At 56.5% G+C, this 115,343-nt stretch carries 99 protein-coding genes, 2 pseudogenes and 2 riboswitches (1 of these 103 running past the window's edge); of the genes and pseudogenes, 54 read left to right on the plus strand and 47 right to left on the minus strand.

The genetic code is table 11. From position 1 onward, the window contains the following. Positions 1 to 14: 14 nt before the first annotated feature. The 4 genes from ACT3RW_RS03055 (at position 15) to ACT3RW_RS03070 (ending at position 3,465) form a co-directional block, all read left to right on the plus strand. Positions 15 to 872 carry a 3-hydroxyacyl-CoA dehydrogenase family protein gene (locus tag ACT3RW_RS03055; RefSeq protein WP_262198362.1) on the plus strand — a complete coding sequence of 286 codons (858 nt, stop codon included), beginning with the start codon at positions 15 to 17 and terminating at the stop codon, positions 870 to 872. 116 nt (positions 873 to 988) lie between these two features. Beyond that, entirely contained in the window at positions 989 to 2,062 is a 1,074-nt protein-coding gene (locus tag ACT3RW_RS03060) for an App1 family protein (RefSeq protein ID WP_262198360.1), read from the plus strand. Between the two features lie 17 nt (positions 2,063 to 2,079). Beyond that, positions 2,080 to 2,547 carry an acyl-CoA thioesterase gene (locus tag ACT3RW_RS03065; protein WP_131090300.1) on the plus strand — a complete coding sequence of 156 codons (468 nt, stop codon included), beginning with the start codon at positions 2,080 to 2,082 and terminating at the stop codon, positions 2,545 to 2,547. Between the two features lie 63 nt (positions 2,548 to 2,610). Next, the gene (locus ACT3RW_RS03070; protein ID WP_444612772.1) at positions 2,611 to 3,465 is read left to right on the plus strand and encodes a siderophore-interacting protein; all 855 of its coding nucleotides are present in this window, start codon (positions 2,611 to 2,613) and stop codon (positions 3,463 to 3,465) included. A gap of 353 nt (positions 3,466 to 3,818) precedes the next feature. Here ACT3RW_RS03070 and ACT3RW_RS03075 read toward each other — a convergent pair whose 3' ends face one another. Both ACT3RW_RS03075 and ACT3RW_RS03080 read right to left on the minus strand, forming a co-directional pair. Next, the gene (locus tag ACT3RW_RS03075; RefSeq protein ID WP_444612773.1) at positions 3,819 to 4,667 is read right to left on the minus strand and encodes a DNA-3-methyladenine glycosylase family protein; all 849 of its coding nucleotides are present in this window, start codon (positions 4,665 to 4,667) and stop codon (positions 3,819 to 3,821) included. A gap of 2 nt (positions 4,668 to 4,669) precedes the next feature. Continuing rightward, the gene (locus tag ACT3RW_RS03080) at positions 4,670 to 5,266 is read right to left on the minus strand and encodes a DNA-3-methyladenine glycosylase I (protein ID WP_444612774.1); all 597 of its coding nucleotides are present in this window, start codon (positions 5,264 to 5,266) and stop codon (positions 4,670 to 4,672) included. Positions 5,267 to 5,587: 321 nt separating this feature from the next. Here ACT3RW_RS03080 and ACT3RW_RS03085 point away from each other — a divergent pair, with 321 nt between their 5' ends. The 5 genes from ACT3RW_RS03085 to ACT3RW_RS03105 all read left to right on the plus strand — a co-directional run bounded on the left by ACT3RW_RS03085 (position 5,588) and on the right by ACT3RW_RS03105 (position 10,744). Continuing rightward, complete coding sequence (locus ACT3RW_RS03085) at positions 5,588 to 5,959, plus strand: ArsR/SmtB family transcription factor (protein ID WP_444614605.1); 372 nt, start codon at positions 5,588 to 5,590, stop codon at positions 5,957 to 5,959. Next, entirely contained in the window at positions 5,959 to 6,900 is a 942-nt protein-coding gene (locus ACT3RW_RS03090) for a cation diffusion facilitator family transporter (protein ID WP_444612775.1), read from the plus strand. Before ACT3RW_RS03085 ends, ACT3RW_RS03090 begins: the two co-directional genes overlap by 1 nt. A gap of 129 nt (positions 6,901 to 7,029) precedes the next feature. Next, positions 7,030 to 7,779: an ABC transporter ATP-binding protein gene (locus ACT3RW_RS03095; RefSeq protein WP_262198353.1), complete on the plus strand. Its 750-nt coding sequence runs from the start codon at positions 7,030 to 7,032 to the stop codon at positions 7,777 to 7,779. Positions 7,780 to 7,782: 3 nt separating this feature from the next. Continuing rightward, positions 7,783 to 10,296 (plus strand): ABC transporter permease, encoded by a 2,514-nt coding sequence (locus ACT3RW_RS03100; RefSeq protein WP_444612776.1) that lies wholly within the window; start codon positions 7,783 to 7,785, stop codon positions 10,294 to 10,296. A gap of 103 nt (positions 10,297 to 10,399) precedes the next feature. Further along, positions 10,400 to 10,744, plus strand: coding sequence for a DUF6176 family protein (locus ACT3RW_RS03105; protein WP_262198351.1), 345 nt, complete (start codon positions 10,400 to 10,402; stop codon positions 10,742 to 10,744). Between the two features lie 69 nt (positions 10,745 to 10,813). Here the strand turns inward: ACT3RW_RS03105 and ACT3RW_RS03110 are convergent, their stop codons facing one another. The 3 genes from ACT3RW_RS03110 to ACT3RW_RS03120 are packed head-to-tail and all read right to left on the minus strand — an operon-like array spanning position 10,814 to position 16,287. Then, positions 10,814 to 14,140, minus strand: coding sequence for an ATP-binding protein (locus tag ACT3RW_RS03110; protein ID WP_444612777.1), 3,327 nt, complete (start codon positions 14,138 to 14,140; stop codon positions 10,814 to 10,816). A 3-nt stretch (positions 14,141 to 14,143) separates the two neighbouring features. Beyond that, positions 14,144 to 14,830: a DUF4194 domain-containing protein gene (locus tag ACT3RW_RS03115; RefSeq protein ID WP_131090290.1), complete on the minus strand. Its 687-nt coding sequence runs from the start codon at positions 14,828 to 14,830 to the stop codon at positions 14,144 to 14,146. After that, the gene (locus ACT3RW_RS03120) at positions 14,827 to 16,287 is read right to left on the minus strand and encodes a DUF3375 domain-containing protein (protein ID WP_444612778.1); all 1,461 of its coding nucleotides are present in this window, start codon (positions 16,285 to 16,287) and stop codon (positions 14,827 to 14,829) included. The genes ACT3RW_RS03115 and ACT3RW_RS03120 overlap by 4 nt, the downstream gene beginning before the upstream one ends. 227 nt (positions 16,288 to 16,514) lie before the next feature. Here ACT3RW_RS03120 and ACT3RW_RS03125 point away from each other — a divergent pair, with 227 nt between their 5' ends. Further along, positions 16,515 to 17,804 (plus strand): polysaccharide deacetylase, encoded by a 1,290-nt coding sequence (locus ACT3RW_RS03125; RefSeq protein ID WP_444612779.1) that lies wholly within the window; start codon positions 16,515 to 16,517, stop codon positions 17,802 to 17,804. On the opposite strand, the gene ACT3RW_RS03130 is transcribed toward ACT3RW_RS03125, so the two are convergent. Together ACT3RW_RS03130 and ACT3RW_RS03135 are read right to left on the minus strand one after the other, a co-directional pair. After that, on the minus strand, positions 17,791 to 21,246 hold the full coding sequence (locus ACT3RW_RS03130) for a TM0106 family RecB-like putative nuclease (protein WP_444612780.1): 3,456 nt from the start codon (positions 21,244 to 21,246) through the stop codon (positions 17,791 to 17,793). The two genes, ACT3RW_RS03125 and ACT3RW_RS03130, sit on opposite strands and share 14 nt — an antisense overlap. A 118-nt stretch (positions 21,247 to 21,364) precedes the next feature. Then, positions 21,365 to 21,676, minus strand: a complete 312-nt coding sequence (locus ACT3RW_RS03135) for a hypothetical protein (RefSeq protein WP_131090287.1) — start codon at positions 21,674 to 21,676, stop codon at positions 21,365 to 21,367. A gap of 158 nt (positions 21,677 to 21,834) precedes the next feature. Between ACT3RW_RS03135 and ACT3RW_RS03140 the strand changes: the two genes are divergently transcribed. Further along, positions 21,835 to 22,554 carry a M50 family metallopeptidase gene (locus tag ACT3RW_RS03140; protein ID WP_444612781.1) on the plus strand — a complete coding sequence of 240 codons (720 nt, stop codon included), beginning with the start codon at positions 21,835 to 21,837 and terminating at the stop codon, positions 22,552 to 22,554. On the opposite strand, the gene ACT3RW_RS03145 is transcribed toward ACT3RW_RS03140, so the two are convergent. After that, positions 22,540 to 23,697, minus strand: coding sequence for a YihY/virulence factor BrkB family protein (locus ACT3RW_RS03145; RefSeq protein WP_444612782.1), 1,158 nt, complete (start codon positions 23,695 to 23,697; stop codon positions 22,540 to 22,542). The genes ACT3RW_RS03140 and ACT3RW_RS03145 overlap by 15 nt on opposite strands. A 674-nt stretch (positions 23,698 to 24,371) precedes the next feature. Here ACT3RW_RS03145 and ACT3RW_RS03150 point away from each other — a divergent pair. After that, positions 24,372 to 25,130, plus strand: a complete 759-nt coding sequence (locus ACT3RW_RS03150) for a transglycosylase family protein (RefSeq protein WP_444612783.1) — start codon at positions 24,372 to 24,374, stop codon at positions 25,128 to 25,130. Between the two features lie 183 nt (positions 25,131 to 25,313). Further along, complete coding sequence (locus ACT3RW_RS03155; protein ID WP_444612784.1) at positions 25,314 to 26,630, plus strand: CoA transferase; 1,317 nt, start codon at positions 25,314 to 25,316, stop codon at positions 26,628 to 26,630. On the opposite strand, the gene ACT3RW_RS03160 is transcribed toward ACT3RW_RS03155, so the two are convergent. Then, positions 26,627 to 27,466: a PaaX family transcriptional regulator gene (locus ACT3RW_RS03160; protein WP_444612785.1), complete on the minus strand. Its 840-nt coding sequence runs from the start codon at positions 27,464 to 27,466 to the stop codon at positions 26,627 to 26,629. The genes ACT3RW_RS03155 and ACT3RW_RS03160 overlap by 4 nt on opposite strands. Then, complete coding sequence (gene kynA / locus ACT3RW_RS03165; RefSeq protein ID WP_444612786.1) at positions 27,456 to 28,322, minus strand: tryptophan 2,3-dioxygenase; 867 nt, start codon at positions 28,320 to 28,322, stop codon at positions 27,456 to 27,458. The genes ACT3RW_RS03160 and kynA overlap by 11 nt, the downstream gene beginning before the upstream one ends. Positions 28,323 to 28,470: 148 nt before the next feature. Here kynA and ACT3RW_RS03170 point away from each other — a divergent pair, with 148 nt between their 5' ends. The 4 genes from ACT3RW_RS03170 to ACT3RW_RS03185 all read left to right on the plus strand — a co-directional run bounded on the left by ACT3RW_RS03170 (position 28,471) and on the right by ACT3RW_RS03185 (position 32,265). After that, positions 28,471 to 29,157 carry a CE1759 family FMN reductase gene (locus ACT3RW_RS03170; protein WP_444612787.1) on the plus strand — a complete coding sequence of 229 codons (687 nt, stop codon included), beginning with the start codon at positions 28,471 to 28,473 and terminating at the stop codon, positions 29,155 to 29,157. Positions 29,158 to 29,290: 133 nt separating this feature from the next. Next, positions 29,291 to 30,076 carry a 2-oxo-hept-4-ene-1,7-dioate hydratase gene (hpaH, locus tag ACT3RW_RS03175; RefSeq protein WP_444612788.1) on the plus strand — a complete coding sequence of 262 codons (786 nt, stop codon included), beginning with the start codon at positions 29,291 to 29,293 and terminating at the stop codon, positions 30,074 to 30,076. Further along, positions 30,061 to 30,870: an aldolase/citrate lyase family protein gene (locus ACT3RW_RS03180; RefSeq protein WP_131090278.1), complete on the plus strand. Its 810-nt coding sequence runs from the start codon at positions 30,061 to 30,063 to the stop codon at positions 30,868 to 30,870. Before hpaH ends, ACT3RW_RS03180 begins: the two co-directional genes overlap by 16 nt. Before the next feature lie 66 nt (positions 30,871 to 30,936). Then, positions 30,937 to 32,265 carry a cell division protein PerM gene (locus ACT3RW_RS03185; RefSeq protein WP_242632585.1) on the plus strand — a complete coding sequence of 443 codons (1,329 nt, stop codon included), beginning with the start codon at positions 30,937 to 30,939 and terminating at the stop codon, positions 32,263 to 32,265. An 81-nt stretch (positions 32,266 to 32,346) separates the two neighbouring features. Here the strand turns inward: ACT3RW_RS03185 and ACT3RW_RS03190 are convergent, their stop codons facing one another. From ACT3RW_RS03190 to ACT3RW_RS03225, 8 genes and pseudogenes are all read right to left on the minus strand, one after another. Next, on the minus strand, positions 32,347 to 33,855 hold the full coding sequence (locus tag ACT3RW_RS03190) for a glycoside hydrolase family 32 protein (RefSeq protein ID WP_444612789.1): 1,509 nt from the start codon (positions 33,853 to 33,855) through the stop codon (positions 32,347 to 32,349). Positions 33,856 to 33,954: 99 nt separating this feature from the next. After that, positions 33,955 to 35,313: pseudogene (locus tag ACT3RW_RS03195) on the minus strand (ABC transporter substrate-binding protein); the annotation flags it as partial. Positions 35,314 to 35,354: 41 nt separating this feature from the next. Further along, positions 35,355 to 36,632 (minus strand): ISL3 family transposase, encoded by a 1,278-nt coding sequence (locus ACT3RW_RS03200; RefSeq protein WP_444612499.1) that lies wholly within the window; start codon positions 36,630 to 36,632, stop codon positions 35,355 to 35,357. 80 nt (positions 36,633 to 36,712) lie between these two features. Next, entirely contained in the window at positions 36,713 to 36,988 is a 276-nt protein-coding gene (locus ACT3RW_RS03205; protein ID WP_444612790.1) for a hypothetical protein, read from the minus strand. 76 nt (positions 36,989 to 37,064) lie between these two features. Further along, a complete protein-coding gene (locus tag ACT3RW_RS03210) occupies positions 37,065 to 38,048 on the minus strand; it encodes a carbohydrate ABC transporter permease (RefSeq protein WP_444612791.1) in 984 nt (327 codons plus the stop codon). Between the two features lie 6 nt (positions 38,049 to 38,054). Further along, positions 38,055 to 38,936, minus strand: coding sequence for an ABC transporter permease (locus tag ACT3RW_RS03215; RefSeq protein ID WP_444612792.1), 882 nt, complete (start codon positions 38,934 to 38,936; stop codon positions 38,055 to 38,057). An 86-nt stretch (positions 38,937 to 39,022) separates the two neighbouring features. Continuing rightward, the gene (locus tag ACT3RW_RS03220; RefSeq protein ID WP_444612793.1) at positions 39,023 to 40,066 is read right to left on the minus strand and encodes a LacI family DNA-binding transcriptional regulator; all 1,044 of its coding nucleotides are present in this window, start codon (positions 40,064 to 40,066) and stop codon (positions 39,023 to 39,025) included. Positions 40,067 to 40,218: 152 nt separating this feature from the next. Then, positions 40,219 to 40,830, minus strand: coding sequence for a DinB family protein (locus ACT3RW_RS03225; RefSeq protein WP_444612794.1), 612 nt, complete (start codon positions 40,828 to 40,830; stop codon positions 40,219 to 40,221). 27 nt (positions 40,831 to 40,857) lie between these two features. Here ACT3RW_RS03225 and purN point away from each other — a divergent pair, with 27 nt between their 5' ends. Together purN and ACT3RW_RS03235 are read left to right on the plus strand one after the other, a co-directional pair. Further along, positions 40,858 to 41,427, plus strand: a complete 570-nt coding sequence (gene purN / locus ACT3RW_RS03230) for a phosphoribosylglycinamide formyltransferase (RefSeq protein ID WP_131090273.1) — start codon at positions 40,858 to 40,860, stop codon at positions 41,425 to 41,427. A 60-nt stretch (positions 41,428 to 41,487) separates the two neighbouring features. Further along, the gene (locus ACT3RW_RS03235; RefSeq protein ID WP_444612795.1) at positions 41,488 to 43,002 is read left to right on the plus strand and encodes an SDR family NAD(P)-dependent oxidoreductase; all 1,515 of its coding nucleotides are present in this window, start codon (positions 41,488 to 41,490) and stop codon (positions 43,000 to 43,002) included. A 37-nt stretch (positions 43,003 to 43,039) separates the two neighbouring features. Here ACT3RW_RS03235 and ACT3RW_RS03240 read toward each other — a convergent pair whose 3' ends face one another. After that, positions 43,040 to 46,060, minus strand: coding sequence for an alpha-mannosidase (locus ACT3RW_RS03240; protein WP_444612796.1), 3,021 nt, complete (start codon positions 46,058 to 46,060; stop codon positions 43,040 to 43,042). Positions 46,061 to 46,324: 264 nt separating this feature from the next. Here ACT3RW_RS03240 and ACT3RW_RS03245 point away from each other — a divergent pair, with 264 nt between their 5' ends. Continuing rightward, positions 46,325 to 46,876 (plus strand): TetR/AcrR family transcriptional regulator, encoded by a 552-nt coding sequence (locus ACT3RW_RS03245; protein WP_444612797.1) that lies wholly within the window; start codon positions 46,325 to 46,327, stop codon positions 46,874 to 46,876. Positions 46,877 to 47,021: 145 nt separating this feature from the next. On the opposite strand, the gene ACT3RW_RS03250 is transcribed toward ACT3RW_RS03245, so the two are convergent. Then, positions 47,022 to 47,519 carry a hypothetical protein gene (locus ACT3RW_RS03250; RefSeq protein ID WP_444612798.1) on the minus strand — a complete coding sequence of 166 codons (498 nt, stop codon included), beginning with the start codon at positions 47,517 to 47,519 and terminating at the stop codon, positions 47,022 to 47,024. A gap of 143 nt (positions 47,520 to 47,662) precedes the next feature. Next, positions 47,663 to 49,000: an MFS transporter gene (locus ACT3RW_RS03255; RefSeq protein ID WP_444612799.1), complete on the minus strand. Its 1,338-nt coding sequence runs from the start codon at positions 48,998 to 49,000 to the stop codon at positions 47,663 to 47,665. 150 nt (positions 49,001 to 49,150) lie between these two features. Between ACT3RW_RS03255 and ACT3RW_RS03260 the strand changes: the two genes are divergently transcribed. Both ACT3RW_RS03260 and purH read left to right on the plus strand, forming a co-directional pair. Continuing rightward, complete coding sequence (locus ACT3RW_RS03260) at positions 49,151 to 49,930, plus strand: hypothetical protein (RefSeq protein ID WP_131090267.1); 780 nt, start codon at positions 49,151 to 49,153, stop codon at positions 49,928 to 49,930. Positions 49,931 to 50,027: 97 nt separating this feature from the next. Further along, a complete protein-coding gene (gene purH, locus ACT3RW_RS03265; RefSeq protein WP_444612800.1) occupies positions 50,028 to 51,698 on the plus strand; it encodes a bifunctional phosphoribosylaminoimidazolecarboxamide formyltransferase/IMP cyclohydrolase in 1,671 nt (556 codons plus the stop codon). A gap of 92 nt (positions 51,699 to 51,790) precedes the next feature. Here purH and ACT3RW_RS03270 read toward each other — a convergent pair whose 3' ends face one another. From ACT3RW_RS03270 to ACT3RW_RS03280, 3 genes are all read right to left on the minus strand, one after another. Further along, positions 51,791 to 52,387, minus strand: coding sequence for a hypothetical protein (locus ACT3RW_RS03270; RefSeq protein WP_444612801.1), 597 nt, complete (start codon positions 52,385 to 52,387; stop codon positions 51,791 to 51,793). Beyond that, a complete protein-coding gene (locus ACT3RW_RS03275) occupies positions 52,387 to 53,193 on the minus strand; it encodes a hypothetical protein (RefSeq protein ID WP_444612802.1) in 807 nt (268 codons plus the stop codon). Before ACT3RW_RS03275 ends, ACT3RW_RS03270 begins: the two co-directional genes overlap by 1 nt. 470 nt (positions 53,194 to 53,663) lie before the next feature. Further along, positions 53,664 to 54,416 carry an ATP-binding cassette domain-containing protein gene (locus tag ACT3RW_RS03280; protein WP_444612803.1) on the minus strand — a complete coding sequence of 251 codons (753 nt, stop codon included), beginning with the start codon at positions 54,414 to 54,416 and terminating at the stop codon, positions 53,664 to 53,666. Positions 54,417 to 55,277: 861 nt separating this feature from the next. Between ACT3RW_RS03280 and ACT3RW_RS03285 the strand changes: the two genes are divergently transcribed. Further along, a complete protein-coding gene (locus tag ACT3RW_RS03285) occupies positions 55,278 to 56,498 on the plus strand; it encodes an NRAMP family divalent metal transporter (RefSeq protein ID WP_444612804.1) in 1,221 nt (406 codons plus the stop codon). Positions 56,499 to 56,507: 9 nt separating this feature from the next. Continuing rightward, the gene (locus ACT3RW_RS03290; protein ID WP_444612805.1) at positions 56,508 to 57,317 is read left to right on the plus strand and encodes a putative hydro-lyase; all 810 of its coding nucleotides are present in this window, start codon (positions 56,508 to 56,510) and stop codon (positions 57,315 to 57,317) included. Positions 57,318 to 57,388: 71 nt separating this feature from the next. Here the strand turns inward: ACT3RW_RS03290 and ACT3RW_RS03295 are convergent, their stop codons facing one another. The 6 genes from ACT3RW_RS03295 to ACT3RW_RS03320 form a co-directional block, all read right to left on the minus strand. Next, positions 57,389 to 58,378, minus strand: a complete 990-nt coding sequence (locus ACT3RW_RS03295; RefSeq protein ID WP_444612806.1) for an adenosine deaminase — start codon at positions 58,376 to 58,378, stop codon at positions 57,389 to 57,391. A gap of 385 nt (positions 58,379 to 58,763) precedes the next feature. Next, a complete protein-coding gene (locus ACT3RW_RS03300; protein WP_444612807.1) occupies positions 58,764 to 59,441 on the minus strand; it encodes a GntR family transcriptional regulator in 678 nt (225 codons plus the stop codon). 52 nt (positions 59,442 to 59,493) lie between these two features. Next, entirely contained in the window at positions 59,494 to 61,233 is a 1,740-nt protein-coding gene (locus ACT3RW_RS03305; protein WP_444612808.1) for an acetyl/propionyl/methylcrotonyl-CoA carboxylase subunit alpha, read from the minus strand. A gap of 14 nt (positions 61,234 to 61,247) precedes the next feature. Further along, the gene (locus ACT3RW_RS03310; protein WP_444612809.1) at positions 61,248 to 62,846 is read right to left on the minus strand and encodes a carboxyltransferase domain-containing protein; all 1,599 of its coding nucleotides are present in this window, start codon (positions 62,844 to 62,846) and stop codon (positions 61,248 to 61,250) included. Beyond that, positions 62,843 to 63,601, minus strand: a complete 759-nt coding sequence (locus ACT3RW_RS03315) for a LamB/YcsF family protein (protein WP_444612810.1) — start codon at positions 63,599 to 63,601, stop codon at positions 62,843 to 62,845. Before ACT3RW_RS03315 ends, ACT3RW_RS03310 begins: the two co-directional genes overlap by 4 nt. A 174-nt stretch (positions 63,602 to 63,775) precedes the next feature. Further along, positions 63,776 to 65,242: a DHA2 family efflux MFS transporter permease subunit gene (locus ACT3RW_RS03320; RefSeq protein ID WP_444612811.1), complete on the minus strand. Its 1,467-nt coding sequence runs from the start codon at positions 65,240 to 65,242 to the stop codon at positions 63,776 to 63,778. A gap of 145 nt (positions 65,243 to 65,387) precedes the next feature. On the opposite strand from ACT3RW_RS03320, the gene ACT3RW_RS03325 reads away from it, so the two are divergent. Together ACT3RW_RS03325 and ACT3RW_RS03330 are read left to right on the plus strand one after the other, a co-directional pair. Beyond that, positions 65,388 to 65,987 (plus strand): TetR/AcrR family transcriptional regulator, encoded by a 600-nt coding sequence (locus ACT3RW_RS03325; RefSeq protein WP_444612812.1) that lies wholly within the window; start codon positions 65,388 to 65,390, stop codon positions 65,985 to 65,987. A 221-nt stretch (positions 65,988 to 66,208) separates the two neighbouring features. Next, positions 66,209 to 68,431, plus strand: a complete 2,223-nt coding sequence (locus ACT3RW_RS03330) for an NADP-dependent isocitrate dehydrogenase (RefSeq protein ID WP_444612813.1) — start codon at positions 66,209 to 66,211, stop codon at positions 68,429 to 68,431. Between the two features lie 123 nt (positions 68,432 to 68,554). On the opposite strand, the gene ACT3RW_RS03335 is transcribed toward ACT3RW_RS03330, so the two are convergent. Continuing rightward, positions 68,555 to 68,920: a hypothetical protein gene (locus ACT3RW_RS03335; protein ID WP_444612814.1), complete on the minus strand. Its 366-nt coding sequence runs from the start codon at positions 68,918 to 68,920 to the stop codon at positions 68,555 to 68,557. A 714-nt stretch (positions 68,921 to 69,634) separates the two neighbouring features. Here ACT3RW_RS03335 and ACT3RW_RS03340 point away from each other — a divergent pair. Further along, positions 69,635 to 70,663 carry an RNase H family protein gene (locus ACT3RW_RS03340; RefSeq protein ID WP_444612815.1) on the plus strand — a complete coding sequence of 343 codons (1,029 nt, stop codon included), beginning with the start codon at positions 69,635 to 69,637 and terminating at the stop codon, positions 70,661 to 70,663. A 30-nt stretch (positions 70,664 to 70,693) separates the two neighbouring features. On the opposite strand, the gene ACT3RW_RS03345 is transcribed toward ACT3RW_RS03340, so the two are convergent. Next, positions 70,694 to 72,226 (minus strand): deoxyguanosinetriphosphate triphosphohydrolase family protein, encoded by a 1,533-nt coding sequence (locus tag ACT3RW_RS03345; protein WP_444612816.1) that lies wholly within the window; start codon positions 72,224 to 72,226, stop codon positions 70,694 to 70,696. 40 nt (positions 72,227 to 72,266) lie between these two features. Then, positions 72,267 to 73,202, minus strand: a complete 936-nt coding sequence (locus ACT3RW_RS03350) for a 2-hydroxyacid dehydrogenase (RefSeq protein ID WP_444612817.1) — start codon at positions 73,200 to 73,202, stop codon at positions 72,267 to 72,269. A gap of 129 nt (positions 73,203 to 73,331) precedes the next feature. Between ACT3RW_RS03350 and ACT3RW_RS03355 the strand changes: the two genes are divergently transcribed. From ACT3RW_RS03355 to ACT3RW_RS03365, 3 genes are all read left to right on the plus strand, one after another. Beyond that, positions 73,332 to 73,526 (plus strand): hypothetical protein, encoded by a 195-nt coding sequence (locus ACT3RW_RS03355; RefSeq protein ID WP_131090241.1) that lies wholly within the window; start codon positions 73,332 to 73,334, stop codon positions 73,524 to 73,526. Positions 73,527 to 73,915: 389 nt separating this feature from the next. Continuing rightward, positions 73,916 to 74,374, plus strand: a complete 459-nt coding sequence (locus ACT3RW_RS03360; protein ID WP_444612818.1) for a hypothetical protein — start codon at positions 73,916 to 73,918, stop codon at positions 74,372 to 74,374. Positions 74,375 to 74,589: 215 nt separating this feature from the next. Then, positions 74,590 to 75,741, plus strand: coding sequence for a hypothetical protein (locus tag ACT3RW_RS03365; protein WP_444612819.1), 1,152 nt, complete (start codon positions 74,590 to 74,592; stop codon positions 75,739 to 75,741). 66 nt (positions 75,742 to 75,807) lie between these two features. Here ACT3RW_RS03365 and ACT3RW_RS03370 read toward each other — a convergent pair whose 3' ends face one another. From ACT3RW_RS03370 to ACT3RW_RS03380, 3 genes are read right to left on the minus strand one after another with little or no spacing between them, the layout of a single operon-like run. Further along, positions 75,808 to 76,356: a flavin reductase family protein gene (locus ACT3RW_RS03370; protein WP_131090238.1), complete on the minus strand. Its 549-nt coding sequence runs from the start codon at positions 76,354 to 76,356 to the stop codon at positions 75,808 to 75,810. Continuing rightward, positions 76,343 to 77,383, minus strand: coding sequence for a methionine synthase (locus ACT3RW_RS03375; RefSeq protein ID WP_131090237.1), 1,041 nt, complete (start codon positions 77,381 to 77,383; stop codon positions 76,343 to 76,345). The genes ACT3RW_RS03370 and ACT3RW_RS03375 overlap by 14 nt, the downstream gene beginning before the upstream one ends. Before the next feature lie 17 nt (positions 77,384 to 77,400). Next, positions 77,401 to 78,393: a putative oxygenase MesX gene (locus ACT3RW_RS03380; RefSeq protein WP_444612820.1), complete on the minus strand. Its 993-nt coding sequence runs from the start codon at positions 78,391 to 78,393 to the stop codon at positions 77,401 to 77,403. Positions 78,394 to 78,514: 121 nt separating this feature from the next. On the opposite strand from ACT3RW_RS03380, the gene ACT3RW_RS03385 reads away from it, so the two are divergent. From ACT3RW_RS03385 to ACT3RW_RS03400, 4 genes are all read left to right on the plus strand, one after another. Further along, complete coding sequence (locus tag ACT3RW_RS03385; RefSeq protein WP_444612821.1) at positions 78,515 to 79,456, plus strand: LysR family transcriptional regulator; 942 nt, start codon at positions 78,515 to 78,517, stop codon at positions 79,454 to 79,456. A gap of 224 nt (positions 79,457 to 79,680) precedes the next feature. Further along, positions 79,681 to 79,771, plus strand: a riboswitch (SAM riboswitch). A 109-nt stretch (positions 79,772 to 79,880) separates the two neighbouring features. Continuing rightward, positions 79,881 to 81,182, plus strand: a complete 1,302-nt coding sequence (locus ACT3RW_RS03390; protein WP_444612822.1) for an O-acetylhomoserine aminocarboxypropyltransferase/cysteine synthase family protein — start codon at positions 79,881 to 79,883, stop codon at positions 81,180 to 81,182. Further along, positions 81,182 to 82,420: a cystathionine gamma-synthase gene (locus tag ACT3RW_RS03395; RefSeq protein ID WP_444612823.1), complete on the plus strand. Its 1,239-nt coding sequence runs from the start codon at positions 81,182 to 81,184 to the stop codon at positions 82,418 to 82,420. The genes ACT3RW_RS03390 and ACT3RW_RS03395 overlap by 1 nt, the downstream gene beginning before the upstream one ends. A 61-nt stretch (positions 82,421 to 82,481) precedes the next feature. Beyond that, positions 82,482 to 84,218 (plus strand): HNH endonuclease signature motif containing protein, encoded by a 1,737-nt coding sequence (locus tag ACT3RW_RS03400; RefSeq protein ID WP_444612824.1) that lies wholly within the window; start codon positions 82,482 to 82,484, stop codon positions 84,216 to 84,218. Here ACT3RW_RS03400 and ACT3RW_RS03405 read toward each other — a convergent pair. The 3 genes from ACT3RW_RS03405 to ACT3RW_RS03415 are packed head-to-tail and all read right to left on the minus strand — an operon-like array spanning position 84,215 to position 86,689. Continuing rightward, complete coding sequence (locus tag ACT3RW_RS03405) at positions 84,215 to 84,733, minus strand: gamma carbonic anhydrase family protein (RefSeq protein WP_444612825.1); 519 nt, start codon at positions 84,731 to 84,733, stop codon at positions 84,215 to 84,217. The genes ACT3RW_RS03400 and ACT3RW_RS03405 overlap by 4 nt on opposite strands. 37 nt (positions 84,734 to 84,770) lie before the next feature. Beyond that, complete coding sequence (gene purU, locus ACT3RW_RS03410; RefSeq protein WP_444612826.1) at positions 84,771 to 85,613, minus strand: formyltetrahydrofolate deformylase; 843 nt, start codon at positions 85,611 to 85,613, stop codon at positions 84,771 to 84,773. A gap of 47 nt (positions 85,614 to 85,660) precedes the next feature. Further along, positions 85,661 to 86,689, minus strand: coding sequence for a flavin-containing monooxygenase (locus ACT3RW_RS03415; protein ID WP_444612827.1), 1,029 nt, complete (start codon positions 86,687 to 86,689; stop codon positions 85,661 to 85,663). Between the two features lie 54 nt (positions 86,690 to 86,743). Beyond that, positions 86,744 to 86,820: riboswitch (ZMP/ZTP riboswitch) on the plus strand. 40 nt (positions 86,821 to 86,860) lie between these two features. Between ACT3RW_RS03415 and ACT3RW_RS03420 the strand changes: the two genes are divergently transcribed. The 5 genes from ACT3RW_RS03420 to ACT3RW_RS03440 all read left to right on the plus strand — a co-directional run bounded on the left by ACT3RW_RS03420 (position 86,861) and on the right by ACT3RW_RS03440 (position 90,330). Beyond that, on the plus strand, positions 86,861 to 87,724 hold the full coding sequence (locus ACT3RW_RS03420) for a bifunctional methylenetetrahydrofolate dehydrogenase/methenyltetrahydrofolate cyclohydrolase (protein ID WP_444612828.1): 864 nt from the start codon (positions 86,861 to 86,863) through the stop codon (positions 87,722 to 87,724). 364 nt (positions 87,725 to 88,088) lie between these two features. Next, on the plus strand, positions 88,089 to 89,414 hold the full coding sequence (locus ACT3RW_RS03425) for an ATP-binding response regulator (RefSeq protein WP_444612829.1): 1,326 nt from the start codon (positions 88,089 to 88,091) through the stop codon (positions 89,412 to 89,414). Beyond that, on the plus strand, positions 89,365 to 89,556 hold the full coding sequence (locus tag ACT3RW_RS03430) for a response regulator transcription factor (RefSeq protein WP_444612830.1): 192 nt from the start codon (positions 89,365 to 89,367) through the stop codon (positions 89,554 to 89,556). Before ACT3RW_RS03425 ends, ACT3RW_RS03430 begins: the two co-directional genes overlap by 50 nt. Positions 89,557 to 89,637: 81 nt before the next feature. Continuing rightward, positions 89,638 to 89,979, plus strand: a complete 342-nt coding sequence (locus ACT3RW_RS03435) for a TM2 domain-containing protein (RefSeq protein ID WP_131090227.1) — start codon at positions 89,638 to 89,640, stop codon at positions 89,977 to 89,979. Between the two features lie 90 nt (positions 89,980 to 90,069). Next, the gene (locus tag ACT3RW_RS03440; RefSeq protein ID WP_444612831.1) at positions 90,070 to 90,330 is read left to right on the plus strand and encodes a hypothetical protein; all 261 of its coding nucleotides are present in this window, start codon (positions 90,070 to 90,072) and stop codon (positions 90,328 to 90,330) included. 48 nt (positions 90,331 to 90,378) lie between these two features. On the opposite strand, the pseudogene ACT3RW_RS03445 reads toward ACT3RW_RS03440, so the two are convergent. Then, positions 90,379 to 91,763: pseudogene (locus tag ACT3RW_RS03445) on the minus strand (MFS transporter). 128 nt (positions 91,764 to 91,891) lie between these two features. On the opposite strand from ACT3RW_RS03445, the gene ACT3RW_RS03450 reads away from it, so the two are divergent. Both ACT3RW_RS03450 and ACT3RW_RS03455 read left to right on the plus strand, forming a co-directional pair. Next, entirely contained in the window at positions 91,892 to 92,791 is a 900-nt protein-coding gene (locus tag ACT3RW_RS03450; protein WP_444612832.1) for a LysR family transcriptional regulator, read from the plus strand. A gap of 32 nt (positions 92,792 to 92,823) precedes the next feature. Beyond that, positions 92,824 to 93,180 carry a VOC family protein gene (locus tag ACT3RW_RS03455; protein WP_444612833.1) on the plus strand — a complete coding sequence of 119 codons (357 nt, stop codon included), beginning with the start codon at positions 92,824 to 92,826 and terminating at the stop codon, positions 93,178 to 93,180. Here the strand turns inward: ACT3RW_RS03455 and ACT3RW_RS03460 are convergent. Next, positions 93,128 to 93,790: a response regulator gene (locus tag ACT3RW_RS03460; protein ID WP_444612834.1), complete on the minus strand. Its 663-nt coding sequence runs from the start codon at positions 93,788 to 93,790 to the stop codon at positions 93,128 to 93,130. The two genes, ACT3RW_RS03455 and ACT3RW_RS03460, sit on opposite strands and share 53 nt — an antisense overlap. After that, complete coding sequence (locus ACT3RW_RS03465) at positions 93,787 to 94,950, minus strand: sensor histidine kinase (protein ID WP_444612835.1); 1,164 nt, start codon at positions 94,948 to 94,950, stop codon at positions 93,787 to 93,789. Before ACT3RW_RS03465 ends, ACT3RW_RS03460 begins: the two co-directional genes overlap by 4 nt. 109 nt (positions 94,951 to 95,059) lie before the next feature. Here ACT3RW_RS03465 and ACT3RW_RS03470 point away from each other — a divergent pair, with 109 nt between their 5' ends. The 5 genes from ACT3RW_RS03470 to ACT3RW_RS03490 all read left to right on the plus strand — a co-directional run bounded on the left by ACT3RW_RS03470 (position 95,060) and on the right by ACT3RW_RS03490 (position 98,878). Beyond that, a complete protein-coding gene (locus ACT3RW_RS03470) occupies positions 95,060 to 95,842 on the plus strand; it encodes a GAP family protein (RefSeq protein ID WP_444612836.1) in 783 nt (260 codons plus the stop codon). A gap of 69 nt (positions 95,843 to 95,911) precedes the next feature. After that, entirely contained in the window at positions 95,912 to 96,409 is a 498-nt protein-coding gene (locus tag ACT3RW_RS03475; RefSeq protein WP_444612837.1) for a hypothetical protein, read from the plus strand. Between the two features lie 92 nt (positions 96,410 to 96,501). Then, positions 96,502 to 97,338 (plus strand): exodeoxyribonuclease III, encoded by an 837-nt coding sequence (locus tag ACT3RW_RS03480; protein WP_444612838.1) that lies wholly within the window; start codon positions 96,502 to 96,504, stop codon positions 97,336 to 97,338. 9 nt (positions 97,339 to 97,347) lie between these two features. Continuing rightward, complete coding sequence (gene trpS, locus ACT3RW_RS03485; RefSeq protein ID WP_444612839.1) at positions 97,348 to 98,364, plus strand: tryptophan--tRNA ligase; 1,017 nt, start codon at positions 97,348 to 97,350, stop codon at positions 98,362 to 98,364. Positions 98,365 to 98,371: 7 nt separating this feature from the next. Continuing rightward, on the plus strand, positions 98,372 to 98,878 hold the full coding sequence (locus ACT3RW_RS03490) for a 2'-5' RNA ligase family protein (protein ID WP_444612840.1): 507 nt from the start codon (positions 98,372 to 98,374) through the stop codon (positions 98,876 to 98,878). 44 nt (positions 98,879 to 98,922) lie between these two features. Here ACT3RW_RS03490 and ACT3RW_RS03495 read toward each other — a convergent pair whose 3' ends face one another. The 5 genes from ACT3RW_RS03495 to sdhC all read right to left on the minus strand — a co-directional run bounded on the left by ACT3RW_RS03495 (position 98,923) and on the right by sdhC (position 103,957). After that, positions 98,923 to 100,374, minus strand: coding sequence for a catalase (locus ACT3RW_RS03495; protein WP_444614606.1), 1,452 nt, complete (start codon positions 100,372 to 100,374; stop codon positions 98,923 to 98,925). A 129-nt stretch (positions 100,375 to 100,503) separates the two neighbouring features. After that, the gene (locus ACT3RW_RS03500; RefSeq protein WP_131090214.1) at positions 100,504 to 101,286 is read right to left on the minus strand and encodes a succinate dehydrogenase iron-sulfur subunit; all 783 of its coding nucleotides are present in this window, start codon (positions 101,284 to 101,286) and stop codon (positions 100,504 to 100,506) included. Beyond that, a complete protein-coding gene (gene sdhA / locus ACT3RW_RS03505) occupies positions 101,286 to 103,073 on the minus strand; it encodes a succinate dehydrogenase flavoprotein subunit (RefSeq protein WP_131090213.1) in 1,788 nt (595 codons plus the stop codon). The genes ACT3RW_RS03500 and sdhA overlap by 1 nt, the downstream gene beginning before the upstream one ends. Positions 103,074 to 103,126: 53 nt before the next feature. Further along, positions 103,127 to 103,573: a succinate dehydrogenase hydrophobic membrane anchor subunit gene (locus tag ACT3RW_RS03510; protein ID WP_131090212.1), complete on the minus strand. Its 447-nt coding sequence runs from the start codon at positions 103,571 to 103,573 to the stop codon at positions 103,127 to 103,129. 3 nt (positions 103,574 to 103,576) lie between these two features. Then, positions 103,577 to 103,957 carry a succinate dehydrogenase, cytochrome b556 subunit gene (gene sdhC / locus ACT3RW_RS03515; RefSeq protein ID WP_131090211.1) on the minus strand — a complete coding sequence of 127 codons (381 nt, stop codon included), beginning with the start codon at positions 103,955 to 103,957 and terminating at the stop codon, positions 103,577 to 103,579. 279 nt (positions 103,958 to 104,236) lie between these two features. Between sdhC and ACT3RW_RS03520 the strand changes: the two genes are divergently transcribed. From ACT3RW_RS03520 to ACT3RW_RS03555, 8 genes are all read left to right on the plus strand, one after another. Beyond that, positions 104,237 to 105,352, plus strand: coding sequence for a mannose-1-phosphate guanylyltransferase (locus ACT3RW_RS03520; protein WP_131090210.1), 1,116 nt, complete (start codon positions 104,237 to 104,239; stop codon positions 105,350 to 105,352). 214 nt (positions 105,353 to 105,566) lie between these two features. Then, the gene (betT, locus tag ACT3RW_RS03525) at positions 105,567 to 107,711 is read left to right on the plus strand and encodes a choline BCCT transporter BetT (RefSeq protein WP_131090209.1); all 2,145 of its coding nucleotides are present in this window, start codon (positions 105,567 to 105,569) and stop codon (positions 107,709 to 107,711) included. Continuing rightward, entirely contained in the window at positions 107,708 to 109,222 is a 1,515-nt protein-coding gene (locus ACT3RW_RS03530) for an aldehyde dehydrogenase family protein (protein WP_262198227.1), read from the plus strand. The genes betT and ACT3RW_RS03530 overlap by 4 nt, the downstream gene beginning before the upstream one ends. A gap of 12 nt (positions 109,223 to 109,234) precedes the next feature. Next, positions 109,235 to 110,797: a GMC family oxidoreductase gene (locus tag ACT3RW_RS03535; protein WP_444612841.1), complete on the plus strand. Its 1,563-nt coding sequence runs from the start codon at positions 109,235 to 109,237 to the stop codon at positions 110,795 to 110,797. Positions 110,798 to 110,927: 130 nt separating this feature from the next. Next, entirely contained in the window at positions 110,928 to 112,136 is a 1,209-nt protein-coding gene (locus tag ACT3RW_RS03540; protein WP_444612842.1) for an amidohydrolase, read from the plus strand. 287 nt (positions 112,137 to 112,423) lie between these two features. Further along, the gene (locus tag ACT3RW_RS03545; RefSeq protein ID WP_444614607.1) at positions 112,424 to 113,512 is read left to right on the plus strand and encodes a BMP family lipoprotein; all 1,089 of its coding nucleotides are present in this window, start codon (positions 112,424 to 112,426) and stop codon (positions 113,510 to 113,512) included. A gap of 131 nt (positions 113,513 to 113,643) precedes the next feature. Further along, positions 113,644 to 115,245 carry an ABC transporter ATP-binding protein gene (locus ACT3RW_RS03550; RefSeq protein WP_131090204.1) on the plus strand — a complete coding sequence of 534 codons (1,602 nt, stop codon included), beginning with the start codon at positions 113,644 to 113,646 and terminating at the stop codon, positions 115,243 to 115,245. Then, positions 115,242 to 115,343, plus strand: partial view of an ABC transporter permease gene (locus tag ACT3RW_RS03555; protein ID WP_315973719.1) — the 5' portion only. Its footprint extends 1,107 nt past the window's final position; 102 of the gene's 1,209 nt are visible here — the first part of the coding sequence; its start codon is at positions 115,242 to 115,244; the stop codon falls past the right edge of the window. The genes ACT3RW_RS03550 and ACT3RW_RS03555 overlap by 4 nt, the downstream gene beginning before the upstream one ends.

Below are 115,343 nucleotides of genomic sequence, written 5' to 3' on the forward strand. Positions count from 1 at the left end.
AGAAAGTAGCATCAATGACGATTGAACGAATTTTGGTTATCGGCGCCGGAACCATGGGCCGGCAAATCGCAATGAGTTGTGCCTTGAGCGGCTACCAGACAATCCTTCAAGACATCTCTGCTGACGCCTTGTCTGCTGCACGCAAGGAACTGGAATCTTGGGCCGATTCGCGAGTTTCCAAGGGGAAGCTAGAACAAGCAGATGCTCAGGCCGCTTTGGAACGCCTGAGCGAAAGTACGGATTTAGTGCACAGCGCGGGCACTGCGGATCTAGTCATTGAGGCTGCCGTAGAGCGACTAGATATCAAGGAGCAGATTTTCGCCACGCTGGGTGAACACACCCCAGCCCACGCGATCCTTGCAACCAATTCCTCAACTCTGCCTTCGTCGCGTGTAGCTCAGGCCAGCGGACGACCTGCGCAGGTATGCAATATGCATTTCTTCAACCCGGCGCTGGTCATGAAGTGTGTTGAAGTAGTTCGCAATGAACAAACTAGCGACGAAACGGTGTCAGCGGTGACGGATGTTGCTACCCGTCTGGGCAAGCAACCGGTACTAGTAAACAAGGAAATCCCGGGATTCATTGCCAACCGCATGATGGGTGCTATCAATGCTGAAGCGTTGAACCTGGCCCAGCAGGGTATCGCCAGTATCGAAGACATCGATACCACCGCGAAGACAGCTCTTGGGCACCCGATGGGTCCTTTTGAACTCATGGACATGGTGGGTTTGGACGTCATCGATTTTATTGCCCAAGCTACCTACGCCGAGACAGGCGAGGATGCGGACAAGCCGCACCCGCTGATCACGGAGAAAGTTCAGGCTGGATTATTGGGACGTAAGAGTGGAGAAGGGTTCTACCCTTATTCCTGATGGAGCACTCCGCAAAACAGATCAGCAAGCGGAAAGGGTGCCTTGAGGCCGTGAATTACGGCGATTCAAGGCTTGTCTTTTTACTTGCTTGGCCGGTGACATGAAAGACTGTGAGCATGAGTCACATTTCGACTGATCAGCGAACTCGTCACGTAGCCTCACGCTTGGAAGACCAATTTCACGGTTGGCGTGCAAAGCGTGCACAGGCCAAAGGTCAGGGTGCCGTCATCCTTCCCTACACGGGATATGGTTCTTCCGGTCCTGAGGACGGCTGGATTCGTGTTTTGGCCCGAGTGGTCTTGGCAGGACCGGGCGCCTTTGAATTTGGGCAGCAGCAGGCTCAGGTGATTGCTGACGGGATCCGCGGATTCCGCAATTTCATTTCACCCATTCTTCCTTTTGGGAAGGTAAGCATTGATGTCGGGGACCAACGTTTTGAGGTCCAGGCAGACCGAGGCGGAGTCATTGACGTCAAGCTAGCAGTAGACCTACCTGCAGGCTGGCATGAAGTTCACCTCCACGCGCATGGTGGCGACCAGGCGACCGCTCGAATCATGGTGATTGATCAGGCCCAGAAATTTGGTGTCATTAGCGACGTTGATGACACCGTGGTTGTCACTGCGCTTCCGCGTCCTTTGCTGGCGGCTTGGAACTCGTTTGTCCTCTCCGAGCATGCCCGCGTGGCCACTCCGGGCATGGCTGTGATGCTTCAAAAAGTTCAGCAGGATCACCCAGGTGGGCCAACGATCTATCTGTCCACTGGCGCATGGAATGTCGCGCAAACGTTGCAACGCTTCATGTCTCGCAACCTGTATCCAGAAGGCCCACTGCTACTTACGGACTGGGGACCGACCGAACGTTCATGGTTCCGTAGCGGTATGCAACACAAGGTTGATCAGCTACGCCGTCTGGCTCAAGAATTTCCTCAAATTTCGTGGATTCTGGTGGGTGATGATGGCCAGCATGACCCGGCGATTTATGCCGAATTTGCACGCCGTTATCCTGAACTTGTCAGGGCGATAGTGATCCGTCAGCTCACCCCTTCGGAAGCGGTGCTCGCAGGCGGACGTTCCAATGAACTACGCCGAACCACACCAGGTGTGCGGTGGATCTATGAGCCTGACGGCGCACGTATTCTTGATCAGCTGGTAAAACTTGGGCTCGTCAATGACGACGCCAAGAATATGTAGAAGGAAGTTTTTAAGTCGTGGCTGAGTCTGCACTTCGCGTACAAGTCCCCATGCGGTGGGGCGACATGGATGCTTATGGGCACGTTAATAACGTCAACCTGATCAGGCTGATGGAAGAAGCGCGCATTGCAGGCTTTGGTGTGCCGGGCGGCACTGGTGCCCCTGGAGTAGAGCCGAAGGCTGATATTTTTTCGGCGGTGCCAGCAGGGATCCAAATTCTGGTTGTGGAGCACCGTGTGCGGTACTCCAAGCCATTGGAGTACCGCAACGTCCCGGTGAATGTGGATCTGTGGGTCGCCAACATCAAACCAGCGAGCTTTGATATCTGCTACGAATTCCGTGATCCGATTGAGGACTACCTTTGTGTTAAAGCCTCGACTACTTTGGCCTACTTTGACCCGATTACTTCACGAGTTCAGCGGCTAAGCCTTGAGGAACGTGAGGGTCTGAGCGCTTTCGAAGGTGCAACGACTTTCCCCAAATAAGCTCTGAGGCTCCCGTCAATTAGGATTGAAGTATCTTTTCTTATTCGGACAGGGAGTGTTGACATGACTCAGCCAGCTGGTGGACGCACGCAAAACGAATCTCGTACTTCACGACCTCAAGTTGTATTGCAAGTACTCAAGCGCGAACACATCGGACCTCATCTGGTGCGATTGACGCTTGGTGGCCCGGGGTTTGCGCAATTCGTGGATAAGCCTGTCACGGACCGCTACGTTAAATTCTTGTTTGCAAAGCCAGAACTTGAATTGCCGTTGCCGTACAACTTGGATGAGCTGCGCACTAAGCTGGCTCCCGAGGATATGCCGGTTCGCCGTACGTACACAGTGCGCCGCAGCGATCATGAAGCTGGAACCATCGAAGTTGACTTCGTCGTTCACGGGGACGAGGGCTTGGCCGGCAAATGGGCACGAGATACTGAAATCGGATCGTCAATCTGCTTTGGCGGTCCAGCAGGGCAGTTCGTGCCCCGCGAAGAATTCGACTTCCACTTCTTCGCTGGTGATGAAACGTCGATTCCGGCTATCAGTGTCGCCTTAGAAGCTATGTCTGACCAAATGCGGGGCGTGACCATTATCGAGGTGGCTGACGAGGCTGATGAGCTGGACTTAGTCCACCCCGAAGGTGTTGAAGTTCGTTGGGTGCATCGCAACGCCCCATTCGCGCCTACGAGCACCGTTTTGGAAAACACGGTGCGTGACTACCCTTGGCCAGGCGGCCGGGTGCAGGTGTTTGCTCATGGCGAGCGCGACGTTATGAAAAAACTACGACTCTATTTCTATGATGAGCGCGGCGTGGACCGACGGGACATGTCCCTGTCGGCCTATTGGGCCTATGGTCGTGCCGAAGATACTTTCCAAGCTGAGAAGCGAACTGACGTAGGAAAAATCTTCGCAGACTAAATCAGCGGTTGCCCCTGTCTGCCCTCCTCCTACCTGTCTTCGGTGACGTCAAATTCTTAGTTATGCTTACCTAAGAAAAATATTAAGATATTAGGTGACTAGCTCTTGACGTTATTAGGGTGCGACGGGTTATGCTTATTTCAGAGCTTCTCCCGTGTGTGGTCGGGAGAAGCGATCAACTTGACCGAGTTCTATCGGCCAGTTCACTACGGCCTGAGGTTGCTCGCCTCAGCCTAGTTGTCGGCTTAGCCGGCTCGAATAAGGGGAAAGTGAATCGGGTAGCCTGCTCAGCTATCCGGATCGCAGAAAAAGGAACCTACCAAGATTGCACAGCTTGGTAGGTTCCTTTTTCGTTAATCGTGTTGGCGTGAGTCGTGGTGCCAGAGCAGAAGCGTGGCCAGGTATCCAGCTTGGGATGGCAAGTCCTTGAGTTCATTCTCGGAGACACCCAAGTTATTCAAGGCCCGCCGCACGACTAGGTCTGTATCAAGGAATATCTCGGGAGCTCTTAGTCCTCGTAACGCCATGTAGTCTCTGGTCCACGGACCTACTCCTCGCAATGCGAGTAGCTGCGTGAGGAACTGCTCGTGGTCATGGTTGAGGTGCTGGCCAAAGTCTTGATACCAGTGGGCAACCGTATGCAATGTTGTTGCCCGCGCCAAGGGACAACGAATAATGGACTGGATTTGCGCGGGCTCCAGTGAAGCAGTGGCTTGCGCGGTGGGGAATGCGCGTAGTCCCGACTGGTGTAATTCACCTAAATTTTCTACGTATCGTCCCGCAAGAGTTCGTGCGGCGGCTAAAGAAACTTGTTGACCAATGACGGTGGTAGCCAGGGCCTCAAAAATGGTCGGATAGCTAATCAACCTCAGGTGGTCAGATTCTTGTGCCAGGCGCGCAAAGCTGGGCAAGGTCTGCAAGGATGCGTAGGCCGACGAGGTATCTTGCCTGAGTCCGAACCAATGGTCAATCGTTGACCGCAGCTTGGGGAGCAGCTTAGCCGACGCATCGTGTTGAACTATGACAGCGTCGGGATCTAACGCCACGTGTACTTCTACTAGATTGTCGTCGAATCGCAAGATTCGGTGAACCTGCGCTGCCGCTTCATCTATTTCTTCTTGGCCCGGAAGCGAATGAAGTCTTAGTACCGCCAGGGTATGGGTAACGTCCAGCATTCCTGAAACGGTAAGACGAAGTGTCATGGTTACGCGGTCCAGATGCCTGAACTGTTGCGGCGGTGCGAGCCGATGAGGTGGGTGTCGACCATTCCGATCGCCTCCATGAGAGCGAACATGGTTGTCGGCCCCACAAATTTGAAGCCACGCTTTTTCAGCGATTTAGCCAGCTCTTTGGACTCGGGACTCTGTGTTGGGATCTCATCAAAAGAACGTGGCGCGGGTGTCTGTTCGGGCTTGAATGACCAGACGAAGTTTGCCAAGCCGCCTTCTTCGCGCATCATCAGCGTTGCCTCGGCATTGGCGATCGTTGCCCGGATTTTGAGTTTGTTGCGGACGATTCCAGCGTTATCCATCAGGCTGGTGAAGTCATTCTCCGTAAACAAAGCGACTTTTTCAGGATCAAAGTTCGCGAAGGCTTCACGGAAAGCTTCACGCTTGGAGAGAATGATGGCCCACGAAAGTCCGGACTGGAAACATTCCAGGCTTAGGCGTTCGAAGACCCCGGCTTCGGTGTCTACGGGCATGCCCCACTCGGAGTCGTAGTAATCACGGAGCATGTCGTTGGACGCTGCCCATTGTGGGCGGGCGAGGCCATCTTCGCCGATAACAAGGTCTTCGGTCATGAATCCATCTTCGCATTGCGTGAGGTCAAGAGGATGTACTGAAGAAATGCTTCAGAATTTAGATACTCTTGGGACCTGATGAAGTCTACGCGAGCCGCGCTGAGCGCAGCGGTTTTTCTTCCGCATGTTCAGCGATTTTTGAGCTTGTTACATTTTGCGGTGACCGGTCCATGAATCTGATGCAGTCTTTTCTGGGCGCTCCGTCCCGGCTAGCTGCAATGTGGTGCTGGGCAGAATTGAGCAGCGTTGTTTCTTTGAGTAGTGCTGTGAAGCTCTTTGCGGAGGGTTCAGTTTTTGGCTCATAACAAGTATCATCGCTATATGGCGATTATAGAGTCTCAAGGCGATATATTAGTGAGGCGTGATGAAAAGACGGCAGAAGCTGCCCTCTTCCACGCGCTGGCTGACCCTACGCGTTTGTTGATTCTGGAACACCTTAAAACAGGTGAACACAAGGTCCGAGAATTAACCGATCACCTCGGACTCGCTCAAAGTACCGTGAGTGCACACCTGGCCTGTCTGCGCGATACGGATCTAGTGAAGGTCAGAAGCCAGGGCAGGGCGAGCATCTACTCATTGGGACAACCCGGCTCTCTGGATCAGCTGCTGCTGATAGCACGCCAACTCATCCCACTGAAGACCCAGCATCATTGGCACGAAGCGCACACCAGCGACGAAACCCAGGGGGAGTAATGGGCCACGATCACTCACACGGCCACTCCCATGACCACTCGGACGCAAATCGAACTCGTCTAGCCTGGGCCTTTGGCATCACTGCGACCATCTTGCTAGCTGAGATCATCGGCGCCATTGTCACTAGTTCGCTCGCATTGTTGGTTGATGCGGCGCATATGCTTACCGATACATTGGGACTGCTGCTAGCTCTGACCGCTGCGAACCTCATCGCCCGCAAGCCCACCACCAAGCGAACGTGGGGCTTTAGACGTGCAGAGGTTCTCTCTGCAACGGTGCAGTCGGCATTGCTTTTGGCTGTAGGTATTTACGCTGCCATCGATGCGGTACGCCGACTGTTTACGCCAGAAGAGATTCACCCGACAGGTCTGTTGATCTTTGGTGTGATTGGTTTGCTCGGAAACGTCCTATCCATGTGGATCATCTCCTCCGGCCGGAATAACAACCTTAATATGCGAGCGGCATTCTTAGAAGTGGTCAATGACGCGCTCGGCTCCGTTGCGGTGATCGTCGCAGCGATGGTCATCGCCAGCACTGGATGGATGCAAGCCGACTCGGTTGCCGCGTTGGTTATCAGCGCACTGATTGTTCCTCGAGCGTTGAAGCTCCTGAGCGAAACTACGCATATTCTGCTGGAATCAACCCCGCGCGGACTTGACCTCATTGCAGTGCGAGAGCACTTGGAACACCAGCCCGGAGTTATTGCCGTCCATGATCTGCATGCAAGTCAGATTGCATCAAATCTGCCGGTGCTCACCGCCCACGTGGTCGTCGAAGAATCTACCTTCTCGACGGGAGTGGCCGGAGAGCTACTCAAAGATTTGCAAAAATGCGTAGCGGATCACTTCACCGTCAGCATCGAACATTCGACCTTCCAAATCGAACCTCCAACGCATCAGAGCACCGAGCACCAGCATGGGTGCGAGGATCAAGGGCATTAAAAGCGCGATTCAGAATACTGTGGATTAGTTTTGTCTAGGCTGGATCATACCTGAGTATGACGAGAGTGCTGATCAAGACAATCCTGTTGGTGGATGCCGTTCTGGCTAGGGACTTTATATTCTTTTAGTATGACTTCTGAAACCCTGCCAAAAATTGATTATGCGGTCGCCGCACGTGGTCTGACAAAGACCTACGGACATGACTCCACCCGAGTTGAGGCGCTTCGCAGCGTCGATGTCGCTTTTGCGCGGTCCAAATTCACTGCCATCATGGGCCCCTCCGGTTCAGGCAAGTCCACCTTGATGCACTGCCTAGCAGGTCTGGACTCAGCAGACGGTGGAGAAATTATCATCGGCGGCAAGAACCTGCTGTCGCTGAACGATGATCAGCTGACCGAGATGCGTCGTGAACAAATTGGATTCGTCTTCCAGTCCTTTAACCTCGTCCCAACAATCAACGCACAAGAGAACATCTTGCTTCCGTTGTCTTTGGCCGGAAAGAAGCACGACGAGGCATGGTTTGATACGGTCATCAAAGCTTTGGGCCTGCGCGATCGCCTAAACCACAAGCCGCACGAGCTTTCCGGCGGTCAGCAGCAACGTGTTGCCGTGGCTCGCGCATTGCTTACCCGCCCGGAGGTTGTCTTTGGTGACGAACCCACCGGCAACTTGGACTCTCGCACCGGTGCAGAAGTCTTGTCGCTGATGCGCTCTTCGACTCGAGAGATGGGTCAGACCATCATCATGGTGACCCACGATCCAGTGGCTGCGTCCTATGCCGACACCGTGCTGCTCATGAAGGACGGCAGCATCGTGGGAACCATCGAGGAGCCAACCGTGGCTACCGTGTCCGAGGCACTTGCCTCATTGGCGGAGTAAATAATGCTGCATGTAGCACTTTCTAATATCAAGACCTACGCCCGGCGCTATATTGCCGTCGTGCTGGCAGTGGCCATTGGTACTGCTTTCCTTGCAGCAACCCTGGCCGTAAATTCATCAACCCAGGCGACCTTGAAAAACTCCTTGGGGGAGTCGTACAAAAATGCCGACTTGGTGGCCTACTCAGATCCGAACCTAGACCCCGAAACAACCGAACAAACCAGCTTCACCCTCAAAGAAACCGACGATATCCGGAAGCTCTCCGGAGTCACCGAAGCCTACGGTCTGGGCTATGCCTACGGTCAAATGCACACCTCGGACAACGGCTACAACGTCCAGGTTCAGCCGGTAGATCCAAAACAGGGTCTAGGCGGAATGGAACTTGTTGAAGGTCGTGCGCCGTTATCCAACAACGAGATGATCATCGATCAATCCCACGCCGAAGACATGGGTATCTCCGTAGGTGACGTTGTTGCGTTAGACGATGAACAAGGCAAAGCCCAAAACATAAAAATTGTTGGTCTTCAGCGTTCCTCAACCAACCCACAGACCTCGGCCTATGCCTTGGCTGGCATGAGCGAAAAAGCCTGGAGCAATTTCGCGGGAGAGCAAGCAAACTTCAATGACATCGTCATCAAGGGCGATGGTGCGCTGAACGCAGTCACCCAAGAGGTCCAGGATTACTTCGCGGATAAGAAGATGAAAGACATCGCGGTCGTCACCGCGGATCAAAAGGTCATTGACGACGTTGCGCAGATGACCGGTGGTACCGATCAGCTAACCGTCGTCCTGCTTATCTTCGCTTTGATTGCTTTGGTCGTCACCGGCCTTGTTGTGGTCAATACCTTCTCGGTAGTCATCGCCCAGCGCACCCGTGAACTGGCACTGCTACGAATTCTCGGTGCCAAGCGCAAACAAATCCGAAGCTCGGTGCTACTTGAAGCGTTGGTCATCGGTGTCGTCGCTTCCGTCATTGGTGTTTTGCTTGCGGTCGCCTTGCTTGCCGGCTTGATCGCACTGCTTCATGCGCTGGTACCAAGCATGTCCTACGCTGCGATGGCAGTGACTCCGGTGGGACTGATTGTGCCTATCATCGTGGGTATTCTCATGACAGTGATCGCAGCCAGCCTGCCTGCGCGACGAGCCATGAAGTTGGCCCCGCTCGCAGCCCTTCGTCCATTTGATTCGGCAAGCGTCAAGAATCGTGCAGGAATCGTGCGAATTATCTTTGGTGCCATTCTTGCCGCGCTCGGCGTCGCCCTGCTGATCTTTGGTGCGGTCAAGGGAGACTTGATTGTTGCTTTCCTGGGCGGGCTACTTTCGTTCCCCGGAATTCTGATGCTCGCTTCGCTATTTGTTCCAAGTAGCGTTGCCGGGATTGGTAAGGCGTTTGCCGGCACGTCGACTTCACGTCGTCTGGCAGCCCTGAACGCGGTACGCAATCCAGGTCGAACCACTGCCACCGCAACCGCACTGCTCATTGGTGTGACGCTGGTGTCCATGATCATGGTTGGTGGACAGACGGCCAAAGCTAGTCTGAACAACTCAGTTGCGGCCGAGTACCCAATGGACATGGCTGTTTCGTTCTTCGACGGCACCGCTGATGAAGCTAAGGCCAAGGAACTGGCTGAAAAGATCAATGACGTCGAAGGGGTCAGCGCAACAACCACCTTCGCCAGCACCACCGCTGAACTGGACGCAGACACTGGCGCGGACATGGGGTTGGACGGATCGGTGCAGCTTCAATTGCTCTCGGTGAATCCAGAAGAATTCTCCAAAACAGTCCTAGACCAGCAGATTGTTCCAAAACCAGGAGAGATAGTGCTCACCGGCTGGGACTTCGGGAAGCCAACCATCAAGATTGGCGACAAGACCCTCAAGGTCAGGGAAACTAGCGCTTTGCTTTCGGGTAGCCCCATCGCGGAAGAGACCTTGAAGACTTTAGGCCTCAAGAACGCGCAGACTTACCCGGGAATTATCGTCAAGGTGGATGAGGACGTCGCTGGTTCAAAGATCAATGAACTGGTCACCGAGATTTCAGACATCACCGGAGTAGATTCTTCGATGATTGACGGCGGCGTCGTCATGAAATCGATGTTCTCGCAGATCATTGACGTGCTGTTGACGATTGTTTCGGCACTCTTGGCGGTAGCAGTATTGATTGCACTGATCGGTGTAGCTAATACGCTCAGCCTTTCGGTCCTTGAACGTACTCGTGAGAACTCGTTGCTTCGTGCCTTGGGGCTAAAGAAGAAGCAGCTACAAAGCATGCTGGCTACAGAGGCCGTGCTCATCGGTGGTGTTGCCGCATTGCTCGGCATGATCCTAGGTGTCGCCTACGGTTTGTTGGGCGCACAGTCGGCGCTGTCCGAAATGGGCAAGATGACCTACTCCATCCCTTGGCTGCAGCTCATTGCGGTCCTCGCGATCAGCATCATCGCTGCGTTACTAGCATCGATCATGCCTGGCCGACGGGCAGCGAAGTTGTCGCCGGTTGAAGGCCTGGCCACCGAGTAACAACAGAGCAATAAAGTGCGGGACCAACAGCAGTTCACAAGAGGTGGCGTTGGTCCCGTTACCTCGTTATGGCATCGGAACCGATAGAAATAGAGTGTTTCCCATGAACATAGAACTCACACGGTTCAGGGTCCTACCGGGAAAATCCGCAGCTGTTGATGAATGGATGGACCTTCTAAACGATAATTTGCCCGCTGTGCTCAAGACTTTGGACGACGAAAAGATGTACGTCGAAACCATTTTTAGCGAGACCTTGGACGGCATCGATTATCTGTACTGGTACAGCATTCAAGGCGAAGGTGGAACAGAGGTTCAGGATTCAAATCATGAGATCGACAAAGCGCATTTGAAGTTCTGGAAAGAATGCATCGACCCAGATTTTCCACCGCAGGATCTTCAAACCCGGGTGAGCATGATTCCAGATCAGATACGTTCGAGCATGAAGTGAAAACACGTAGTGCAATGTTTAATGGCCGGTTCCATATTTGGAACCGGCCATTCAAGTCTCTAGCAAAAGCTAGTTACGCAGAGTGATCGTCGTGGCCATTGCTGGGGAACGACCCGTAGTCACGAAGCCCGAGATATTAGATCCTGGGTGCTTGATGATGTCGGTAATGGAACCCAAATGCCGACTCAAATCGATCTTGTCCTCAGGGGCAGCAAGTACCAAATGGAAGCCGAACTCTTGAAGAGCACGTATGCCTGCAGCGGCATATTCGGAGTTGGCCTGAATAAAGGCCTCATCGATCATGACCGTGCCGTAGGAAGTGAATCCTGCCGATGCAAAGCCGAGCTGGTAAGCCAGTGCGGCACCCATGATGAAGGAAGTAAAGCGCTGACCTTCACCACCAGAAAGAGTTCCCGGCTCCAAACCAGTTTCAATTTCACCATTGGACTTGTGCTCGTTGCAGCTAATCATGACATGCTGACGGACATCAAGAACCGTTGAACGCCAAGCATTCATCGCCGGGTCGCTCAATGCGGAAACCAACGCTTCCAATGCTTGGTAAGAGGTAGCCAAGGACGATTCATCCTTAGTTGTGTAGGCCTCCTGTAACGCATCCTTCAACTCTTTACGGAAGTTTCCGGCCTCCACCGGAACGGCATTCTCAACTTCCAAACGCAAGATCGATCCATGCTCAAAAGTTACCTCCGCAAGAATCTGATTCAGCGGCCTAATACGTTCAGAGATCATCCGACGTTCTTCATCAAGCAACTGCAAAAGATCACTGAATCGCTCGTATGAACGGTTGGCAAAGTATTCGCGGAACTGAGCCTCATGGTGAGGCAGACCGTCCGCCACAATCTGCTCATGCAACTGTGAGTAGTGTTCGGCGGCCTCGGCCGACGTTCCGTGAGTCTGTGCGTGGGAGGTACCAAATTCACGGGCAAAACGACGGAACGTTTCGCTCAACGCGCTACCAATTTCTTGGCGCTGACTACTCAACGAGTTAACCTGGCTACCCAGCTGGAGCTTGACCTCAGCGAAAGCTTCACTGATCTGTTCGTTCGGTGGGCAGCTACCAGAGATGACCTGTTCTAGAACAGGACCGAGCAACTGGTGCCGACGAAGCGACAGTGGAATCTCTTGCTCCCAGTTTGTCGCTGGTTCCTGCGCGGTAGAAAGCACCTGCTCCGCACGCTGGACCTGCAACTGCAAATCTTGGATGTGTGAACGAACCAAAGCCAGATCACCCACCAGCTTTTCTGCCTCAGCCTTGGCAGTCTCAAGCTGTTGGCGGACCCGAGACGAATCACCAGACAAGGACAGCGCATCGCCTAGCTTTTGCTCACCGCGACGTAATGCTTCAAGTGCAGCAGAAGAATCAAGCTGGCTGAAACTACGTTCATCAGCGATGATCGCCTTGAGCAGCTGCGACTTGGCAACAACTTGATTCTTCGCATCGCTACGCTGATCCGCGGCTGCTTGCGCCTTGACGATTTCCTGTTCTTGACGGGCAGCCTTGGCCTGCAGTTCAGAAATCTTGGACTCGTTGGTGAAGCCCAAAAGGTACTCGGAGGCAGGCAACCCTCGGGTATCACGCTCAAAGGTTCCGGCACCGGTCTTTATGGTTCCTGCCGGCGTGATGGCCTTGGGATGCACATGCATTGCTGCGTCGTTATCAACACAGGCCAAAGGATAGTCAGCGGTGATCTTGGCTTTCAACCAGCTGCCTGCGTCACCTGGAGCGAAGTCCAACTTGGTGACCAGATCTGCAGGTCCAGCCTCAGCAGGCTTAGGCTGTTGCGAAATATCGGTCCAGCGCACACGACCCAGCCCATCAAGCTGGTCGATAGCATGAGTGACCTGCGCAAGTAGTTCACCAGGTACTAAAAGGGTACGGGCCAATGAATGCAAAGCCTTTTCAGCGGCCAGTCGCCAGTTTGCAGAGTCGGCAGAAACATCCATGAGCTCACCGGCAAAAGGCAATTGATCTTCGCGTAGTGAACAGGCTGACGTGATGGCTCGACGGGCGGCAATTGAACGCTCATCGATATTGCTGGCACGACGCTGGTACGAACGAATTTGCTCATCCAGCGACTCGGCCCGCTTACGAAGATTGACCAAGGTAGCCATGGCTTCATATTCGACGGTTTGGGCGTCGTGAGTAATCGAGGTCAACTGCTGAAGCGTGCGAGCAGCGTTGGCGCGTAGCTCATCAAGTCCGGTGGCGGAGAACTCGAAGCTCAGACCGGCATCCGTTGCCTGCTGCTGCAGAGCCCGGACAATGTTCTCTTTTTCACTCAGTGCTTTGCGGGCCACATCCGCTTCACGCTCAAGTAGCATCAGCGATGCCGAACCGGCCGAATCGTGGGCCGCTTCTAGAGACTGCAGCTGATCATCAAGCTGCTCTTTGCGCTGGCGCAGTTCTTGCTCTTTGGCCTGCAACGTGGCCAATTCACTTTGATGAGAGGCCAAATCATTGCGCAGCACCAGCTGACGCACTTGAGATTCAAGAGCCTGCACGTCAGTATCTAGAAGCTGACGGGTCTCGGTGATCTGCTGCGCTAATGAACGGTAGGCCTGATCCTGGGCAGGGACTTCGGCCAGAGCATCACGTTGTGCCCGAGCAGTATCCAACTGACGGTAAATGCCACGCAGGTGGGCGAAGTCCTCCACCGCGGCTGCAGCGGCTTTCAGCGTTGCTGGTTCTTCAAGCACTTCATGGCGGAAGAACTGGTTCACACCTTTGGCTAGTCCCTTACCGTTTTGCAAGGTGCGCAGCAGGGCAAACGCCTTATCGCTTTCCACACCTAGTCGACGGCGTAACCGCTCGATAAACGCCTTATGCGTGTCAAAAGCCTCGGTAGGAGCCAAGGCTTTGGACAGCGAAGAGACCGTGAAACGGCGTGGGCCGTGATTCTCCAGCTCTGCGATATCCACTTTGCCTTCACACAAGAGATAGTGCTTAGAAACCTGGCCTTCCAGACCAGCGTCGGGCAAATCAAAGACGGCGCCGGCGGTGAGCGTATTGCCCATGCCGTCGTCGTAGCTGAGGATGATTGCGCTCCAGGTCGCCCCTGGACGCTGATAAACGGTGCCTTCGCTGGTCTTAAACTGCCGGCCACGCATATAGGAGAACGTGGTGCGACGGTCCTCCCTAGTTGCTGCATCATTGGCTGATTCGTTAAGTCGAGGGGTAGCGAAGAAGACGTGGCCCATGGCGTCAAAAAGGGTCGATTTACCCACACCTGGGTGACCGGTCACCAGTGTTCCGGCGCGGTCCACCAACAAGTCATGAAGTCCGTGGAAGGTACCCCAATTAACAATCTGCACCCGGCTCAGTCGATGCTGGCCTGGATTGATCGCGCCGCCTAACGGAAGAGTCATTGCAATGCTCATCGGTTACTCCTGCACCAACTCGGGGGTCTGTTCAACAAGGTCATCGTTCTCATCAGCCAAAAGGTTAAACGCCGGTTCATTGGCATCGATAGCTGCGATATAACGAGGGATGTCTTGGATATTGTTCAACGGCAGAGCCATCGCCAGCGCAGGGGAGATACGGAATTCGTTCTCCAATTCGGTGCTGGTCAATAGTCGCAAGGACTGCAGACGGGCAATAGCTGCATCACATGATTCAGCAAAACGCTTGTCATCGCGGTCAGTTGACTGACGGTGCTCGGCGAGGATTTCGTGCATCGTGGAGCGGGACGCGACTGCGTCGTTTCCACTTCCAGCCTGCTGTTCCAACATCAGTCTCAGACGCAAAGCCAGGAGCGTTTCATCACGCTTGAGCGGGCGGCGAGGTGCAATTGGAGCGGTATGTACCTGCTCAATCTGTGCTGGGGCCAGCATGGCGATCTTGCGATCCATGTCCAAAGTCAGTGTCAAGAAAATTTCCGAAAAGTAATCGGTGACTGTTTGCTGCTGATCAAGGAGCAATTGCCAAGCTGCCGCATCAACCGATCCATCAAGGTAAGGACCACGCAGTAGGCGGACCAACAGCTGGCGCAGCGGAAGAGAGAAATTTCCGGTATCACCGTCGAACAGCGGTTCGGCGATCGGTGCGGCGTAGGCATCGTTCGTGGTCATAGCGGCTCCTTCGTGAAGCGTAGGGCGGGCAGGATTGCGGTTCTCATCGAGCCATCAAGTTGTTGGAATTCAATGTTGATCAATTCGCTCTCGTTGAGCGACTCACCATTGGTGCGTCCGATTTCGACCAATGCACGGATGGAATTCAAATGACGGTGTTCATCATCTAGAGCGTCAAAGACGGCATCTAGGCTCACTGCCTTGTCAGTTGATGCTTCCAGCTGGGAAGTAATGGAGGCGCGTAGCAACCCCATATTTGCTTGCGGAGTGCTCGGGTTGCGAACGATATCGGATTCGCTGTACGCAGGTGCTTGAGCCAACGGGGGAGGCGCCACATGCTCGGAAGGGTCATAGATCCCGAGACCAGAAAGTGTCATGAGCTGCGGAGTGTAAAGATCCATAGGCGTCAGCCCACTACGTGGTTTCAGCGCAGTGGACTTGCTGATGGCAAGTTCCGCTTCACGCACTGCTTGACGCAGAAGTTCAGCCTGCTTGTAATCTTCGGACTGCACAAAGGCGTGCAGAGACTCGGAAAGTTTGCCGTAGGAAGTATGAACTTCGGCGGCCTGTCGCCGTAGCTCACGCAACAGATTGGTCAGAATCTGACGTTCTGTGGAATCAAGATCATCGACGAAATCGCGTTCAAGCACTTCGGCAAGAGCAGCGCGGAAACGTTGCTGAGCGTCAGGAGAATTGAGGAATTCGGTGAATCCACTAAAGGTTTCGCCCTCCGCGGTGGAGCGCAACTGTCGGTCGGCTTCAAGTACCTGACCGACGGCCACGCCCTTTGCTGTCGAAGCATCAAGAATGCCCTCACGCAGGGAATGCAACATATCCTGGACACCGTCGCGCATGCGGCGGAAGTCTGCGGGCAAGCTTGAGGCGAGGTCCAAGAGCGAACGTGTTGCCGACAACGCAGTGGTACGCGAAAGAACCGCTGGTTCATCACCGGTGCGCAATTGCTCAATTTGTGCTTGGCGTATCGCTATCTGCGATTCAAGAGCACGAATACGCGCTTCAGGGTCCGGGTCGGTTTCATGGACCAAGGACTCCAGCGAGGACAGCAAGGTGTTCAGCCGCGACGAGTTTAGATGCGAGTCGTCGGTGGAAAAATCTGCCAGGAAACGCAGTGAGCGTAAGGTTTGGGCGCTGGGTTCATAAACGAAGCGTCCGTCAATGAGCGGGCGGGCCAAGATCCCTTGCTTGACCCAGCTTTCAGCAAAATCTTGGGCAGAGTAAGACTGCGGGATCTGCTCGTCACTTTTGCGTGCTTGCTTCAGGAAAGAATCCAGCGAAGCGTGAAAAAGCTCCAGTGCAATACGGGATCGATCTGCGGTGAACTCGGCTCTGATAAACGCAACTGCCCATGGTTGGGCCGTCAAAAGACGATATGCTGCCGAACCTTTGAACTGCTGAGCCTGAAGCCACAAACTATTCGCGCGGTGCGAGGGCTGCATGTACTTCCTTGATCTTTAGGACGCCTAACTAATCAATTCTAAATCATTGGCCTCAACAGAAAATGTGAATCCATCCCACCGAGGCGTCAATTCGTAACAGATTAGGAAGAATCGCCGGTGAAGGGCTGTTGTCGCATACCCAATCTGTGTAGGGTCGCATTAACTAGATGACAACCGGTTTTCTGCAAGTCTTTGAGGCTGAGCGGAGTGCGCGGAGGTGGCGTTCAATGAAGTTCTTGCGAGTAGCAATATCCATCAGCCTGGTCATGGCTCTGGCCGCGTGCAGTGACCAAAGCGACCAACAATCAGCCTCACAAGATGCGGCCGCCAGTGGACAAGCGCAGTCAGAAGATCAACGCGTTAATAGCGTCAAAGCGGAGATCAATAGGCTTGCCGACGGCTACGACTATGACGCGGCGATAAAACTCGCCAAGGATTCTGACAGCGATGAGCTCAAATCAATGGCCCGGGGGCTAGAAGAAGAAAAAGCTCAAACCACCGCGTGGGAACATCCGGATCAAATCCCACACCTTTTCTTCCACTCACTAATAGTTGATACCGACCGTGCCTTTGATAAGGAAAGCAGTTCGGCTGGGTACGAGGACTATATGGTGACCCAGAAAGAGTTCACCCAGATCCTCAACGAGGTCTACAAGAATGACTTTGTCCTAGTTAATCCGCAGAACTTCGCGTCGCTTAATGACCAGAAGAAGATGGAATATCGACAGATCATGCTGCCCAAGGGCAAAAAGCCTCTGGTGCTATCTGTCGATGATCTCAGCTACTACGAATACATGGAAGGCGATGGATTCGCCAGCAAGCTCATCATTGATGATCAGGGCAAGGTCCGCAACGAATATGTGGACGCGGCAGGAAAGAAGCACACCGGCGCCTATGACGTCACCACCATGGTTGACGACTTCATCCAAGAACATCCGGATTTCACCTACCGCGGCGCCCGCGGGATCGTGGCAATGACGGGCTACAACGGTGAGTTTGGCTACCGCACCTCTGCAAGCCAATATCCGGAGAACAAGAATCTGGCACAGGACCAGAAAGATGCAACGACCATTGCTACAGCGATGAAAAACACCGGGTGGGTTTTTGCTTCACATTCGTGGGGCCATATCCAGACCGGTTCGGTGAGCATGGGACGCTTGCAGCGCGACACCAAGCTCTGGAAAGAAGAAGTTGAACCAATCGTCGGCCACACAGACCAGTTCATCTACCCCTACGGAGCCGATCTTGCGCACACCAACATCTATTCAGGGGCACGGTACGAGTACCTGAAGGACCAAGGATTTAACTACTTCTACGGTGTAGACGGGACCACTGAATCTTGGATGCAACAAGTCGGGGGATACCAGCGACAGATGCGTATCAACGTTGACGGTCTTCAATTTGCGAAGGAAAAAGCCGGAGACCGGCCGGTGCTCTCCTCCTTCTTTGACGTAGACAAGGTGATCGATCCAGCGAGAAAAGCGCTGGACCGACCAACATCGTCTACAAAGCCATAAAGGCTCCCAACTGCGATAAAGCAGCAGGGGAAGAGGGCAGATAATCGGTGAGGCGCTCGCTACGCACGATGACCGCTTTCCACTGGCCTCGCGAAATCGCCACATTGATCCTGTTGCGGTTGAGCAAGAAATCGATGCCACGGGACGCATCATCGGCACTGGAACAAGCCATGGTCATCAAAACCACCGGAGCCTCTTGCCCCTGGAACTTATCCACCGTGCCAACTTTGACTGCTTCGAAGCCCTGGGCTGCTAATTCTTCACGGACTAGATTCACCTGAGCGTTGTATGCAGCAACCACAAGAATGTCGGCGGGTTCCAAAGCGCGAGCAGGCTTACCCGGTCCCGGGGTCCACGGCAGCCCAAGATGTTCTCGAACCAGTTGGATGACCGCTTCGGCTTCTTGCCCCGAACTGACAGTATTGCCTCGGTGTTCCACCAAACGGGTGCTGACCCCGGCCGGTGTACCGTCCAATACTCGTAGTCCAGCAGCATCAGCGGAGAACAGCTGGTTGTCGTAGCTCAAGGCTGAGACCTTGGCACACAAAGCTGGGTGCATTCGCCACGAGGCGGCAAGGAAATACCCTAGCTCCGTAGGCAACACGGGCGCACCTGCCGAGAGCCAACCTAATGCTGACTCATCTACCGGCTGCGGATGGGAGCCCTGCGTAACCTGCGGCAGCTGCTGCGGGTCACCGAGCAACAACAAGTTACGGGCAGCCCGGGAAACCGCCAAGGTATTGGCCAGCGAGAACTGTCCGGCCTCATCAATGACCAATAGGTCCAAAGATCCCGCGGGCACCTTGGCACCGGTTAATGTCCAAGCAGTTCCGCCGATTAGCGCACCGTCGGCAGAGCTCAACGCTTCCGCGACAGAATCCTTAGAAGTTCCTGCCCAAGGTACCGGGTCCTTGTGTTTGACCTCCTTGGCCACCACCTGCGGATCAACGCCGGCTTCAACAGCCTTACGAAGCACATTTTCTACTACGGCGTGGGACTGAGCGACAACGCCGATTTTCCACCCATCATCGATCAGTTCACGGATCACATGGGAGGCGACGAAAGTTTTGCCGGTTCCTGGAGGACCCTGAACGGCAAGATAAGAATTATCAAGATCTTTGATCGTTTCAACCACAGCCGAGTAAATCTGGGGATGGCCATCCACTAAAACAGGTTGCGCCGGCGCATCCAGAGTCTTTAGCCGCGGTGCAATGCGACGCAAAATATCGATGCCCGGTTGCTCCGGAAGTGTAGGGACGGTGGCCCCGACCTTTTGCGCAATTTCATTCAGCGCATCATCGATGCTCTTGGTCATCAATGGCTTGTCCGGCGTGAGTGCTACCGGGAAAGAACCATAGGGCGCAATCTTTGCCGTGGATTTTTCCGAGACAATAATCCAGCCTTCGCCCACCTGAACCACGGAGGTATTAAAAGCGCCGCCACGCAACGATTCATCAACTTCCATACCTTCAGGAAGCGGAGCTGCAAACATCGCAAAAACCGAGGATCCGGGGGAGAACAACGATCCTTCGGCGAGGGTGCCGGTAAGTTTCGTGATGCGGGTCAGCGTGCGGGCCCGTTCGGTGGCCTTATGCCAGTCCTCAATGACCTGCGCAGAATCTACAGAAAAGACCCCTCGAACATCGCTCCATTCATCAAGTGGCGCGGAGAGCCTATCGAAGTGCTCCCACCAGTACTGCTTTTTCTCCCGGCGGTTGTAACCGGTAGCTGCGGCAACCATGGCAATGGCACGGTCATCTTCACTCAGCGGCTGCCCTTGGGGTAGGGCTGCGAGGTAATCCTGTAGTCGTAGCACTTCGGCAGTCGGTTCGTAGGCGTTGTCGGATTCATCTGGCAACGGCATCTGCCCAAGTGACTGCGGGTGGTGTTCTTCTAGGGTGAGCAACCAGTCGCGTAGTCGCAACGTTGATAGGCAGTCATACTCGTTGTAATCAGCGATGGAATCCAGCACAGAGTTGGCGGTAGCCGTGTCGTTGGCGGTTCGCGCCTGCATGTACTGCGCGTAAGCGACCACCGAGGCGCCGGCGTCGGTGACATCGCCACCACGAAGATGCGTACCCATATATAAGGGTTCAAGCTTCTTGATGGAGTACGAGCGTGTGGAAACCACCAGCGAGTTGCGCACGGTTTCATAGAGGTCCACGAGCAAGTTTTCGCGCAACCACGTATCAACTTCTTCTTCACCAGCGATGTGCACCTGCGACAGTTTGCGAAGGGCACTCTTTTCGTAGGCCGCATAATGGTAGATCTTCATTTGCGGGAAGCGTTGGCGACGTTCTTGAACGTAGCTGATGAAGTCTAGGAACGCTTGCCGCTCCTCTGCCCGGCTATGCGCCCAAAATGGTCTAAATACCGGTTCGCCACTGTCATGTTCAACAACGCCGAACAGGTATTCCAAGCCCCACGAACCATCGCTGGGTTCCTGATATAGCGGGTCTCCCTCAAAATCAAAGAAGATATCGCCTGGATTAGGCGCCGGCAACTCAGAGATTGTTTGGGTGGACTTAACTCGGAAGCTGACACCCTGCACTTGACCATCAATTCGGCCAAGTCCCAGTTGCATCTGTGCTTGGTCAACGATTCGGGCCAGCGAAGTTCCTGGCTGGGTCTCAACGGCAGCCAATTCTTCGATGGTGAAAATCTTGCGCTGACGAAGCTTTTCGCGTTGCACCATGGACATGCCAGCAACCAACAATACGTCGCGCGTTGCCTGTATCTGCTCAGCGCAGTAGTCGCACCGGCCACAGATACGAATTTCGTCAGAGTTCCAAGACACCGGTTCGGTCGCCAAAAGATGCTCGTTGATCATCATTAGGAAGCGTGCGCGTTGCGCCCGGAAGACCGGGAGCACTTCATCCACGCGATGCACCGAGTGTGTGCCGTCTCCGAGAACTAGGGTGGTTTTAGTTGATACGGAAATGCCCTCGGCGATCATTTGATCTGCGTAGGAGGCCACCTGTAGCAGTGCGCTAACGCGAGCATGGCGAGCGAGCTTGGTGTCCCATACGGCCCATGAACCATCGGCTTGGCGGACCAAGAAGTCGGCGAATCCGATGAAGGAACCATCAAAGAAGGTGGCCTGGAAGATGACATCGGCGCCGCTGCGAAGCACCGCCAAGGTTTGTGCATGAGCTTGGCGCAACCCTGCGGGGCTCATCTGCGGACGGTCGTTGAACTGCTTAACGCCGGTGCCTTTAACAGGGTCGTACTCTCCGTAGGTATCGATCAGTTCTGCGAGGACGTTGTGTTCGTGCACGTCTCCAAGAATCGCGGTGCGTTCTAGCATTTCGTCGCGGACTTCTTCCGCGGCTGGCCGGCGGCCGAGCTTAACGTCGAGCTTAAAGAGTGACTGAAAATTGCAGTCAACAGAAACTGCAAGGTCACTGGCGGAGAAGATGAATTGATCTTCTAAAAAGAACACGGGGCCGGCGCCTTTCGCTGACTGATACCTACCTAGTCAACGTAGCACCGGACCCCGACAGAATCGATGTTCTGTAACGCCGCCTAAGCCGATGATTTCATCAGCCTTGTGAGCCAGATTAGTCCTCGGACTTTTTGGCTCCGCCGATCAGCAACGAGAGCAGCGCAACCCCTGCTGTGACGCTGTTTACTGCTGGCCATGCGCCGATCTTCTTAGCTAGCGGGTGGGATGCACCAAAGCCACCGACGTAGGCACTGATCAATGCCACGGCTTTGGCGGTTCCTGCATCCTTTTTCCAGATCATAAATGAGCCGACGCCAGCAGCGCCGAGTACAACCGCTGCCAGTGGGCGCTTCTTGGTCGCACGACCTGTGGCGTATCCACCAGCTAAACCGGTGATGGCCAGGGCAGTTGAAGCTAAGCGAGACATGAATTTCCTCCAGATATTTTGCACAAGATCTCGCTATGCAGATTATGCCTAACACCTGTGATGTTTCCTAGAACGCGAGCTGTTGCTGGGTCGAAGAGGTCAAGAGCTATGCGGGCTTGTAAGAATGGATGGGATCGTGTGGCAACTGAGGAGATTGAATGAACGTGGACATTGCTGATGCTTGGCATCGTTTGGTGCAGCCAGTAGAAGTTGAGCTAAACCTGTGGCAATGGCTATTGGTCCTCGCACTGGTACTGGTCGCGGTGATTCCTAAACCGGTATGGCGAGTTACCGGTTTATATTCAACGCTTGTGCACGAACTTGGCCATATTGTCTCCGCGTTATTCACCGGAAGATATGTCACCGGGTTGCGTCTGGGGTGGGACCACTCCGGTGAAGTGGTCAGCCGCGGGCGTGGCAAACTATCGGTGATCATCTCAGGAGTATTTGGATACCCCGCACCACTGTGGGTTTCGGCCATCATGTTCTGGGCAGTTTCCAGCGGGTATGCAGGTCGGGGCCTGGGGATTTACGCGCTGTTTTTCCTTCTGGCGCTTATTTTTGTGCGCAACTGGCCCGCCTTTGTGGTGTGTGCCGTCAGTGCGCTGGTGGCCCTGGGCGTAGTGTTTTTCGCGCCGGCAGAGACCTATATTTATCTGTCGCTTTTGATCGCAGGTTTTTTGCTGATCGCCGGACTGCGCGACTTCGTCAAGCTGCTCTCTGTCCACACCGTTAGGCGCCACGACATTGCGCAGTCCGACGCTTACCTCATTGCTCGGTCAACCCACACTTTTGCAGGCCTTTGGCTCCTGATCATTATGATCTTAGGGGCCGGCGCCTTGTTGTGGTCTGCGCACAGCCTCTTAACGCTGTTCTAAATCCTTGCGCGCTTGCTTCTGACGCAAGACCTTTGTTGTGCGTGCGCGCGAAGCCACCCAGGCAGCTACCGCAACCGCGCCCATTGGCAACAACTTCGTCTTTCGCTTGGCAGCACGTTGTGGGTCAACCTCCATATCTAGAAGCGGGTCACCGCCGTGCTTGATGCGAATTTCTTGCGCTTGAACGAGATCTTTGTAGTTGGCCAGTTCTTGCTTTGCGACCAGGGTGTCATCGCGTAACGGCAGTAATACTTCCTCGGCCGCAGGCAAACCAGTACGTAGCTGACGCAGACGCATAAATTCGATGTCCACCAGTGCGCCCAAGAGCAAAGCGATATTGCTGATCCAGCAGGCGAGGACCAAAATGATCACACCACCAATGGCGCCGTAGGTGGCGGAGTAGCTTGCAAACTGCGACAGGTAGATGCCGAAGCCAACAAGTGATAATCCAAGAATGACCAATGCCGTCAAGGTGCCGGCCGAGAACCAACGGAATTTTGGTCGCTTCACGTTGGGTGTGAAGTAATACAGCAAGGCCAACACCAGTAGAACCATCACCAGCATGACCGGTGGTTTGGCGATGTTCAGCATCAGTACAAAGCCGTCGCCTAGGCCAAAGACGTTTCCGATACCTCGTGCGACGCTACCGGAGGTAACAAGCAGCACCAGCGTGACTACTGCGACCAGCATGATCAGTAAAGTGATGAGGAACATCTGTGGGCGACGTTTCCACTGTGGGCGTCCTTCTGGGACTCCGTAAAGCCGGTTTAGGCTACGCCCGAAAGCAGTTACGTAGCCTGAGGTACTCCATAGGGCACCGAGAGAACCAGCAAGAATGACCCAAAACGTCCCGCTAGCTTGAGAAGCGAGGCCGTTGAGCAGCTGCTCTGCGGTGTCCAATAGCTGCTGGGAATCACCGCTGGCCTTGTGTCCGTTGGGTGCCAGGCCTTGTTCCAAGATCTCCATGATCCATTTGGTTCCGCTTTCGCTGGCGCCAGCAAGGGAAAGCAAAGAAACCAACGCCAGCAGGCCTGGGAACATCGCCAAGACCATAAAGTACGAAAGGGAGGCGGCAACGTCTAGGCCGTCGCTTCGGAAAAATTCGCGCAATGCGCGCGGGAAGCAGGAGAAAGACTCTTTCATGCGCTCTTTGGTGAATTTACCCTGGCTTGGCATTGGGTCCCCTGTCCGACAAACGAATTAGATGCTGTGATGATCTGGTTTCGCACATCACACTACCTAAGTGCTACACCGGCGACTAGGAGATTTGTTTCCGCGCCGTGTCCTTTTGGCACTCTCCGGGTGTTGCCGGGGGCGTTGTTGGAACGAATCTGGCTAATCTTGGCACCCGCGACATGCCCTGTGGAAAGCGTGATTCTGGGCTGCAACATTTGGTAGTCCGTGCACGCGAAAGTAGCGACTTCAATCGTGTGGTTTGGTAGCGAAACACCCTCAAAAAGCAAGTGAAATCCATATCACACAAACTTGTTTGAAATCTACTTCGTCTTTGTAACAATCTTGTACGCTCACAAGGACTTTAAGGCTTAAATTTTGGTCAAAATTTATTTTTTGGGGAAGATCGTGACCTGTGATTTCGCGGAATCTGAGCGTTTCCTGAGTTGCGCAGGGGGTGGGGGTCCGGGTTAGGGTCTTTATAACGTTTCGATAACACTCGCTGTGTTATGGGGAAACAGGTACTGCCGGGACTTCCAGATCGCTCACCAGGGCAGTATTTCATACAACGTCGAAATGCGACGCTGAGCGATGCACGAAGATGGTCTTGGAAGACCTGAGCGCGGGAAGAGCACTGGAGAATCATGATCCAGCAGAAGACTAAGAAATTGATCCGTCGCGGTGGAGCCTCGTTGGCAGCTGTCGCAGTAGCCGGTGGCGCTATCGTAGCCACCACCGCACCAGCTAACGCTGCTGGCGCAGGTACCTGGGACAAGCTCGCACAGTGCGAGTCCGGCGGAAACTGGTCCATCAACACCGGCAACGGCTACTACGGTGGACTGCAGTTCACTTTGCAGACCTGGAAGGCATTCGGCGGTTCGGGCATGCCTAACAACGCTTCGAAGGCTGAGCAGATCCGCGTTGCTACCAAGGTACAGGCAGCACAGGGCTGGGGCGCATGGCCAGCATGTACCGCAAAGCTGGGCATCAGCGGATCGGCACCGAGTGCACCAAGCACCTCGACCGAGACCAAGTCGACCACCTCGACTGAGACCAAGAAGTCGTACGCGGCTCCTAAGAAGTCGACCACCTCGACCGAGACCAAGAAGTCGTACGAGGCTCCTAAGAAGACCTACGTGGCTCCAAAGGTTGCTGAGACCAAGCAGGCTGCTCCAAGCACCTCAGGCAAGCACGCCGCTCCAGTTGCCAAGGCTCCTAGCTTCAACATCGATGTCACCGACTCGGGTAAGAACTACACCATCAAGTCCGGAGACACCCTGAACAAGATTGCTAACCAGCTCGGTGTTTCCGACTGGCGCGGTCTGTTCGTTCTAAATGACGATCAGCTCACCGACCCTAACGTAATCCTGGTTGGTCAGACTCTGAACGTTCCAGCGAACTAATTTTTCGCTAGACCACTAGTTAGGTCCACGACGTGTCAATTAACATGTCGTGGACCTTTCTTGCGTTAATTCGGATGTTGGTAGACGGCCAACTGTGCGCGCTACTCTGAGCCCATGCCGATTACAGCAGCAGGAGGGGCTTCGTCCCAGAAGATTCTGAGCAGTGGTTTTGAACAATCTCAAATGCTCACTGTCTCAGAGCCAGCGCACATCACCGGGCCGCTCTCATGGTGGCACGGCCCGCTAGACGTCGAACGCCTCGCCCTAGGTTCTGTTTCACTGTTTGTTAATGCAATCAATGCCATGGACGCTCAGCTACTAGGTGGCGCCTACGGACGGGCTGAAATTCTGGCGAGCCAAGTTGCTGCGGCTTTTGGTTCTATGGCACACCTACGTATTGCTGGCGAGAAGACTCAGGGATTTGCGCAGCACTCAGGGTTCTATCGATGCGCAGATGGCTGGATTAGAACTCATGCAAATTATCCGCACCATGAACAACGCCTGCTACGAGCAGTAGGGGCAGGGGCAGATACAACGCTTCAAGCGGCGTTGCTCCACCACACCGCATTCCAAGCGCAAGAACTCATCGTTGGTTCCGGCGGAGTAGCTGCAAAGGTACAGACTAGAAAGCAATGGCTTGAATCTGTCTCCGGCAAGGCAGCTCAAGAAGGACACTGGGCCCAATTCACCCACCATCAAGGCACGGGGCAACAAAGCTGGACACCAGATCCTCAGGGCAATGGCCCCTTGTCGGGTCTACGCGTACTGGACCTTACTCGCGTAATCGCCGGTCCCACCGCAACTCGCACTCTGGCCGCTTTTGGCGCGCAGGTGCTTCGAATAGACGGCCCATTGCTTCCAGAACTGAGCGCGCAACACATCGATACCGGGTTTGGTAAGCGCAACACCGTACTAGACATATCTTCCTCGGCGGGTAAAGCGCGGATGAATCAGTTGCTTGAGCAGGCAGACGTATTGATTTGCGGATATCGTTCAGGGTCGTTGAGTCGGCTGGGCTTCGGAACTGAAGCTTTGCAACTGAAATACCCCAACCTGATTATCGCTGAATTGAATGCATGGGGTCACGACGGTCCGTGGATGGGCCGTCGCGGGTTCGACAGCATCGTGCAAGCCGCCTGCGGCATTGCTGATATCTATCAGAGTGAAGATGGGAGCCCTGGAGCGTTGCCGGTTCAGGCTTTGGATCACGCCACCGGCTATGGTCTGGCCGCAGCGATGGTCAGCCTGGTTCAGGCCCGGGCTCAAACGCGAAGGGTGGGAAGCGTTCGATTCTCCCTGGCGCGAACCGCAGAAGCGCTCTGTGCCTTCGGCCCGCCGCTTGATTCCGTCCAGGAAGTGGATCCGCCGTTGCTTGGTCGCAGGCCCAGCGCGTATGGAATTCTGGACTACGCGCTGACACCGTTCACAGTAAACGGTGAGCCATTAGACTTCCGGGCTGCTCCGCCGGCCTATGGCCAGGATCAGCCCATTTGGCTCTAGCGGCTTAGGGTTGAGCTGGCGAATTGACCAGCGGTATCTCTGAAAGCTTGCGACAACGTCAAGAATCGGTCCCTGCTGGCAAGGCCAGGCCACTGGGCCGGCAACATGTAAGCGGGGAGCCCTGGATCTAGGTAGGGCAGTTTGCGCCATGCATCCACCATCACTACGTAACCGCGGTAGGCAGTAGCGGGGTCTTGCGCCTTCGGGTCAAGATCAGTAGTGCTGTCCAAGAAGTCTTCATGCAATGAGCCCAGACGCGCTAAATCCCACCATTGCTGCGCTGAATGCTGTGCGCTGATGGGGAAGTGGGGCTGGCTGGTAGTAAATAGCGTTGCTTGTTGGCGGGCATCGAGTGCAATGAGCACAGCGGTGACTTCTTCGCGCAAATACTCGGGGAATATCCATAGGCCCGCCGATACAAGACCGCCACCGAGCTGTTGGAAATGCTTGCGAATCTGATGACGCAAAGAACGCATGGTCTCAGGCAGTGAATAGGTGACCAGGCACCATTGATCGGTTTCTGACATTTGACGAGGAGTGAATATCCTCCGAATGCCGCGTTCAAACATTGCCTGGGCTGAGTCCGGGACGCGGAGCATCGAAGCTGCGGAGCTTTCCAGTACCTGCTTATCGATCAGGCGGGAGATGGCTGTCTGAGCCGACGGCGCGGAAATGCCAGCGGCAAGGGCTAGCTCCAGCAGCACATTTCGCGAAACGAGATCTGAGTTCTCTCGGAGGTACAACCCAGTAATGGTGCGAACGATAGATGTTGCGCTGCCGGAGCGAGCCTCGAAGTCATCAAGACTGAATGCTGTCAGTGCCGAGTTAGTTGCCAATTTCTGTACGCACCGCAAACAGTTCAGGGAAGAATGTCAGATCCAACGCGCGCTTGAGGAAATCGACACCAGAGGAACCACCGGTTCCGCGCTTGAAGCCGATGGTTCGTTGAACTACGCGTAGGTGACGGTAGCGCCATGCTTGGAAGTTATCTTCAACGTCTACGAGATCTTCACAAGCCTGGTAGAGGCTCCATGGGGTTTCTTCGGATTCATAGATTAGCTTGAACACCGGGATGAGGGCTTCTTGGTAGGTCCACGGCTTGGTGAAGTCACGCGAAAGAATATCTTCGGGGATGTTGTAGCCACGACGTGCCAACGCAGCAAGGAATACGTCGTAGAGTCCTGGCTCTTGGAGCAACGTGGAGAGAAGTTCATGTGCCTTGGGATCCGACTCGTGAACTTTGAGCATGCCTTCATGCTTGTTACCAAGAATGAATTCCACTGCTCGGTATTGGAAGGACTGGAAGCCCGAGGACGAGCCGAGGAATCCTCGGAACTGTGCGTATTCGCGCGGAGTCAACGTGGCAAGTACGGACCACTGTTCAGTCAGGGTTTTTTGGATGTGCTTGACGCGAGCTAGGCACTTCAAGGCCTTGCCGATGTCGTCCTGACCTAGCAATCGGCGAGCTTCAACAAGCTCGTGCAGCATGAGCTTAAGCCACAGTTCGCTGGTTTGGTGCTGAATGATGAACAGCATCTCGTCGTGGTGCTCCGGGACGCTCACGGGCTGTTGTGCCGAGAGTACTTGCTCCAAGTTCAGGTAGCTGCCGTAAGACATGGTGTTCTTGAAGTCGGTGCGTACACCTTCTTCAATGTCGCGCTGGTTCTCAGTCTGTGGCTTATCGCTACTCATGCACTCATCTTATCAATATTTTTACGAGCGTCACAAGAATGAAAATGTGCCATTTGTGGGTCATTGAAGATTTTGGAACCGAGGGAATAGCGGGCCGAGGTAACTTGTTGAAGCATGCATACGCATATAAATTTGAAAGGTAGAACTCATGAGCAAATCAGTTGTAGTGATCAGTGGCGGCCTAGGCTCTCCTTCAAGCTCCTCACTATTAGGACGCCAGATTGGTGACAGCATCGTTGTGAAACTAGCGGCAGCTGGCACCCAAGTAGATCTAAACAATATTGAGTTGCGCGAGCATGCTGGCGACATCACCAACAACATGCTCACCGGCTTCGCAGCACCTCAACTGCAACGCGTCATTGACGCGGTAGTCAACGCCGATGTCCTGGTGGCGGTCACTCCGGTATTTACGGCATCCATTTCGGGACTGTTTAAGTCCTTCCTGGACATTCTTGATCCCAAGGCGCTCAACGGAAAGACCGTAGTGCTTGCGGCCACCGCCGGAACCCAGCGTCATCAGCTGGCCATCGATTACGCAATGCGCCCTATCTTTGCCTACCTGCGAACCAACATCATGCCGACCACAGTCTTCGCCGCTTCTGAAGATTTTGGTGGTCAAGGAATCGCAGGAACGCTGACTGAACGCGCTCGCCGAGTGGCCCAAGAGGTCCTGATATCACTGAGCCTCGCTGATGGTGAGCTCAAGGCAGATCAAGATTTGGGCGATACTAGATCAATCGCACCCTCAGTCAGTGAATTTGCGGACCCCAACGATGATATGACCTCGCTGCCATTTGAAACGCTGCTGGCAAATGTGCGAGCAACTGGCAGATAGCAAAAGACGAAATGTTAGTACGATGTGCCATGCGCCCAGAAGCTCGGTACGATCAAGAAATGTGAGCCACCTCATCGAGGTAGAAATAGGCGGCTCACCTTGATTGGAACTGACGTGAAAGGTGTAGCCGCAGATGCTATCCGAGGAAACAATCACGGCCATCGCCGATGAGCTGGTTCAGGCCGGTCGCACGCGCACGCCTGTAGCCCGTTTAACCGCACGCTACCCGGAGATGACCGTGGAAGATTCGTACCGCGTGCAGAACCTGTGGCGCCAACGCAGCGAAGCCGCCGGTCAGACCTTAGTCGGGCGCAAAATCGGCCTGACTTCACGCGCCATGCAAATGGCCACCGGGATCACCGAGCCAGACTACGGAATCATCTTCGACGACATGGTTCATGATTCCGGCGCAGTCTTCAACTTCTCCGACTTCACCGGTGCCCGCGTTGAAATGGAGCTTGCCTTTAAGCTCAAGAAAGATATCGAAGGTCCACGGGCCAATATCTTCGATGTACTGAACGCCACTGAATACGTCATCCCAGCGCTTGAAATCCTTGACGCCCGCGTAGAGATGGAAGGGCGCACCATCGTCGACACCATCAGCGATAACGCCGCGATGGGTGCGATGGTCATCGGAGGCAACCCGGTCAAGCCAGATGCGATAGATCTGCGCTGGGTTTCGGGCATCCTGTTCAAAAACCAGACCGTGGAAGAGACCGGCGTCGCCGCAGGCGTGCTCAACCACCCAGCTGCTGGCGTGTACTGGCTGGCCAACAAGATTGCTGCCCACGGCGATAAGCTCAAAGCCGGTGAACTAATTCTTGCCGGTTCCTTCACCCGGCCCATGTGGGTCGAGGCGAACGACACCGTATTTGCAGATTATGGACCGCTAGGAACTGTGACATGCCATTTTCAGTAGAACCAGATCCGTCGCTCAAAGATGCGCTTAGGGATGCAGACCATAGCCTGGCCGGCATTTGGGTTTGCTCCGCTTCGCCACTGATTGCCGAAATCTGTGCCGGTGCCGGATTCGACTGGCTCTTCATTGACGGTGAACATTCACCGAATGACCTACAAAGCATTTTGGCTCAGCTCCAAGCGGTACGCAGCTATCCGGTGGTCCCAGTAGTTCGTCCCGCGGTCAATGACCCTGTAGTCATCAAACAATTCTTGGATCTTGGAGTGCAGTCACTGATCATCCCGATGGTCAATGACGCGCAGCAAGCTGCCGCAGCGGTAGCGGCCTGCCAGTATCCGCCCAAGGGTGTACGCGGAGTTGGCTCAGCGCTGGCGCGCTCGGCACGCTGGAACAGGATCCCCGACTACCTGACTCGCGCTGATGACACGATCACGATCATGGTGCAGATCGAAGCCGAACAAGCTGTGGCCAACGTGGAAGAAATTCTGGCGACCGACGGCGTAGACGGCATCTTTATTGGCCCGTCTGACCTGGCCGCATCGATGGGCGTCATCGGGCAGCAGAACCACCCAGAGGTGGTGGATGCAGTGATCAAGTCCATCAACGCAGCCAAAGCGGCCGGCAAATATGCCGGCGTTAATGCCTTTGACCAGAAAACCGCGCGGACCTACATGGAAGCAGGCGCAGACTTTGTCGGTGTTGGCGCTGACGTAGCTTTGCTCGCCCGTGCCACCGAAGCACTGGCGGCAAGTTTCAGCAACGACACAAAAGCAGCGGCACCAAAGAGTTATTAGTAACGCGGTTGTTGGCAAGCGCTCAGGGGCAGGATGCGCGTCGATCTGCGTGAGGCGAGCCTATTGGTGGCAACATTGAGAATGATGAGCCGCGAAAAGAAACCCATGAAGGCAGTGATGTTGCGTCTGCGCAACGGCTGGCCAATGCCCCTTGCGTTGCAGGGCGTTTTTGAGATCCTGCAGTCCGTTGTATTTTGCATAGCCCTGATCATGTTGCCACTGATCGCCGTGTACTTCAGCGGCGGCTTCTTGGAAGACTCCTTTAACGTCATTTTGCAGTTTGCTGGATTCATCTGGCTGATGATCCACGGTGTGCCAATTGAAGTTTTGAACCTAGGCACAGGCGAGGATCCTAGCTCCGTTTCCGGATGGCTGACGCTGATTCCTTTGGGCCTGTCGTTACTTCCCTTTGCCTTCTGCCTGCGCGCAGGTCGACGCATCGCGCGTGCTTCCTACACCGATCAGCTCTGGCAAGGGCTGCTCGGAGCATTTGCCGCTTATGGCGCCATCGGCGCGGTGGTGGGACTGCTCGTTAATAACAGTTACGCGCGGGTGAATCTCTTTGCCGCTATTTTCATCCCGCTGATCATTGCGACCCTGGGGTTGATTATCGGAGCGCGCCGCGAGGCCGGTTCGTGGGCTCGACTATTTGGCGTGGACATTGCCGCCTATATTCAGCGTCTGTCTCCGCACCGCCGCTGGGCTGGTTCCTATGTATGGCATGTTGTTGTGGCCGGGTTCCTTGGCTACGTAGCGGCCGTGGGGATTAGCGGGTTGCTGCTGACTATCAACATGGGTCTGCACTGGACCGAAGTTGCCAACGTGTATCAGGAATTGCGTCCAGGGCCCATCGGCTCGGCAGCTTTGACCTTGGTGCAATTGGCGTTGATTCCTAATGCGTCATTCTGGGTCCTATCGTGGGTCAGCGGTGGCGGATTCACCCTGGGCTCCGGAAGCACATTATCCAGCTTGGAAACCACGGTGGGGCCGCTGCCATCGATCCCTATGCTGGCATCTATCCCATCGGGTGACGCCTCGAACCATTGGCTGTTCATGCTGATTCCGGTTGCTGCAGGTATTCTTGCTGGCTGGTATTTCTTGCGTGGGGGAGAGAACCACTTAGAAGATTGGTTCGCCCGTCGCATCCCGTTCAACATGCTCGCACTGGGCGCTTCCACGGCTTGCTTGTCGGTCTTTACCGGAGTGGTTGCCGGTGTGCTGAGCCTGTTCGGTTCATGGCTGGCATCCGGTTCCTTGGCCATCGGACGCCTGACAGATCTCGGCCCGAATCCGTGGTTGACTGCTGGCGCTTTGGCCTTGCAGATCGGCATCGGTACGGCGATCGGGTATCTCATTGCCCCACTGTTTGAAACCGACCCGGTACTAGAGGGTTAAAGCTAGATACACCAAAGGCTGACGGAAAATTTCCGTCAGCCTTTTGTGTACCCAGATGCAGAACCATCCGCTGTCGCTGAATCAGTCGAAGCGAACAACATCTACATTGCTGAACTGCGCACTACCGCCTGCTGCGTAGAGGGAAAGATCAATACTCTCAGGGGACGGGAAAATCAGATCCGTGATCGTCACTGACCCACCTTGAGCAAAGATCTCCACCGAGCAATGATCAACAAAGATCGTCAATTCGTAGGATCCGTTAACCGGAAGAATAGGTGCCTTATCCAGCGAAGCGAAAGACTCGTGGAAATCGCTTTCGCCTGAGTTGCGGCGATCAACAAAGAGCGCAGATTGCTCAAGGTTCACACCGATGCGCGTACCCTCAGCCTGTCCACCGCGAACAACTAAACCGACCTCATTGGCAGTTCCCGGTGTCACCGAGAGCTCAATACGCTGCACCGCGCCGCGGGCCTGGTCTAGTACTCGAACTTCGTTATCCAGCTGTACCGAATCGAGGCTGAAGTTTTGAGTTGAGCCCAGTTCGTTTTTCGGATCAAAGGCTGGCTTCTGCACCAAGCGCGGCGCACCATCGATGGTCTGAAGCGTTACTTCTCGGGCCAACGACATGGGGCTGCGCCATGGTGAGGTAGGAATCTGATTCGCATACTCCCAGTTGTTCATCCAAGAGATCATCAGACGACGCCCATCAGGAACGTCCCCGAAGGAAACGGCTGCGTAGTAGTCGCGGCCCCAGTCCAACCATTGATAGTCGTTCAGACGCTCGTTGTCGGAGCGTCCTTCGGTCACGGTGGACTCGGAGGTGAAGGTTGTGCCGTCAAACTGCCCGACAAAGTATTGTCCTGCCGAACCATTGTTGGGGCCGCCAGGATTCAAGTTAACAACCAGAACCCACTTAGATCCGTTGACTCCGCCGTCTACCGGTAGTTCAAACAGATCCGGGCATTCCCAGACTCCGCTAGTCGCGTTGGCAGGACCGAAGGTGCTCAAGTATTGCCAGTCCAAGAGGTTTTCGGACTTATACAGAACTACTTGGTGATCCTGTGCTTCAACGGTGACCATAACCCAGTAGCTGGTCTCCGCTGAGCTGTAGCGGAAGACCTTAGGATCACGGAATTCGGGGGAGTTGCGATCAATCACCGGATTCCCGGAGTGCTTGCTCCAGCTATAACCGCCGTCAAGGCTATAAGCGACGGACTGTGCTTGGATGCCGTGACGAGCGTTGCCTGGCTTGTAAGCGCTGGTGTAAAAAGCGATCAGTGGAGCGCGCTCGGACGTACCAAAACCGCTGGTGTTCTCTTTATCAAAGACAATGCTGCCGGAGAAGATATCTTCATTTTCATCACAGGCGATGGCTACCGGATGGTGTGTCCAGGAGAGCAGATCTGGTGAGGTGGCATGTCCCCAGGACATATTTCCCCAGACGTTTCCGAAAGGGTTGTTCTGGTAGTACAGGTGGTAGAGACCATCGTGGTAAATCAGCCCATTGGGATCATTGACCCAGGTATCTTGCGCTGAGAAGTGTAGCGACGGGCGGTACTTTTCGGCCGTTGAGGCGGTCGAAGCAGTCATGGGAAACAAGCTCAATTCTGTGCTGGTTTGATTAGTTCTAGAGCAAGGGCCGGACGGAAATTTTCAGGTTCCGTCCGGCCCTAGCTTGTGCGTGGTGAATTAGGAGTTGGACTTGTAACGGTCCAGCGCGGTTTGGTAGACCTCTACCATGCGATCAACGCCAACACTCTGAAGCTGTGCGACGTACTCGTCCCACTCGTCTTCGATGCCGCCGGTGACAATCCACTTGGCGACCTTCTGCTCAACCAATGAAGCAGCATCGGTTTCAACGGTGCTGATTTCCTGCAGCTCATCGTTGGACAGTGGGACCGCAGGGTAACCCTCGTTGCCAGCGAATGGCTTGTAGAACTCGTTAACAACCTTCTGACGTTCGGCAGCGCGTGGCTCCGGAGCGACAACAGTCTTGAAGTTCTCGGCGGTGTTAGCCTTTGGACCGCTTGGTGCGACCTTCTGGCGGCGTTCGCCTTCGCTTTCGCCTTCCTTGACTGGAATCTGGGTGAGCAGACCAGTCTTTTCATCCTTCTTCAACGTCTCGCCGATTGGTCCCCAGTTAGCCTGAGCGGATTCAACCGGATCGTAAAGGTGGTCGGCCCAACGAATGGTAGCTGCTGGGTACTTGTTGACGTTGGTGATGGCGAAGGCGCCACGGGCGATTTCCTGGTTGTTGGACTGGCTGGCGATACGCTGGCCGTCAACACCTTCCAGAACTGGAACAATTGCGTAGTCCTTGGCACGGTCAGCGCCAACCATTTCTGGGGTCTCCCACCAAACGAACGAGCCGAGGTTTTCCTTGGCAGCCTTACCCTTGGCTAGGTAAGCCTTGTCGTCCTGCGAGAACGACTCTGGGTCGATCAGACCTTCCTTGTACCAGGTGTGCAGAGTCTGGATGGCCTTCTTGTAACCCTCTTGGGTAGGGGTGTAGATGACCTTTCCGTCCTGAACAATGCGGTGATCTGCATTGTCTGGGATGCCGCCGAGGGCAGCGATCAGGTCAACGATATCGGCACACCACGAGCCTGGCATGAAGCTCAGCGGAATGGTCTTGCCGGTGCCCGAAGCATCCTTTTCCTTGAAAGCCTTGAGCGCATCGTGGAATTCATCCACGGTCTTAGGCATCGGGATATCCAGCTTTTTTAGCCATGCGGTGTTGACGATCAGCTGGTTAGGGAACTGAACCAAGCCGAGCTCTTCAATGGAAGGCAGTGAGTAGATGTGACCATCTGAGGAAGTGATCGCGGCCTTGATATCAGGACGCTCGTTGAGCAGCTTGGAAAGATTTGGTGCGTTCTTTTCGATCAGACCTTCAAGCGGGATCAGGGTGCCGCTGGTTGCGTAAGTCGCAATTTCAGAGTCGGTCAGTCCCGAGTTGAAGAATGCATCTGGCAGATCGCCACCAGCAAGAATCAGGTTCTTCTTTTCCTGGAATACGGTCTCTGGAAGGTTTTCCCAGTTGATGTGAACGTTAGTGGCTCTTAAAACTTAAGCGTGGTGCAGAGTGTTCAGCACGGGCGCAGCCCTGCCGTATATAACAGTATCCGAAGGCGGTAATGCGCATGGTTCCGATAACCCCGGCCAATGCGTTTCAAGTTCTTCGCCGTCAGATTCGCTGCCTCACTCCTGGCGTTCGTCAATCTGGTTCTAACGAACACCAGCAACTCCCTGCGCCATCCGGTCAACGTCCGGAACAGCGACTTCGCCTCAACCATTGTTGTTGCTCGCACGGACTTTTCCAGCACCGCCCACCGGGATTGGAACTCATGGATATTCGTAGCTTTCAATAGTTCCCGCACATGCTCCTTGATCGCATAGATCACTCCGAGTTCCGGGTCTGATTCCAAGATCAGCTTCAACCGTTCAACCTGCTTGATCGACAAGTTCTCCAGATTGCAAGTCAATAATTTCCGGTACTTGTAAGCCGGATCAGCAGCCCGGCCACGACGATCAAAGACTTCGTGGGAGCGACGTCGGCGGACCTGGGTGATCATCAGATTCGCCCGCTGAATCACGTGGAAATGATCCACGCTAACCTTTACCTTCGGCAGATTCTCCCGCACCGCCTTGCGGAACTCCGATGACATGTCGATCGCGACGTACTGCACCCGTTGGCGCCAATACCGTGGCCGATTCTTCAGCCACCGTTTCACCGCCGTGCCGCGGCGTCCGTCCACGATATCCAGAATCTTTCCGGTATCCAGATCAGTAAACACAATCGACCACGGCTCAATCCGCACTACTTTCCCGGTCCGGCCCCGTGCGTAGCGGACTTTGCGAAACCGGTGCTCATCAATGCCGAGCCGGCGGATGAACATGCGGTCCACGTCCCCGACCAGTTCACCGATCGTGGTTAGCCGGGCCATGACCGTAGGCCAAGACACCCCATGCGCGGCAGCGACCCGGGACACTGCCCTGAGTTCGGAACTCATCTCGTCCACGAACTGTTGGGAGAGTCGTGTGGTGATCCTGGCACGGAACGGGAGTTGCTCGGTGGTTTGAACGAATGAACGGCGTTCGCAGGCCGATTCCTGGCAGGCCATACGGCGTTTGCGCACCAATACCTGCAGGTCGGTGCCGCCGACTGGCACGTCCTTCACCCGATGTATTGGTCTGGCCTGGATTCGTTGGGTGAGCACTCCACAGGTGGGGCATGCTGCTTCGGTAGCTTTGGGCTCGATGAGGGCTTGTCGTCCGTCTGCTTCGTGGGTGGCGCTGATGACGCGGTAGTCGTTGAGGTTCAACAGAATCGACGCAGCATCGATTGGCCCGGTATCCTTGAACACGGCTCGTAGTTCCTTGCTGATGTATGTCTAGACAACACTCATCTTCGCAGAGGACTGCGGGCCTTACTTCTTTTTCGGGGTCACCACGCTAAAACTTGAAGAGCCACGTTAGTGTCCTTTTCCCAGTTCTTCACCACGGTCATGGTGTTGAAGTCAGGGGCCAGCGCGGTCTTGGAACCGGAGAAGGTCAAGTCCAGCTTCTTATCAACGATCGGCAGGCCGGTGTCGTGGAAGCCGAATTCCGCTGAGGAATCCTCGATTTCAGGTGCATCGGAGCTTCCTCCGCCGCAAGCGGTGAACATCAATGTTCCGGCTAGCGCTGCAGCAAGAGCTGCATGTCGGCGATTAAGTGCCATGGTGGTTCCTATTCGGGGTGGGGTGCAGGACTAAGCAGTGGAACTTAGCCCTGCGATTGAGAGGTGAAGAGTGTGATTACTTAACTGCGCCGATCATCATGCCCTTGGTGAAGTGCTTTTGCATGAACGGCAAGGCGATCATCAGCGGCAGGCTGGAGACGACGATCATCGCGTACTTGGTCAGTTCGGCTATTCGCTGGGCCGCGGCGTAGGAGGCAATATCTCCGCCGGTGGTGCCCGTCGAGGAAACATCGGATTGGATAAGGATGTTTCGCAGAACTAGCTGGAGGGGATACTTTGAATCGTCGTTGAGGAAGATCAGAGCATCGAAGAACGAGTTCCAGTTGGCCACTACGTGCACCATGATCATCAGCATGATCAGTGGCTTTGATAGTGGAAGAACCATCTGGAAGAAGAAGCGGAAGTCATTGGCCCCATCCATCTGAGCTGCTTCACGCAATTCATTAGGGATGGTGTGTTCAAAGAATGACCGAGCGATGATCAGGTTCCACACACCAACAGCGCCAGGCAAAACTACTCCCCACACGGTGTTGAGCATGCCCAGATCCTTCACGACCAGGTACTTGGTGATCAGACCGCCATCGAAGAACATGGTGATGACAAAGAGCAACATCAAGAACTTACGGCCCGGCATATCCTTGCGAGATAGTGCGTAGGCTCCGCACAAGATGGTGGAAACGCTGATTGCCGTTCCCAGTACCGTGTAGATCACTGTATTGGTCAGGCCTGACCAGATTCGGCCATCGGTAAGGATTCGCTGGTATCCCTCGAAAGTCACTCCGGAGGGGAAGAGCCAAACCTTGCCTTCATACACTGCGTTGGGATCACTGATGGATGCGATCACGATGAAGTACAACGGGTAAACCACTGCCAAGATCGACAGGATCAGGATGGTGACCGCTGCGATAGTGAAGGTGCGGTCGGCGTAACGTTCGCGCAGGAGGCGGAACTTTGACTTGCCACCGGACTGACGATTAATCACCTTCTGTCCCTCCCGTCGAGGCGAAACTGGTGTTGCTGGAATTGTTTTTAATGACATCGGGGATCACCACAAGGTTGCTTGGTTTGCCCGGCGAGCCACACGGTTGAAGATCAACAGCAGCACCAGGTTGAGGACGGAGTTGAACAGACCGATAGCAGCCGAGTAGCTGAACTGAGCCTGCTGCAGACCAGCGTGGTAAACGTAGGTCTGGATGATTTCAGAGTTGGCGAGGTTCAGCGGAGTCTGCATCAGCAGTGCCTTTTCGAACCCAACGTTGAGCAAGTTACCGATTGCCAAGATGAACAGCACGGTGACCATTGGCATGATGCCTGGCAAATCGATGTGGCGCATGCGCTGCAGCTTGGATGCACCGTCAACCTTGGCCGCGTCGTGCAAGGCTGGATCGATGCCGGCTAGGGCTGCTAGGTACACAATCATTGAGAAGCCGGCGTTTTGCCAGATGTCAGAAATCAGGTAGACCGGGCGGAACCAGTCGGGGGATCCCATGAAGAAGATCGGTTCACCACCAGCGAGCTGGATGGCGTTATTGACCAAGCCTGAACGTGGAGAGAGCAGTACGAACATCATGCCGACTACCACCACGGTGGAGATGAAGGCAGGGGAGTACAGCACGGTTTGGGTGAACTTTTTGAACTTCTCGCTCTGCAACCCGTTGACGAGCAGCGCCAGGATGATTGGCACCGGGAAGGCAATGAGCAGACCCAGTACTGCGATCCAGATCGTGTTGCCCAGCACCTCTGTGAATTGGTAAGAATTCACAAATCTGATGAAGTGCTTCAGGCCAACCCACTGGCTTCCGGTGAAACCGTCGGTGGGGTTGTAGTTCCTGAATGCGATTTGGACACCGTACATTGGCCAGTACTTGAAGATCACGATGTAGGCCAGGGCAGGTATTAGTAATACGTATAACTGCCAGGCTGCCAAGATCTTTTTCAGCTGAAGCGAAAAGGGAACTTTGCGCTTTTTAAGTGATTTGCTAAATCGCCTGAGAGCAGCTGGTTATGATTGACTCAAGGCTTCTCCTTGGGGTGTGATACCGACGAGCGTTCAATAAGTGGGCAATCCATGAGCTTTACCTGACCATCAGGTTTAGCTCCTTGGAGGAGGAAATCCACCGCTTGTCGGCCCATTGCGGCGAAAGGTAGTTCAAGAGTTGTCAGTCCGGGGCGAAGGAACGGAGCTAGTGTGGACTGATTATCAAAGCCAATGATTGAAACATCATCAGGAATTGATACCCGCAACTCCGCTGCCGCCTGATAAACGCCCCATGCGGTGCGGTCGTTGGCACAGAAGATAGCGGTTGGCGGACGGTTGGAAGAAAGTAGTTCCCTACCGAAGGTGTAGCCATGAGTTTCTCCACCTTCGCCGAAGCGAAGCAGTGAAGGATCAACTTTGACTCCAGCTTCGTTCATGGCCTTTTGATAACCTGCGAAGCGTCCCACCGCTGCCGGTAGTCCACTTTCTAAGGTTTCGATGTTGATCATGCCTATTCGGGTATGGCCAGCGTCAAGTAACCGTCGAGTGGCGGTGTAGCCACCTTGAATTTCGTCTGGAGCGACGCTGGGGAGCTTGCCGTCTTTGTCTTGGGAGTTCAAGACGACCGAAGGGACACCGGCCAGCGCTTTGGGGACTTCAAGATAACGGTTATACATTGCCGCGTACACGACACCGGCCACCTTGTAGGAGAGCATCGTATCTAGCGAAGCGGCCTCAAGTTTTTTGTCGCCGCCAGTGTTGATGGTTAGCAGCAGGAGCCCTTCTTCCCAGGCTCTTTCCTGCGCACCTTCGATGATTGCACCAGCGAAAGGTGAGGTTGCCACCGAGTCGCCAATGAAGCCGATCATCCCTGAAACACCTTCGCGCAACACCTTGGCGTGCGCGTTGGTGCGGTATCCCAACTGTTCAACTGCATCCCAGACTCGCTGCTGAGTGTCGGCAGAGAAGCGTGATCCAGGAGCGGAATTTAGGACCAGGGAAACGGTGGCTTGGGAGACACTGGCTGCAGCTGCCACATCGTGCATTGTGGGCCCGGAAGCGGGCTTGGCTCTAGCCATCAAAGTGTCTCCCCATTGAGTGATGCGAGTTAGTTATTCGTATAACAGGGAAGAATGTATCACGGGTCACAGGGTTGGTCAATGCAGGTTTCAAGTAAATTAACTGCTGCCATAAATTTGCCGCATCGCCTACCGGAGTCCAGACGCCCGCTCTAGCTGGGCTTGGGGTCCAGATCCCACAGATGATGCACAAAATCGTGCCACGCATACTGGTTTAAAGATTCAACAGTGAAGGCCGAACCGTTTGAACGCAAACCCCGTCTGGAATAAGATTCAGCGCCGATGCTTCCCAATTTTTCGGCATAATTTGAAGCCGCGGTCTCAAGCTGCGCCGTGACGTCATCAGCAGTAAGAGCGTTGTAATTACCTTCATTGGCAGCCTGATCCTGATCCCAATTCGGGAAGGTGGGCTCATCTTGCCCAAGCATCAGATCCAGTCGCTGCGTCATGATCACCAACATGTGCGCTACGTGCGTTACATATTCCTGATCACTCCAACGCGCCGGATTTTTCCGCACGCGTGCTGCTGGATTGTGTAGCGCCGTCACATAGCGCTGAACCCCAGAGGGCAATCGCTCGATGACGTCCTTGGGAGTCACCTCGCGGACATCAACCTGGCACTCGGGGCAGACCGAGTCCAAAACGAAGGTCCAATTCTTCTGATCAGGAACAATCTCACTCATGTCGTAATCATCGTTTTTCTTTGCTCTCCACGCCAGTTTGAGACTGGCATAAGCAACAAACCTGAGCGGAATGAAAAACAAGCAAGACCAAACCGTAGAATTGAAGGCATGCGCATTGTGGTTTTGGTTTCAGGAACTGGTTCGAACCTTCAGGCAGTCATCGACGCCGTTCAGGCTGGTGAATTACCCAACGTAGACATCGCCGCGGTCGGCGCCGACAAACACGATACCTACGGTGTGCAGCGTTCGGCTGAAGCCGGAATCGAAACCTTTGTTGTGAACTTCAAGGATTACGAAGATCGCAAAGACTGGAACCATGCGCTGACAGAAAAATGCCTGTCCTACGCACCGGACTACGTTGTGTCCTCTGGATTTATGCGAATCGTCGGCGAAGAATTCATCAACGCTTTTGACGGCACATACATCAATACTCATCCCGCCTTGCTGCCTTCGTTCCCTGGCGCCCATGGTGTGCGTGACGCGCTGGCTTACGGAGTCAAGGTCACCGGCTGCACCGTACATATTGCAGATGCCGGCGTGGACACCGGTCCGATCCTGCGCCAAGAAGCAGTCGCCATCGATGATGCAGACACCGAAGACACGTTGCACGAACGCATCAAAGTTGTTGAACGCCGTCTGCTCATTGCAACCCTCGCAGACCTAGCCAAGAGCAAGTAGCGCACAGCACCACCCAGGCACACCGCGCGGAGCCACCAAGGAAGTAAAATTGGTGGCGAGATGACTGAGCAAACACCTAAAGCCGACGCGGCTTCAACGACGCAACCTTTTACCGACGCGGAGCTGGCAACGGCCCTGAAGGTGCTCTCGGTAGTACATGAACTGGATTCCGACGACGAACGGCACGTTGCTGTACGCCGCGCCACCAGCAACATGTTCAAAGCCGCCAAGCGTTTCAGAAAATCGCAGAAACGAGCAGAAATTAGTGCGGCAGACCGCGCACTGATTGAACGTACCGCAACCGGTTCACCTCAGCGCCTTGACGACGAAACCTTGGGCTTAGACCTGAGCGCTTCCACCGACGGTGATACTGCTGGCGAATTCCGCAGGCCACGCGGTTGCTACATCTGCAAGCGCCGCTACACCACCGTTGACGCCTTCCATCACTACCTGTGCCCGGACTGCGCTGCAGCAGGTCGTGAACGCCGTGATGCACGCGCGGACCTGAGCGGAAAGCGCGCACTGCTCACCGGCGGACGAGCAAAAATCGGAATGCATATCGCGTTGCGTCTACTTCGCGACGGCGCCCACACCACCATCACCACACGCTTCCCCAAAGACGCAGCCCGCCGCTTTGCGGCCATCGAAGACAGCAACCAGTGGTTGCACCGGTTGCGCATTGTCGGCATTGACCTGCGCGATCCGGCACAGGTTATCTCTCTAGCTGATCGTGTAGCCGCCGAAGGCCCGCTGGATATCTTGATCAACAACGCGGCCCAAACCGTTCGGCGCACGTCCAACTCATATCAGCACCTGATCGAATCCGAACAGCAACCGCTAGCCACCGAACTACTGGCCAGCCACGGCGGCCCGGAGCTATGGGGCGAAGCGAATCCGCCGGCCGAGCACCCCAAAGCCTTGGCCAGTGCCTTTAGGCTTGAGGATTCTGCGTTGTTGGCCCCGGAACCGCTAGGCAGCTACGACGCACAACGACTTGCAGAGCTGGCAATGAAGGCAGGCTCAGCCTCGCTGGAGCGCATTACCGCAGGCACCGCAATCGACGCCGGGGGACTGGTGCCAGATGTGGTGACAGAAAATTCCTGGACCCAGATTTTGGGCAATGTGGACGCATTGGAAATGCTCGAAGTGCAGCTGTGCAATGTCACCGCACCATTCTTGCTGGCTTCACGGTTACGACCTACCTTGGCTGCCAGTGGGGCACGACGTAAATACATTGTGAATGTCTCAGCCATGGAGGGGCAGTTCTCCCGACGCTACAAGGGTGCCGGTCATCCGCACACCAACATGGCCAAGGCCTCGCTCAATATGCTCACCCGCACCAGTGCCGAAGAAATGCTGAACACCGACGGCATCTTGATGTCTGCGGTGGACACCGGTTGGATCACCGACGAACGTCCGCATGATTCCAAGGTCCGCATGGTCGCCGAAGGCTGGCACGCACCGTTGGATCTAATCGACGGGGCGGCCCGAGTCTACCAGCCGATCGTGGACGGGGAACGCGGCATTGACCTCTATGGTTGCTTCCTCAAGGACTACGAACCCTCGCCCTGGTAAGCCACGGCGAGGCGTTCGAGCCTGAGATTCTTAATGTTTAGTCGCTGAGTTTGAAGCGCACGGTGCGCACCTCAAAAGCACTCAGTTCCAGCGGAACCGCACCATCAAGAAGATCAATAGCTGCTTGAGCCAACGAATCTTCAAGCAGGGACACGGTAGTTGCCGAGGCGTAAGCGGCATTGATCTTCAGGGCACCACGAGCACGTCGTCCCAACGACTCGTAGACTCGCACCACCAGATCCCCGCTGCGATCAGCGGACAGCTTCACACTGGAAACCACCAGGCCTTCACCGGTTACAGCAACAAGTGGTTCCACGCCTTGTGCACCCACAACAACTCGCTCTGCGCTATTGAGCAGCGCCCCAGCTTCAGTGACTGTGGCGATATCGGCGCCGATCACCAGCCCGTAGCGGTGAGTTTGAATGCCTTGATCTGTTTGCGGATCGGGGAAGCGTGGGGCGCGCAGCAACGACAGACGCATCGTGGTGGTCACGCGCGCTTCTTTGGCTTCGCGCGTGACATCAAAGCCGTAGATGGAATCGTTGATCAGCCCCACACCAAAGCCTGGTTCCTCGGCCAGCACAAAGCGGTGCATGGAGGTTTCAAACTTCGCTGCTTCCCAACTGGTGTTCATATGCGTCACTCGCTTGTGATAGCCAAACTGTGTTTCCGCGATGGTTTGCTCGGCCCGAACATCGAGTGGGAACGCGACCTTGAGGAACTTCTCGGCCTCATGCCAGTCGGTGCTTTGAGCGATATGAACTGTTCGGTCACCCGGGGCCAGGCTCAGCTGCTGAATGACCGTCGACTTCGAGAAGCCACGAGAGATGGTGATGACCTGGCTGCCATCCTCAGTCGAGGACAATTCCATGGAATTGAGTTCACGCAGGTCGGTGACCTGATTGCGGTAGTACTTATCTACGTCCCAGGCGTCCCACATGTTGGGGAAGTCTTGGTGCAGCTGCAAGAGGTTTGCCTCTTGGCCCGAAGCAATAGCCTCGCGGCCAGTGGCCAAATCTACTGCGGAGGTGATCAGTCCTTGATCACTGACCTGAATGCGGACAATGCCGTTGTCCAAGACATATCCACCACTAGCTGCGGTGGCCTGAACGGAATCCGCACAGCTAGCAGTGAGTGCTTTTGCCTGACCGAAGGACAGTGAATTACGCGTGAACGCGGCCCCGTTAAAAGCGATGGGCGTTGAGCCGTCCCCAGCAAGCTGCTGCTGTGCTGTGAGGATCAGCGCCTCAGCCTGTTCAACAACTTGTGCGTAGCGGCCTACAACTTCACGGTGTACCCAGGCGATGGAGGTGCCAGGCAAAATATCGTGGAACTGGTGCAGCAACACCGTTTCCCACAGCTCGTCTAGCTGTTCGTAAGGGTACTGCGCTCCCGTATACAACGCGGCGGTGGTTGCCCAAAGCTCCGCTTCCACCAGAAGTTGCTCAGTGCGGCGGTTGCCTTGTTTAGTCTGGTGCTGGCTGGTTAGCGTCGCGCGGTGCAATTCCAGGTACAGTTCGCCAACCCAGACCGGTGGGTTGGGAAGTTCGCGCTTAGCGCGGTCGAAGAACTTGTTGGGATGTTCCCAACGCACCTGCGCACTACCTTCAAGATTGGATAAGCGCTTAGCCTTGCCAGTCATCTCGCGAGTGGTACCGCCACCGCCATCACCCCAGCCCACGGGAGCAATGGAGTTATTGGTGATGCGCGCTTCGCGGAACTGGCGGGAAGCCTTAGCAACTTCCTCACCGGAAAGCTGAGAGTTGTAGGTGTCCATGGAGGGGAAGTGGCTGAAGATGCGAGAACCGTCAATGCCTTCCCAATCAAAGCTATGGTGTGGGAATTTGTTTTGCTGATTCCATGAGATCTTCTGGGTGAAGAACCATTCAAAACCTGCACGTCGCATCAGCTGCGGCAAGGCCGGGGAGTAGCCGAAGGAATCTGGTAGCCACACACCTTTGGAACTCACACCAAATTCGTCGCGGAAGAATTTCTGGCCGTACTGGAATTGACGCACCAAAGATTCGCCGGATGGCATCACGGTATCGGATTCAACCCACATGCCACCTAAGGGGAGGAAACGTTCGTCGGCCACCGCCTGCTTGACGCGCTCCCACACCTCGGGGCGGTGGCTCTTAAGCCATTTGTATTGTTGGGCACTGGACATTCCGTAAAGGAAATCCGGTTCATCGCCAAGTAACTCAACCATCGAGGAAGCAGTGCGTGAGACCTTGCGGATGGTTTCGCGCAGTGGCCACAACCAAGCCGAGTCGATGTGGGAGTGTCCGATAGCGGAAATCTGGTGAGCACTGTGTTCTGCCGGGGCGGCGAGAACGTCGGCTAGTTCATCGCGAGCGGCCTGAGCCGTTGAGGTAATGTCCTGAAGATCAAGAACATCCAAGGCGTTATCCAAGGCCTGAAGAATCTGCATCTTGCGCGGGCCTTGGGGCAGTTGTTCCTGCAGATCTAGGAGCACTTCAAGGTCAAGAGCTAATTCATGAACTACTGGTTCAAATACAGCCAGATCCATACGTCGGATGGTGTAGAGCTTGCGCGTGGAAGAAGTGAGAATGTCTCCCTCTTCGGTCGGCAAAAACGGGTGATGATCCAGCAATACTGGGTTGGACGCAGCCTCAAGATAGAGATCCACTAGCTCGTTGCCTTCTGCAGACTCCGTAACTGGCACCCACTGGTTGCGTGGGTTTAGCGCTTTGACGGTGTTGCCGTCAGGTCGGTAGATGAGCCCTTCGCACTGGAACCCCGTCATATTTACGTCGAAGCCCAAATCGATAATTGCTTCGACTCGGCGTGACGCCCAACTAGCGGGAACCTGGCCTTGAAGGTGGAACCATGTGGTGCCCCAAGCAGCTCCCCAAGAGGTCCCAACCTGAGCTGGAACGTAGTCCAATGCCAAGCCCTTTGTGGGTGTTACTGGTTCACCTGGAAGTTCATGCCAAGACACCTCAAGCGGGATTGAGTCCGAGTAGATGGCAGGCAGTACTCGTTCCTGCAGTACTCGTTTGACTCGACCAGTGGTCAAGGAAGTATCGTCGTGCATGGCGGCCTTTCGAAGGTCAGATCCCCAAAAACTCACGGGGTAGTTCACTGCCAGACTACCGAAAAATCACTAATGAAAGGCTATTTAGTTGAAGTGTGGGGATAGATTTCTGGCAAAAGTCTTAACGCCGTGGCAACGCTTAGCAATTTCTGGAAAGATCACTGAGTTTTGGATCCGACCAAATAGGACATCTATCTAAGACTCTCTGAGCGGCAGATGGGTAAACCCCACCGCCGCCAACACCGTGGAAAGCATAACCGGTTGATGCGCACAGATGCTTTGCAACGACGTGAAACTATTCTCCGTTCGGCCCGAGAGCTCTTTGCCCAGTACGGCGCCAACGTTGCCATGGACACCATTGCAGAACGAAGCAACGTGGGAATCGGTACCTTGTACCGCAACTTCGCGGCCCGCCCCGAGCTAGTTGAAGAAGTTACCGTGACAACCCTGCAAGAAATATTGGATGCGGCTCACCTCGCAAGGGAAAACTTGGCCCAAGAGCCACGAGCGTGGAGTAAATTCTTGGAGCAGCTGGTGCGCCTCGATCTTGGTGCGCTCAGCGAAGCGTTTGGGGGAGCCCTGCCTGCGACTCTGAATGAACGAGTGCTGACCGTGCAACGTGAATGCGCTCAGGCAGTAAATCGTGTTCTTGAACAGGCCAAAGACCAACAATTGGTGCGCAGAGATTTGAACGGCGTAGAACTGGTCACCGCCATTGGAGCAGCCACTCGACCGTTGCCACGAGCCTTCAAAAATCAGACACCACAGCTTCAGGAGCGTTTGGTGCAGATAATGCTTGACCGGTTCAAGGCGTAACCCTGGATGGAGTAGGCGAAGGCGCTGAAGTTGAGCAGTGAATTTCGCGGCCCTAGCGAGAAGAATTCCAGCAAGCGTGCCACGAGGTCGTCCCAATTTTCGCGTAACCAGCGAAACCGAGGGCGCCTCTTCACACGCTTTCGTTTCACCGCGCGCGGACCAAATTGGCGTAGGGCAACTTGCCGTACTGTGCGTGGAAGCTGTCGTGGTACTTAGCCAGTGAAGCATTCAACTCTTCGGCGGGTAATTCTTTCCACGCGATCAAGAGCTTTCCGGCTCCACGCAGCTGCCAGATCAAGCGCCCGTCCCAGTGGCCTGGTGGTTTGCCATTGCCGAAGTCGATGAATTCTTGAATCTGCCGGCGCAGCCCACGATTGCCTTGGCTGCCTGGGCTGGCCTTTCCGATGTATAGGACTTCGGTGTCGTGGACCCATTCGGCTTCTAGCTGCTCGGGTTTAAGCGAGGGGTTTTTCTTCTTGAATGTTCCAGCCGTACTGCGGTTAAGGTACCGCGGTTCATAGTCCGAGGGCGCCAAAACGACAAAAATCCCTTGACGGTGCGGGATGCGATTGATTTCAAGTGTGGCCACAGAGCGGAAGCCCGTAAATCCATCTTCCTTGAGCTGCTTCTGGTCAAACTGCATCGGTGATTTTCCCGTCGTTGTGCTCCACGATGCCAACCGCCAAGGATATTGCGACGTTGTACCTCTTGAAGAGTGGTGATCTTCTAATTGTACGAGTCGGCTCTTGGCGTCAGGCATCGAGTTCATCAATGGATTAAGGTGCGCTAGCCCAGCTGGCGGCCCATGGTTTCTGGCGCGAACTTTGCCATGAAAATGATGGCCAAGGTGACCAGTACGCTCGCGGCAATGAACAGCGTAGGCAGACCGAGCACTGGCCAGAGCGCGGCGAAAATCAGCGGCCCAAATCCGGCAGCAAAGCGCGACATGGTTGAGGCCCAACCGAATCCACTGGCGCGTAGTTCAGTCGGGTACATCTCAGAAACGTAGGCATACAGTACGGGGATGGCCACCTGAACGATGACACCAAAGACCAACACCCAACCCACTGCGGCAGCTGGAACCTTCAGGTTCAGTGCCACCATGACCAGCACTAGTCCGGAGAGCGGTGCGGAAACGGCAAGCAGCCATTTGCGGCCAACTCGTTCAACAAGGAGCGCGGCAATCACCACTCCGAGTAGACCCATTAGAGCCATGACTGCGGTGGCGAAGAATGAAGCGGACTGCGCCATTCCAGCCTCGGTCAAGATTGATGGAAGCCACGTCAGTGCCAAGTAGTAAACCAGCAGAACAGTGATGAACAGTAGCCAACTGGTCGCAGTAATTTTCCACGAGTAACGCCAGAGAGAAACTACCTGCTCATACCAACGGGAAGGACGCTCAACTGGCACTTGTTCGATGACGTAGTCACGTTTGGTGGCGCCGGTGCGTTCAACTAGGTAGTCAATCACTTCACGAGCTTCTGCCTCGCGACCTTTGGCAGCCAAGTACAACGGTGACTCTGGCACGGAACGACGTACAAAGAACACCACAAATGCCGGAAGGATCATCACAGCAAGAATCAAACGCCAGTTATCGGCTGTGGCCATCACCCAGCCGGAGACGAAGAATGACAGGGCAGCACCCACTGGCCACCAGCCATCCATTGCGGTAAGTACTCGTCCACGCAACTTAGCTGGGGTGAACTCGCCAACGAGCGCGTAATCCACCGGGATGCATCCTCCCAGCCCAAGTCCGGCCAAGAACCGGAAGGCCACAAAGAAGCCGAAGTTTGGTGAGAATGCACCGAGCACGGTGAACACTGCAAACATCAACAACGTCAGGCTGAAGGCTTTTTTGCGTCCAAACCGGTCGGCAATTCCGCCCCACACAAATGCGCCCAGTGCCATACCAACCAAGTTTGACGTGCCCAAAAGCGCTGCGGTGGGCCGGTCTAGTCCCCACTCTTGGGCGACCAATGGAATTAATGCACCGTTGAGCGTGACATCCCAGGCATCAAACATGAATCCGAGGCCACCGATGATAAATATCGAGCCTTGTACCTTCCACTTAAAGGGAAGTTCTTGTACGACGTTGGTGCCCGTAGGCGGAAGAGCAGAAGACACGAAAGGGCGCCTTTCTCAATGCGAGTGAAAGTAGTGTGTATCGCGTCGAAGCATAACCGAAAACTGTGAATTGAGCGTAGCTCTCTACGCTTCTTTGTGTGGCGCGTCAAGGTCTGTCATTCAGCGCCTGATTGGGAGTACTCTCTGGGCATGGGAGTAGATTGGGCCGCTCTCGAAGAGGCGATACGGGTGACCGCCCTTCGGCACGCGGCGGAAGTAATTACTGGACACCCCGACCAAGACTTCTATGCCATTGCCCTTCACGGGGTCAGCACCGAAGAAAGCGAGAGCATCGCTATGCCGTTGCTTGCGCTGAATTCGGTACAGGCTTTAGAACGTGATCGCGTCACGGCATCAAGAGAAGAACTGGTGGAGCGCGGCGAAGATGCTGACGAGCCTGCCGACTATGAAGACCGCGAAGATGCGGAGCCTGGTAGTTCAACCGAATCTGAAGACGTCACAATCGATGACGACTCCATAGTGATTTCTGACGCGGATGAACAGGAAACCGACGAGGAAGACTCGAGCCTTAACGATGATGAGGAAGATCTGGATCAGGTTCTGGCCTCGCTTGAAGAAGGCCTCGATGCAGACGACTCTGAGAGTTTCTATTCTGATAAGTGGGAACCAAGCGATTGGCACTGGTCAGCCATTGATTTATGCGAAGACCCGGCAGCCACCCTCTGGTCCGATGCGATGACCGACCTCGCAGCGCACGAAGGCTGGGAAGTCACCATAAAACGCTACTATCGCACCCTTGTTGCGGTGGCACAGAGCCTGCGAGAAGAACTTCAGCAACGTACCCCTGCAGACTTGGTTTGTTATGTAGCCGATGAAGATCATGCCGAGAAACTTCTGCGTCTTTGCCTGACTGACAAGCAACTGTCCAAGTATTTCCCACAGCTTGCTCAGCTTGTCGAAGGACCATGACACGAACTGAATATTCGGGTCATCCCTTGGTTAGAATGAGGGCGGTGGCCTAGTCGCCACCCGCCCCATTCATTCTCACCGCCGGGAGAAAAATTTCGTGAGTAAGACCGTGCTGGACAAAGTCGCAATCCGTCGCGCACTGATTTCCGTTTACGACAAGACTGGTCTGGAGGAGTTGGCCTCCGGACTACATGCCGCAGGCGTTCAGCTGGTATCCACCGGCTCTACCGCTAAGAAGATCGCTGCCGCCGGAATCCCTGTGACTGAGGTCGAGCAGGTGACCGGTTCGCCGGAAATGCTTGACGGTCGAGTCAAGACCCTGCACCCACGTATCCACGGTGGCATCCTTGCCGACCGTCGCGTTAGCGAGCACATGGATACCCTGTCTTCGATGGACATTGATCAGATCGATCTGGTTGTTGTAAACCTGTACCCATTTGTGCAGACTGTTGCTTCCGGCGCATCCCAGGACGAAGTTGTTGAACAGATCGACATTGGCGGTCCAGCAATGGTCCGTTCGGCTGCAAAGAACCACGCTGCTGTATCCATCGTTGTAGATCCAAGCTTCTACTCACAGGTCATCGCAGCTGCTGCTGATGGTGGTTTTGATCTGAAGACCCGTCAGCGTTTGGCTGCCAAGGCTTACGCTCACACCGCTGCCTACGACACCGCTGTTGCTTCGTGGACCGCAAGCCAGTTCCTCGATGAGGACGGCGACGGCGTCATCGATTGGCCAGCCTATGCGGGCGTTGCGCTGCAGCGTGCCGAAGCTTTGCGCTACGGCGAGAACCCACACCAGCAGGCGGCACTTTACGTTGATGAGGCTGCACCAGCCGGCATCGCGCAGGCTGACCAGCTGCACGGCAAGCCAATGAGCTACAACAACTACGTTGACGCTGATGCTGCACTGCGTGCCGCTTTCGACTTCGAGAAGCCTGCTGTTGCCGTTGTTAAGCACGCCAACCCATGTGGTGTGGCTGTAGCTTCGGATGACGCTGTTGATCCGATCGCTGATGCGCACCGCAAGGCTCACGCTACCGATCCAGTTTCCGCTTTTGGTGGCGTCATTGCTGCTAACCGCACGGTAACCAAGGAAATGGCTGAAACCGTCAAGGGCATCTTCACTGAGGTTGTCATTGCTCCGGACTTCGAAGCTGAAGCAGTTGAGATTCTCTCGGCCAAGAAGAATATCCGTCTCCTGGCTTTGCCTGAGGGCTATGGCCGTAACAAGAACGAGTTCCGCCAGGTATCCGGTGGCATGCTGATTCAGGCAGGTGACAAGATCGATGCTGATGGCGACAACCCAGCGAACTGGACCCTGGCTGCCGGCCAGGCTGCTGACGCTGCTACCCTTGCTGACCTTGAATTTGCATGGAGCGCAGTACGCGCTGCAAAGTCCAACGCCATCCTGTTGGCCAAGAACGGTGCAGCAACGGGCATTGGCATGGGCCAGGTCAACCGCATCGACTCCTGCAAGCTGGCAGTTGAACGCGCCAACACCCTGGGCGTAAAGGTCGAATCCGGCGCGGATGCAGCCGGTGGCGCCGAGAACGCTGATGCAGCTTCTTCGGAGCAACGTGCAGTGGGCTCCGTGGCTGCCTCGGACGCCTTCTTCCCATTTGCTGATGGTCTGCAGATCCTGATCGACGCTGGCGTCAAGGCTGTTGTACAGCCAGGCGGTTCGGTACGTGACGAGGAAGTTATCAAAGCTGCGAACGAAGCTGGCATCACCATGTACTTCACCGGTGCACGCCACTTCTTCCACTAGGAACTAGTAGCGCTTGCCAAAGGACCCCGTCCAAAATCCATATAGATTTTGGACGGGGTCCTTTGCTGTTCTCTTGTTATCTGACCCGCGGTCTAGCGAAGTGCTTTCCTTCGTTTGATCAGCAGTCCAGCTGCGAGTACTCCGGCAACGATAGATGCAATGCCAAACCAAGAGTATGGATGTGGCTGCATGATCCACGCCCATGGGTAAAATTCTGCGTTTTTGCTTCTGGCAAAAACCGAGGAAAAAGCGACGTAAGCCACCGGGACAACCGTTGCAGTACTTCCCAGCCCAAACAAGATACCCACGAGCCACAGCGACACCAAGCTAGCTAGGTCTCGGACAAATAAGACTGTAGGGAATTGACCGGTGCCGGCTAGCACCGCGGTAAGCGCACAAACTATGGTGCCAAGAAGCAGAATGCCTAAGGCAAACCCCGTCGAATGCGCCCAGATATTGCGCACTGCACCAAACATCCAACTACGTTTAGCACCACTAATATTCGCTCCGAGGATCACGCTCAGCAACGATGCCGGAATCACCGGAAGAGGCATCGCTGTGGGCATGAACAGGGAACCCAGGAATGGAATGGCCAACAGCTGTTGGCCGAATGCTCCAGCCAGAACACCACAGACGACGGCGCTTATCGCGCAAATAACGAGTCCTCGGGTACGCAAGGAAAGATTCATTACAGCCCCTTTGGCAAAGCGGGTACTTCACATCGCGAGAGTTGCTGGTACGCGTTCAGCGCCCAACGCCGCTGTTGTTCAAATGATTTGGACCTCAACGCCTCGTCAGTAATCTCTGCGTTTGAGCCGAGGACTTTGTGAAGCGCGTAGTTGGTGCTCCAGTCCTGCAGTATCTCAAAAGCCTCGTACTGATTGTCGAAGTCATCATTTTCGCAGAGATGATTGATGATCTCCGCAGAATAGGAACTCGACGCCGCGTACACAACCTGTTCATCTGTGTACCAAGGTTCGAATGAGGTCACCAATTCACCGGTTTCGGCTAGACGCACGTCGTGATCGAGTTCTGCGGTCACTCGTTTGGCTTTTGGAAAACCGATCTCCGATAGTTCGCGCACGCTTTGCGCTACCAATTCGCTGCGATCTCCACCAAAACGTTGTACATCGTTGAGGCAAACCTGTGGGCTGGTATCGGTACATGTGAACTGTTTTGTCTCATCGTTTACCACAGCAATTCCATCAAAATCACGTGAAATAAATAGGCCAGCGGTCAGTGCGAGGACCAATACTGATGCCCCGAAAGCGTATTTTCTTGGGGCAGTCTGACCGGCAGTTTTCTTCTTGGGAAATGGATTGTTGTTGCTAGCTAGCGTCAGGAAGCCCAAGGTGGCGAGCGAGGAAAAAACGATAAGGGTCCAAACGCCACGGTAGTCCAGAGATTGGGCTGCCATACAGCAACCATTGAGTGTCATTCCGGAAAGATAATGTGCAGGAAAATATCCTGAGGCTCCGGTGAATGCAAGGAACAAGTAGCTTAGAACCAGTGCGAAAGGAACGGCGAAACGACCAGGGAACCATTGCCCGAGAAAGTATCCAAAGGCCGAGTGGGCCATTATCGCTAGTAGGTATCCGAGAACTACTAGCCACAATTTGGGTTCGGGGGTCTGCCTTGAAGAAACTACAAGGTAGACCACCATGACAATTTGGATAATGGTGGCCGACAGTACGCTTGGCCAAAGCCTGTCGAGAATTCGATAGAGGTATCCGCGCGAAGTCACTTCAGTGACGCCGCGACTGTTCCTTTCACGACTTGACTCGATGGCCGCGCAGATTGATGCCAATAAGCACGAAAATAGGAGCGTGCTCGACGCGCCAGATACTGCGGCATCCGGATTACCAAGGACCAAATCTAGCTCTGTATAGCTACCAAGGTAGACAAAAGCAATGACTAGAAATACGGGTAGAAGCCACAACGCCGGTCGATTTGCTATAGGGAGCATTAGTGTTCTCCCGAAACTAGCTGACCATAGGCTGTACGAATTCGATCACGCGGACCATCCTCGGTGGAGCCACCCAATTCCATAAAATCAGCGGTGGACCCATGGAATTTTTGACGTCCTTGATCGAGGACAAAGACGGAGTCAAAAGTACCGTCGATATCTTCGGTCTGATGAGTTGATACGAGAACAATCTTCTGCGGGTCAATATCATTCAGAATCTTTTGGAATTTGTCGCGCTGGTTGGGATCTAGTCCTGCCGTTGGTTCATCAAGCAAGATGACGGCCGCATCATGCGCAAGCGCACCAGCAATGCCAAGACGCCGTTGCTGACCGCCGGAAAGTGCGGTGGCCTTGTGCTTTGACATCTCGGACAGCCCAACGCGTTCCAACGCGATGGGTGCCGCTGCTTTTGCAGCTTTCCTGCTAGCACCCTTGAGCCATGCGGAGTAGGTGACATGTTCCAGTACTGACAAGCCTGCGACCGGGCTGAAGTCCTGAGGTAGCCATGCAACCTGCTGGCGGAAGGCTCGTAGTTCTTTTGAACTGTATTTCAGCACATCGGTAGTGAGCTGTATGGTTCCCTGCCGGGGTGTGAGCGCGGTGGCGAGCAGCGAAATGAGGGTAGTTTTCCCCGCTCCGTTGGGCCCGAGTATTGCCGTTTTTCCTGAACTGTAGGACAGATCAATGCGGTCAAGTTGCGGGGAGCTTTTGGGATACGAAAATGACAGGTTTTTAATGCTCAGAGTACTCATTAGTACGCTTGTGTCACTTTCTTGGTAGTGAGCCTAATGTTTGAGCTTAGACCGGAGATTTTCTTGATCGTAAAATGGTAGGTGCTCTTTTTCGGTCACCAAAGCTCACCGAACCACAACCGCTAGTGGACTTTGTTGCCACGGTTGTTGCTGGAAGCCATGCTCCGCGATGATCAACCAGAGCAACTGTAATGCTGCTGACCCGCTTAGGAGATCCCCATGTTTCCGTGCAAGTCGTAAATGTAGTTTTTGTCGCTACCGAATCTGTGTTGTGATCGTTCCAACTGCGAGATGAAAAACCGGTGAGCGCATCTGTTATAGACGACGTCCACGATCCTTCCGCCAATGATGGAGCGGCGGGTATTATTACCAATCCCGCAATTAGAGCGGTTGCAATTGACAGTTCGCCTCTAAGGTTCAACACAATTCCTTTTGCGATCACATTACAGCCCCCACCGCACAAGGAATTACTGTAAGTAGTTCTTAGCAAACGACCAAATCAGAGAGTGTTTGAAAGTCTTTACTTTGAAGTAGGTTGAAATCTTTCTGAAACTGACCTAATTCGAAAAAGTTAGTCCGGGGTCGCGAAAATTCGCGCATTTCGGGCGGATGTAAATCGATCTAATGTGCACGTGTGACTCAAGCGTCTCCTCTTTGGGGTGATGGTAATCATGTCAAAGAGTGAATGTTTCAGGGGTCGTGGTCAGTATCGATCGCTGGGTGCTAATCGACGGGCGTGAAAATTTAGAAACACAAAATTGTTCAACAACATCTTGCCAAGGTTGTTCAACAACCTGTAATGTTATCCGCGTTACATTGATTCTGTGACAGCTGTCACCACTATCGCATTGGATCGTCACCATGGCACTCCCTGAGTCAAAGACTGAAATGAGCCCCAAAGCTCGGCGAACCGCCCTGCTTGGAGCCATGTTCTTGATGGCTACCAGCGCAATCGGCCCTGGGTTCATTACCCAGACCACTGAATTCACGGTAAAAATCGGCGCTGCTTTCGCTTTTGCCATCGTCGTTTCGATCCTCGTCGACATTGCGGTGCAGCTAAACGTATGGCGCGTCATCGGTGTTACCGGCATGCGCGCTCAAGAACTTGGCAACAAGGTCCTACCCGGTGTGGGTTGGTTCCTCGCGGTACTGGTATTCATCGGTGGCATGGTCTTCAACATCGGCAATATTGCCGGCACCGGTCTTGGCATCAATGCCATGCTCGGAGTGGATGCAAAGATTGGCGGGGTCATCTCGGCCGTCGTCGCGATCCTGATCTTCCTGTCCAAGAGAGCTGGAATGGCCCTGGACCGTATTGTGGTGCTGCTAGGTGCCATCATGATTCTCTTGATGCTCTACGTAGCAATTGTTGCCGCGCCGCCGGTCGGAGACGCCCTGCGCAATGTGGTTCTGCCTGAGAAGATCGATTTTCTGATTATTACCACCTTGATCGGTGGAACCGTTGGTGGTTACATCACCTACGCCGGCGCGCACCGCATGATCGATTCTGGTACCAGCGGTGTTGAACACGTCAAGTCAATTTCCAATATCTCAATCTTGGCTATCATCGTCACGGGCATCATGCGAGTGCTCTTGTTCTTGGCGATCCTCGGCGTCGTTGCAGGCGGCGTAGTACTGGCCAGCGACAACAAGGCCGCAGAAGCCTTCGGCCATGCCGCTGGAGACATCGGCATTCGAGCGTTCGGCATCATCCTCTGGGCAGCGGCCCTGACCAGCGTTATCGGCGCGGCCTACACTTCAGTTTCGTTTGTCACCAAGCGAACCACCTCAGAACGTACCCGCAACATGATCACCGTCGCTTTCATCGCGGTCTGTGGCATCATCTACCTATTCTTGGGTAAGGCACCAGCCACCTTGCTGATCTTCGCCGGCGCATTCAACGGCCTGATCCTGCCTGTCGGTTTCGCGGTATTGCTGTGGGTTGCTTGGCGTCGTCGTGACCTCATGGGCGGTTATAAGTACCCGAAATTCCTTCTGCTCGTGGGTGTCCTGGCATGGCTACTTAGCGTATTCCTCGGGTGGAATTCGCTGACTGGTCTGGCCGCACTCTGGCAAGCCTAAGGCGGAAAAATGAATCACATCAAAGACCTCGAATTGAACCAACGAGCCACGCTGTCCCCAAATCAAGCTCGGAAGTTCTTCCGTGAGGGTCAAGTGCTTCCAACCGCAGGAATCAGTGCCGGGTATGCACAGGCGAACCTGATGATCGTGCCGCGAGAGCTGGCCTTCGATGTTCTGCTCTTCGCCCAGCGCAATCCCAAATCCTGCCCGGTATTGGGTGTGCTTGAAGCTGGGGAAGTCTCCAACGAATTGCTGGCAGGCGGAGATATCAGGACTGATGTTCCGAAGTACGTGGTTTACGAAAATGGTGTTAAGGTCGCTGAACCTACCGACCTCAATGAGTACTGGCGCGATGATCTGGTTACCTTCATCATCGGCTGCTCTTTCACTTTTGAGTCAGCCCTGATGGACAACGGAATATCCATCGCGCACATTGACCAGGGCGTTAATGTACCGATGTACAAGACCACTACCAGGAGTAGTACAGCCGGAGCAATTAGCGGTCCTATGGTGGTTTCGATGCGGCCAATTCCTGCTTCGCAAGTAGCGGATGCCGTTCGGATCACTTCCCGATATCCTGCAGTACACGGAGCGCCAGTACACATTGGTAACCCGGAGGAGCTGGGAATTACTGACCTGTCGAAGCCAGACTTCGGCGATGCAGTACAAATTCCGGAAGGCACCGTGCCAGTCTTCTGGGCCTGCGGTGTCACGCCGCAAGCAGCCGTGATGGAGTCCAAACCATCCTTAGCCATCGGGCATGCGCCAGGCCACATGCTGATCACTGATATCAAAGATTCACAGTATCAAGTGCCATAACCAAAAAGTGATGCGGTGTTCGTCCCAACCGGGAAGAACACCGCATCACCTAGTTAAACTGAAAATTTTGATTAGCGTTGGCTAACCCAGGCGTCTACTTCCGCAAGGCGCTCGCGCTTGGCAGAGTCGTCAATGAACGAGGATTCAAAAGAATTTCGAGCCAACTGGGCCAATTGCTCGGTGCTGAAGTTGAACGCTTGCATGAGGGATGCAAAGTTGGCGTCCATGTATCCACCGAAATACGCAGGATCATCTGAATGTACCGAGACCTTTAGCCCCGCTTCAAGCATGGATGGCAGTGGGTGATCCGCCATCGTATCAACAGCACGCAATCGGATATTTGAGAGTGGACAGACGGTGAGAGGCATCTGTTCTGCAACGAGTCGCTGCACCAATTTCTCATCATCCAAGCACCGAATGCCGTGATCCACTCGCTCCACCTTGAGCAGGTCCAGCGCTTGCCAGATGTAATCGGCTGGACCTTCTTCACCAGCGTGAGCGACAACGTGCAGACCACTTTCGCGGGCCAAATCGAAAACATCGACAAAGAGCTCCGGTGGGAAACCCAGCTCGGAGGAGTCGAGCCCGATGCCATCGATATCGTGCTGTTCTTCAATCATGAAGCGTAGAAGATCCAGAGCTTCGCTGGCTGGAGCATGGCGCCAGAAGCAGGCGATGAGCTTATGCGAGATTCCCCAGCGCTCCTGCGCTTCGCTTAGTGCGTCACGAATTCCAGCGATGACATCGCGTAGATCCATTCCACGTTCAACATGGGCCTGTGGATCGAAGAACAATTCCACATGGCGCACACCTGAGGCATGGGCGCGATGCAAGTAAGCCATGGTGATTTCGTAGAAATCCTCGCGGGTGCGAAGAACCAGCATGTTTGCGTAGAACAGGTCCAAGAATGACTGCAAGTTGCTGAACTCATACTGTGCCCGTAGCTCGTCTATCGAGCTGTACGGCAGTTGGATTGAGTCCTTTGCGGCCAGTGACATGATCGTCTCGGGTTCCAGAGTTCCTTCGAGATGGATATGTAATTCGGCGACGGGCAAGTTCACAGCGCGGAACCTTTCAGCAACGACTATTGGGTGCGGTCTTACCGGTCCAGGAAAGAACGGGCAAGAATGCCTTAAACCATACGCTGACAAGCTAGGTGAACGCAGGTTGAGGTATTGAAGGCTCAATCAACTTACGAGGTGACTACTGGTGAACTTTTATCACCCTGGGTCATGGGAGAGCCGGATCAATCAATAATCGCAAGGGTCCCCAAAAATAGCGGAAAATCAATGATTGAATTGTCTATCTGCGTCCGACAACTTAGGTCTTTTTGATAGATAGCGACAACGATGCGACGCAGGGAGCCAAACCGGAAGCGCAGGACCGTCCATGTTGACGATGAGACAGATATCGCAAGACTTTACTGGTGGAGCATGGGTGTTGACGTTAACTTGATACCCGGTCGATGTGCTCTAGCAACTCAGCTTCAGCCTTGTCCAGGTATCCTCGCAAGGCCATGGCCGCTTCATCACGTTTACCTTCACTCAGTAGTTCTACCAAGCGCGCGTTTTGCTCCACATAATGCGAGTGGAAATCCGGGGCGTCACTCATCGCATGGAATACCAAGCGCATTCTGGCCAGCACACGTCCCATGAGCTCTTGGACCAAACTGCTATCTGATGAACGAACCAGTTGTTGGTGGAAAGCCTGATTGGCGTTGGCCATCCGAGGTATATCGTGCGCAGCCAAAGCAGAGCGCGCCTGAACAATGATCTCGCCCAGTTCCGCCAGATCCAGTTCTGGGCCCCAAGCAAGACAAGCAGGCTCAATGGTGCGTCGCACCGCGTAGATCTCTCGCACATCATCAGCATCTGGTGAGGCAACAAATACCCCACGGTTAGGGATGCGCGTGATGATCAATTCACTATCTAGCAGGGTGAAGCTTTCGCGCAGGGTATTGCGCGAAAGCCCCAACGACTCCGCCAGTGACTGCTCGGACAGCTTGTCTCCGGGCAACAGTTCACCTTCGGCAATGCGAGTACGCAAAAGACTCGCAGCCCATACACTGCTATGCGCGTGGGGTGCTTTGGCCGGAAGTGTGGAGGCACTGCTGCTGGAGTTCATTAGTCCAATTTATCCCAACTCATTGCTCGAAAGGGAACAGGCGAAGACTCGGTTACTGGATACTTCCCAGCGCGTCGGAACGACGTACCGCAGCCCCGATTTTAATGCTTGCGGCAGTGAAAACACCATCACGATGCGCCGACACAGCAGATTCCATTTTCATTGCTTCAACCACGGCAACCGTCTGTCCCTTGGAAACGGTTTCGCCGTCTTTGACAGCGAAGCTCACAAGATTGCCATCCATTGGGCTCAGCACGGTGGCAGCATCCTGTTCGGGAGCCTGTTGCGCCTGAGCTGATTCAGCGGCGCTAGCCCCTGACGGGTTGCGAAGGGCGTTGGTCAGAGCTGCTGGTAATCCGAGCTGTACGGCCTTGCCATCTAGTTCTATGGTGATCGTTTCCCGGCTGGTATCCAACTGGTTGAGATCCATCTGATCGCTGGCTTCAACTTCATTGAGGAATTCGTCCTCAATCCACGTTGTGTAGACCTTTAGCTGATCACCAATAAAATCTTCATGGTCAATGACTGCACGGTGGAACGGTAAAACTGTCGGAACACCCGCAACGGTGATCTCGTCCAGTGCCGATCGCGCTCGACGCAAAGCCTGATTACGGTCGGCTCCGTGCACGATCAGTTTGGCAATCATTGAATCGTAGAAGGGTGGGATGACCGAACCGCTACGAACACCAGAATCGATACGCACCCCGGCTCCAGTGGGAGCCTCGAAGCGTTCCACCGTGCCTGGAGCTGGAAGGAATCCGCGGGCAGGATCCTCGGCATTAATGCGGAATTCAAAGGCATGGCCCTGCGGTGTTGGGTCTTCACTCAGCGATAATGATAGACCGTCAGCAATGCGGAACTGCTCTGCCACCAAATCCACGCCAGCGGTTTCTTCGGTGATCGGGTGTTCTACCTGCAAACGGGTATTAACTTCCAAGAACGAAATCAGCCCGTCTTGGGCGACCAGATACTCGACGGTTCCGGCGCCAACGTAGCCAGCTTCCTTGCAGATCGCTTTGGCAGATTCGTGGATGCGATTTCGCTGCTCGTCGCTGAGGAACGGTGCCGGTGCTTCCTCCACCAACTTCTGGTGCCGGCGCTGTAGAGAACAATCACGGGTGCCAACTACGACAACATTGCCATGGGCGTCGGCCAAGACCTGGGCCTCGACGTGTCGTGGCTTAGACAGGAATCGCTCCACAAAACATTCACCACGGCCAAAGGCCACCGTGGCCTCACGCGTGGCCGATTCGAAGGCCTCGGTGATCTCATCGAGGGAATACGCAATCTTGATGCCGCGACCGCCACCGCCAAAAGCAGCCTTGATAGCTACGGGCACGCCGTATTCCTCAGCGAAGGCACGAACTTCTGCGGCATTTTCGGCAGGACCATCGGTACCTGGTGCTAGCGGGGCACCGGCCCGGACAGCAATTTTTCGTGCAGTGACCTTATTACCCAGATCCTCGATTGCCTGAGGTGAGGGACCAATCCACTTCATGCCAGCGTCAATGACAGCCTGTGCGAACTTTGCGTTCTCGGAAAGAAAGCCATAACCCGGGTGTACCGCGTCGGCCCCTGAACGCTTGGCGATCTCGATGATCTTTTCAATGTTCAGGTAAGTTTCGGCACCCGTGGACCCGTGCAACGGGTAGGCCTCATCGGCCCGCCGCACATGCAGCGCATTCGCATCTGGGTCCGAATAGATGGCAACGGAGGAAATGTTGGCGTCAGTAGCTGCCCGAGCAATGCGGACCGCGATTTCGCCGCGGTTGGCGATAAGAACCTTTTTCATGACAATCCTAAAATTTAGCGGGCCAGCGTAGTGGCGGGGGACTGGAGGACAAAACGAAGCTTGCTTCCCGGGGGGAGCTGTGCGGCAGCACTGAGATCTTCGTCGATAACAGTGGCGATCACTGGGTAACCACCGGTGACCGGATGATCAGCGAGGAATAACACCGGTAGCCCCGAGGGCGGGACCTGTAGGGAGCCACGAGCTACACCCTCGCTGGCTAGTTCGCCAGTTCTGATGCGTTGTAGCGGTCGTTCTTCGGTAGAGAGCCTGATGCCCACCCGGTTGGTCTCGCTGGTGACCTCCCAAATCTGGTCAGCGAGTTGAGTCAAACCGGCAGGGCCGAACCACTCTGTGCGTGGGCCTGCGATGACCCGGAGTTGATACAGGCCCTGATCATCAGCAACCGGCAGCGTGCTGGGTTGCGGATTGCCGACAATATGCCCGATGGCCGGCCTTTTCACTGGAATCGCTGTTCCTGCTGCCAGTGGCTCAGGGCCAACACCAGAGAGCGTATCGGTAGACAGCGACCCGAGCGTCGGCTCTATCTCGATTTCACCTCGAACGGCCAAATAGCTGCGTAGTCCGGAACCCGCAGGTTCTACGTCCAAGCGCTCGCCGTGCAACAAGGCAAAGGGAGCGTCGCTGACTACCTGGCGCCGGTTTCGAATTGGGTCGTCAGCAGCTGGGGTGATCCACAGCGATGCCTGAGCTCCGCAGTGCGCCATAACTTGGTCTTCAGATGCTTCAACGGAGATTCGACTGCCGAGATTTTCAATCACTGCTTGATCCGGGTGGTTCCCGACCAACCTATTGGCCTGGCGGAAAGCTATAGGATCTGCCGCGCCAGCGACGCCAACACCTAAGTTGCCGAAGCCGAGACGTCCCGCATCTTGTAAAAGGGACTGCAATCCGGAATCAATGATTCTAAGACCACAGACGCGGGAGGTTTCTGCTGTCGCTTCCGTTACCGTTCTCTGTTCACGGACAGATAACTTTTCATTGGTAGGAACGAATTGGACCGTGTCCTGAGGTCGGATGAGCGCCGGATTATCGCGTTGCAGGTCCCACATCTGCAGATCGGTGTGTCCGATCAATTGCCAACCACCGGGGGACTGGCGAGGATAAACGGCCGAGTATTCGCCAGCTAGTGCCACAGCGCCAGCTGGCACTTTGGTGCGTGGGGTGTCTCTGCGGGGCACGTTTAATAGTTGATTTTCACCGAGTAGGTAGGCGAAACCGGGAGCAAAGCCACCAAACACCGCGCGCCACTTTTGGTTGCTGTGGGCATCGATCACCGCGTCAACGCTTAGGCCGGTCAGTTCGGCGACCGCCGCTAGATCTTCGCCGTCGTAGTGGACTGGAACTTCCACAAGTTTGCCTGCGGTGCGAGCTGTTGAAGCAATTTCAAGTTCCGGCAACGCTGCCAAGGCGCGTTCCGCATTCTGCCAAGAGTCGAACTTCAACAGCACTGTCTGAGCGGCAGCAAGCAGGTCGCGTTGCCCCGGGAGGGGGGAATCCTCCAAAGTTGCGTTGAGAGCCAAGACGGCGTCGAGCGAGTCGAGGTCGACGAGCAGATCGTGGGATCCTGCCCGATGAATGGCACGGATGCTCACGCAAAGCTCCGAATCTGTACGCCAGAGTGTTCTAGTCCTTCACGCACGGCCCGGGCCATGGCCACTGCTCCTGCGGTATCGCCGTGAAGGCAGATGCTTTCGGCAGGCATCTTTATGGTGCTTCCATCGACCGCAACGATGGTCCCTTCGGTGGCTAGTCGGACCATGTTTGCTGTGACTTCTTGGGGATCATGCAACACGGCATTAGCTTCGCGCCTGGAAACCAAGGTGCCGTCCGGGGTGTAGTTACGGTCGGCAAAAGCTTCGGCTACTCCACGTAGGCCAGCTGCCTCGGCCTTTTGCAGGGCAACGGATCCGGGCAGTAGCAAGACAGGAAGGTCGGTGCCAAAAGCTTTGATTGCATCGATAACGGCTTGGGCATGAACCTCGTGGTGCACGATGGTGTTGTAAAGAGCGCCGTGGGGTTTGACGTACTTGATTTCAGCACCTGCACTGCGGGCTAATGCCTGCAGTGCTCCGAGCTGATAAAGGACGTCGTCGGCTAGTTCGGTGGCTGAGCAGTCCAAGAAACGTCGGCCAAAGCCAGCTAGATCCCGATAGCCAACGTGGGCACCGATGGTGACGTTGGCGCTGACGGCATCACGACAAGTTTGTGCAATGGTGCTGGGGTCTCCCGCGTGGAATCCGCAGGCAATGTTTGCCGACGAAACTGAGGTGAAGATCGCGGCGTCATCACCCATAGTCCAGTTGCCGAAAGATTCGCCTACGTCAGAATTCAGGTCTATGAATGGCATTGTGATCCCCGTCTCGTGAGCATGTCTTGATAAAAGGATGCCCTACTTTCGATAATTGTTCAACAATCTAAGCGGAAGTTTCTTGAGCGGTTTCGATTGCACGCGACAAAGCCCCGAGGCAAACAGTGCGAACTGATCTCGACTCGGGGCCTTGTGGGGTGGAGCTGTTGCTAACTAGTGGCCGGTGCTTTGTTGATTGCCTTTGATCAGCAATGCGAAGACAATGCTGAGGGTTGCCAGGATGGCCCCGACGATAAACGAGACGTGGGCACCTGCGAACAACCCGGAGGTAACTTCGGTACCACTGGTAATTTTTGCCTTTGATACCACTGACATGATGGTGACAAAAATGGTGGTTCCGATGGCGCCGGCCAGTTGCTGAGCAGTGTTAAAGATTGCTGAGCCGTGGCCGAAGAGTCGTGGGTTCAACGATGACATGGCCGAGGACATCAACCCTGTCATCAGCAATGCCAGGCCGATGGAGAAGATGATGTGGGTAAGAGTGAACATCAACAGTTCAGTCTCCGCATTAATCGTGGTGTAGAGCCACTGACCTGCGGCCAGCATGATGGCGCCTGGGATCAGCACTGGACGTGGGCCGTGCTTGTCGTAGATGCGACCAAAAATTGGTGAAACGATGATCTGAGCGACTCCGCCAGGCAAGAGCATCATGCCAATCTTCAGCGAGTCGATGCCCCGACCGGACTCCAGCAATATTGGGATGATCATCAAGGAGCCGAGCAACGTACCAAAGGCAATCATGATCATCACGATGGCGAATGTGAATTCACGCGACTTGAAGGCCGAAAGATTTAGTAGTTCACGACCTTCGCGGGTGAGTGAAATCTGTCGTTTGATGAAAAGGGCAAGCGAAACAACGCCAATCGCAAAGCTGACGATAGTCAAGGCTGGGTTGCTTGCGGCATGTTCAATACTGGAAATTCCATAAACCAAGAATCCAAATGCCAGTGCGGAGAGTGCCACGGAGGCCGCGTCAACCTTGATCTTGTTGGTATTACTTGGAACCTTGAAGAAGGTGATGCCCAGTACTAGTACCACTGCAGCGATTGGAAGCATCAGGGCAAAAACGTAATGCCAGCTCAGGGCGTGGACAATTGCCCCAGAAACTGTTGGGCCGATTGCCGGACCCACGCCAATAACGATGGAGTTTAGACCCATGATGGTCCCGCGCTTTTGAACCGGCACCAACGTTAGTGTGGTGGTCATCAGCAATGGCAGGATGATCGCCGTTCCTAGTGCCTGAATGATCCGAGCCAGGAGCAAGAAGGCGAAGCTAGGCGCAATAACGGCTATGCCGGTGCCTGCCAAGAAGCTGACGATGGCAAACATGAACAACGAGCGGTGCTCGAAGCGTTGGAGCAGGAATCCGGTAGTTGGAATTACTACGGACATGGTCAACAGGAATCCTGTTGTCAGCCACTGCCCGGTCGCGGCAGTGATATTCATATCCGACATGATTCCCGGCAGAGCCACTGTCAAGACAGTTTCATTCAAGATCATCATGAATGCTGCCAGCGCCAATGCGGCGATGATGCCGGTGAGCTGCTTGGTGCTCAATTGTGCTTTAGGCGCCTGCGGTGGCGACACTGCGGCTTCTGTTTCTGTACGTTCCGAGGTCAATTTTTCTCTTTCGTCGAATTCCCAACTTCCAAATAGTGTCATAGAGTGACAGAATTTCGTAAGGAAAACTGTCATAGTGTGACAGGAAACTACTTTTGCCCGGAGTCGTGAGACGATCACTAGGTGCTCGGGTATGGAGGAAAGCATGGGGATTCGTGATCAACGCAAGGCTGAAACTTCGCGCAAGATTCAGGCTGCGGCTTTGGATCTCGTAGAGGAGCTAGGGTTGGAAGCTACGACGGTTGCGCGCATTGCACAACGGGTGGGCATCTCTTCGCGCACATTCTTCCGCTATTTTGATTCAAAAGAGTCGGCCATAGTTCCCGGGCAAGGGGAGCTGGTGAATGCTCTGACCGACCTAGAAATCGCCCACGGCACCTCTGCTTCGCACATCTTTCAGTCGCTACTTCAAGTTTGTCGCGAACATTTTTCTACTGAGATTGAACAGCATGAGTTCCGCAGGGTGAGCCGTCTGATGCTCGCCGATCCCAAATTGTTGTTGATCGCCACTCAGCGAGAACAGGAACTCGTGGTGGAGCTGACCCAGTCCTTGACCGCGCGAGAATTGGTAACGCCCATGCAAGCGTCGCTGACATCTGAGGTAGTGGCTTCGACGTGGCGTGTTGCTTGGCAGTGCTTTACCCAAGCAGAAAAAGCTGGAACTAGCGCAGTGCCATCGGAATTCTTTGAACAGGCAGTCAAAGAATTGATGCAAATTTCCTCTGCAGGACCGTCGGACTCCTAAAGCTGTAGGGCGAACCGCATTGAGTTATGCGAGATTAACTTAAATGTGACAAACCGCTCCGGTGCTATTCATCCCGGCATTTCGGGGCAGGATTGATGTTCCGATGAAGGTTTCGCAGATTGTGAAAGTGTGGTGAACTCCAAAATCGGGTAGATTTGGAACGTTGAGTTCAGGGCGGTTAACACCGCTTCCGCACGACGTTCAGGGAGACGCCACACCTTATGGCAAAGATTATTTACACCCACACCGACGAAGCGCCAATGTTGGCGACTCACTCGTTCCTACCAATCGTTGAAGCCTTCGCTTCGACTGCAGGTGTGGAACTTGAGACCCGCGACATCTCGCTGGCCGGTCGCATCATCGCTACCTTCCCTGACTATGTCACCGAAGAGCAGCGCATCGGCGATGCTTTGGCAGAACTTGGCGATCTAGCCAAGTCCCCAGAAGCAAACATCATCAAGCTGCCAAACATCTCAGCTTCGATCCCACAGCTCAAGGCTGTCATTGCAGAGTTGCAGGCCGCCGGATACGCATTGCCTGACTACCCGGACAACCCATCTTCGGATGAAGAGACCGATGTCCGCGCGCGGTACGACAAGATCAAGGGTTCGGCTGTGAACCCAGTGCTGCGTGAAGGTAACTCCGACCGCCGCGCTCCACTGAGCGTAAAAAACTACGCTCGCAAGTACCCACACTCCATGGGTGCATGGACCGCTGATTCAAAGACCAATGTCGCCACCATGGGTGCTGACGATTTTGCGTCGAATGAGAAGTCCATCGTTATTGATGCGGACAAGAAGATCTCGATCCGCTTTGTTGGCGAAGATGGCGAAGTAAAGGTTCTGAAGAAGCCTTTCGACGTGCTCAAGGACGAAGTCATCGACGGCACCGTCATGCACGTATCTGCACTCTCGGAATTCCTGAAGAACTCCGTGGCACGCGCCAAGGAAGAGGGTGTGCTGTTCTCCGCTCACCTGAAGGCCACCATGATGAAGGTCTCTGACCCAATCATCTTCGGCCACGTTGTGAAGGCTTACTTCTCCGAACTGTTCGACACCTACGGCGACGAGCTGGCAGCGGCCGGTTTGAACCCTAACAACGGTCTGGCAGCTATTCTCGGTGGCCTAGATGAACTCTCTGACGACGTTCGCGCCGGCGTGGAGAAGCTGATCGCTAAGGGCTTGGAAGAAGGCCCAGCAGTTGCCATGGTCGATTCCGACAAGGGCATCACCAACCTGCACGTCCCATCGGACGTCATCGTTGACGCTTCCATGCCAGCAATGATCCGCCTGGGCGGCAAGATGTGGGATGCCAAGGGCAACACCGCAGACACCCTGGCTGTTCTTCCGGATTCCTCCTACGCAGGCATCTACCAGGTTGTTATCGATGACTGCCGTGCCAACGGTGCTTACGATCCAACCACCATGGGAACCGTGCCAAACGTTGGTCTGATGGCTCAGAAGGCCGAAGAATACGGTTCCCACGACAAGACTTTCGAAATCGCTGGCAATGGTCATGTACAGATCGTTGACGAGAACGACGCAGTGCTCATCGAGCACCAGGTCTTCACCGGTGACATCTGGCGTGCATGCCAGGCCAAGGACGTTGCAATCCGTGACTGGGTAAAGCTGGCCGTGAACCGTGCTCGTGCATCCCAGACTCCTGCAGTGTTCTGGCTTGATGAGAAGCGCGCACACGATGCCGTGCTGATCACCAAGGTCAACGAATACCTGAAGGAACTGGACACCGATGGCCTGACCATCGAAATCCTGTCCCCGGTTGACGCCACCAAGTACACCATCGATCGCATTCGCAAGGGCGAAGACACCATCTCGGTGACCGGTAACGTACTGCGCGACTACCTGACCGACCTGTTCCCGATCCTGGAACTGGGCACCTCGGCCAAGATGCTCTCGATCGTTCCGCTGCTGGCTGGCGGCGGACTGTTCGAGACCGGTGCCGGTGGTTCGGCTCCAAAGCACGTCCAGCAGCTGGTGAACGAAAACCACCTGCGCTGGGATTCCCTGGGCGAGTTCATGGCCCTGGGTGCTTCCTTCGAGCACCTGGCGGTCAACAACGACAACGCTCGCGCCCAGGTGCTGGCAGACACCTTGGATGCCGCAACCGGCACCTTCCTGCTGGAAGACAAGTCGCCTAAGCGCAAGGTTGGCGAGTTGGATAACCGCGGCAGCCACTTCTACCTGGCCAAGTTCTGGGCAGAAGAATTGGCCAAGCAGGACAAGGACGCTCAGCTTGCTGAAGCCTTCTCCGCAGTAGCCAAGGCACTGGACGAGAACGAGGAAGCTATTGTTTCCGAGCTCGCCGAGGTTCAGGGCAAGGCTGTTGACCTGGGCGGCTACTACCGTCCGGACGAAGCTAAGACCGCAGCAGTTATGCGCCCAAGCGCAACGCTGAACAAGGCTCTGGAACTGCTGACCAAGTAGTCACCAAAGTTAGCTAGTTTGAGGCGTCACCTGCGGGTGGCGCTTCAAACTTTTAAGTAATACATCAAAAAGTTTCTAGTGTTCACGTTATTTCGCGGCGCGACTCTTCCTCGTCGGGGCTTCCTACTCTTTTGGGCGCTGCGCTATACCCAGCTGCGCAGACGTCAACCCATCGGTTTGTTCACGCTCGGAGGGCTCGGCGCCTTGAACGTGCTGATGATGCGCAGGCGGTTCAGAAGCAACGGACTCCAGTTCACCTAGTAGGGCGGGTACGTCTTCTGCCGTGACCTCTTCAAAAACCAGGTGACCTACTTCCGCATAGAGCTCAGGGAAGAAATAGTGCCCGGCACTCACTCGATCCATGAGCCACACATCGCGGTAGCTGTTGTAGGTATAGAGCTCTTCAGATCGCTCGTTCAACACGTGCAGGCCCAAGCTATCAGCTGGGTCGGAATAGTCGCTGTGAAATTGGCTCTTGAAGAATCTCATTGTCTCGCCTTGCTCAAGTCGGATCGGGCCCTATACCAACAGTAGCTAGTGGCAGTTCGATAGGCCTGTTCAAGGGCATTCGCCACCAACACTTTGGTGAACTGTCCTAAGTCAGACTTCTTGCGAGTCGACTTCGTGGCGCCTGGCAAGGTGATGGCGCTTATCAAACGAAGGAAAGCGAATCAACAGTGCGCATGTAAAACGCTCATTTCCTGAGTGTAAAAACTTTCTCATTTTGTATAAATCACTTTTGCTTTGAATCCAATGATAATAGTGTCGTAATTGTCAGGAAGAGAATCTGTGACTGGCTGAAAGAAACTACGCAACGAAATCGATTGAAGTATTTTTGATGTTGAGCAATCTCCTTGTGTCCCTGTCCGAGCTGATCCATAGCCTGGGCCTCTAGAACTTTAGACCGCTGCTGTTGAGTAGACAGTATTGACCGTTACTCGTGCAGGGGTAACGGTCAATATTTTTTGCGCAATTAGAGGCGCACCTGACTAGAGGCGATAAGAATACAGTCCGATTCTTCCGGCGCATTACAGTGGGACCTCACGTGGTGAAAGTCGGTACAACGAGGGTCGGTGCTGGAATTGTTGGATTCACTAATTGCTTTTATGGCCAAAGAAACAGGATATTTAACGCGTCAGAAACCAAAGTGTCGGTGAATGGCAGTAGGATCATTTTCAAGTCATTTAGGCGCTAGGAGGAATGGTGACTACTCATTTCCCAGGATCTCGGATATCCATAGTTTTAGATGCTGATGGGGTGCGGAGATTTGCTACCGAGGCGCGCCAAACACAACCCACCAGAATTCTTGCCGTTGTAGAGCGCTCCGCATTTACGCGTGACGCAACAGGGCAAAAACATGGCTACGTGCCATTTTCTTCGTCGATAATGTCGCATGGACATCTGGCTCAACGCAGTCAGAGGGGCCTGCACTTCGATTTCGCCGTCACGCTGTGTGATTCCATCCATCGTCCGGTCATCACCCTGACCGGAACTTGTGGCAGCGGCGAGTTAGATGTGGCGATTCTCGATGTCATCGCGGAGTTTACTGGCAGTAGCCGTATTGCTTGTTCCGGTGCGATAGACATTCTCATCTCGAATCGTGACGGACTCGGTCATCAAGAGCTAGCGTCGAACCCAGTTTTTTGCCTGAATCCTGCATGGTTATTCGGCCTCAATATGGAACTTGCAAATCACGTGAACACGCAGGCCCTGGCTGCTACCCGGCAGGCCTATCAATCACGGTCTTCGGTCATTGCTTATACCGACGGTTCGCTTCCTCATCATGGACAAGATCGAGGTGCCGGAGCCATGGTCACCATGCAAGGACATTGGGCTTCGCAAGTTACGCCTAAGCGTTTTTCACGTAGTCCGTTGATGGCAGAAACCACGGGGGCATTATTGGCGCTTCGCCACACGCCCGTAGATTCGGACCTCATCATATTCAGCGACTGCAAGGCGTTGGTCAAATCCGTAAATGATGCCGTCAGTGGACTTCAGAGCCAACGGGGCGCTCATGACATCGCGATTGATGTAGCGATGGCGCGTCGCAGGGGAGACACTCGTGCTATTTGGGTGCGTGGGCACAACGGCAATTGCTTTAATGAAGCCGCTGACCGGATGGCTGTACTCATGGCACGACACTTCAACGCAGGAATTAATCCCGAGCAGACCTATTCCTTGATGCAGAAGATTGTTGCGGAGGAACTCTCTGAACTAGCACTAGCCGTGTAGCGCGTGGCTGGGCTGAACCGCGAGGCGCGGTTACAGCCCTCGGCCTGCTTCCCAAAGACTGTCAGAGGTTCCCGTGAGTAGTGAGTTCAACGAGACTGCTTGTGTATCGGTGAATGAAGCAATGTAATCGACGATGGCTCGTGCCTGACCCAACCGTTGAATTTCGTTCGGCCCAGCCTGAGAGAACAGTTCAGGGTTGGTCTCTCGAAGATGACGGTATTCCTCGGTGGTTGCTTCTACCGAATCTAAAAGCCGTCGCGGTGCGCGGCCCGCGTCATCTGGATCATTGAGCCAGGTATTAAATCCTTCTGCCAACGAGCGGATGATCCTAGTCTGACCGCGCTGATACACGGCCAAGTCGGAACGGTCTAGGACGAAACGTGAATGTACAAACTTGAGGACAACAACGTCATGCCAGGCCTCCTCGCTCAGGCGAATATGGCCGCTACGAACAATAGGTGTCCGATCAACCGTCACCGATGCCTGGAGCCTGTCGATCCAGCGGCGCGTAAATGCGGTCACCGCGCGATCTGCTTGCAACCCTCCGTCATAAGGAACGGCTAGAAGTCCATCAACTAAGTCATGGTCCACGCGCCGCACGGAATCACGGAACGCATCAGGATTGGCGATCCAAGGGTCCTTCGCCACAAGGCGTCGCCAAGTTAGCTCCAAGGCGTGCCCTGGTTGGCGCTGATCCAACTCTGCCGTCTTCAGTGTTTTGAGCTCGGCTGAGTGATCCAGCCATGCGCGTAATTCGGCCGAGACGCTCGTGTACTGCAAGATTCCGGCGCGGTAGAAATCATCAAGGTCATGGACCGCGTAAGCGATGTCGTCAGCAATATCCATTACCGAGCATTCCAAGGTCTGCTGATATTGGGCTATTCCAGGAAATACCGAAAGTACATCGGCCATCTCTGCGGCTTCGATATCGTAGGCAGAGTATTTCATCGCCCCAGCAGAGGGGTCTGTGCCGATGCCGCGGGGCAGTAGCTCTGGGGAAATTGGTCCCTTGCTTCGCCATTCATTGCGCGTCCATGGGTACTTCAAAACCGCTGCCCGAACTGCTCGCGTGAGGTTCATTCCGCGTGGAGTGGCTCCGCAACTGTCTAAAGCGGTAAGGATGCGAAAGCTCTGAGCGTTGCCCTCAAAACCGTCCGGCAGGCCCAACATATTACGGGCGACCCGATCGAGTTCTTGCTCGCCAAGATGACCAAAAGGCGGGTGACCTAGGTCGTGTGCTGCGGCCGCCGCCTGTACAACTACAGGGTCACAACCGCCCAAATCGGAGATTAGTCTCCTAGTTGATTCATCTGTTGATCTGAGGTTGATCGCGATGGAACGAGCCACTGCTGAGACTTTGAGCGAATGCGTCAAACGGTTATGCACCAGGGTTCCCGAACCACCCTGCGGAATCACCTGCGTCACCGATGAGAGACGTGAAAAATACGGAGAGAAGCGGATGCGTTCTACATCAACGCGGAACTCATCCTCACCAGCATGATCCTGCTCGGCGATGTCGCGGACTCGTCCGCCGGTCTGATGCGTTTTAACTCTGGTATCCATCGTAGGAACCAGCCTAGGGGATCGGCTGCTCAACGCCGAGTCAATTGATGATTCGGTTGGCGAGTTTTTCACCGTGCGCAAAGGCAATGACCTGATTTACTGCCAGTTCACTGACCAGAGCAATGAACTGGTCGGTGTCTCCGGCCATGTGAGGGGTGATGATGCAATTCGGTGCGCTCCACAGTGCATGATGTGCCGGCAGCGGCTCGGGGTCGGTGACATCCAAGGCCGCATGTAGCCTGCCGGATTGCAGTTCCTGCACCAGCGCTTCGGTGTCGATGAGGGGCCCGCGTCCCACATTGACCAGTAGCGAGCCGTTTTTCATTGCCGAGAGGAATTCGGCATCGATAAGTTGCTTGGTTTCCGGGGTCTGTGGCAGGGCAACAATCACCACATCGGCGGTAGGAAGAATAGCCCAGAGTCGATTGAAGGAATGAACGGGGTAGCCCTGCTCATGGACTCGTTCGGTGCGCGCAATAGAAGTTAGCTCGGCAGGTTTGAAGGGCAGCAACCGCGAGCGGATTTCGCTGCCCACTCCACCAGCACCAAGGAGCACCACCTTTGACCCGTGCAGCGAGCTGGTCCATGTTCTGGTCCACTGGCGCTCGCGCTGCTGCTGGCCGACTCGCGGCAGCTGGCGCAGAGATGCCAGAACCAAAGCAAGGCAGTGTTCGGCGGTGGCGTCTTCCACGGCACCCTTGGAATTTGTTAATGACACTTGTTTCGGAAGATGCTCCAGAACCCACTCGTATCCGATGGAAAGCAGGTGGACATGCTTCAGTCCCTTGATGCGAGAGACTCTTGAACGTAGACGAGGGTTGCTCGGACGTTCGGTGACCAGGACGTCGGCTTCAGGCGCATCGTGCGGATCATCGTCGATGTGCCACAGGATCGGTTCTATGCCGGGAAGCGTCAACTCGTCGACGAGATCCTGCCAGGGGACGAGAACACGAAGGATCAAGGAAATTCCAATCATCGGTGGGTACATGGCTATTGTGTCTGTTCTGTCTGTAGCTGGACAAGTCCGGCGTCAGAAGTGCACTCAATCGTCGAGCGCCGAGCGTATTGGTCTGCGTGGAAATGATCCAGTGGATAGAATCAGGGTATGACTCAAACTTCAGAGCGCAATGGCCGGAAGGTCTCAGCAGGTTCCACCTCGACAATGGTTATCGGATGGACGTTGGTAGTAATCGGCCTAATCGTTTTCGTGCTCGGAGAACCGGCTGGAGGCGGGCTGCTGGTGGTGTCCGGAGCCGTGCTCCATGCCGGCGCGATGGTTGCCGAGTCCAACCGCCGGTAGGCGCCATATCGGTTCGGGACGTAGTTGTGTGCCGAGGTCAAGAACCAGAGAAGCCGGACAAATCGGAACTTGTACGGGACGCCCATTTAAGTCTTGGCGTGCACTTGCCCAGCCTTGGCAGTGGTGCGGACGCGCAGCAGCCCACGAGGTGCATTCTCGGCTAGCTATCTGTAGTTGCAGTAGGCCTTGGCGAATCAAGAAGCGCCGAGCATGGTTCCAGCGAGGCGCGCTTCGATCTATATCCGCACAATGCGGACTTTTCCGTATCGGCGGCCCACGCATGGTGTGAGTTCATGTTGGACACGGTTCAGGACGCCGGGGCGCCGTGGACCAATCTGAACGGTGCATAGTTAGTCCAAAGTGTCGGCGGCACTTCCTATAGTTCAGTTATGACTACAGAAGAGACAACCCTCTGGGTTCAGGCGGCCGCTGTGGTGGTTGCCGTTGGTGCGTCCATTGTTGCGTTGATTGTGTCGGCGTTGGATCGGCGCAACGCCCGATCAATCGCGGCGAAGGACCGCGAACTCGCAGTGAGACAAGCGACGCTCATGTTTGAGCTTGAATCGTTATTGCGCCTTGGACAGCTCCGCCGTCGTGGCGGTCATGTCGACAAGGAAAAGAGCACTGACATGGGTGCCGAAGCGGCGGCACTGGTCGGCGCGCTAGGTGCGGAGCGATTGCCGAAGAATTGGCTAGGCGCCGTTGATCGTGACGATGCAGGGTTGCGCGCGTTCGTGGACGACGAATCGAACGAAGAATGGAAGAGAAAAGCGGTAGAGGTCCAACTGGCGCTAAATGTCGTGACCGCCGAAATACAAGAACTGCTTCGTGGACAAAAAGCCGAATAGACAGTCATTGATTCGGCGATTGCCCCTAGCGATTTGTGAGAAAATTTCATTGTGGTTCTTCAGTTAATGGGCTACGTTAGATTCAATCATCAATCTATCGGCACAGGTCAGCATGTATTTATTTGCAAATTCATGATTCATGATGACGTGAAGGATTACGCCGATTCGCACCCTTTGAAGCAGGATAATTGAAAACTAAATTAGGCGCGGCAGCAATGTCCACTGCACTAATCTCAGGATTGGTGCTTTGTGGCCCGGCAGCAAATGCAGAAGTGGTCACGGACGAGGTCATTTCGAGTCCAGCTGAATCTTCAGCGTCGGTTGACTCTCCGACGGAGCCAGTCGTCGTTACTGTTGCACCAGAATCGCCTGCAGAAGAAGTCATCGAATCAGAAGCGGCCGTCGTTCAGACTGAGTCACAAGCAACTCCAGATGTAGAGGAGCCTGTCGAAACCGCAACGTCAGAACCTGCTATTTCCCCGACACCTGAGCCCTCGGAGACACAAACTGGCCAGCCCGATGAGGCCGCCAAATCTGAGCCTATGGTGGCAGAATCCTCGTCGGCCCCGGAGCCCGAAGCCACAACGGAGGTTACCGCCGAAGCAAGTGAGTCAGCAGAGTCCACGAGCACGCCAACGGACGTTGCAGACCAGGACGAAGACCCTCGCTGGGCCCAAATCGATGCTCTGATGCCTGAGGGCAGCGAGGATTGGGACGAAGCTCAATGGGAAGCTTTCGAGCAAACTGAAGCCGGGCAGGAGATGAACCGTCTTCTTGACGAATTGTTTGCTGAAGATGACATCTGGGACGAAGAATCCGAGCTTTCCGACGAAGAGCTGGCTTTCTGGGAGTCCATTACCGACCTTCTTCCCGAGGAAAGCTTCGACTGGGATGAAGCCCAGTGGGAAGCTTACTTAAGCACCGACCAAGGCCTCGAACTGCTTGACCTGATGCTGCCATTCATCGCCGAAAGTATCGAAAGCGATGAAGACGCCACTGAGTTCCAGGCGTTCCTCGAAGAAGTCTTTGCCCATAATCCCGAACTGCGAGCGTACTACCTTGAATTGTTCTTCGGGATCCAGCCGGAGCAAGAAGACGATGATATCGACGAACCACAAACTGATCAGGAGATGGTTCCATCGGAGAGTGAATCTGCGTCGGCTAGCGCAGAAATCGAGCCTGCCGGTGATGTCAGTGCAGCGCCTTCGGCTAAGAAGCAAGACACAAAGAAGAGCGCCGACTCCGCAACACCAGTACTGGCGAACACTGGCTTTGACGGAGTCACCGCTGGAGTAGCGGGGCTGCTGGTGGCCCTTGCCGGTGCGGTCTTTGTTGCTCTCGGACGTCGAAAGTCGACCAAGCACTAACGCAAAGAGCCATTGGACCAGCTAAAGCTGTTCGGCCGCCGTCTATGAGACGGCGGCCGAAGAGTTTTAACCGTTTAGGCGTGAATTTTCGTTGAGGTGATGCCACGAACGGTTGTGGTAAACCAACGCGTCACCAAGTTCGCCCGGCTGAGCATCACGTTCAATGTGCGCCTGCAGAGCGCGGGCAACAATCACCGTGGAAGTTCCGGCCTGAATCCGTTCAATAACTTCGCAGCGGACCCACGCACGGACGTTGTCAAACACCGTTTCGCCGGTGCTTAAACGTGTCCACGACTGGCTCTGTGCGAAGCGGTCAATGCCGCTGGTTGCACCCAGTTTGGCAACCTCAAGGTCGTGCACATCCAGGCTATGAACGACGATCGTTGCCGCACGAGAAAGAACGTCGGCAGCCGAAGATAACGCCGAGATCGAAAAGACCAATAGCGGTGGATCAACGCTGATTGATGCCACCGAGGTGGCAGTGAGCGCAACGGGCCCGTCGCCAGCATCTGCCGTAATGACGCTGACACCACCCGGGTGTCCGCGGAAGACAGCTTTGAAGTCGTCCGCGGACAGCGAATCGGTAGCGTCGATGGTGACCTTAGACGCTGGCACCGACGAGCTCCTCGCGCAGGATGGACGCTCCGGCGCTCAAAGCGCTGAGCTTTGCCAGCGCAGTGTCGCGAGGGAACGGTGCCATGCCACAGTTGGTGCTCGCAATCAGCTTGTCCGCGTCCACAAATTCCAACGCCTTGCGCAAGGTCTGAGCGACTTCTTCTGGGCTTTCAACGGTTTCGCTGGCCACATCGATGGCGCCGAGCATGACCTTCTTGCCGCGGACCATCTCAACGACTTCAATCGGCACGTTGGAGTGGTGCGATTCCAAAGATACGGTGTTGATGGTTGAGGCCTGCAGTAGTGGGAAGGACTTCTCGTAGTGGCGCCACTGAGCGCCGAGGGTGGCCTTCCAATCATTATTGGCCTTGATGCCGTAACCGAAACAGATGTGAGCGACGGTTTCAGCTTTTAACCCTTCGCATGCGCGCTCCAGCGCTGCAATGCCCCAGTCAGCAACTTCGTCAAAAAAGACGTTGAACGCTGGCTCGTCGAATTGGATGACATCCACTCCAGCGGCTTCGAGTTCCTTGGCTTCCTGATTCAGGATGGTAGCGAACTCCCAGGCCAATTTTTCGCGGCTCTGGTAGTGAGCGTCATACAAGGTGTCCACCATGGTCATTGGGCCAGGCAACGTCCACTTAATCTGCTTGTCAGTGTATGAACGCAGGAACTTTGCATCGTCAACAAATACTGGCTTTTTTCGCTCTACTGCACCAACAACAGTGGGCACGCTTGCGTCGTAGCGGTTGCGGATGCGCACGGTCTCACGCTTTTCAAAGTCAACACCGCTCAGGTGCTCAATGAAGGTTGTGACGAAGTGCTGACGGGTCTGTTCGCCATCGCTAATGATGTCGATGCCACGCTGAGTCTGCTCCAGTACGGCAGCGCGCATGGCATCTTGCTTTCCTTCGCTCAGCTCGGAACCTTGGAGCTTCCAATCGGACCACAGGGTCTCAGGTTGGGCCAGCCATGAAGGCTTGGGGAGGCTGCCGACGATTGAGGTTGGAATTAGCTTTGAAGTCATCGTTTATCTTTCGATTCTCAGGCGACAGGAGTTGGGCAGGTGGCGGAAAATTGGTTGAGCAATTCTTGATTAGGGATGATGAAGTGCTCCTGCGTGTACTTACCCTGGCTAGCTCCGAGTCGGGTGCGTTCTTCGCGGTCGTAGTCGATCCGAGTCGGAGCGAAGTCCTGAGCGCTCAGGCTTGGACGGTAGACCGACGGGGCAGCACAATTGGCGTTGTAAATCTCGGGGCGGTAGATCTTCTGAAAGGTCTCCATGGTGCTAATCAGACTGATCAACTGCAGGTTGGTGTAGTCATTGAGTAGATCGCCACGGAAGTAGAAAGCCAGTGGAGCTACGGAACCTGCAGGCATGAAGTAGCGCACCTGCAAACCCATTTTGCCGAAGTAGGTATCGGTCAGGGAGTTCTCGTCCTGCTGGTATTCCAAGCCAAGGACCGGGTGACTATTGCCGGTGCGGTAGTAGGTTTTGGAAGTGGAGACGCTGATGGCGACCACTGGCAACTGGTTAAAACGCTGCTGGTAGGCTTCCGAATCCAAGAAATGCTGGAAGAGCTGGCCGTGAAGGTCGCCGAAATCTTCAGGTAACTTAGGAGCACCCGAGCCGTTGCTGGCCGCCGGAAGCACCACACTGAAGTCATAATCGCGGACGTAAGAAGAGAAATTATTGCCCACCATGCCATGGCTACGGGTACCGGTGAGGCGGTCGACAACGATGGTGTCTAGAACTTCAAGAAGCGGAAAATCCTGCTCTTCATTCTCGGCGGCAAAATGCACGTTGGCCGAGATGATTTCCAGTTCGAGCTCATAACGATCGCCGGCAGGATTGTCCCAGTGAGCCAGCGAATTGAAGCGACGGTTGATCATCGTCAGGGCGTTGCGCAGGTTCTGTTGGCGATTCTCACCACGGGCCAGATTTGCGAAGTTTGTGGTCACTCGTGAGGTGGCACAGGGAGTGTAATTCTCGTCGAATTTGGTGGTGCTAATGCTGAAAGTGAACTCGTCTGCCATGGCGGCCAATCTTGTGATGAGGGCCTGGGCAGGCCGAAAGTAAGTCGATGCGTCCATCATGCAGGGTCTTCATTGATATCAGGTAACTCGATATAACTATGGATTCATATAGACTCAATCTATGGTTCAAGGAACAAGCGGTTTAACATTGCAACAGCTTCGCTACTTCACCGCGGTCGCTACCGAGGGCTCCATCTCCGGTGCCGCCGACCTAATTTACGTCGCGCAGCCCAGCATGTCCGCGGCCATGAAAGAGCTCGAATCACGAGTGGGGCGCACCTTGCTGATGCGATCCGCGAGGGGCGTGACGCTCACCGCCGAAGGCGCGGAATTCCTCGGCTATGCCCGACAGGTCCTGGAGCAGGTGGAGCTGCTGGAGCATCGCTACCTCGGCCGTCCTTCCGCAAGGCGACTGCTGGGCGTCTCCACCCAGCACTACTCATTTTCGGTTGATGCCTTTGTGCGCATGGTTCAGGCCAGCGGCGCAGAGGAGTACCAATTTTCGCTCCGTGAGACCCGCACCGAGGAAATCATTGAGGACGTACGCACTCTACGTAGCGACATTGGGATCTTGTACCGCAACGACTTCAACCGGAAAGTGATCGACAAGCTGCTGCGCGAATCCAGGCTTGTCTTCCATCCGCTGTTCTTGGCCGATCCGCACATTTTTATCTCGCGCAGCAACCCGCTGGCCTCGCGTGCACAGGTGACGCTTGAAGACCTCGAGGACCTGCCGCGGCTTACCTTCGACCAGGGTGCAAACAACTCCTTCTACTTTTCCGAAGAGGTGCTCTCCACCCGTTCAAGCCAACGCGAAATTCAAGTCTCGGACCGCGCCACGATCTTTAACCTCATGATCGGCTTGGGCGGGTACACCATCTCCACCGGCATCATCAGCGACGAGCTTGATCCCTCCATCGTTGCCATCCCGCTGTCCATCGACGAGCGAATCGAGATCGGTTGGATCGACCACGCCGGGATCCCGCTCACCGATCAAGCGCAGCGTTATTTGGAAGAAGTGCGTGCGGTGGTCGCCAGCTTTGACGTTGAGGTGCTGGGCTAAAACCGTAACAGTGTGTCATCTCTAGCCTTCGAGTCGTCACACTAGCAGGGCAAAACTGCTAGATTCCACGGATTATGCTCAAAGTGGCGCGTCATAAACAGGTCGTAAACCCCGTGTCATCATGACAACTTGGCGACATATGAAGCGTGGCGACCTTGTATGAAGCCGTGAGCCCAATGCCGCTTGCGCCGCCCGGGGCAGATATCGAACCATGGAAGAACAACAAACCATCAAGAGCGACTAAGAGATCTGGCTCGAAGACGTCGCAGCAACCATCGGGAAACCGAAAGGTGCTAATGCCAGGGACGATGGAGCAGTTCCGAACGCTTTTAAGCGCACTGTGCCTCGTACCAAGTCAGTGTTCGGGCTTTGGTACGGGTTACATCTTTCGGTGCACTCCCTCGCTAGGAAACGAGAAGGAGCTATGAGCCAAGGAACCGACGCGGTCCACGCAGGGTATCGACCAAGCGGAGATTTCCGCCCGATGCTGCCACCACTACATAACTCCGCAGCGTACCAATTTGAATCCCATGCTGAAGCGATCGAAAAGTTCGCTATGCGCCAGTCCGGGTTCACGTACTCACGCACCGGTAACCCCACCGTTTCGATCCTCGAACAGCGTGTAGCCGCGCTGGAAGGTGGAGCTCAGGCGGTGGCCACCGCCTCGGGACAGGCAGCTGTTTCACTGTCCCTGTTGGCGCTGACCCAGGGACCTAAGCACATTGTGGCGTCTTCCTCGCTATACGGCGGCACGGTGGACCTACTGACCGACTCCTTCGCCGACTTTGGCATCCGCGTCAGCTTTGTTGACCAAGCCGATCCGGCAGCCTGGGCCGGGGCCATCGAGGATGAGACCCGCGCGTTTTTCCTAGAGTCCGTGTCCAACCCGCTGTGCACGGTGGCCGATCTTCCCGCTATTTCGGCGATCGCCCACGAGCACAACATCCCGGTGGTCGTGGATAACACCCTGGCCACCCCGTTGAACTTCCGCCCGCTAGATTTTGGCGCGGATATTGTGGTCCACTCGGCCACCAAGGGTCTGGCCGGCCATGGCTCGGTACTTGGCGGCGTGGTGGTGGATTCGGGAAAGTTCGACTTCTCCGATCCGCTGCGTTGGCCACAGATTGCCGCCCCACGCGTGCGGTTGAACAATACTTCCTTGCTCGAACGCCACGACTCTGCTGCCTATGCGATGCTGGTGCGTTCCAAGTTCCTGCACGATCTAGGTCCGGCATTAGCTCCGGCCAGCGCCCAAGGCATTTTGGCCGGCATCGAAACTTTGCCGGTGCGTGCAGCGCATGTACAGCGCAGCGTGAGCACCCTGATCCAAGAGCTCTCCGGCCACCCGGGCATCGCGGCCATCCATCACCCCTCACAATCCAGCCACCCGAGCCACACCGTGGCCCAACAGCTCACCCCCAAGGGCACCGGCTGCGTGCTGGCCATCGAGTTGGCACACCCGTCGCTAGTTTCCCCGGTGATTGATGGGCTAGAACTGATCAGTTTGGCCGCGAACGTGGGGGACACCCGCACGATGATTTTGCACCCGGCCACCATGACCCATTGCCGGCTCTCGGCCGATCAGTTGGCCGACGCTGGCCTGAACGCCTCCACCCTGCGCCTTTCGGTCGGGCTTGAAGATCCTGTGGATCTGCTCGCAGACCTGAACCGCGCGCTTGATAATGCACTAAACCGGGCCCTGGCCCCACAAACTCAAGGAGCATGATGACTGGCTTCAACACTCAGGCCGTACACGCAGGCCAGGAAAAAGACCCACACACCGGCGCCGTTGTTCCGCCGATCTACCAGACCAGCACCTTCATCCAGGACGGTATTAACGTACTGCGATCCGGGCACGAATACTCCCGCGGCTCCAACCCCACTCGAGATGGTTTCCAAGACCAGCTCACCATCCTAGAAAACGGCGCGGCCGGTTTTGCCTTCGCCTCAGGTATCGCCGCCGAAGATGCGCTGCTGCGTGCCGTGCTGGAACCGGGCGATCACATCGTTCTGGGCGCCGACGGTTACGGCGGCACCAACCGGTTGATCTCCAAATTGCACAGCAAATGGGGCATCACCTCCTCGGCGGTAGACATCACCAACTTGGATTCGGTGCGAGCTGCACTGCAACCCAATACCGCCCTGCTCTGGGTGGAAACCCCGTCCAACCCACTGCTTGGCATCGCCGATCTAGCCGGCTGGGCCCAGCTGGCCAAGGAAATTGGTGCCCTGCTGGTGGTTGATAACACCTTCGCTACCCCTTATCTACAGCGCCCGCTGGACTTCGGCGCGCACGCGGTAGTTCACTCCACCACCAAGTACATCGGCGGGCACTCCGACGTGCTCGGTGGTGCGGTAATTGTGGCCGATCACCTCTTCCGCGGCCAGTCCCTGGCCGAAGCGGTCGGCTACCAGCAGTTTGCCGGCGGTGCGGTGGCCGGACCGCAGGATTCCTACCTGGCCGCCCGCGGACTGAAAACCCTGGGCCTGCGCATGGAACGTCACTGTTCCACCGCCGATAAGCTGGCCCGCTGGCTTGACGCGCAGCCAGAAGTGACCCGCGTGTACTACCCGGGTCTGGAAACCCACCCCGGGCACGAACTGGCCAAGCGCCAGCAGCGCGGTTTTGGCGGCATTGTTTCGCTGCAGCTCACCGATGAAGCCGGCGCCCGCGCCTTCGCTGAATCCATGGAGTACTTCCAGCTCTCGGTCTCCTTAGGCGGGGTGGAATCGCTGGTCTGTTATCCGCGCGAAATGACTCACGCATCGCTGATTGGCACCGAACTGGAGATCCCGGACAACCTAGTCCGTCTCTCGGTGGGCATCGAAGAGGTCGAAGATCTGATCGCCGATCTGGAACGTGGACTGATTGCCGCCCGCGCAGCGTCGAACGCCTCGCGATCCGCGGCCAAGCCCGTAACCCAAGGGACCCGGCAGAGCGCATCCGCCTTCGCTACCGCGTAAATATCCACAGCCCGTTCGAGCTTGCCCCGCAGATCAGTCACTGCGGGGCAAACTCGTTTCCATGGACACAGCACAAGCACTCAAAGATCTGGCCACGGCGGCCCAACTGACCGCCAGCGCTACTGCTGTGTTGTCCCAGACAGATCTGACCGCCGGCCACGCGGCCTATTTTGCACTCTTGACCGAGCACCTCGGCCAGCAGCAATCGCGCACACAGCTTCACGCCGCCCACGCGCTTCGTCGCACCGGCGCGCACAAACTTGATCAAGCCTCCTTTCAAGCCATCACCGACTCCGGCATCAACCCCACGCTGGAACAGATCGAAGCCACCCATGGCCACACCATCGCCGGGCGCACTCACTTCAAAAGTGCCCGCGGGTTGATGCATGACTGGTTGGACATTCCGCGCAGTACCGCGGGGGACCGGTTGGTCCAAGCCGACTGCCTCATTGGCCGGATTGATGAGGCTGGCCAACAGCTCGATCCGTGGCTGCCGGAACTCGCCGCCACGTTCACCGACCCTACCGTGGACCCGCGGCTCGTTGCCGCAACGGCAAGCAAACTGCATTCGGCCCGCAAAGATCTGGGCGCGGGCAAAGCCGGCCGGGACAAACTGCGCCAGCTCCAAGCCAAATCCGTTGCTTTCCTCAACGCCGAACCCAAGTCAGCCCGCAAACACATCAATGACCTTGTCGCCGAAGTGAAATCCGGCAAGCGCCCACTTAAAGCCCTGCTTGAATGCATCGGCATCTTCAAGCGGGGCACGCGCCAGGGACTCGTGGAATATGTGTTGCGAGTTTTGCCCTCGCACGCCGCGTTCATTGAGGCATTTTTTGCCAAGGTGGATAACCCTGCCACCGTGGCCGGCAACCGCGAGCGTCTAAAGGACGCCGAGGCTCATTTCACCGGCGAGCCGGGCAGCGACTGGGACGATGAAGAATCAATGCCCGACTGGGCCAAGGGTGGAAACCGCTCCGGCCCGGACGACGAGGATCCGGACGACTCACCCGCCGCCGACGATCCGGACGAAGATCCGGGCAGCGACGATCCGGACGACGATCCTGACAGCGAGGATCCCGACGACGCACCGGCCGATTCGAGCGACTCACAAACTCCGGAACCCGCAGCTCCGTGGGAAGAGATGAAGCCCGAACGACGACGGTTGATCGGCCTGATGGCCTTACTCATGACTAACCGGACAACTGATTCGCAGCCTGAACCGGGATTCGGCTCAGCGCAGGTGAGCATCGTGATGAACTGGGAAAAGATGCAACGCCAAGCACAAGATTTCGCCGTCACCTCCAGCGGAATCCCGTTATCGCCCGGTGAAGCCAGGGCCGCGCTGTGTACCGCCGGCATTTACCCGCTAGTACTCAATGGCGCTTCTCTGCCCTTGGACCTCGGTCGAACTCAACGGCTCTTCTCCAAGGCCCAAGGCCGAGCGGTCCGGGCCGCCTACCGAGGCTGCTCCTACCCTGGCTGCAGTATGCCCGCCGAACGTTGCGAACTGGACCATCTGGATCCGTGGGAAAAGGGCGGACGCACCGACATCGCCTCGGCCGACCTTAACTGCCCGATCCACCACATCGGCCGGCACTGCGGACTCTTCCGGACGGTCAAGATCGCCGGCCACCGGCCACTGGTCTTGCTCTCCACGGAACTTGATCCCGAACAAAAGCTCCGGGTTAATACCTATTTCATGACGCCGAACGAGGCGCTTGACGCAGAAGCCATGGCGCAGCAGCTGACGATCGGGTGGCGGGCTGGAGCGCTGGCCCTAGAATTTGCTGAAGCCTAGGCGTTCGCAGCCAAATGCTTGGCAGATAGTTCAAGGTAGTGCTCGGCGTTGACGTTCAGCCCGGCCACTTCCTCATCGCTGAGCTCACGGCGCACCTTGGCCGGCACACCGGCAACCAATGAACGCGGCGGAACCTGTGTGCCTTCGAGTACTAGCGCCCCGGCGGCCACCAACGACTGCTCACCAATGACCGCGCCATTCATAATGGTCGCGCTCATACCCACCAGGCAACCGTCGCCCACGGTGGCACCGTGCACTACCGCCGAATGTCCCACGGATACTCCAGCGCCCAATGTGCAAGGGAAACCCGAATCGGCGTGAAGCACCACGTTGTCCTGCAAATTGGTGCCAACACCAACGCGAATCGGGGCCGAATCCCCGCGCACAGACACCCCGTAGAAGGCGCTGGCCTGATCGGCCAGGACCACGTCTCCGCTCAACACGGCGGTGGGTGCGATAAATACGTTGTTGCCGACCTGGGGAGTCGACCCGTCAATAGTAATAATGTGGCTCATGCCACCTACTCTAATTGGCGGGCGAGCCCGGTGCGAGTTACGAGAAGACGATTGTGCGCTGACCGTCGAGCATCACGCGATGCTCGGCATGCCACTGCACGGCACGAGTCAGTGTGCGACCCTCAACGCTACGACCCAACTCCACTAATTGCTCGGCGGTGCGGGTGTGCGACACGTGAGTGACTTCCTGATCAATGATCGGCCCCTCATCCAGATCCGCGGTGACGTAGTGTGCGGTCGCGCCGATCAGCTTCACACCGCGGGCGTAGGCCTGGTGATAAGGCTTGGCGCCCTTAAAGGAAGGCAAGAACGAGTGGTGAATGTTGATCACGCGCCCCTCCATCCGCTCGCACAACGAGTCGGAGAGGATCTGCATGTAGCGGGCCAACACCACCAGTTCGATGTCGTAATCTTCTGCGAGCTTAAGCAGCTCCGCTTCAGCCTGCGACTTGTTCTCTTTGGTTACTGGCAGGTGCACAAAGTCCACACCGTAAAAATCTGCCATCGGCTTGAGATCCAGGTGGTTGGAGACGATCACCGGCACGTCGATGGCCAGCGTTCCGGCACGCTGCGCAAAGAGCAGGTCATTGAGCGCATGGCCGGCCCTAGAGCACATGATCATGGTGCGCACCCGATCGGCCGCGTCAGCAACCTTCAACGACATCGCAAACTGATCGCGAATCGGTGCCAAAGACGCACGAGCCTGATCCAAGGACTGTTCGGTCTCAACCTGGATCCGCATGAAGAACGTGCCAGTCTCGGGGGAGAGGAACTGCTGCGACTCGGTGATATTGCAACCGGCACCCAAAAGACCTCCGGAAATGGCGTGGACAATACCGGGGCGGTCGAGGCAAGACAGGGTGACGATGTACTGGTTCATGGGTTCTAAGTTAGCGCCCGCCAGCGTTTTTCTACCAATTGCGTGATCTACGTTGCGTCGCCCAAGTACTTCGCGGCAGCCAGCGCAGCCTTTCGACCGGCCCGGGTGGCCCCCAACGTAGAAGCCGAGGCACCGTAGCCGACAAAAAAGATCCCCGGCATCGCGGAAGCCGAAACCCCATCTTCCTCCATCACGATGCCGCCGGCCTCGGTATGAAGTTTGAGGTTGCGCAAATGGCGGTGGGCATGACGGAAGCCGGTCGCCCAGAGTATCGCGTCGATCTTCTCCCGCGTTCCGTCGACAAACACCACCGCGTCAGATTCCAGTCGGGCGATCTTGCCGCGGGAAACCAGCGCCCCGGAAGTGATCCCGGCGCGCATCTTCTCGTTCAGCAGCAAACCGGTGGTACCGACTACCGACTTGGGCGGTAACCCAGCACGAGTGCGCTCATTAACCTGCCGCTCCACATCCAGCCCCCATTCGGCGCCGGTGAACTCCCGCCAATCGGGCGCTCGCCGAGTGGACCAGAGGGTGTCGACCCCGGCCTCACGCAGCTGCACAATAAATTGTGTGGCGCTAGCCCCGGCTCCGACTACTAGCACTCGCCCGGAGAACTGGGACGGGGAGATGAACCCGTTGGTATGCACCTGTGGTCCGTCAAACTGTCCGGGGTACACCGGCCAGAACGGGTTGGACCAGGTGCCGGTCGCGTTGATAACGGTGCGAGCGGTGTAGAGCTGATCGGCGTGCACCTCAAAGTGGTTCTCCACCCGCGTTACCGAGGTGACCGTGGCCGAATGACGCACCGGTAAGTTGAAGCGTCGCTCGTACTCGCCGTAGTACTCCTTAACCACGGCCGACGCGGGCCGGGTGGAGTCCTGATTCTCCAACGGGAAATCTGGTAGCGGGTGAATATGGTGCGTCGCGCCCAAGGTGAGCGAATCCCAACGGTTCTGCCACGCGCCTCCAGGACCGGGGTTTGCATCGAGCACGAGGAAGTCCACACCGCGCTTGGCCAGATGGTGGGCAGCTGAGAGCCCGGCTTGCCCGGACCCGATCACAATTGTTGAGTACACATCCAAAGGTAACCCTGCGCACTGCGCTCTCATTCCCGAACCGATTTTCGCTACACTGGAACGCGTGACTGGCGTTAGGTGGGTAACCACCGGGGAGCTAATCGTGCGAGCCGCGCGCCTGGGTTTGCACACCACCCGCCTTGGCAACGAGGCGCCTACGGAAGGATACGCGTGAGCGCACGCATTCTCGACGGAAAGGCCACCGCGGCCACCATCAAGCAGGAACTTGCTGAACGTGTGGCCAAGCTGAAGGCTGCTGGTCACTCCACCGGTCTGGGCACCATCTTGGTCGGCAACGATCCGGGCTCGGCCTGGTACGTCGGCGGCAAGCACAAGGACTGCGCCGAGGTGGGCATCGAGTCGATCCGCGTGGATCTGCCCGAGGAAACCACCCAAGATGAACTGCTGGCCAAGGTCCGCGAACTGAACGAAAATCCGGAATGCACCGGCTACATCGTGCAGCTGCCCTTGCCTAAGCACATCGACCAGGACGTCATCCTCGAGGCGATGGATCCTTCCAAGGACGCCGACGGTCTACACCCAATGAACCTTGGCCGTCTGGTGGCCAACGTGAATCGCCCGATGACTTCGCCGCTGCCTTGCACCCCGCTGGGTTGTGTAGACCTGTTGGCCCGCCACGATATCGATCTGAACGGCAAGCACGTGCTGGTCTTAGGTCGCGGCGTGACCATTGGCCGTCCGGTCGGGCTGTTGCTGACCCGTCGTAGCGTGAACGCGACGGTTACCCTGGCACACACCGGCACCACCAACCTGCCAGAACTTCTGGCTCAGGCAGATGTCATCATCGCCGCCGCTGGCGTGCCACATATTGTGAAGGCCGACGCCATCAAGCCCGGCGCGATCGTGCTCGACGTGGGTGTCTCCCGCGTTGACGGCAAGGTCACCGGCGACGTGGACCCAGCCGTGGCCGAGGTTGCTAGCTGGATCAGCCCGAACCCCGGCGGTGTGGGCCCGATGACTCGCGCGATGCTGCTCAACAACGTGGTGGAAGCCGCAGAGCGCAACGCCCGCTAGTCTCAGCCCGCGCCTTCCCTAAGCGTGCGCTCCGTACTCTTGCGGGAGTACAGTGCGCACACCGCCAGTGGCATGTGTTGACCCGGCCCGCCAGAGTATCCTCAGTTTCATGAGAAGACGAGCGCTGTTCCTCCCCGCGACCGTCGCCGTCATCCAGATCGTGGGCACGCATATGGCTGCTTGGCGCCAAGGCGTCGATCTCACGGCCGGGACGGTGGCGCTGTTGCTGGCCGGGCCGGTCCTCTTGATTTTCCGCCGGCGATGGCCGGGCCTGACCGCGGCCGGATGCGCCGCGGTCGCCCTGGCCCACGTGGTGGCCGGATTCCCGCCGGGCCCTTTCGCCGTATCGATGGCGATCGCCCTGGTGCTCGCCCTGTTTTCCGGGGCGCGGTGGTGGGCCTGGGGATCGGCCGCCGCCTTCGCCGCCGGGGCCGCCGGACTGTTCCAGTGGCGAGGGTCCCCGCCGCTGTTCAGCTTGATCTGGCTGGTGGTGCTCTTGCTGGGTGCGGAGCTGGCCCGGGCCGGGAGGTTGCGCCGCATTGAGCGCCACCGCGCCGAAGCCGAGCAGCTTAAGCACCACGCCGATCAGGAACGTCTGGTGATCGCCCGCGACATTCACGACGTGGTCGCGCACTCCCTGTCGATGATCAACGTGCAGGCTTCGGTCGCCCTGCATTTGGCCGAAAAGGATCTCAATCCGGCCAAACTGCTTGAGGCCCTGACCAATATCAAGGCGGGGTCCGCACAGTCGCTGAACGACGTGCGCGAGGTCCTCTCGGTGCTCCGCCAAGACGCCCCGCGCATCCCCAGCCAGCGCCTGGAACAGCTGCCGGATTTGCTCGCCCAGCTCACCGGGCTCCAAACGCACTACTCACCGCCGAGCAGCGCGCCTGTCTGGATGGATGACGCAGTGGAGAACACGATTTACCGGGTGGTGCAGGAATCGCTGACCAACGTCGTACGCCATGCCAAGGCCAGTCGAGTGGAAGTGGCCGTGCAGCTCACCGAAACGCGGGCGCAGGTGAGCGTGGCCGATGACGGGATCGGACTAGGCCTCGCGCAAGAGGGCAACGGCCTACGCGGATTGCGCGAACGTGTTCAGGCCTTAGGCGGTACCGTTACTCTCAGCGCAGGCATCTTACCCGGCACCCCAGGAGAATCCATGAGCATCGGCGTACTGATAGTCGACGACCAGTCGCTGATTCGCGCCGGGTCCAGCGCGTTGCTGGAGGCCGAAGCCGACATGTCGGTGCTGGGCACCGCAGGCAGTGGCACCGAGGCGGTGCAGCTGGCGCGCGCCACCACACCGGACGTCGTACTGATGGATATCCGCATGCCGCACGGTGACGGAATTTCTGCGACCGCGCAGATCACCGCCGATCTGCCCCCGCGTGATCATGCTGACCACCTTCGAGCTCGAAGAGTACATTCTGGACTCGATCCGCGCCGGAGCCAGCGGGTTCCTGGTGAAAGACACCGAGCCGGCACAGCTGATCGAGGCGGTGCGCATTGTGGCGGCAGGCGATTCGCTGCTCTCGCCCAGTGTCACCCGTACCCTGCTGAGCCAAGTGGCCGCCGGGATCCAGAAGAAGCTTCCCAACGATCCGCGGCTGGCCGAGCTGACCGCCCGGGAGCGCGAAGTGCTGGTGCAGATCGGCACCGGGAAAACCAACGCGGAGATCGCAGCTGAACTTTTTATCACCCCGCTGACCGCAAAAACCCATGTTTCGCGGATCATTGGCAAGCTAGGGGTCCGCGATCGCACCTCGCTGGTGGTCCTGGCCTACGAATCCGGATTGATCGCGCCCGGTCAAGCGCTGGACAACGCGTAACCCACGCCGGATTGGGACGCAATTCTCAAGTTGTCGGATAAAGTGGTGGAATCATCACACAACGATCACTAGCGAGGTATCATGACGGAAAATACTGGCGGCCAGCCACAGCGCCCCTACGAGCACCAGCAGCCCATCCAAATTAACAACCACATTGTTGTGGTGAACCAGAAGAGCATGCTGCTGGCCTATGTACTGTGGTTCTTCCTCGGCCAGCTGGGCATCCACAAGTTCTACCTCGGACAGGTAGTGGCGGGCGTCGTGTACCTGGCCCTGGGTGTCGTCGGCTGGGCTACGACCTTCATCCTGATCGGCTGGGTGCCTTTGGGCGTGCTGTGGATCTTGCTGATAATCGACATATTCACCATCCCGGGCACGGTGCAACGCATCAATCAGCGGGGCACCACCCGATACATGGCCTAGCGTACCGGCAGTCTGCCCGGGGGAGTACGCGGTCAGAGCACAGTGTCTTCCGTAGGCGGATGTGCTGGCGGGCGGAACGAGGGAGAGTGGATGCATCAGTTCCCACGATCCAAGGAGCATCATGTTCACGACTCTCGCCCACGCCGCAAGCTACGGACCAGGCCCGTTCTGGTTCTTCCCGATTTTCTGGTTCCTGGTGATCGGCTTGTTGATCTTCACCTTCAAGCGCCGCCGTTGGCGCACCAAGGTCCGGCCAGTGCAGAAGGGGTGTTGCGCGAACGCTTCGCCCCCGGGGAGATCGACGACACCGAGTACCGGCAGCGTCTGGAAGTCTTACGCACCAAGAAGTAATCCTTAAACACGGAAAGCCCGCTTACAAGGCGGGCCTTCCGTGTTTAATTAGGCGTCTTGCGTGGATTTCACCGGCTGTGCACGGCGCGCGTCGAAGACCAGGGCACCGACTTCCTGCTCGGCCTGGTTGCGGAAGGACAAATCGATGCCGCTGCGATCGCGAATCAGCGAGACCGCGGTGAAGGATACCGCCACCACAATCAGCAGGTACACGGCCACCGCAGTGGTTCCACCGGTGGCCTGCACCAGCGCTTGAGCGATCGTCGGTGCAAACGCGCCGCCGACGATCGCTCCGATCGGGTAGGAGATCGAGACGCCGGAGAAACGCACCGAGGCGGGGAAGAGCTCGGAGTACAGCGCTGCCTGCGGGTCGTAGGTCAGACCCAGGCCGATGGAGAACAGCCCGAAGGCTACGTAGAGCAGTCCCAAGGAGCCGGTGTTCACGAGGGCAAAAACCGGGAATAGCGAAAGCGCCAAGACGATGAAGCCCAGCTGGTAGGTGCGCTTGCGGCCGATCTTATCTGACAGCAGCCCGGCCACCAGCGTCATGACCAGCCAGATCGCGGCACCAAAGGCCACCGCCACCAGCACATCGGTGCGCTCCAGGCCAATGGGGCCTTCTGGGTTGGTGGTGTAGGACTGGAAGAACCCGCCGGTGGTCATGTACCCGGCGGCATTGTTGCCGGCAAATACCAGCGCGGCGACGATGACCAGCGGCCAGTGTTTTTTGAACAGCACCAAGACCGGTACCTTGGTCTGCGCCTTGTGCTCGGCGATCTCCTCGAACACCGGGGACTCGTCCACGGACCGGCGGACAAAGTAGCCCACCAGGATCAGCACAATCGAGACGAGGAATGGCACTCGCCCGCCCCAGGCCATAAACGCGTCGCCCGGAGAAACCACCCCGGTCATCAGTGCCATGGTGCCCGAGGCGAGCAGCATGCCCAGCGGCACGCCAACCTGCGGGTAGGAACCATTTCGGCCTCGGTGGCCTTCGGGTGCGTGATCCACCGCCATGAGCACCGCTCCGCCCCATTCGCCACCGGCCGAGATACCCTGCAAGATGCGCAATAACAAGAGCAGCACCGGCGCCCATAGTCCAGCGGTTTCGTAGGTCGGCAGAACGCCGATCAGCGTGGTGTAGGCACCCATCAGCGCCAGGGTGAGTACCGGCATGGCCCGGCGGCCGATTTTGTCGCAAAGTGCCCGGCCAAAAACGCACCGAGTGGGCGGAAGAGGAAGGATAGGCCTACCGAGGCGAAGGAGATCAGCAGCGCAATCTCCTGGCCTGCGGGTTCAAAGAAGAGCTTGGAGAAGACCAAGTCGGCGGCGGTGGCGTAGATGAAGAAGTCGTACCACTCCACGGTGGTGCCGATGACGGTGGCGAAGGCGACGCGTCGTTGGTTCGCCTTGGTGGCGTGTGCTGTTGTCATGAAGCTTCCCTTGCGAGCGGGGGCTCGGACACCTGTCACTCGACCCTGAGTTGTGGATCACTTCAGTGTGACAGTGGATACAGGTAAGAAAAACTTCAAATTTATGCAGAACTTCTGAAGGTGAGCTTATGTATTCGATGCGCCATTTAGAAATCATGGCCGAGCTACCCGGGCACACAACCCTTGGCTCGGCGGCCAGCGAATTGCGCATTTCCGAAGCGGCGTTGTCCCAAGCGATTACCACGATCGAACGCCTAGCTGGCGAGAGCTTATGCCTGCGTCGCAAGGCCCACGGCTTTAGCCTCACCGCCTCCGGGCACCACTTCGCGACGATGGCCAGAAAAATCCTGGTCGACGTTGGCGAGCTGAGTGCAACCTTCCCGCAAAGCGACGGAAAATTACGCGGGCCGGTCCGTTTTGGTTGCTTCGCCTCACTCTCACCGCACCTAATTCCGGCCACCCTGCAAGGCTTCGACCATCCGGCCGTGCAGCTGGAAGTGCGGGTAGGAACCCATGATCAATTACTGCCCGCGCTGCGCACCGGCGAGCTGGATGTTGCTTTTGTCTACGATCTGGCGCTGCCCGCGGAACTGGATAAACAACAGATCTACCGCACAGAAATGCAAGTAGTGCTGCACCCCGAGCACCGGCTGGCCAAACTTAAGCGGCCCCTAGAATTGGCAGATCTCGCCGATGAATCGCTAATCATGTATGAGTCCGAGCCCAGCACCGATTACCAGATGCAGCTATTCGCCTCCCAAGGCCTGACGCCCAAAATTGTCGCGTCCGTGCCGCAGATGATTTTGGTTTCTGCCATGGTCGGCCGCGGGCTGGGCTACGGGCTGCTGATGCGCCGGCCGAATAACGCCGAAGTCTCCGTGGAGGGCCGGCCGCTGGCCTTCCGCGACCTCAAAGCCCCGAACTATCCCAATGCGGTGGTGGCCATCACCCCGAGCGGCGTGCGCATCCCCGCCCGCGTGCAGGCGCTGATCGAGCACTGCACCTGCGCAATGGCTGAATCCTGGTAGACGCGAGGAAAACCTGCGCGCATAATGGGGCCATGATTGGCACATGGCAGGCCATGGTCATCGACTGCGAAGACCCCGATGCACTGGCCGAATTCTACGAACAGCTCTTAGGCATGGTGAGGATCGACAATGAGCCCGACTGGGTGTCGATCGGCGATGCCCCGGACCGCCCGGCGCTCGCCTTCCAAGCGGTCAGCCCCTATGTTGCGCCGCAATGGCCCGGGCACATCCACCCGCAGCAGGCCCATATCGACGTGAAGGTCAAGGATCTGGACCTGGCCGAGCAGCAGGTGCTGCACCTTGGCGCGCGCTGGACCGGCGAAGGGTCCAAGACCTTCAGGGTGTACCTGGATCCGCAGGACCACCCGTTCTGCCTGGTGAGCTGGTAGCCGCGTAGGCGATCTTCGCCGCCTGCAGCCGGGTCGAGACTCCGAGTTTGGCCAGCACCTGGGAGACATGCGTCTTCACGGTGCTCTGCCCGATGCCCAGCCGCTGCGCCAATTGCGGGTTGCTCAGCCCTTCGGCCAACCCGTCGAGCACCTCGCGTTCCCTGCCGGTCAAGCCATCAGGCAGCTTCGCGGTGCCGGGCTCCGGCGCCAGCGCCCGGGCCAGAATCCGCGCAGTCACCTGCGGATCCAGCACCGATTCGCCGCGGCCGGCGGCACGCACGCCCATGATGATCGCCTGCGGTTCGGCGCTCTTGAGCAGGAACCCGTGCGCCCCGGCCTGCAGCGCGCCAAAAAGGTACTGGTCGTCATCGAAGGTCGTGAGCACCACGACGCGGCAGCTGCCATGCAGCGCCTTGGTGGCCTCGATGCCATCGAGCACCGGCATGCGCAGGTCCATCAGGATGACGTCGGGGGACAGGGCACGGGCCATGGAAATGGCCGATCGCCCGTCGGCCGCTTCGCCCACGACTTCCAGGTCTTCCGCGGCCTGCAGCACCAGCCGGATCCCCATGCGCACGGTGGCATGGTCATCGACGATCAGGACTTTCACGGCTTCTCCATTGCTTCAATTGGTCCGGGGAATTCCACGCGCACCTCGAAATCCGGGCCGGTGCGCACCTCGAACCGCCCATCGAGCGCGGCGACTCGGGTTCGGATATTCTCCAGGCCGGTCCCCGCTCCGGGGGCGCGGCCGGCGTCCTGGCGCAGCCCGTTGCTCGCCGTGATCGCCAGGCCCTTCTCCTGGATCACGCTAAGTTCCAGGGTAGTGCCCGGGGCATGCTTGGCGTGGTTGACCAGCAGCTCGCAGACCGTGCGGTGCGCGGCGGTATGCACCGCCGGGCCGAAGCGCTGCGGATGCGCCACCCGGTACTCCCAGCGCACCGGGCTGCCGAATCCGGCCACCAGCTCGGGCAGGTCCTCGATCCGCGCCTGCAGCGCAGGGCCGCCGGCATGCAGCATCCGCACCATTGCGGCCATGTCCTCCAAGCCGGAAACCGACTCATCGCGGATGCTCTGCAACGGTGCCCGCGCAGCCGGGGGTGCGGCCGGAAGCAGGGCGCCGGAAAGCAGGGCGATCGACGAGAACCGGGCCGAGAGCACGTCATGCATCTCGCGGGCCAACGCGGTGCGCTCCTGGACGCGAGAAAAGTCGTGCTCGGCGACCAGCTGGTCTTCGCGGGCATCGGCCGCCGACTGCACAGCCTCTGCCCGCTGGGCTTCTGCCCGGGCCAGTTCCTTCGCGGTGCGCACATTCTCCGCCCAGAGCATCGGGGTGAAGAGGATGAAGCCGGCCATGAGCAGGGCCAGCACCACTTCCTGCGGATTCCGGGTGCCTAGCCAGGTGGCGATGGCCAGCGAGATGGCGGCCAGGCACAGCAGCGCCAGTGCCACCGTTCGCGTGCGGACCGAACCGAGCAGGAACAGCCCGAAGACGCACTCGAAGACCAGGAAGTATCCGCCGATGCTGCCCACGGCCAGCAGGCCGGCGCCGGCGAGCAGCATGGCCACGGAGCTGGCTACGAGAAAACGGCGACGGACCAGCACGGCGGCCAAGCCGATGAGCAGCAGGACGATCCATTCGTATCCGCGGATCGCGAACCATGGGGGATTGGCCAGTCCCGAAAGATGCAAGATGGCGGTGAGCACCAGATAGGTGCCGACGACCTCGGGTTCCTTGTCTCCGCTGCCCATCCGCCGAATGAAGTTCATGCTTCCAGCATCCCCGAACTGGCTGCCCGCCGGTATCCCCCTTAAGGAGGAGAAAGCGCAGCCCACTGGCCGATACCGCGAATCGGCAGGCCGCGGAACAGTGGAAACCATGGACATCATGACGAGCAATCCCGAACTATCCCTTCTCATCCTGGCGCTGATCGACTCGACCAGCATCGGCACCCTGGTCATTCCGCTGTGGCTGCTGCTCAGGGGGTGCCGCGAAGCCATTGCCAAGGTCCTGGCCTACCTGCTGGTGATCGCCGGATTCTACTGGATCGTCGGGGTGCTGCTGCGCAGCGGGTTGCTGCTCATCGATCCCGGCATCTTCCAGTACCGGTTCTTCCGGCTGGCCGGAATGGCGGTCGGGGCGCTGATGATCATCTGGGCGCTCACCTACCGCACCGATGCGCAGAAGGAAGCCAGCGCACGGAAGAAAGCCATCGCGCATAGCGGCGCGGCACTTGAAGGACCGGCACCGAGCCCGGCGGACGCAACCGGCCAGGTGCCGCGGCGCTTGCGCAGCCGTTTGGGAACTGCGCTGGATACCCGCACCGGGCTGATTGCCCTGGCCCTGTTCGCCGGCCTCTTGGAACTTCCCACGATGCTTCCCTACCTGGCCGCCGTAGGCGTCATGCAGGGCGCCGGCTGGGGCACCGGTTTGCAGCTGCTTGCGCTGATCGGCTACTGCTTGGTGATGACCGTCCCGGCGTTGGTGCTGGTTGGCGCCCGTGCGCTCGCCGGCCCGCGCATCGAAGCCTGGATGCAGAAGATGGGGGCCAAAGCCTCGGCCTACGCCCAGGAAACCCTTGGCTGGGTGGTGGGCATCGGCGGATACTTGCTGATTCGCGCGAGCCTTTCCGGGCAGGATCTGCACAGCTTGCTCGGCTAGCCACGCTGTGGGCGAAAGCGCGGGCCGCCAATTGGCTTGCGGTGGGCAGGTGGTGCGAGAATTGGTGCTATGGAACCTCTAGGCAGCAGCGCGAAGCAGGGCAGGAAAGTCACCCTGAGCGCATCAACTTTGGCAATGTCCGTCATGGTCATCGTCCTTCTGGTGGCAGTGGTCTTCGCTGCCAACTCCAATGAGATCGTCGGCTGGTTCGTTGTCGTCATCTCCGCCGGTTGGCTGCTGCTGGCCGCATTCATGATGTTCGGCCTCAAGCGAGGCGCGGACAAGATCAACAACTCGCTGCGCGAAGCCACAGCGGCGGCTACCCCGCGCGCCCAGCCAGGCACCGTGGTGGTTGATGAGTCCACCAGCCAGCGCGATATGAAGCTGGACCACTCGTTCAAGATCGTCCAGGTCCAGGCCCGCGTGGTCTCCGAACAGCGTGCGGCCAACGGCCCGGAGTCCGAGGCGATGATCGATCGGGCACTGGAGACAATCCAGATGACCGCCGCCAATGCGCGGGACATGATCAAGCCGGCCAAGCCGATGGACGGCGAAATAATCGACTAGGACCAAAGGGCAACGCGCACGCGTTGCCCTTTCTCTTTCGGCTCAGAGGTGATCAGCGCGTAATTGGTCGCAGAATTTTGTAAGCTGGAGAGGTGATACCTACCAGCGTGGAAATTCTGAGCAAGGACGCCGGCGCTTTGCGCGTTGCGTCGGTCAACGTCAACGGCATTCGCGCCGCCTATAAGCGCAATATGGCCGACTGGATTGCCGCCCGCGACGTGGACATCCTGTGCCTGCAGGAAGTCCGCGCACCGGATCAAGTCCTGCGCGATCTGATCGGCGAGGGCTGGCACATTTTGCACGCCGAAGCCAAGGACAAGGGCCGCGCTGGCGTGGCTGTACTCTCGCGCCTTCAACCGGTTGCCGTGCGCGAAAACATCGGCGAGGAGTACTTCGCAGAATCCGGCCGTTGGGTCGAAGCAGACTTCGAGGTCAACGGCGAGATCTTCACCGTCGTCTCCGCCTATGTGCACTCCGGCGAACTGGGCACGCAAAAGCAGGAAGATAAGTACCGCTTTTTGCAGCGCATGAACGTGCGCCTAGTCGAGCTGAAAAATGAGAAGGACCATGTTCTGGTGGTGGGCGATCTGAACGTCGTGCACACCGAAAAGGACATCAAAAACTGGAAGCCGAACCATAATAAGCGCGCCGGTGTGATGGACGAGGAGATCGCCTACTTTGACGGCTTCTTCGGTGAGACGGGCTACAAGGACGTGGCGCGCGAGCTGGCCGGCGACGTGCAGGGACCGTACACCTGGTGGTCCTTCCGTGGGCAGGCCTTCGACAACGACGCAGGTTGGCGTATCGACTACCATATGGCCACCCCCGCCCTTGCCGACAAGGCCATCAAGTCCCACGTAGACCGTGCCTCGGCCTACGATTTGCGCTTCTCCGACCACTCACCGCTGGTCGTCGACTACCAGTTCTAAGGAACCACAATGAACACCAACCGTTCTCGCGTCCTCTCGGGCATGCAGCCATCGGCCGATTCGCTGCACCTAGGCAACTACTTGGGCGCACTGGTCAACTGGGTTAAGGCCCAGGACGAGTACGAGGCGTTTTTCTTCATTCCGGACATGCACGCGATCACCACGCCGCAGGATCCACAAGCGATGCGCACTCGCACCCGGGTGACCGCTGCCCAGTACATCGCTGGCGGCATTGACCTGGACAAGTCCACCTTGTTTGTCCAGTCCCAGGTGCCCGAGCACGCACAGCTGGCCTGGGTGCTCAATTGCATCACCGGCTTCGGCGAAGCCAGCCGGATGACCCAGTTTAAGGACAAGTCAGCCAAGGGTGGCGCGGATGCCGCCAGCGTGGGCCTGTTCACCTACCCGATCCTGATGGCGGCGGACATTTTGCTCTACCAGCCACAGGGTGTGCCGGTGGGTGATGACCAGCGTCAGCACGTGGAACTGGCTCGCGACTTGGCCAAGCGCTTTAACCACCGATTTGGTGAGACCTTCACCGTGCCCGAGGCCTTCATTCCCAAAGAGGGCGCACGCATTTATGACCTACAGAACCCGACGTCCAAGATGTCCAAGTCGGCTGAGTCGCCCGCTGGCCTGATCAACGTGCTCGACGAACCGAAGCTGATCGCCAAGCGCATCAAGTCCGCGGTCACCGATGCCGGGTCCGTGGTGGCTTATGACAAGGCCGAAAAGCCTGGGGTATCCAACCTGCTTGATATCCTGGCCGCCGTGACCGGCAAGCACGTTCCGGAACTGGTCAACGAGTTTGAGGGCAAGATGTACGGTCACCTCAAGATGGCCGTGGCCGAGGCCGTGGTGGAAGCGCTGACCCCGGTCCGCACCCGCACCCTAGAGCTGCTTGATGATCCTGCGGAGCTTGATCGCCTGCTGCTCGCCGGTGCCACCAAGGCCCGCGAAGTCGCCTCGAAGACCGTGGCCGACGTATACCAGAAGGTCGGCTTCCTGCCGCCGTTGGGTATCTAGGAATCAGATGGTTTACACCCTGGGCGTAGTGATCCCGGTGCCACAACCGCACCGGGAGACTTTACGTGCCTGGCGCCGGGAATTCGGGGGAGCGGCGACCGAGGTCATCGCCCCACATATCACCTTGGTCTCGGGCTCGTACCTGCATTCATGGGAGCAGGCCGCCGAGCAGGTGCGTCAGGTGGCCGGTGGAGTATCGCCATTCACGCTGAGCCTAGGCTCGGCGCGGACCTTCCGCCCGGCCAGCGAAGTGGTGTTTTTACCATTGGAATCCGGCGCGGATGAGTGCTGGGACTTGCATCGAGCGCTTTTGGGTGATCAATTGCGCCACGAGTCTGACTTTGCCTATCACCCGCACCTGACGATCGCACAGAATGTGCCGGCCGCTGATTTGGACGCTGCGCAGGCTGCCTTGCAGGATGTCGAGCTGAGCTTCGAGGTCACCACGGTGCAGCTTTTTGACACCCGGGGTGCAACGTGGAATTTGAGCGAGGAAATTTCCCTGGATGCCTAAGGACATGAAAAAACGCCAGCCTTCGCTGGCGTTTTCTCATGCCACTACTTGGCGCGCACGTTAGCTTCGATCTTGGCGCCGGTGTCGGCATCGATATTTTTCCAGTACTCGATGGCGTTGGATAATACCGGCTCCTTAACACCGGCCAGTGCGCCGGTCACGGTGGTGACCAGTTCGGCGCGTTGGGACTCGCTGAAGACCTCACGCACCAGGATGCCCGGCTGGGAGAAATCGTCGTCGTCTTCGCGCAGTGTGTAGGCCGCACGCAGAAGATCCCCGTCGGATTCAAACCCGTTGTCCACCGGCCCGGTTTCATCGCTCCACGAGTCGCCGAAGGAGTTTGGAGCGTACACCGTGCGATCCCCGGTGTGCTCGTAGGTCATGTTGCCCTCAAAGTTATAGGAGTGCACCGGGCACTGCGGCTTGTTCACCGGCAGCTGTTGGAAATTGGTGCCGATGCGATAACGCTGCGCGTCCGCGTAGGCGAAGGTGCGTCCCAGCAGCATCTTATCCGGGCTGACGCCCATGCCAGGGACCATATTGCCGGGGGAGAAGGCCGCCTGTTCGATCTGCGCGAAGAAGTTCTCCGGGTTGCGGTTCAGCGTCATGGTGCCCACTTTGATGCGTGGGAAGTCCTTTTTAGGCCAGACCTTGGTCAGGTCGAAAGGGTTGATCCGGTAGGTTTTGGCCTGTTCGTACTCCATGATCTGCACGTACAGATCCCACTTGGGGAATTGACCGTTGGCGATCGCATCAAAGAGGTCGCGGCGGTGGAAATCGGCGTCGGCCCCGGCCAGTTCCTCGGCCTGTGCCCCGCTCATGGTCTCGAACTTCTCGGACTGCTTGTTCAGGAAGTGGTACTTGACCCAGAACTTCTCGCCGGCTGCGTTGACCCACATGTAGGTGTGCGAGCCGTAGCCGTTCATCTCGCGCCAGGTCTTGGGCAAGCCGCGCTGGCCCATGATGTAGGTGACCTGGTGGGCGGATTCGGGGTTCTGCGTCCAGAAGTCCCACTGCATTGTGCCATCGCGCAACCCGGAATCGGGAAGCCGCTTCTGCGAGCGGATGAAGTGCGGGAACTTCATCGGGTCACGGACAAAGAAGACCGGGGTATTGTTGCCGACCAGATCGAAATTGCCTTCGGTGGTGTAGAACTTCATCGCGAAGCCGCGCACATCGCGCCAGGTGTCCGGTGAGCCCAGCTCGCCGGCGACGGTGGAGAAGCGCATCAGTGCTTCGGTTTTCACCCCGGGCTGGAACAGCGCCGCCTTGGTGTACGCCGAGATATCTTCGGTGGTTTCGAACTCTCCGAAGGCTCCGGCGCCCTTGGCGTGCGGACGGCGTTCGGGCACGTTCATCCGGTTGAAATGCTGCAGGGTCTCGATCAGGTGGTGGTCGTGCAGCACGATCGGCCCGTTGGGGCCCACGGTCAGCGAGTTGCGGTCGCTGGCTGCCGGGATGCCTGCCTGGGTTGTCGATGTTGGTTCACTGGCCATGTTTTGCTCCTGCGCGTTGTGGTGCATTGGGAAAGGGCGAGTACTGCCCATCATGCCACGACACGCGCAGGAGTTGAAGGGGTGCAAAAAGGCCCGAACCATCAATGGTTCGGGCCTCTTGGCGCGTCCTTAGACGGTGCGCGAGAGAATTGCCTGCTTAACCTCGGCGATAGCCTTGGTTACCTGGATGCCACGTGGGCATGCTTCGGAGCAGTTGAAGGTGGTGCGGCAACGCCACACGCCTTCCTTGTCGTTCAGGATTTCCAGACGCATGTCGCCTGCATCATCGCGGGAGTCGAAGATGAAGCGGTGTGCGTTCACGATCGCAGCTGGGCCGAAGTACTGACCGTCGGTCCAGAACACTGGGCAGGAGCTGGTGCACGCGGCGCACAGGATGCACTTGGTGGTGTCATCGAACTTCGCGTGGTCCTCAGCGGACTGGTAGCGTTCCTTGGTTGGTTCGTGGCCCTTGGAGATCAAGAATGGCATGATCTCGCGGTAGGACTGGAAGAACGGTTCCATGTCGACGATGAGGTCCTTTTCAAGGGGCAGGCCCTTGATGGCTTCAACGGTGATCGGCTTGGAGGTGTCAAGGTCCTTGAGCAGGGTCTTGCAGGCCAGGCGGTTACGGCCGTTGATGCGCATCGCGTCGGAGCCACACACACCGTGCGCGCAGGAGCGGCGGAAGGACAGCGAGCCGTCGTGCTCCCACTTGACCTTGTGCAGGGCATCGAGCACACGGTCGGTGCCGTACATGGTCAGCTTGAAGTCTTCCCAGTAAGCATCCGCGGTGGCTTCTGGAAGGAAGCGGCGAACGCGCAGGGTGATGTCGAAGCTAGGGATTTCTCCGCCGCCACCAACACCAGGCTTCAGCTCAATTTTTGATGGGGGTTCTGGCAGTTCGGTGCTCATTAGTACTTACGCTCCATTGGCTGGTAACGGGTAAAGATGACCGGCTTGGTTTCCATGCGGATACCCCGGATGTCTTCGGTGATAGCGTCGGCATCGCGGAAGGACATCGAGTGCTTCATGAAGTTCTCATCATCACGGTTCGGGAAGTCTTCGCGGTAGTGACCGCCGCGGGATTCCTTGCGGTGAAGGGCAGCGACGATCATAACCTCGGCCAAGTCCAGCAGGAAGCCGAGTTCTACAGCTTCGAGCAGATCCAGGTTAAAGCGCTTGCCCTTATCCTGGATGCCGATGTTCTTGTAGCGGGTGCGCAGTTCTTCAACAACGCCACGGGCTTCCTTCAGGGTGTTCTCATCGCGGAATACCTGGACGTTAGCGTCCATGGTCTCCTGCAAGATGGTGCGCAATTCCGAAACGCGCTCGGTGCCGTTGGAATCCAACAGGGCCGAGAGCTGCTCGGTAACAAATACCTCTGGGTTTTCAGGCAGTTCAACAAATTCAGCGGTCTTGGCGTACTCAGCGGCCGAGATGCCGGCGCGCTTACCAAAGACGTTGATGTCCAACAGCGAGTTGGTGCCCAGACGGTTCGATCCGTGCACCGATACACAAGCAACCTCACCGGCAGCGTACAGGCCTGGAACAACGGTGTTGTTGTCCTGCAGTACCTCTGCGTCGATGTTGGTTGGCATGCCACCCATGACGTAGTGGGCGGTTGGGAACACTGGTACTGGCTCGGTGTATGGTTCCACACCCAGGTAGGTACGAGCGAACTCGGTGATGTCCGGAAGCTTGGCATCGATGTGTGCTGGTTCCAGGTGGGTCAAATCCAGAAGGACGTAGTCCTTGTTAGGACCACAACCGCGGCCTTCGCGCACTTCGTTAGCCATCGAACGAGCCACGATGTCTCGTGGTGCCAAGTCCTTGATGGTTGGAGCGTAGCGCTCCATGAAGCGCTCACCGTCGGAGTTACGCAGGATTGCGCCTTCGCCACGAGCAGCTTCGGAGAGCAGGATGCCCAGGCCGGCCAAGCCGGTTGGGTGGAACTGAACAAACTCCATGTCTTCCAGTGGAAGACCCTTACGGAAGGCAATGCCCATGCCGTCACCGGTCAGGGTGTGTGCGTTGGAGGTGGTCTTGAAGACCTTGCCGGCACCACCGGTTGCGAAGATGATCGACTTTGCCTGGAACACGTGCAGTTCGCCGGTAGCCAGGTCGTAGGAGACAACGCCAGCAACACGCTTCTGCTTGTAGGCGGTGCCGTCCTCGCGGTAAGCATCTTCTTCAACGGTCAACAGGTCAAGTACGTAGAACTCGTTGTAGAACTCAACGTTGTGCTTGACGCAGTTTTGGTACAGGGTCTGCAGAATCATGTGACCGGTGCGGTCTGCTGCGTAGCAAGCGCGGCGCACGGCGGCTTTGCCGTGGTCGCGAGTGTGGCCACCGAAGCGACGCTGGTCAATCTTGCCTTCTGGGGTTCGGTTGAAGGGCAAGCCCATCTTTTCCAGGTCGAGCACGGCGTCGATGGCTTCCTTAGCCATAACCTCTGCTGCGTCCTGATCAACCAGGTAGTCGCCACCCTTAACGGTGTCGAAGGTGTGCCATTCCCAGTTGTCTTCTTCGACGTTGGCAAGTGCTGCACACATACCACCCTGGGCTGCACCGGTGTGCGAGCGGGTTGGGTAAAGCTTGGTTAGCACTGCGGTGCGTGCACGCTGACCGGATTCGATCGCTGCGCGCATACCTGCACCACCGGCACCGACGATGACTACGTCGTACTTATGTACCTGCATTCTTGATGCTCTCTTTTCTAAAAATCTATCTTGCTATCGGCTGAAACGAGGAGTTACAGGCACTGCTGTAGCTGGCTACCAGTGACACAAGGATCGAAGGTGAAGATCACCAGGGAGCCCAGCACGATGATGAAGATTGTTGCGACGTACAGAATGCCCTTGAGCCAAGCGCGGGTTGCGTGCTTTTCTGCGTAGTCGTTGATGACGGTGCGCACTCCGTTGGCGCCGTGCAGCATGGCTAGCCACAGCAGTGCCAAGTCCCAGAACTGCCACAGCGGTGAAGCCCACTTGCCAGCAACAAAGCCGAAGCCGATGCCGGAAATGCCTTCGCCGACCATGAGGTTGGTGAACAGGTGGCCGAAGATCAACACGATCAGTACTACGCCGGAGAGGCGCATGAACAGCCATGCCAGCTTCTCGAAGCTGCCGTGCGACTTCGGTCCGCGCTTGTACTTAGGATCAATGCGCTGGCTGCGGGGAGCAGGAATAGAAACGCTCATGGCTTAGTGGCCTCCCAAAGCGATCGACAGGTGACGGATTGCGAAAGCTGCGAAGACGATAACCCAGAGGATCAAAACACCCCAGAGCATCTGGCGCTGGTACTTGGTACCCTGCTTCCAGAAGTCCACCAGGATCAGACGCAGACCGTTGAATGCGTGGAAAAGGATTGCTGCAACCAGACCGACTTCACCAAAAGCCATCCACGGAGTCTGGTAGGTGCTGATGATGGCGTTGTAGGCGTTAGCATCAACGCGGACCATTGCCGTGTCGAGTACGTGCACCAGCAAATAAAGAAAAATAGCGACACCGGTGACTCGGTGTCCCACCCAGGACCACATGCCTTCATGGCCGCGGTAAAGGGTGCCTGACGAAGTCTTCGACACTGAACTTAACCTCCAAGGCTCGCAACGGCGCATGTGTATATTGCACACAATGAGATTTGACGCACTTGTGCGAGCGTTCCTTGTGCGAGTCTAAAGCACATGGCACACTGCAATCTATTTCGTGTCGAGTTCCTGTGAGCATGTTCACCGAATAGCACGAAAAAAGCGCCCAGTGGCTGATATTTCGGGCTTATTACCGCATACTTACCGTTCGTATTTCCGCGCAATGAAAGATGTCAATGGACGGAATTATCCACCGGATGAATTAGTCTGGAATGCGTGAATGCAGACCTATTAGCCAGATTCCACGGCGTGATCCCCGCCGGCGGTGTTGGTACCCGATTGTGGCCGCTGTCCAGGGCTTCGGCTCCCAAGTTTTTGCACGATCTGACAGGCTCCGGATCGACGCTGATTCGTGCCACCTATGACCGCCTGGTCCCGCTGGCCGGTGAACGCATTATGGTGGTCACCGGTCGTGCCCACCGTGGAGCGGTAGTCAGCCAGTTGCCGGAACTGTGCGACGAGGATCTGGTGCTTGAGCCAGAGCCGCGCGACTCCGCGGCAGCGATCGGGCTGGCCGCAGCCATCTTGTACCGCCGCGATCCGAACATCATCATGGGTTCCTTTGCCGCCGACCAGGTCATTGAGCCGGTGCAGGTGTTCCAAGAGGCTTTGAGCGAAGCCATTCATACCGCGGCCACCGGCAAGATCGTGACCATCGGTATCCATCCGACTCATCCATCCACCGCCTTCGGTTACATCCGCACCGGGCAGCTACTGGATATCCCTAACGCGCCCACCGCTCGTGGTGTGGTGGAGTTTGTGGAGAAGCCGGACGAGGACACCGCACGCAAGTATCTAGCCTCGGGCGGATTCTTCTGGAACGCAGGCATGTTTGTCGCCCCGGTGAGCCTGATGCTTGAGCACCTTGAAGCCAATGAACCTGCGCTGCACGCCGGACTAATGAAAATCGCAGATGCCTGGGAAACCGAGGCACGCGACGAGGTCATGCGTGAAGTCTGGCCCGATCTGCCAAAGATCGCCATCGACTATGCGGTAGCCGAACCCGCAGCCGCCGCAGGAGATGTGGCAGTGATCCCCGGCGTCTTTAACTGGGACGACGTGGGAGACTTCGCCGCGATCGGCCGCTTGAACAAGGCCAGTGCCGAAGAGGGCATCATTAACCTCGGAGACAAGCAGGTCCGCGTGTATGCCGATAACGCTACCGGCGTGGTCTACTCGGATCGTCCGCGGGTCATCGCGCTGGTCGGCATCGAAGACGTGGTGGTCGTTGATACCGCCGACGCGTTGTTGGTCACCACCAAGGAGCACGCGCAGAAGGTCAAGCAGACCGTGGAGGCTCTAAAGGCTGACGGAGCCACCGAGGTGCTCTAGAGCGCACGCGCTGGCAAAAAACACTGTTGGGCCAAGCCGAGATGTACAACAAAAACCGTTGTATGTCTCGGCTTTGTCATTTTTGACGCAATTATGAATTATCTCCCAACTAGGATTTAATATGCCGACCTGACCTCACGTTTTATGTGGCGGTCTGTAGAGGTAAAGCCAAAATGGCCGCCAAAACCGTGGGCGCGTTGATAGGTTGGAAGACATGACTACGGCCAAGATGAACGATGAGTTGTCCAAGTCCGAAAGCAATTCTCCGCCTGGTTCGCCACCGCCAGCGGAAAAAACAAGAATCAACAAGGTGGTGTTTTACGGCTCGGCACTACTGGTGCTGGCCATTGCCCTGTGGGCGATGATCGACCGCGAATCAGCAAGCGCCGTAATTACCACCACGGTGAACTGGATCGGCAAAAACTTCGGCTGGTACTACACCCTGATTGTGGTCTCGGTACTCGTTTTTGTTGTGGGTATCGCAATTTCCAAGGTGGGCAAGACCCGCCTGGGGCCGGATCATTCGCGTCCCACCTTCAACATGTTCACCTGGGCGGCCATGCTATTTGCCGCCGGCATCGGCATCGATTTGATGTTCTTCTCGGTCTCCGAACCGGTCACCCAATATCTGGCGCCGCCGGCCATTGAAGGCTCGACCGTAGAAGCGGCACGACAGGCGATGGCCTGGACGCTATTCCACTACGGCCTGCTCGGCTGGGGGCTGTACGCACTGATCGGCCTGGCGCTGGGCTACTTCGCCTACCGGCACAACCTTCCACTATCCATCCGCTCGGCGCTGTACCCGATTTTAGGTAAGCGCACCGAGGGCTGGATCGGGCACACCGTGGATATCGCCGCCATGCTCGGCACCATCTTTGGTATCGCCACCTCCCTGGGCATTGGTGTGGCGCAGCTGAACTACGGGCTGAACTTTATGTTCGGCATCCCGGAGAACCGCTCGTGGCAGATCATCCTGATCGTCATTGCGGTCATTATGGCCACCGTCTCGGTACTGACCGGTGTGGAAAAGGGCATCCGCCGGCTCTCCGAGCTGAACGTGGTGCTGTGCATTGCGCTGATGCTCTTTGTACTGATCACCGGTTCCACCGCGTACCTGTTCGACGGCATCGTGAACAACATCGGCGACAGCATCGCCATGTTCCCCTCCATGGCGTTGGATACCTTCGCCTATGACCGTCCAGATGAATGGCTGAACGGTTGGACGTTATTCTTCTGGGCTTGGTGGATCGCTTGGGCTCCATTTGTGGGACTGTTCCTGGCACGTATTTCGCGCGGGCGCACCATCCGCCAGTTTGTCATCGCCGTGCTGGTGATTCCTTTTGCGTTCATTCTGCTGTGGATCTCGATCTTCGGCAATAGCGCACTGGAACTGGTCCGCTCGGGCAATACCGCCTTTGGAGAGGTGGCGATGAATACCCCAGAGCGTGCGTTCTACTCGCTGCTGGAACAGATGCCTTTTGCCCCGGTGACCGCGGCGATCGCAACCTTCACCGGTCTGCTGTTCTACGTCACCAGTGCCGACTCTGGTGCGCTGGTGATGGCCAACTTCACCTCGCACCTCAAAGACCCACAGGCCGACGGCTCCAAACCGGTACGACTGTTCTGGTCGTTGGCCACCGGCCTGCTGACCTTGGGCATGCTCTTTGTTGACGGGGTGCCCACCTTGCAGGGCGCCACGGTGATTATGGGATTGCCCTTCTCCTTTGTTTTGGTGTTGATCATGCTGGGGCTCTTTAAGTCCCTGCGCATGGAAACTGCACTGGCGGATAGCTACCAGAACAACATGCACAAGGTGCTCACCAGCCGCATGGGATCAAATTCGGATCGACGCAATTGGAAGCAGCGCATGACCCGCGCAATGACCTACCCGGGCCGGCGTTCAACTACCCGGTTCCTGAATGAGACCGCGTTGCCTGCCCTGCAGGAAGTCAGCGAGGAATTCACCGTTCGTGGGGCCAAGGTCAGCCTGGAAATCGAACAGGTGGAGCACCTGGGATTGGATTCGCTGGATCTGGTGGTCGCCAACGGAGAAGAACGTCCGTTTAAGTACCAGATCTATCCGGTGCAGCTGCAGGTGCCAAGCTTCGCGCGAGTTTCCTCGGGCAAAAACGATTACTTCCGCGTCGAAGTTTTCTCCCAGGAAGGCAGCCACGGTTATGACCTGATGGGTCTGACCAAGGAGCAACTGATCTGCGATGTGCTTGATCAGTACGAAGCGCACCTGGTGTTCCTCGAAGCGCAGACCGAACTTGCCGCCCCGAGCCAGATCAACGCCAGTGGGGCATCCAAAACCCACTGGGAATCAGATTTTGAAACGACACCGAAAGAGGAAGCATGAGTTTTCCACGCAATGAAAATCCGCGCCTACACAGTGGCGCCACCCTATTTATCAACGGTGAATTCCAGGCGGCCGCCAGTGGTGCTACCCGCACCATCAAGTGCCCGGCCAACGGTATTGAGGTAGCCACGGTCTCCGAGGCTGCCCAAGAGGACTCCGAACGCGCCATCGCTGCCGCTCGCGCTTCCTTTGACTCAGGCATCTGGTCCCAGGTCCCGGCCGGTGAACGTGGAGACTTCCTACTGAAGGTCGCCGATCGTTTGGTTGAACGCAAGGACGAATTTGCGCTGGCCGAAACCCTGGATACCGGCAAGCGCCTAGTCGAATCCGAAATTGACATGGACGACATCACCAACAGCTTCCGCTACTTCGGCAAGCTCGCCGGAAACGACGCCGGACGTCTGGTAGATGCCGGGGATGCCAATATCCTCAGCCGCATCACCTACGAACCAGTCGGTGTGGCCGCGATGATCACCCCATGGAACTATCCGCTGCTTCAGGCCGCCTGGAAAATTGCGCCGGCCATCGCCGCAGGCTGCTCCTTTGTGCTCAAGCCAGCCGAGCTGAGCCCGTCCACCGCGATCTTGATGATGGAAATCCTCGACGAGCTGGGCCTGCCCAAGGGTGTGGCCAACCTGGTCACCGGTACCGGTGCACAGGCCGGGGCGATCCTCTCCGAGCACCATGATGTAGATCTGGTCTCTTTCACCGGCGGTCTGGTTACCGGTCGCAAGGTGGCTGCAGCCGCAGCGGGCACGGTGAAGAAGGTGGCACTGGAACTGGGTGGCAAAAACCCGAATGTCATTTTTGCCGACGCCGATTTTGATGCCGCCGTTGACAACGCGTTGAACGCAGCATTTGTGCACTCCGGCCAGGTTTGCTCCGCCGGAGCTCGACTGGTGGTTGAAGAGTCGATCGCCGAAAAGTTTGTTGATGAGCTGGTGCGCCGCACCAAAAACATCAAGCTTGGTGGACCCTTTGATGAAGAAGCTGAAACCGGTGCACTGATTTCCGAGGACCACCTGGCCAAGGTGGAAGCCTACGTGCAGGCCGGCATCGCCGAAGGTGTGCGGGTGCGCTGTGGTGGACGCCGTGCTACGGCCGAGGACGGCGCAGGACTAGAAGCAGGCAGCTTCTACCTGCCGACCATTCTGGATCAGGTTCAGCGCGGCATGTCCGTGGTGGTTGATGAAGCCTTCGGTCCGGTAGTGACCGTGGAAACCTTCAGCACCGAAGACGAAGCAGTGCAGATCGCCAATGACACCGACTACGGTCTAGCCGGTGCGGTGTGGAGCCAGGATGCTTCAAAGACCCAGCGCATCGCCGCACGGCTGCGTCACGGCACCATTTGGATCAACGATTTCCACCCATACCTGCCACAGGCAGAGTGGGGCGGCTTTGGCCAGTCCGGTGTAGGCCGCGAGCTCGGCCCGACCGGCCTGGGCGAGTACCAGGAAGCAAAACATATTTACCAGAACCTGGCACCACAGGTCACCGGTTGGTTTAAGTAAGGAGCATCCCAAATGAAGCAGGAATTTGACTACATCGTCATTGGTGGCGGCTCGGCCGGCTCGGCAGTAGCAGCGCGTTTGAGCGAGGACCCCAACGTAGAAGTGGCCCTCGTTGAAGCTGGCCCCGATGATCGTAGCTACGACGAAGTGTTGCAGCTAGATCGCTGGATGGAGCTTTTAGAATCTGGTCTGGACTGGGATTACCCGATCGAGGAACAGGAAAACGGCAACTCCTTTATGCGCCACGCTCGCGCCAAGGTGATGGGTGGCTGTTCGAGCCACAACTCGTGCATTGCCTTCTGGGCACCACGCGAAGACATCGATGAGTGGGAGAGCAAGCACGGGGCTACCGGCTGGAATTCTGCCATGGCCTACCGGCTTTACAAGCAGCTGGAAACCAACGAGGACGCTGGCCCCGACGCACCACACCATGGTGACAGTGGTCCGGTGAAGCTGATGAACGTTCCCGCCAATGACCCTTGCGGTGTGGCTTTGCTTGACGCCTGTGAACAGGCCGGGATTCCCCGGGCAAAGTTCAACAACAACCAGACGGTGCTCAACGGAGCGAACTTCTTCCAGATCAACCGACGTACTGACGGAACCCGTTCTTCCTCCTCGGTCTCGTACATCCACCCCATCTTGGAGCGCAAAAACTTCACGGTGCTCACCGGGTTGCAGGCCAAGAAGCTGAACTTTGATCAGGACAAAAAGTGCACCGGCGTGGACGTAGCCAACGGAGCTTTTGGTCGCACTGTCACCTTGACGGCCCGCCGTGAAGTGGTGCTGAGCGCCGGCGCCATCGATTCGCCTAAGCTGTTGATGCTCTCGGGTATTGGCCCGGCCGAGCATCTGAAGTCCGTGGGTGTTGAGGTATTGGTTGACGCACCGGGCGTGGGTGAGCACCTACAGGATCACCCTGAAGGCGTCATTCAGTGGGAAGCGAAAAAGCCGATGCCTGAAACCTCCACCCAGTGGTGGGAGATTGGTATTTTCACCCCAACCGAAGAAGGTCTGGATCGTCCGGATTTGATGATGCACTACGGTTCGGTTCCATTTGATATGCACACCCTGCGTCAGGGCTACCCCACCGGGGACAACACCTTCTGCCTGACCCCGAACGTCACTCACGCGAAGTCTCGTGGCACGGTGCGTCTGCGCAGCTGCGACTTCCGTGACAAGCCGAAGGTGGATCCGCGGTACTTCACCGATGAGCAGGGTCATGATGCCAGGGTGATGATTGCCGGTATCCGTAAGGCCCGTGAAATCGTTGAGCAGTCGGCCATGGGGCAGTGGGCCGGGGAAGAACAGTTCCCGGGCAAGGCTGCACAGAGCGATGAGGAAATCTTCGACTACATCAAGCGCACCCACAACACCGTGTACCACCCAGCTGGCACCGTGCGGATGGGTGCCACCGATGATGAACTCAGCCCGCTTGATCCGCAGCTGAAGGTTAAGGGTGTTACCGGCCTACGCGTCGCAGATGCTTCGGTCATGCCCGAGTTAGTGACCGTGAATCCGAACATCACAGTGATGATGATCGGTGAGCGCTGCGCGGAACTAATTCGCGAAAGCTAGTCTCACGATTCAAGGTGGCGTCCAGCGGGAAACCGGTGGGCGCCACCTTTTCTTATGCCTAAACTGTTTCGCGTTGTGGCCAAACATTACGAAGAAATGTTATCTGCGGCTGTTGGACGAGTATGTTCGAATGGTGTCCACCGTGAATGAATATGACAATGTTGCCTCCGTCGCCACCTTCACCGTGCCGATAAACGATCAGCTGATCGACTTTCGGCGTGAATTGCATCGGAACCCGGAGCTGTCGTTCGCGGAGCACCAAACAACAGCCCGGATCATTGAAGCGCTGAGCGCTGCCGGGCTCAACCCGCAAAAAATGGAAGCAACGGGAGCTTTTGTCGACATCGGCGAGGGTCCAATCCGAATTGCCTTCCGCGCAGATATTGATGCGCTACCCGTGGTTGAAGAAACCAATCTTGACTACGCTTCGCTCATTGAGGGAGTAGCCCACGCGTGCGGGCACGACATTCACACCACCGTAATGCTCGGCGTTGCCCTGTCGCTGGGCAAGCTGAACGACCAAGGATTGCTCAACGGACGTGTCCGAGTGATCTTCCAGCCAGCCGAGGAGAAACTTCCTGGCGGTGCCTTGTCGGTGATTGAACAAGGATTGCTTGACGAAGTTCCTCGTGTGCTTGCCTTGCACTGTGACCCGAGGATCGATGCTGGCCACATTGGCACCCGTATCGGTGCCATCACTTCGGCCAGCGACACCATTCGTATTGAGGTTAACGGCCGCGGCGGACATACCTCGCGTCCGCATCTGACCGAAGACATCGTTTTTGCTATGAGCCAGATCGCCACCCAGGTTCCCGCGGTGCTGGGGCGCAAGGTCGACGTGCGTTCAGCTGTTTCTGTGGTGTGGGGGCAGATCCACGCAGGCAGCGCGCCAAACGCCATTCCTGCCACCGGCTACTTGGCCGGCACCATGCGCTGCTTGGACGGGGACATTTGGTACGAAGCTGGCGAGCTGTTGGACAACGCTGTACGTCAGGTAGCTGCGCCGTACGGCGTGGAAATCAAGCTGCAGCACACCCGTGGTGTTCCGCCGGTAGTTAACACCCCAGCGGAAACCGCACTGATTGAAGAAGCTGCGCGCCGAGAATTTGGTGCTGAGGCTATTGAGCTGACCCCGCAGTCCATGGGCGGGGAAGATTTTGCTTGGATGACTCAGAAGGTTCCTGGCGCGATGTTGCGCCTAGGTACTCGAACTCCTGGCGGGAAAACCTATGACCTGCATCGGGGGGACTACGTTCCTGATGAATCATGCATTGGTGTAGGCGTGCGTATCATGACTGCGGCCGCCGTGCAGGCCGTCCGAGAGGCTAACGCTAAGTAGTACGTTGGTCACAGTCGGTTCAAAACTTTTTAACAACTCTTTGACAGTTAGTGAATTCTTTTGGTGACTTGGGCGTTGACGTTAAGCGCTTGCCGTTTTGAAGCCACTTAGTTATATGTTTGTAATCTTTATCGTCTTTACCTGTGACATATCTCCGATAGGCTATGGAAACGATGGGAATGCTACGGCATTTGGGGCGCTCGCGTGAGGCTTAGCATGCTGCTAACCGGCACGAGTGGCTGGTGTCTACTTTCCCACACGATCTCGCACCAACTTTGGAGGAACAGATGCGCTTCGTATCGCGCAAGACCGGTATGGCTGCAGCCATGCTCGGCATCTCGGCATTGGCTTTGAGCGCCTGCGGCGCTGCACCGGAAGAGTCCAGCTCAGCTGGCGCAAACGCAGACTACACCGGTTGTATCGTTTCTGACTCCGGTGGATTCGATGACCAGTCCTTCAACGAGTCGTCTTACCGTGGTTTGATGCAGGCCGAAAAGGACCTGGGCATCAAGGTGAAGAAGGCCGAGTCGAAGTCCAACGCTGACTTCTCCACCAACCTCAACGGCATGATGAGCGCCAAGTGCGACCTGACTGTCACCGTGGGCTTCTTGCTGGCAGATGCCACCGCAGATGCTGCGGCAAAGAACCCAGACTCGCACTTCGCTATCGTCGATAACCAGTACGAGAAGCCAATCAAGAACGTCAAGCCAATTATTTACAACACGGCACAGGCAGCTTACCTAGCTGGCTACGCTGCTGCTGCGGCTTCCGAGACCGGCACCGTTGCTACCTTCGGTGGCATGCAGATCCCTACCGTCACCATCTTCATGGACGGCTTTGCTGATGGCGTTGCCAAGTTCAACGAAGACAAGGGCAAGAACGTCAAGCTGCTGGGCTGGGACAAGAAGAAGCAGAACGGTACCTTCTCCGGCGACTTCGAAAAGCAGGATAAGGGCAAGCAGATCACCAAGAACTTCATCTCTGCTGGTGCAGACGTGATCATGCCTGTTGCCGGTCCTGTAGGTAAGGGCGCTGGCGCTGCAGTAGCTGACGCTAACAAGGGTGGCGACAAGACCAAGCTCATCTGGGTTGACTCCGATGGCTACTTGACCGCACCTGACTACAAGGACTACATGCTGACCTCGGTCGTCAAGACCATGGACAAGGCTGTTGAAGATGTCATCAAGGCTGACGCCGAAGACAAATTCGACTCCAAGCCATACGTAGGCACCTTGGAAAACGAAGGTGTCGCACTGGCACCGTTCCACGATTTCGACTCGACTATCGGGGACGACACCAAGAAGGAGATCGAAGCCCTGAAGGCACAGATCATCTCCGGTGACCTCAAGGTCGAATCGGCAGCAAGCCCAAAGTAGGCTTAGGTATCTAATCCATATAGCGCGTCACCCCTTGCCGATACTCGGCGAGTCGGTGACGCGCTTTATGAATGCCTAGAGGCCAAACCGGCCAACTACCTCGCACAACGAACTATGAAGATGGTGGAATCGTGAAACTCGAACTACGGGGAATCTCGAAAGCCTTCGGTTCTTTCTACGCCAACAAGAACATTGACCTCTTGGTTGATGACGCCCAGATTCACTGTCTGCTCGGCGAAAACGGTGCTGGAAAATCCACGCTTATGAACGTGCTCTACGGTCTATACCAACCGACCGAGGGCGAAATCCTGCTTGATGGAAACCCCGTCGAGTTCTCCGGCCCAGGCGACGCCATGGCTGCCGGTATTGGCATGGTGCACCAGCACTTCATGCTCGTGCCGGTATTCACCGTGGCAGAAAATATTGCCCTCGGCTCAGAAACCACCAAAGCTGGCGGCGTGCTAGACCTGCAGGTCACACGCAAGAAGATCCGCGAAATTTCAGACCGCTACGGTTTTGACGTTGATCCGGACGCCATCGTTGAAGATTTGCCAGTGGGCGTTCAACAGCGCGTGGAGATCATCAAGGCATTGGTACGCGAGGCCAAGATCTTAATCCTTGATGAACCAACCGCGGTGCTGACCCCACAGGAAACCGACGAGCTGCTGGAAATCATGCGCCAGCTCAAAGCTAATGGCACGTCCATCGTTTTCATTTCGCACAAGCTACGTGAAGTGCGAGCCGTTTCCGATGTTATTACCGTGATCCGTCGCGGTGAAGTCATCGATTCGGTGTCACCAGAATCCTCCACCACCGAGCTGGCTAACCTGATGGTCGGCCGCTCCGTGGAACTGAACCTGAACAAGGCCGCTGCCACCCCGGGTGAGGCAGTCTTGCAGGTCAAAGACCTCACCGTGATTGATCCGGCGGGCTCCACCACTTTGAACGCAGTAACCTTCGATATCCACGAAGGTGAAATTCTGGCAGTGGCCGGTGTGCAGGGCAACGGACAGACTGAACTGACCGAAGCCATTTTGGGAACCCAAGCGGTGACCGCCGGCTCGGTGAAGTTGGCCGGTGAAGAACTTGTTGGCAAATCGGTAAAGCAGGTTCTGCGCGCAGGCGTCGGTTTTGTTCCCGAAGACCGTTCGGTCCACGGTCTTGTCACCCAGTTCTCCATCGAAGAAAACTTGGTCCTAGATCTTTATGACCGCGCACCTTTTGGCAAGGGCATCTCGATGAACTTGGATGCGATCAAGAAGAACGCAACCCAGCAGATCAAAGACTTTGATGTTCGCACCGACAACGCGCTGAACCCAGCCTCCAGCCTCTCTGGTGGCAACCAGCAAAAGGTTGTCATGGCGCGTGAGCTCAGCCGCGACCTGAAACTATTTATTGCTTCCCAGCCAACCCGTGGCGTGGACGTGGGATCCATCGAGTTCCTGCACCGCCGCATTGTCGCCGAACGCGACAAGGGCACCCCGGTAATGATCGTATCCACCGAGTTGGACGAAGTCATGGAGCTGGCTGACCGCATTGCCGTGCTTTACAAGGGCAAGATCAACGGAATTGTCCCGGGCAATACTTCTCGCGAAGTGCTCGGTTTGATGATGGCCGGAGTTACTGCCGAAGAAGCCGCAGAACAAGCCGAATTCACTAAGTCAGATAATGAGCCCGTGGAAGCAGTACCCACTAGCGAGCGCAGCGAAAACCAGGAAGGAGAAGGCCAGTGAGCGACACAAAATCACCGGTCATTCCCGACTCCGACAAACCGGGCAACGACCTCTTTAAACAAATCACCCAGGGACCGGGACTAGTTTCAGTCCTCGGC

Source organism: Glutamicibacter sp. AOP5-A2-18 (genome assembly GCF_052446055.1).
GTDB lineage: Bacteria > Actinomycetota > Actinomycetes > Actinomycetales > Micrococcaceae > Glutamicibacter.

Bases quoted from the DNA above. Each gene is read 5' to 3' on its own strand.
- ACT3RW_RS03055 (WP_262198362.1), top strand. From the start codon at position 15: ATGACGATTGAACGAATTTTGGTTATCGGCGCCGGAACCATGGGCCGG.
- ACT3RW_RS03060 (WP_262198360.1), top strand. From the start codon at position 989: ATGAGTCACATTTCGACTGATCAGCGAACTCGTCACGTAGCCTCACGC.
- ACT3RW_RS03070 (WP_444612772.1), top strand. From the start codon at position 2,611: ATGACTCAGCCAGCTGGTGGACGCACGCAAAACGAATCTCGTACTTCA.
- ACT3RW_RS03075 (WP_444612773.1), bottom strand. From the start codon at position 4,667: ATGACACTTCGTCTTACCGTTTCAGGAATGCTGGACGTTACCCATACC.
- ACT3RW_RS03080 (WP_444612774.1), bottom strand. From the start codon at position 5,266: ATGACCGAAGACCTTGTTATCGGCGAAGATGGCCTCGCCCGCCCACAA.
- ACT3RW_RS03085 (WP_444614605.1), top strand. From the start codon at position 5,588: ATGGCGATTATAGAGTCTCAAGGCGATATATTAGTGAGGCGTGATGAA.
- ACT3RW_RS03090 (WP_444612775.1), top strand. From the start codon at position 5,959: ATGGGCCACGATCACTCACACGGCCACTCCCATGACCACTCGGACGCA.
- ACT3RW_RS03095 (WP_262198353.1), top strand. From the start codon at position 7,030: ATGACTTCTGAAACCCTGCCAAAAATTGATTATGCGGTCGCCGCACGT.
- ACT3RW_RS03100 (WP_444612776.1), top strand. From the start codon at position 7,783: ATGCTGCATGTAGCACTTTCTAATATCAAGACCTACGCCCGGCGCTAT.
- ACT3RW_RS03105 (WP_262198351.1), top strand. From the start codon at position 10,400: ATGAACATAGAACTCACACGGTTCAGGGTCCTACCGGGAAAATCCGCA.
- ACT3RW_RS03110 (WP_444612777.1), bottom strand. From the start codon at position 14,140: ATGAGCATTGCAATGACTCTTCCGTTAGGCGGCGCGATCAATCCAGGC.
- ACT3RW_RS03115 (WP_131090290.1), bottom strand. From the start codon at position 14,830: ATGACCACGAACGATGCCTACGCCGCACCGATCGCCGAACCGCTGTTC.
- ACT3RW_RS03120 (WP_444612778.1), bottom strand. From the start codon at position 16,287: ATGCAGCCCTCGCACCGCGCGAATAGTTTGTGGCTTCAGGCTCAGCAG.
- ACT3RW_RS03125 (WP_444612779.1), top strand. From the start codon at position 16,515: ATGAAGTTCTTGCGAGTAGCAATATCCATCAGCCTGGTCATGGCTCTG.
- ACT3RW_RS03135 (WP_131090287.1), bottom strand. From the start codon at position 21,676: ATGTCTCGCTTAGCTTCAACTGCCCTGGCCATCACCGGTTTAGCTGGT.
- ACT3RW_RS03140 (WP_444612781.1), top strand. From the start codon at position 21,835: ATGAACGTGGACATTGCTGATGCTTGGCATCGTTTGGTGCAGCCAGTA.
- ACT3RW_RS03145 (WP_444612782.1), bottom strand. From the start codon at position 23,697: ATGAAAGAGTCTTTCTCCTGCTTCCCGCGCGCATTGCGCGAATTTTTC.
- ACT3RW_RS03150 (WP_444612783.1), top strand. From the start codon at position 24,372: ATGATCCAGCAGAAGACTAAGAAATTGATCCGTCGCGGTGGAGCCTCG.
- ACT3RW_RS03155 (WP_444612784.1), top strand. From the start codon at position 25,314: ATGCTCACTGTCTCAGAGCCAGCGCACATCACCGGGCCGCTCTCATGG.
- kynA (WP_444612786.1), bottom strand. From the start codon at position 28,322: ATGAGTAGCGATAAGCCACAGACTGAGAACCAGCGCGACATTGAAGAA.
- ACT3RW_RS03170 (WP_444612787.1), top strand. From the start codon at position 28,471: ATGAGCAAATCAGTTGTAGTGATCAGTGGCGGCCTAGGCTCTCCTTCA.
- hpaH (WP_444612788.1), top strand. From the start codon at position 29,291: ATGCTATCCGAGGAAACAATCACGGCCATCGCCGATGAGCTGGTTCAG.
- ACT3RW_RS03180 (WP_131090278.1), top strand. From the start codon at position 30,061: ATGCCATTTTCAGTAGAACCAGATCCGTCGCTCAAAGATGCGCTTAGG.
- ACT3RW_RS03190 (WP_444612789.1), bottom strand. From the start codon at position 33,855: ATGACTGCTTCGACCGCCTCAACGGCCGAAAAGTACCGCCCGTCGCTA.
- ACT3RW_RS03205 (WP_444612790.1), bottom strand. From the start codon at position 36,988: ATGGCACTTAATCGCCGACATGCAGCTCTTGCTGCAGCGCTAGCCGGA.
- ACT3RW_RS03210 (WP_444612791.1), bottom strand. From the start codon at position 38,048: ATGTCATTAAAAACAATTCCAGCAACACCAGTTTCGCCTCGACGGGAG.
- ACT3RW_RS03220 (WP_444612793.1), bottom strand. From the start codon at position 40,066: ATGGCTAGAGCCAAGCCCGCTTCCGGGCCCACAATGCACGATGTGGCA.
- purN (WP_131090273.1), top strand. From the start codon at position 40,858: ATGCGCATTGTGGTTTTGGTTTCAGGAACTGGTTCGAACCTTCAGGCA.
- ACT3RW_RS03235 (WP_444612795.1), top strand. From the start codon at position 41,488: ATGACTGAGCAAACACCTAAAGCCGACGCGGCTTCAACGACGCAACCT.
- ACT3RW_RS03240 (WP_444612796.1), bottom strand. From the start codon at position 46,060: ATGCACGACGATACTTCCTTGACCACTGGTCGAGTCAAACGAGTACTG.
- ACT3RW_RS03245 (WP_444612797.1), top strand. From the start codon at position 46,325: ATGCGCACAGATGCTTTGCAACGACGTGAAACTATTCTCCGTTCGGCC.
- ACT3RW_RS03250 (WP_444612798.1), bottom strand. From the start codon at position 47,519: ATGCAGTTTGACCAGAAGCAGCTCAAGGAAGATGGATTTACGGGCTTC.
- ACT3RW_RS03260 (WP_131090267.1), top strand. From the start codon at position 49,151: ATGGGAGTAGATTGGGCCGCTCTCGAAGAGGCGATACGGGTGACCGCC.
- ACT3RW_RS03270 (WP_444612801.1), bottom strand. From the start codon at position 52,387: ATGAATCTTTCCTTGCGTACCCGAGGACTCGTTATTTGCGCGATAAGC.
- ACT3RW_RS03280 (WP_444612803.1), bottom strand. From the start codon at position 54,416: ATGAGTACTCTGAGCATTAAAAACCTGTCATTTTCGTATCCCAAAAGC.
- ACT3RW_RS03285 (WP_444612804.1), top strand. From the start codon at position 55,278: ATGGCACTCCCTGAGTCAAAGACTGAAATGAGCCCCAAAGCTCGGCGA.
- ACT3RW_RS03290 (WP_444612805.1), top strand. From the start codon at position 56,508: ATGAATCACATCAAAGACCTCGAATTGAACCAACGAGCCACGCTGTCC.
- ACT3RW_RS03300 (WP_444612807.1), bottom strand. From the start codon at position 59,441: ATGAACTCCAGCAGCAGTGCCTCCACACTTCCGGCCAAAGCACCCCAC.
- ACT3RW_RS03305 (WP_444612808.1), bottom strand. From the start codon at position 61,233: ATGAAAAAGGTTCTTATCGCCAACCGCGGCGAAATCGCGGTCCGCATT.
- ACT3RW_RS03315 (WP_444612810.1), bottom strand. From the start codon at position 63,601: ATGCCATTCATAGACCTGAATTCTGACGTAGGCGAATCTTTCGGCAAC.
- ACT3RW_RS03325 (WP_444612812.1), top strand. From the start codon at position 65,388: ATGGGGATTCGTGATCAACGCAAGGCTGAAACTTCGCGCAAGATTCAG.
- ACT3RW_RS03330 (WP_444612813.1), top strand. From the start codon at position 66,209: ATGGCAAAGATTATTTACACCCACACCGACGAAGCGCCAATGTTGGCG.
- ACT3RW_RS03335 (WP_444612814.1), bottom strand. From the start codon at position 68,920: ATGAGATTCTTCAAGAGCCAATTTCACAGCGACTATTCCGACCCAGCT.
- ACT3RW_RS03345 (WP_444612816.1), bottom strand. From the start codon at position 72,226: ATGGATACCAGAGTTAAAACGCATCAGACCGGCGGACGAGTCCGCGAC.
- ACT3RW_RS03350 (WP_444612817.1), bottom strand. From the start codon at position 73,202: ATGATTGGAATTTCCTTGATCCTTCGTGTTCTCGTCCCCTGGCAGGAT.
- ACT3RW_RS03355 (WP_131090241.1), top strand. From the start codon at position 73,332: ATGACTCAAACTTCAGAGCGCAATGGCCGGAAGGTCTCAGCAGGTTCC.
- ACT3RW_RS03360 (WP_444612818.1), top strand. From the start codon at position 73,916: ATGACTACAGAAGAGACAACCCTCTGGGTTCAGGCGGCCGCTGTGGTG.
- ACT3RW_RS03365 (WP_444612819.1), top strand. From the start codon at position 74,590: ATGTCCACTGCACTAATCTCAGGATTGGTGCTTTGTGGCCCGGCAGCA.
- ACT3RW_RS03375 (WP_131090237.1), bottom strand. From the start codon at position 77,383: ATGACTTCAAAGCTAATTCCAACCTCAATCGTCGGCAGCCTCCCCAAG.
- ACT3RW_RS03380 (WP_444612820.1), bottom strand. From the start codon at position 78,393: ATGGCAGACGAGTTCACTTTCAGCATTAGCACCACCAAATTCGACGAG.
- ACT3RW_RS03385 (WP_444612821.1), top strand. From the start codon at position 78,515: ATGGTTCAAGGAACAAGCGGTTTAACATTGCAACAGCTTCGCTACTTC.
- ACT3RW_RS03390 (WP_444612822.1), top strand. From the start codon at position 79,881: ATGAGCCAAGGAACCGACGCGGTCCACGCAGGGTATCGACCAAGCGGA.
- ACT3RW_RS03395 (WP_444612823.1), top strand. From the start codon at position 81,182: ATGACTGGCTTCAACACTCAGGCCGTACACGCAGGCCAGGAAAAAGAC.
- ACT3RW_RS03400 (WP_444612824.1), top strand. From the start codon at position 82,482: ATGGACACAGCACAAGCACTCAAAGATCTGGCCACGGCGGCCCAACTG.
- ACT3RW_RS03405 (WP_444612825.1), bottom strand. From the start codon at position 84,733: ATGAGCCACATTATTACTATTGACGGGTCGACTCCCCAGGTCGGCAAC.
- purU (WP_444612826.1), bottom strand. From the start codon at position 85,613: ATGAACCAGTACATCGTCACCCTGTCTTGCCTCGACCGCCCCGGTATT.
- ACT3RW_RS03435 (WP_131090227.1), top strand. From the start codon at position 89,638: ATGACGGAAAATACTGGCGGCCAGCCACAGCGCCCCTACGAGCACCAG.
- ACT3RW_RS03440 (WP_444612831.1), top strand. From the start codon at position 90,070: ATGCATCAGTTCCCACGATCCAAGGAGCATCATGTTCACGACTCTCGC.
- ACT3RW_RS03450 (WP_444612832.1), top strand. From the start codon at position 91,892: ATGTATTCGATGCGCCATTTAGAAATCATGGCCGAGCTACCCGGGCAC.
- ACT3RW_RS03455 (WP_444612833.1), top strand. From the start codon at position 92,824: ATGATTGGCACATGGCAGGCCATGGTCATCGACTGCGAAGACCCCGAT.
- ACT3RW_RS03465 (WP_444612835.1), bottom strand. From the start codon at position 94,950: ATGAACTTCATTCGGCGGATGGGCAGCGGAGACAAGGAACCCGAGGTC.
- ACT3RW_RS03470 (WP_444612836.1), top strand. From the start codon at position 95,060: ATGGACATCATGACGAGCAATCCCGAACTATCCCTTCTCATCCTGGCG.
- ACT3RW_RS03475 (WP_444612837.1), top strand. From the start codon at position 95,912: ATGGAACCTCTAGGCAGCAGCGCGAAGCAGGGCAGGAAAGTCACCCTG.
- trpS (WP_444612839.1), top strand. From the start codon at position 97,348: ATGAACACCAACCGTTCTCGCGTCCTCTCGGGCATGCAGCCATCGGCC.
- ACT3RW_RS03490 (WP_444612840.1), top strand. From the start codon at position 98,372: ATGGTTTACACCCTGGGCGTAGTGATCCCGGTGCCACAACCGCACCGG.
- ACT3RW_RS03495 (WP_444614606.1), bottom strand. From the start codon at position 100,374: ATGGCCAGTGAACCAACATCGACAACCCAGGCAGGCATCCCGGCAGCC.
- ACT3RW_RS03500 (WP_131090214.1), bottom strand. From the start codon at position 101,286: ATGAGCACCGAACTGCCAGAACCCCCATCAAAAATTGAGCTGAAGCCT.
- sdhA (WP_131090213.1), bottom strand. From the start codon at position 103,073: ATGCAGGTACATAAGTACGACGTAGTCATCGTCGGTGCCGGTGGTGCA.
- ACT3RW_RS03510 (WP_131090212.1), bottom strand. From the start codon at position 103,573: ATGAGCGTTTCTATTCCTGCTCCCCGCAGCCAGCGCATTGATCCTAAG.
- betT (WP_131090209.1), top strand. From the start codon at position 105,567: ATGACTACGGCCAAGATGAACGATGAGTTGTCCAAGTCCGAAAGCAAT.
- ACT3RW_RS03530 (WP_262198227.1), top strand. From the start codon at position 107,708: ATGAGTTTTCCACGCAATGAAAATCCGCGCCTACACAGTGGCGCCACC.
- ACT3RW_RS03535 (WP_444612841.1), top strand. From the start codon at position 109,235: ATGAAGCAGGAATTTGACTACATCGTCATTGGTGGCGGCTCGGCCGGC.
- ACT3RW_RS03540 (WP_444612842.1), top strand. From the start codon at position 110,928: ATGGTGTCCACCGTGAATGAATATGACAATGTTGCCTCCGTCGCCACC.
- ACT3RW_RS03545 (WP_444614607.1), top strand. From the start codon at position 112,424: ATGCGCTTCGTATCGCGCAAGACCGGTATGGCTGCAGCCATGCTCGGC.